This window comes from Xanthomonas sp. F14 (assembly GCF_014199865.1).
Map to the genome: position 1 here is coordinate 1765888 of NZ_JACHOM010000001.1, position 114120 is coordinate 1880007.

Consider the following 114120-nt stretch of genomic DNA (forward strand, 5'->3'; position numbering starts at 1 on the left):
CTCCAGCATCTTGGCAGTGGCCACTGCCTCGGCCAACCCCCGCGGCTCACGCACCAACCGCCCGCCAACCACACCGATGGCATACGGATTGCGCGACGACTCGACACGGACAACGTGCTGCATCACCTCGCCAGGAACAGCAAGTCCAGTGCACCCCATCAGTTCCATGCCAGGCAACATGTCATTACTCCTTGCAAAACCGAACCAGCCCCAACCAAAGGATTGACCTTTCAACCACCGCGCAGGGTTCTCAAGGGATCGAAGTCGATGCCCGTGATGAACCGGCGCCCCGCGTGTGCCTTGATATGAACCACGATATCGATGGTCATTCTCAGCAAACGCTTGATCACCTCGAATTCCAGACCGGAGCCTTCGCTCGATGCCTTCACCATCAACGCCAACTGGTCCCACGTCTGCTCGACACTTCCGGCGTGGCAGCTGGTAATAGAACCCGGATGCCCGGATGCGCAGTTACGGATGAAGTAGAACGACTCATCACCACGCAGCTCGGCCAGGATGATGCGATCCGGCTTCATGCGCAAACAGGCTTCCATGCAGCTTTTAGCTGTCACGTTACTGCTGCTCTGCCCGCCCTTCGAGTACAGCAGGTGCACGGAATTGGGCTGACTGATGAACAGTTCCCGAGCGTCCTCGATCGTCACTAGGCGCTCTTCGCTCGGAATATGATTGACGAGCGCCTTCATGAAGGTGGTCTTGCCGCTACCTGTCGCCCCGGCGACGACCACGTTCTTCTTATAGAGCACGCACTTTTTGAAGAATTCTGCGTAATCGCGCTTGCGGCGCAACTCCAGCAATTCTTGATCGTGATCGCTGACATCGGCCGATTGCTCAAGCACCTCGTCAAAGAACCCGTCGTGCTTGTATTGCTCGAGCGATTTGGTGTGCTTGGACGGAAGCCGGATGGTGATGGACACCTTGCCTGCATCGCACGCGGGCGGCATGACAAACTGCGCACGCTGCCCTGTAGGAAACGTCAGCGAAACCACGGGATCCGCATCGGTAATGCGCTGCCCGGTGTTGCTTTCGTTCACCACCGCGGTGCAGAACTGGCGGGCGCGGTCATATGTCAAGGATGGCACGTCGACCCGCTGCCACCCATGGATCGTTTCAAGATACAGCTCGCCAGGCCGATTGATGCAGATTTCAGTCACGTCAGGCGAATTCAGGTAGTCCAGGATGCCCAGCACAGAGTACTGGTAATCCAGGAAATCATTCGAAATGCGCGCCGTCGGGGAATCATCGATCGTCATGGCAGGCTTTTCATTCACTTCGGCAGGACCGCCGAGAAATCGACGTCCTTGGCAACATAAACGTTCAATACGGTGCCCTGATTGATCGTCAAGGTTGCCGGACGACGCCCAGACTTTTCCACAGCCTGCTCGGCGAGCTGCTGGATGCTGCGAGCAGTATTACTCTCGAACTGCTGAGTGACGATTCCGCTGCCAACACCGATTGTGGTCGTTTCTGGACCATATTCAGCAGCTGCATACTTGAATGCATCGCTCAACAAGCTGATGAACAGCGCCGACGCAATCTTGTTGCCCCAATGCGCGCTGTAATCACCCGGATGGCCGGCGCTGCCGAGCGTGTCGATACCAGGGCCGACCAGCGTGACATCCAGCCCGGTCGGCGTGGTGACGCGATCCCAAACGACCTGCAGGCGCCTGGTCGTCGGCTCTCCGGCGCCGTACTGGCCTAGCATCTTCGAACCCTTCGGCAAGAGCAGGTTATGACCGTTGATCGAGTACACCGGCTCGGTCACGATGCACGAGGTGTAGCCACCGAAGTCGGAAATGATCCGGGTCTCCAGGATGCAACGGATGTAGGTGCCACGTACCAACAGGCCATCCGGGTTGCTGATCGGCTTAGCCAGCGTAACAGGACTTTCTTCTTGGCCAGGTGCGGGCTGAGCGCCCGTTTGCCCGGGCATGCCGGCGCCGTTTGCGGCAGATTCGGCAAGGATACGGCGCTCCAGCAAGGTCGGGCCGCGCTGACGCTCCGGCGCTGAGCTGCCCTCTTCGCTGTCGTCAGTCGGCATTGGCGGCAGGGGCGGCAAGCTGGGTTGCTGGGCAAGTGGAACTGGCGCTTCCTCCACCGGCGCAGTCATGTTCTGCGGCAACGCTGGCGCAACCACCGTCTCCGTACGCTGTTTAGGCGGGGGAGAATCGTTTCCGCTTTGTGTCGCCAGCCAGAAGATGACGAGAATCAACAAGGCCGCAATGGCAGCCAGAAACACCAGCGCCTTACGATTCAGACGCTTGATGTCGCTGGAACGCAACACTGGTTCATTGGCGTCGAGGTCCGGCTCGGCACCTGCCTGCTGACGCGCAAAGTAAGGATTGTTGCGCTCGTTGTACTCACCGTTGCGCAGTTCTTCCCCGCCATTGTTTGGGGAGCGCTCATCAGGGCTGTTTGGAATATTCGAGTTCACTTTTGCTTGTTCCTTCGCAGACCGACGACGTTATCGCCATGGCGAACCACCAGGAAAGGGTAAGTCCCGTGCACGATCAGGGTGTTGCCCTCCACTGTGGTATTGACGAGAAAATCCTCCGCGTGTTCCTTTTCGCGGGCAAAAACTGCTGGGAAGTTCCCGGTCGGAAACCGCGTCAAATCCATATTGATATAGGTGAACTTGCCGTCGTCATAGACGCGGCTTGGAATAAGCCAGGACTTCTTGGCACGTGTCGCATAGTCGTAGTCGTAGTAATAACGCCGATCCTTCAAAATCTTGGCATTCAACAACGGGCCTTTCTTTGCCGCATCCGCGTCTTCGACATTGTTGAAGCTTGTGTCCTTCGGGTAGGTGAACACGACCTTGTATTGAACTCCAGCCTGCTTCGCCTGCTCGAGGCGCTGCCAATCTGTTGCAACTACTTTGAGCTCAAGAATGTAGGAATGCGTTGCCGTACGAATCATCATGTTCGTATCGACATCGACATTTTTGGGCTTGAGATAAAAAACATTCTCGCGCCGCGTCAGCTCCCAACCACCAGTAAAGCCTGTGCTGTAATCCAGGATCTTTTCGTTCGGGCTTAGCTCGACCTGAGTGGTAATGCCAAGGCCGGTGCGTACCTGGTAGATGCGATCCGGAGCATACTCATACTCCTGAACCACTTGAGCGGCAGCCGAGAAAGCACATATTGCAAGTGGCAGTGCTGAAAATAACGCAGCGCTGTACCGATTAAAAAGTTTCATCGACCACTCGCTCCATTGACATTGTTCTGCATCCCCTGGGGTTGAATCGCGGGCTGCGCCGCGGGCTGAGCTGCCGGCTGCATTTGATCGGGAAACGCAGGCTGCACCTGCTGTTGAGGCACGCCACCCTGCGGAAGTACTCCCTGCTGCAATGGGACGCCCCCCTGCTGAACTGCACCAGAGGCGTTTGCCGCGCTAGGATCGATCATGCCAGTACCAGCCTGCTGCGCCGTTGGCTGAGGCTGGGGGTTGATCACGGCGCCACCGGCAGGAGCAGCTGGCAACGAGGAGTAGTCGTTGTCTACCCGATAATCAGTTACTCGGAAGCCTAAAGGATTTTCGACTCGCAGGCTGTCATTCATCTCCAAATTATCTTGGTAGACAAATCCCATCGTCGCAATCTTATTGTCAAGCAACGTAGAGACCGTCGAATTCTTGTCGTACACAGTCCGTTGAAAACGTACGGTTGCCCCTTTGTAGGGCTGTCCTTTTCCGCCAATCAAGGTAATACTCAGAATATTGATACGGATGGCACGCAGCTTTCCGTATGTATTCAAGGGCCGTAACGGATTATTGGCGGAGTGCAGCGCCCGATACTCATTCACAACGTTCGTGGAGCCCATTGCCGACACAGTATTCCAGTCGCGCTGGCCGATGATGGTAAGGTCGAATGATTCGCGAGCAATAATGAACCGGGCAATATTGCTGCGCGCTAGCGCCTCACTGGTACTGATCGTCCGACCACCAAAATTCGCCTCGAGTTTTGCGATCGTGCTGGTTCCCGAGTAGGCGTCCGCCATCACCAGGTACGGCACCTTCTCTTTCAGCGGCAGCATGTAGTAATAGCCGCCGGCCGTCATAACGGTAATGATCATGGAAACGGTCGCTACCATCCATGCACGCTTTTCGCTGCGGCGCGCGAGATCGGCGATGCTGACCTCGTAGTTCACCGCTTTCTGGACGGCCGCACCCACTTGGGCAGATCCGTCCTTTTCACTGACCTTCTTACGCAACATGTCTAGATCCGTCACCGTAAGGCCTTGTCAGGCCTGAAACTATCGCCGCGACGAGCGCGGGCACATGGGAGGCTTGAGCTCAGTCACCGACCGAATGCCGTTAGCATCGGATCAGCGGTTCAGCTCTTAGAGCTTGGCTCCAGACGATACCGGCACCGGCTGTACCAGCAGCTTGTTGGCAGAGACCGAGACCGAGACACCTTGCGCTGCGTAGACCGCGCTCAGCTCGGTGGCGGCTTGCTGCACGCTGGTGGTGCTGATATTGGAAACCGGGGCGATCAGGGTGTAGTCCGAAGGCAGGTTGTAGGAAAGCTGCATGTTGGAATCCGCGGCCCACCGCTCCAGCATCGTCTTCAACGTGCCGTCCATCGGCGTAGCCTGATACGTGTAGGAGGTGTAGAGCGGAATTTCGGTAGGGGCTTCGTCAAAGTGATTGACGTGCTTCCAACGTCCACCAAAATCGGGAGCAGGCTTGGTCGCGCAGGCACCGACCAACGCAGCGACCACCAAGACCAGCGACAGCTTGGACACATACATCGGATTCACTCTGACTTCTCCAACTCATGAGATTTCGGGCTTAAGACGGACAGCACAACAGCTCCGCTCACCCTGGGGCGGCGGAGTGAATCTGTCTTTGATGACTCGCTTGAGCGGACATGCCTGGCCGACCCAGCACACATAGGCAGGTCAGCACCACGCCACGCAATCGATAAAAATGAATACGCCGAAGAACCATCCATAGCCTTACTCCTGTACGACCCCGTCCGGCGCCGCCCCTCTTAACAAAAAATCAACACCGCGCAAATTCTGGGTAACTTTGCCCTTAACGAACACATGAGTCAAGAATTACCGGCGCCCCTTCGCAGCCGTTGTGCGACGACCATCACAACCTGATGGAAAGCGTTTTCACGTCTGTCTTGGGCAGCAGGCGTGCGGTGAAATAGCGGTCTTCGTAGTAGCGGATTTTGTCGCATTTCACCGGATGCGGGATGCCTTCGTACAGGAAGACCTCCTTCTCGTTGCCCATCGCCTTCAGCTCCTGCGGCAACATGAGCGCACGCCGCTCCTCGGAAATACTCCGGGTGGTTTCCCTGCCGCGGGTGACGTTCTTCTTCTTGATGGTGGTGTAGCCCAACATCTCGGAGTAGTCGTTCGCATCCTGCTGCTCGCGCGGCGCGTAGAGGATTTGCAGCGCATGGTTGGTGATGATGGTGCGCGACAGATCCTTGCCATAGGTGGCGTCCAGCTGCGCCATGCTCTGAATGATCGGCAGCAGGCGAAGGTTGTAACCCGCCATATAGGCTACCGCGGTGGCAATGATGTCCACTTTGCCGATCGAGGTGAATTCGTCCATCAACAGCAAGCATTGATACTTGAGTTCCGGGTTGGATTTCGGGAGCTCGCGGGTATTGAGGTTGATGATCTGACTGAAGAGCAAGTTGATGATGAGCCGGCTTTCGGCCAGCTTGTTCGGCTGGATGCCGATGTAGATCGTCATCTTCTTCTTGCGCAGGTCGGTGAGCAGGAAGTCGTCCGCGCTTGTTGCCGCATCCAGGACCGGGTTGATCCACGCGTTGAGCGGCTCCTTCAGGGTTCCCATGATGGACGCAAAGGTCTCATCGGCCTGTGACAGCATGTTGGCAAACGCTGAGCGCGCATTGCTGCTGAGGAATCTGCGCTCGGACAGTGACTTGAGGTATTTCTTGAGGTCTGTGCCATCCCCGGACGAGAGTCGATAGATGCCGCCAAGCGTGGGAGCCCCTGCCCCGCCCGGGAAGCCGAGCGACAACTCTTCGTCCTGGTTTTCGAACAGATACAGGGCGAACGCCATGAACGCGTTACGTGCCTGACTGACCCAGAACTTCTGGTCATCCGACCCGTCCGGATACAGCATCGCGGCGATGCTCATCAGATCGGACACGCGGAAGGCGGGGTCGCTGGATACGTAGGTCAGCGGATTCCAGCGATGGGTGCGCCGGTCTTCGGCGAAGGGATTGAAGAGGAACACCTCATGCCCCTGACTGGCCCGCCAGCCGCTGGTGAGGTCGAAGTTCTCCTGCTTGATGTCCAGGACCACTACCGATTCCTGGTACTCCAGCAGGTTGGGAATGACCACGCCGACGCCCTTGCCGGAGCGCGTTGGCGCGGCCAGGATCACGAACTGTTGCCCGCTCAGCCGTACAAGCTTGCCGTTGAACTTGCCCACCACGATGCCGTTGCCGCTCGGCTTGAACAAACCGTGCTTGGAAAGGTCTGCCGCTCCGGCAAAGCGCGCGTCGCCATGCAGCGCCCGCGCCTTCGGCTTGACCAGGAGCACGACCGTGATGGCCCAGATGATCCCGGGCAGGCCAAAGCCGAGAATGCCGGACATCTTGATCTTGGTTGCGTAAGGCGCCACTTCCGGCAGGCCCAGCGCCTTGACGTAGCGGTAGTAGGTATCCCATGCGTACAGCCCGGTATCGAGCCGCAACAACAGAAGCGTCAGATATCCGGACAGGAAATATCCAACAAGCAATGTCACCACGGTGGCGATTGCAATTAATTTGGCTTTGGACACGCGCCCCTACTCCTTGGCTTACTTCTCAACGGCAATCAGCGACGGACAACGGGTCTGTGATCGACCAGATCCGACTTGCGTCCACCACTCTCGCTCTCGACGAGCGAGTCAATCCAGACTCTGGCTTGATCCAGGGAAAGATCCGGCGTGATCCGGGTTCCGGCATCCGTCACCACGGCATAGGCCACCACAGCGTCGGGCGCATAGGTGTCTTCCCGGGTGATTGCCACGACACGGTACCCGCCCCTGGTCAGCACGGTGTGCTGATACTCGTCCATCGCCAGTCTTCCTTTTCGTCAGCGCGGAGGCGATGCTAAAGCAAGACGTGTGATGGAGAAAGCGGTTTCGGTGAAGCCGACACAACCGCGCGCGCATTCGACGCCAGGCGCGGATCGGAATGGGTCAGCGCCGGCGGAATTCCGTCAGCACTTGATGTGCTTTCTTAGCCACACACGCGCCTGGCACTAAAAAACCTGCTCGCCGCTTCGGGAAAGGGGTGACCAGCGCTGCGACGAAATGGCACGCTGAGCGGAAGCTTGGCCTGACACCAGGGCCTCGTCCGCAGGGGCGAAAGAGTGCCCAGCTTGCTAGCCAACCGCTCCGCCGCCAGCAATGCCCGACTGGTGCACGAAATTCGTCCAACACGCCTGGTCAATGCACAGAAGGAAGTGAAAGCGATTGTCGAAGACCAAATACAGGAGACGCGGAAGCTGCAAGAGCTGCTGCGTAAGTCACTTTCGGATCCGCGGCAGCAGTCGCTGCCGATGTTGAAGCCACTCAAGTCGCCGTGCCGTCCGGACTTGGAGTGGTGGGCGGTACAGGGTTCGAACCTGTGACCCCTACCATGTCAAGGTAGTGCTCTACCGCTGAGCTAACCGCCCGTTTCCTGCGTCAGCATTGCGCTGTGCAGGGCGCGCATTCTAGCGCAGGGTTTGGATCACCACAAGCCCTCCCTGCGCTCTAACTTTCGTGCTGTCGCCCTGCCCTACGCCAGGCTGGCAGCTTTGAGTTTCTGGATCTGGTCGCGAATCTGCGCGGCCGCCTCGAACTCCAGGTCCTTGGCGTGCTGGTACATCTGCTGCTCCAGGCTCTTGAGCTTGCCGGCGATCTGGGCAGGCCCCATCGCGCGGTAATCGGGCATTTCCTCCGCCACCTGGCGCGACTTCGAGCGCCCCTTGCCGGCCTTCTTCTCGGCGGCATCCTCGCGCGCACCTTCCATGATGTCGGAGATCGGACGCGCCACCGACTTGGGCGTGATGCCATGCTCCAGGTTGTACTCGACCTGCTTCTCGCGGCGACGGTCGGTCTCGTCGATCGCTGCCTGCATCGAACGCGTGATCTTGTCGGCGTACAGAATGGCCTTGCCGCGCAGGTTGCGCGCCGCGCGGCCGATGGTCTGAATCAGCGAGCCGGTCGAACGCAGGAAGCCCTCCTTGTCCGCATCTAGGATCGCCACCAGCGACACTTCCGGCATGTCCAGGCCTTCACGGAGCAGGTTGATGCCGACCAGCACGTCGAACTTGCCCAGGCGCAGGTCGCGGATGATCTCCACGCGCTCCACCGTGTCGATATCCGAATGCAGATAGCGCACCCGGATACCGTGCTCGCCGAGGTACTCGGTGAGGTTCTCGGACATGCGCTTGGTCAGCGTCGTCACCAACACGCGGTCGCCAAGCTTGATGCGCTCCTGGATTTCGGACATCAGGTCGTCCACCTGCGTTCCGACAGGACGAATCTCGACCACCGGATCGATCAGGCCAGTTGGCCGCACCACCAACTCAGTGATTTCGCCCGCAGACTCGCGCAACTCGTAGGGACCCGGTGTGGCCGACACGTAGATGCTACGCGGCGAACGTGCCTCCCATTCCTCGAAACGCAATGGCCGGTTGTCCAGTGCCGATGGCAGCCGAAAACCGAACTCCACCAGCGTTTCCTTACGCGAGCGGTCGCCCTTGTACATCGCGCCGATCTGCGGAATGGTCACATGCGACTCGTCGATGACCAGCAGCGCGTCCGGTGGCAAGTAGTCGAACAGCGTCGGCGGCGGCTCGCCGGGCGCCTTGCCGGTGAGATGCCGCGAGTAGTTTTCGATGCCGTTGCAGAAGCCGACCTCGGCCATCATTTCCAGATCGAACTGGGTGCGTTGCGCCAGGCGCTGCGCTTCGACCAGCTTATTCTGCGAATACAGTTGCTCCAACCTTTCCTTCAATTCGTCCTTGATCGTGTCCACCGCGCTCAACGTGCGCTCGCGCGTGGTCGCGTAATGCGTCTTGGGGTACACGGTGTAGCGCTGCAGCTTGCGCAGCGTTTCACCGGTCAACGGATCGAACAGCGTCAGCCGCTCGATGTCGCCATCGAACAACTCGATCCGCAACGCCTCGGTGTCGGATTCGGCCGGGAACACGTCCAGCACTTCGCCGCGCACGCGGAACGCGCCGCGGGTCAGCTCGAATTCGTTGCGGGTGTACTGCAGATCGGTGAGATGGCGGATCAACTGACGTTGATCGATGTGCTCGCCCACCGACAGGATCAAGCGCAGCGACAGATAGTCTTCCGGCGCGCCCAGGCCGTAGATCGCCGACACTGTGGCCACCACCAGCGAATCACGACGCGATAGCAGGGTCTTGGTCGCCGACAGACGCATCTGCTCGATGTGCTCGTTGATCGAACTGTCCTTCTCGATGAAGGTGTCCGACGAGGGCACGTAGGCCTCGGGCTGGTAGTAGTCGTAGTAGCTGACGAAGTACTCAACCGCGTTGTGCGGAAAGAACGACTTGAACTCACCGTACAGCTGCGCCGCCAGCGTCTTGTTCGGCGCCATCACCAGGGTCGGCTTCTGCACCTGCTGGATCACGTTGGCAATGGTGTAGGTCTTGCCGGAGCCGGTCACGCCCAGCAAGGTCTGCTTGGCCAGACCGGCCTCGAAGCTGGCCACCAGCTTCTCGATGGCAGCAGGCTGATCGCCGGCTGGGGAGTACGGGGATACGAGCTGGAAACGGTCGGTCATGAAGCGGCACCCTCAATCGACCGCTAAGTATACCGACGGCAGATGATGGCCATGTTTGTTGTTTCCCTACTCTAATTTCAGCCTTGACCTGATCGTCAGGCCAAGGCTCATTCCCGAAGCTTGAGCTCCTCAGCGGAGGGCTCCACGATGGATAAGATCCGACGCCAGGCAGGATTCAACCTGATGGAAGCAATGATTGCAGTAGCGGTCCTTGCAATCGCCGTCTCGATCGCGCTGCCATCCCTCAGCAGACTCCACCGGTCACACCAAGTCACTGCCACCGTGCTCGAACTCGTCGCACACCTGACCTTAGCAAGGTCAACGTCCATTGCGCGGGGAAGTGCCGTTGCGATATGTCCGAGGAACTCGTTAAGCGAATGCATGACTGGCCATGACTGGACCAGCGGTTGGCTTATATACGCGGATCCCGACGGCAATCGCAGGCCGGACGATGCCAGCGACATCATCGCGTCGGCAAAACCGACGCACAGCTCAAAGCTCAGCATCCTTACCACCACGGGCCGCACGCAGGTGCGGTACGGCTCATTGGGAACCACCCTAGGGAGCAATGTGACCTTCCACATCTGCCAGGGTGGGAGCCTTGAGGCCCAAGTAATCGTCAGCATTGCCGGGCGGACCCGCTCTGTACGGCCGCAGCCACAACCATGCCCCTCATGAGAACCTGACGCGCGGACGTAACTGGGGGCTTGCACAGCCGGCCGGCCATCCCTATAATTTGCCTCCCCGCCCGAATAGCTCAGCCGGTTAGAGCACTTGACTGTTAATCAGGGGGTCGTTGGTTCGAGTCCAACTTCGGGCGCCAAATTAAAAACCCACGCTACGGCGTGGGTTTTTTTGTTTCTGAGCTGCATCCAAACGTTCTACCAGACGCAACTGCGCAGCAACGCAACTCACGCTCAGAACCAAAGGCTGCTGTCTGCGAAGGCACACTCTGAAAATGACAACAGCAGGCGGTGCAGTAATGCACCGCCTGCTGCTTGATCCACAAGCGGCTCGGTCAGCCGAAAGACAGGCCAGCTCAGTGATTACGCACCCTTCACGCCCGGCATTGATGATGCGACGAAGATGCGTAAAAAATCACCAACAATCGCTGACAGACGTTGCCGTACCACTCTCCCGGCGCTCACCTGATTGCAGAATCGACAGAGTGGCGCATTTCGTATCTGCTCTAGCTTGTTGGTTGATCGGCGTTGCTGTGATCGTGTAGGTCCTTCCATCTGCTGAAGGTGCAAGCGCTAACGTATAGCTAGTGGCAACACCGGAATCGCACTGAGGAAGTGCTGGTGGGGCACTGGTGTTGTTGTAGGACATATACGTCGTGTAGTAACGCTCCATGTACTGCGCACCACTCTGCAGGCAGCTCGTTGCAGCTGAACGCTTCGCGCGCACTACCGCCGCTTGGTAGTTATACATCGCAATGCCTGCCAGGACCGCAATCACAGCAACCACGATCATCAGCTCGATCAGTGTAAAGCCCGCAGCAGCATGCTTTTTGCCAACGGCTTTCATGCTCACATCTCCTTCAACAGTTCGCGCCAAGAGACACGAGAAGTCCGGCGCGCCTCACGGATACGCTGACACTCCACGGTTGCATTGGAAAGGTTCGTACAGATAAGTCCCGGACCGCCACCGCCACCGCCACCGCCACCGCCACCGCCAGTCAGGATATTGCCTGTCGTGCCCATTCCTCCAAGCCCAACAGATCCAGTTGCCGCCGGTGTTCCTGGCGACCCCGTGCTACCGCCTACCGACACCGTCTCGTCTGCGAATGAACCGTTACCATTTAGGTCGAAGAACGACTCGGATAAGCTCGCTCCGGTGAAAGCGTTCAACGCGTTCTGAAAGCCGGTGCCTCCTGGCAGACACGGATCGCTACTGGGAATGATGCTTGAAAAGTTCAATACATCATTGACCACCTGAGGGTCGCTGACGACACGTTCGCCAACCGGTGTGCCGGGAGGTGTTGGCGGACTAACTAAATCGATGTACCAGCCGCTACGCCCCGAGGGGAGAACGGAGGGCACTTCAAAGGCACGTACGGTACGTCCCGTATCTTCATCTGTCGCAACTGCGGCGATCGTGCGCTGTTGCAACGCACTTTTTGCGACCGCAGCAGTCGCGTCTTTTAATCCATAGAAAGTCTGAACACTTCGATCCACTACATCGCCGGTTTCCATAAATCGACCAGTACCGAAGAAGACCCACAATTGGAACGTCGCCGGATCACGGGCAACCACCGGTGACGAGGTAATTGGTTGAGCTTGGCCGGCCGGATTGGTGGCAGTGAACATCCTGACCCGGCTGCTGGCGTTACTCCATGCCGAGCGGGCTGCCGAACTGATGTCAAACTTCCACATATTCCCTAGCATGTCGCCGGCGTAAACGAAGTCGGCTGTGCCATTCCCGTCCACGTCCCGGATCGTGGGAGCCGACATCCCATTGGGAGCAGCGGCCGAGCCTACCCCTGTGTCCATCTCGGCCAAGAGAGTGCCATCACTGAGTCGATAGATCAGCAAGGCTGCGCGATTATTGGTGCTGTTAACACCATTCGGAACGATCAGTCCCATGTCGCCATTATTGAGCTTAGCAATAATTGGCTGACCAAGAATCAACCCCATGTTATTAAGCGGTGTCTCAGTCCGCTCCCACTTAACACGGGCGGCGGCGAAGGTTGAGGGATTGGTGACATCGAGCGAGTACAGCCCTTTACCCCCGCGCCCAAGCGTACCCACAAGAATGCTCGTATCGGGGGTCTGATCGCGGCGCGACAAAATAACCGGGCCATCTACGAAATAGCGATGCTCATAATCAGGCTGACTCAGCGTACTCAGATCGGAAAAATCAAGTGCTGCGGGAACGTAAGCAAACTCCTCGGTACCGTCACCCGCGTCAAAAGCATGCAGCATGCCGTCGTTGGCCCCCACATAGACGGTATTTGTTTGAGCATCGTAGACAGGCGAAGAGCCGACAATATCACCCAGCACCGTTGTGCGATTACGCAGCTCTCCCCCATTCGCAAGCTCCTGATCTCGAGCACCTGCAATGTAGGCAGCATTACTCGCGCCGCTTACTGCCGGCTCAGCACTACGTGCCAAAGGCACCAATTGGGCAGCAGTTGGAAAGGCAGCACCTGTTGATCCGTTGAAAGTGAAAATCTTGCGTCCAGATGTTGGAATACCAGCCGATGCATTCCACGTCGCCGTAGCCGACGTTCCACTGACAGTCACCGGAAAGGCGCGCAACTGACCGGACCACAAGCCGGAAATAAAACTTGCCTGAAACGATAACGTAGATGTCTCTAACCGCGTGGAATTTGCTGTCAAATTAGAGAAAGCGCCCGCTCGTTCAATAATTGAGGCAAGAGCCGATTTCAACCCTTTGGTGAATTCATCCGGATCGCTTGCAACAATAAAATCACCCCTGCCATTGATCGAGGCATGCCACAAATCGTCTACATTTTGTATACGATTACTGGCGGGAGTGGGCCAATTGATTGCCCCGCTGGTCAACCTAGGAAGATCCGTAGCAGGATTAAGCGTTCCAGCAGCACCAATAGAGATGGAATAAGTCGCCATGTGCTGCCAAAACGCGGGATCCTTAGATGACGTAGGAACGACGTTATCGAGATCTCCTCGCAGATCATTTTTCCAATAACGCATCGCTACATCTGCAAGCGTGTCGGAGGCGGTCCCACGATATGGATTTACAGGCTCGTATCTGTACGAGTCGCCTCTGGGGTTAGGAATCACCTGCCCGGAAACATTGTCTTGCTCATTAGCAACGTCGGTATAATTTGCCTTTCCGTTCCAATATCCATCCGTGGTGAGAATCGTAAAATTCTGCCGACATGCAAACTGCGCATCGCCAACCTGAGGTCCATAAGGGCCGGAAGATGAGGCGCTACTGAAATACTGACCTGCATCGGTTAAAGCGCTATGGAGAGGAGTGGCATCCGAGCCCTCCGCACCATAGAGTCGGTCGTACCAGAGCGCTCTATTGTTGTTTGCACCAGTTAACCCATTAGGATTGTCAAACAACCCCTCATTTCGCGAGACCGGTATTGGGTTTGCATGTGTAATAGGATTACCATTTTTTTCACGCCGCCAAATGGTACGAAACCCCACCCGTACAGAAGTATTCAGCTCACTGAAAGCCTGACCCGCACTGGCCTTAGCAACCTTCATTCGGGTTCTATGGTAGGAGTACCAAGTCGCAAAGTTAAGCCGCTCGGCTGCATCAGTGCGGCCAGTAGGAGTAATATTCTGACAATTCTTCCACTGCCGCCCATCCCTGCTTGAGCTGCAACCACGCCCGGAGAGCCCTTCGCGACCGTTCGTATTATTCATCAATTCACTACGGATCACCACACCATCTCGGTGAATTTGATAACGCCAGTAATTCAGACCATTTGACAGCTGAGCTTCCGTTGTGAGATCGCTTTTTGGAACGTAGAACGTCTGGGTGCTACTAGACAGATTTATCGGATTGGTGAGGAAGGAAGCATTACCATAAACCGAGTTATAATTCGTACCACCAACCATCAAAGTCCCATCCGGATTTGTCCACGGAAAATAAGAGACTGAAGGATTGTAATAAATACTGTTCCGGGTGTACGCCTTCAAATTTGCAAAATCATTTGCATCATCCGGATTTACAATGTCTAGCGGAGGCACATCATCCGGCATATATGAGTAGCTCATCGAACCCGAATCATCCAGGATGAATAGGATATTGGGAGGCACTCTTCCGCTGGACTGCAAGGGCTCTACGGGCAAGTTAACAGCGGCAACTGGGGCGGCGAGCAAAGTTGCGGCCAGCGCCATGAAAGCGCAACGCACCTGCCCTGCTGTACGGGACAGCCGATGCGAAGATGGACTGGAAGGAGTCATGGCGACGTTCCCCTACGGAACAATGAAATTGGATTGGACAATAACGCTGGCACGGCCTGCCGCCTCACTTCGCGCCGTCACGCGATACACCGGGCGTAAGCAAATATCGCTGCCTGTATAGCGAGGGTCGAGATTACATTCCAGCCACGTCTCCGACGTACCCATGTATTCGATAAAGAACTGCGGAGCCGAGGCGATCGCGCCGACACTAGTAGTTGCTGCACGCCAACCGCCGAAGCTCGCGTTTTTCCAGCGCTCCACTGCTGTCGCATCCGGCCTAGGGCAGATGCCATTGACGCAGGCGCCCCCCGCTGCAGCCGCCGCGATCGCAGCGTGCTCAGCGTTAGTGCGACTGGCGGCAAGTGCTTCGCCTTCACGCAAGGCCGCTTCAGCTGCCTGAAAACTGAGATTGCGATCCACCAGATTCGCACTCATGCGCTCTTCGAGAACCGTGCTTCGCAAGACAGCCAGTCCGAGCAACGTCATGATGAGCAGCAGGATGAGCACCACAACCAGCGAAACGCCTTGCTGACGCAATGGATAGGAGACTGACCAAGATCCGCTCATGGGGCTCTATTCCGAAGAGCGATGACCTGACTCACAGTGCGTGCTAACGCCGCATTGTCCACGCCGTCACGATCAGTTCCCGCCAACGTCAAGGTGATCCTGATTGCAGTCACCTGGCTCCAACGACCGGCAACACTCGCTGCATTGCCATAACTTGTGGTTCCGTCAACCAAATAAGTCAATGCCATGTTTTGCACCCCTTCTGCAACCTCTTGCGCTTGAACACTGGCAACCCCTCCGGTATTGATCAGGGTGGATTGATAAAGCCCCCTAGTACGCCCGTTGGTGCCGATATACCAAGCTGACGCATTCAGACGGGTAATCGTGGCATTGGGACCGAAGGTGAACAGAGAGCCGCCCAATCCCAGGCGATTGGTTGCATTTCCAGGCGAACCACCCGTGCCATGTGCAATGGAAACAGTACCTGCCGCACCTGTCATCTGAAAGATGGCTCCCAAGCGCATCACACCGCCCGTTTCGGCATTGGGGCCACATACCATCAACAAGTCGCCGGGTATCAAGCCGTGTGATGCAGTGTTGACGGTAAACGTCGCAGCAGCCGGAGCATGCGCCGTCACTACCGCTGTTGCATCCCCGGACGACAGCAGCGACAACGCGTCTGTGCCAGCAATCCGTTGACCGGCGGTTGTTGTGCCAAAACCGATCCCCGGAATCGCCGTTGACCCGTCATAGCCTTGCAGAGTTCCATTCGCAGTACCGACATTCCAGTTGGTCCACCAGCGCGTTGCCGGAGCGCTTAGCACGTTCACCATCGCCATGTTGTTGCTGCTGTTGCACGGATTTCCGCCAGCTTCTCTGATATCCCGCGCCATCAACTCGAAAGCAACACGCGCGTTCTCCTGGACACGACTTAGGCTATCGGTAGCAGCCGCAGTTCGACGGCTGGTCAGGAACAGACCGATCGCACCCAGTGTCACCAGCAATCCCAGCACCAGTGAAATCAATAGTTCAATCAGTGTGAAACCAAACACCGACTTGCGCGGAGGAAATATCGTGCTCATAACCGGGTGACCACGCTGAATTCGCGCTGCGCTGAATTATCGCTGGAACCCATCGCAGTCGCACGACTGTCGTCCCAGCGCACTGAGACAGTGCAACGCACGCCATTTGCCTCGCACTGGATGGAACCACAAGCGGTCGATCCCATACTGGACTTCAGGGCAGTGATCCAATCCCGTCGATCATTGGCCGCAAGGTTGCCACCGGCGGGAACGTTACATGTCATCGCAGCGTTGTAGGCCCCCGCACGCGCCGCAGTCAGATTGGCTCGCATCGCGTCCAGAATCGCATACGACTGAACCACCATCTGGCTACGCTCAAGGGAACTGCTGTTGTTCTGTAGCGCACGTGCCTGCATTGCAGCAATGCCCAGCATGCCGATGCCCAGGATCACAACGGAAATTAAAACCTCGATCAGGCTGACACCGACCTGACTTCGACGACTGCCTGCCGCTGACGTTCTCATCTGTCTTTTCCTCAGATCAAGGCTGGTGCATCGGACGGCGCCTGACACTGCGGGTCAGTTCCGCGGGTGATTGCTACCCGACTCCCTCCCGCAATTGCCACGATGCGTTGATTTTCCGGCGGCTGGGTAGTCGTCATGCAGATTGACACGGCTCCTGCCAACAACCTCGCACCAGTGGAATCACGCGCGAGTCCATCGGGTCGGAAAACAATCCGCGCGCTGGAGGAAGAAATCGCCGGGCTTACGCTTACCTGTAGCTGCGACCTGACTTCACTCACACGCAGGACTTCGGCACCACGCAATACGATCCAGCGCGCCCAGGTGCCGCCATTGGCGCATGTTGCGCCGTCATTGGATCTACACAAGGTCACACTGGCGTTGCTGCGCACCGCTTCAGAACGGGCGAGCTGGAGCGATGCCGATAACTCGTTTGCCGCAGCCGACAGCCGATTACTATTGATGAGCGCTGTGAAACTTGGGAAAGCGATGGCCATGACGATTGCCAAGACGATGACCGTCACCATCATTTCAATCAGCGAAAAACCTTGCTGTGCCCGGGGTGCCAGGCGCCGGATATAGGACATAGGGCAGCCTCCCCAGGCAACCAGATACATGAGCGTACAATACCCAAGCATTCACCCGGCTGCGAAAGGTGGGCGACGAACGGGCTCTGCGGGCGCACGAAAGGCGCCCCACCTATCAGATCGCGACAAGGGCATGATGTACAGCAGTTTTTCGGGGTACGCATCCTAATGACAACCGCAATCGGCGAATCCTTCCTGCAAACCCTGTGGGACTCTCGTACCCTGGCGTGCGTTTTGCTCGTGGCAGAAGCGATCGCCGTGCTTTTGAGCCTGGCACCCGGCCTGCAGACCGGCTGGATCGGTTTTGGAATCACATCATTTGCAATGCAGTGGACGGCCTTGCTGACCCTGGCGGGCCTTTACCTACTTCGCCGCCGACTTAAGCGTGCCCGTCCGATCACAGTCGCCAATGTCACCCTTGCACTCCTTCTCCTAGCAGCAGCACTAGTGCTGTTTATCGCAATGGGCGTAGTTGGAAATGCATGGTCGATGGGCACACGCCAATGGTTGAAGCTGTTGTTGCAAACCGAAGGCATCGCACTAACGGTTGGCTTGCTGGGAATATGGGCCTTCCACACTCATTGGCGCGCCAGACAGTATGCAATTCGCGCGAAACAATTCGAACTCGAAGCGCTCAAGGCGAGAATTCAACCGCACTTCCTGTTCAACACGCTCAATACAGCAACAGCACTTGTGCGCCTCAATCCTGCCAATGCCGAGCGCTTACTGATGGATCTGGCAGAACTGTTTCGAGCGACTCTGACAGGGCCGGAACTTGTGACCCTATCCAAGGAGCTCGATATCGCAAAGCACTATCTAGATATCGAGCAACTCCGCTTCGGAAAGCGTTTGAGCATCGTCTGGAAGATTCCCGATGCCATTCCCCATCTCATGGTTCCGTCTCTCTCCATCCAGCCCTTGGTTGAGAATGCAATTCGTCATGGCGTGGAACTTCGTTCCGAGGCATCTCATATAATTGTGGAACTCCGCCAAACATCGGACGCGATTGTGATCGAAATCAGCAATCCCCTCCCGCCCGATGGCAAAATAGTCCATACAGGATATCAAGTGGGACTGGCCGCCGTCCGCGCCCGCTTGCACGATCTCGACAGCAGAATTGAACTACACACCACAAAGGAGGGCAGCCATTTCCTGGCTGCCCTTCATGCCCCGCTTACAGCGATCCCCACTCGCTAAATCAAGTCACCACCCGATAACAAGGCCGGTAGTCTCCCGAAATCTTCATCCGGCGCTGCTCGACGAAGCCGCGCAGCAGTTCGTCCAGGGCCTGCATGATGTCCGGGTCGCCGTGGATTTCGAAGGGGCCGAATTCCTCGATGCGGCGCATGCCGTCTTCCTTGACGTTGCCGGCGACGATGCCGGAGAAGGCACGCCGCAGGTCGGCGGCCAGGGCAGGCGCTGGGCGGCCGTGGTGCAGGTCGAGGGCGGCCATGGCCTCGTGGCTGGGTTCGAACGGCTGCTGGTACTCGAGCGGGATGTGTACCGACCAGTTGAAGTAGTACGAATCCTTCTGTTCCTTGCGGTGCGCGCGCACCTCGTGGATGCCTTCGGCCATGCGACGCGCCACGGCAACTGGGTCGCCAACGATGATCTCGTAGCGGGAAGCGACAGCTTCGCCCAGGGTGAGCCGGATGAAGCGGTCGATCTGTTCAAAGTACGGCGCGGCAATGGTCGGGCCAGTCAGGATCAGCGGGAACGGCAGGTCGGCGTTCTCTTCGCGCAGCAGGATGCCGAGCAGGTAGAGGATTTCCTCTGCCGTGCCGACGCCGCCCGGAAACACCAGGATACCGTGGCCGATGCGGACGAAGGCTTCCAGGCGCTTCTCGATGTCCGGCATGATCACCAGGTGGTTGACGATCGGATTCGGCGACTCGGCGGCGATGATGCCCGGCTCGGTCACACCGATGTAGCGCGTGTGATGCTTGCGCTGCTTGGCGTGCGCGATGGTGGCGCCCTTCATCGGGCCCTTCATGGCGCCCGGTCCGCAGCCGGTGCAGATGTCCAGACCACGCAGGCCCAGCTCGTAGCCCACCTGTTTGGTGTAGAGGTATTCGTCGCGCGAGATGGAATGCCCACCCCAGCACACGACTAGGTTCGGGTCCGACGGCTGCAGGATGCGCGCATTGCGCAGCTGCCCGAACACCGCGTTGGTGATGCCTTCGCTGGTATCCAGATCCCCGCGCTGGGCTTCCAGCTCGATCGCCATGTAGGCCAGGTCGCGCACCACGGCGAACAGCAGTTCGGCCACACCCCGGATGATCTCGCCATCCACAAAGGCCATCGCCGGTGCGTTGCTTAGATCGATGCGGATGCCGCGATCCTGCTGATTCACCTGGATATCGAAATCCGGATATAGGTCACGCGCGGCGCGCGGGTCGTCCGACGCGCTGCCGCTGGTCAGCACGGCCAGCGCGCAGCGGCGCAACAACTCATGCATGCCACCGCTGGAGGCATCGCGCAGACGCGCAACTTCCGCCTTGGACAACACGTCCAGGCCACCGCGCGGGTAGATCCGCGCATCCACCACCGGCAGCGCCCGTGCTGCCGTACTGCTGAGTTCCATAGCTTGCTCCTGTCGTATCTCAGAACTTTAGCGTACTCACCCGCACAAAAGAAAACGGCCGGGAGAACCCGGCCGTTTCTGCAAGCTTCGAGCCACTAGCCAACTTTAGAACTGGTAGCGGAAGCCCAGCTGCAGTGCCCAGCGGGAGATGCCCTTGTCGTCGTAGATGGTTGACGGATCAGGCGTATTGAAGCGGTAAACGTATTTACCGGTAGCCGCATCGATACCGCCGTACTCAACCACGCCGCGCATACCCGGGAACGCGTACTCGTCCACACGGCCCCACTTCTTATTGAGCAGGTTTCCGACGTTCATCACGTCAAGCCAGATCTGCGCCTTGTTGCCTTCCAAGAAGCCAGGCAGCTCCTGCTCGATGTGCAGGTCGAACTGGTTTACCCACGAGTTGCGCACTGCATTGCGCTGCGCAACCTGTCCCTTATGGGACGACAAATATTCATCATTGTTGACGAAGTTCCAAAACGCAGCTTCTTCCGCTGCCGAGCCAAAGCGAACATCACCCGGACCTGCGGGGATGTACAGCAGGTCGTTCAAGCGGCTGTCGCCATTTGCATCGTTGTCAAAGGTATAGCTGTAGGGACGGCCACTACGGCCCTGGTAGATCAGGCCGACCTTGGTGGCAAAGTCGCCGAAGAAGTTGTGCTTCCACTGCAACGTTCCGAGGAAGCTATTGCGGATCTCATAAGCAGACGTCGCATTGACCTCTTCGTTGGCCTGGAACACCGCCGTATTGCCCAGCTGCGAACCGGAGGTGGAGCTTGTCAGGCCACTCACTTCGTCGGCATTGGCGAAGGTATAAGCCAGGCTCCAGGACCAATCGCTATCGTTGAACGGCTTATTCAATCCAACGGTCAGGCTCTGGCTGCCACCCTTGCTGGTAGAGCGCGCAATGATCGCATCGTTGTAGCTGCGATAACGATTGCCACGCGGGTCGACCGAAATGCCAGTCGGCTGAGTTCCGTTGACATTCCAGTTGGCGGGATTTAAGCCCGCCTGATTCCAATAGATCTGACGGCCATCCTGACCGACCGCAGTCGGTCCGGTCTGGCTGAGATTCAGCTGTTGGTAGTAAATAGCTTCTTTGACCTTCGTAACGACGCCCTCGACCGACGCCACTACACCGTACCAAGGCAACTCGGTATCGAACGCCAAGTTCGCCTTCCACACAGCAGGTTGACCCAGATCCTTGTCAACGAAGTCGACAGACTGAGTGGCGCCGTTCAACGTCCCGTTACCACGCGGCTGGTTGTTGATGTCCGGCGTAAACGCGATGCCGTTGCTATTGACCAGATTTACGCTTGAGAAGTTGTAATCGGTGTAAGCCAGACCGGTATTCGAGTAAGGATTGGACAGCCATACCGACGCCGCTGCGCCTTGGAACAGGCCAACACCGCCACGCAACTGCGTGGGACGGTCTGCATCGAAGGTGTAATTGAACCCAAAGCGCGGCTGCAGCAGCCCGTTGCCATCTATGGTTTCGTCGTTACGCACACCAAACGTGGTCGAGGCAGCTGCATTATATTGCGGCTTGTTCTTCACCATCGGCTCGTCGTAACGGACACCGAAGGTCAAGGTCAGGTTGCTGTTGACAGCCCATGTGTCCTGCAAGAATAGGCCGACATTCTTCATGCCCCACTGCGCTGCAATATCGTCGATATTTCCGCTGGTGGACTGAGAGTAACGGTAGCTAGCCGGACGATTGTTGCGATAGTCGGCAATCGAGTTGAAGTTGTACGAACCAAAGACACGCTGAGCAAACAGGTTGAAGATGTCGTTGTCTTCGTAGTCGCCACCAAACTTCAGGGTGTGATCATCCAGATACAGATTGGCAGCAAAGAACGCATTCCACGTTTCAGTACGCAGTGCATTGGCCTGTGTACTCTGCTCGGTACCGAAGTTGACGAAGTTGTTGCCGATCCGGACACCGACAGCCGGCAATTGCGAGGCAGCGTCACGCACTGCAGAATAATCGCGGTAGGAAACCTTGGCTTCGGTAGAGAATTTCTCGGTCCAGTCACTGAACAATTGAGCGGTGTAGGTTTCAAGCTCGAAATTGCGGGTGTAATGGTACGAGTTCAATGACAAGGCGGTAGCGCTGAAGCCATTGAGGTTAGCGGTCTCCTGTTCGGACTTGCCGTAACGAAACGAGGCGCGGTGCTTGTCGCTGATGTTCCAGTCGATCTTAATGCCCTTCTCTTCCGACTCAGAATCAAGTGCTGGCAGAGCCAGTGTTCCCGGGTCGAAGCCATAGACATTGCGCGAAATGTCGACGATCTCGTCAACCTGTGCCTGGCTCACGCCAACGATATTGCTGGCGCCCGAGCCGGTCGGACCGTAGCCGGATGCTCCGGTGAATACGCCTTTGCCCTTGTACTTTTCGTAGTTAGCGAAGAAAAACAGCTTGTCCTTGACAACCGGCCCCCCCAGGGTCAGGCCATAAGTGGCTTCATTGTCGAACAGCTGCGGGCGGATACCGTTTTGGTTTTTTCCGGACCAGTCGTTCTCACGATAGGTTCCATAAACTGAACCGTGAAATTCGTTGGTACCAGACTTGGTCACGGCATTAATGACGCCGCCGGTGCCACCGGTGATGGCCACATCGTAATTGGCCACGTCCACCGAGATTTCGTCGATGACGTCCATCGAGAACGGCTGGCGCGGAGTCGGCAGGCTGTTGGATTCCAGTCCGAAAGCATCGTTGGTGCTGATGCCGTCGACGCGAATCGCGTTGTAGCGCGGGTTCTGGCCGGCGATGGAGATTTCGTTGCGCGCCTTGTCGGTCTGCGCGACGCGCGGATCCAGACGCACGTAGTCCTGCAGGTTGCGGTTGATCGACGGCAGCGACTCGATTTCTTCGCGGGTCACGTTGGTGCCGGTGCCCATCTTGTTGGCGCTAAAGATCGCTGAGCCGTAGTTGCCTGCGATCGCCTGCACGGTACCGAGCGTGGCCAGATCGCCGCCCAGGGCTGCATCAACCTGATTGACCTTATCCAGGTTCAAGTACACGCCTTCACGCGTGGTGTTGCCCGCACCGGAAGCGGTAATGGTGATCGTGTACGGCCCACCCACACGCAGGCCGCGCGCGTTGTAGCGTCCGCTGGCATCGGTGGTGGCGCGGCTGACCGTGCCCGATTCGACGTGGGTGATCGTCACTTCGGCATTCGGCACCGGTTGACCGGCGCTGCTGGTCACCAGGCCAGCGACGCCGGCAGAGGTGCTCTGGGCGAACACGGGGGCGGCGGCGAGTGCGGCAACAAGGCCAAGCGTCAGCTTGGACATGCGGAGACAGCGGGGGTGGGTCATTTCGGTAGCCTCGATACAGGTTGGGCAGTGACAAAAAGGCGCAGTCAGCCCAACCGTTCCCGGGGGTGGGCTGCCGATGATCTGGGGTCCCTTGCCGCGCGGCTGGTTGCTGCCGCAACGGTTAACAACAGATTAACACGCTAAGGCCTGATTGTGACGGCGGCGTGACAAAGTTCGCGCGGTGCAACACGAACTTCGCATGTGAAGGCCTAAACGCCAGCTTGCGCAAAGTCGCGCGGCATTTGCGACTGGCGTCGCGCTATCGAGCTGGCCTGTCGCAAACCGGCAACGTTTGGCCTGAAAACGCAGCGCTGGCTATCGGCAGCCATCCCGCGCTGTGGTCGCCAGACACCGCCAGCCGCTCATGCCACGGGTCGGCGACGCGGCTTCAAAGCCCGCCAGGCATCCAACAAGCCGTCCCCATGCCACGCACCCTGCCCGCCCATCGCCAACTCGACTCAGATCGACACCGGCAGCTTGAAATAAGTGCCAAGGCCGTCCAGAAACATCTGCACCGAAATGGCCACCAGCAACATCCCCATCAGGCGCTCGATCGCGGTCAGTGCGCGATGACCGAGCAGTTTGTACAACAGCGGGGCCGAGGCCAGGATGGTGGAAGCACCGATCCAGGCGATCATCAGCGCCAGGCTCCAATCCCATAACCGGGTGGGCTCATTGCTGCCCATCAGCATCACTGCGGCCATGCCGGACGGGCCGGCCACCAGCGGGATCGCCAGCGGCACGATGAAGGGCTCGCCGTCGGGGATCTCGCCCATCAGGCCTTCCGGGCGCGGGAAGATCATGCGGATGCCGATCAGGAACAGCACGATGCCGCCGGCGATCGCCACCGATTCCTGGCGCAGATGCATCAGCTCCAGCGCGTACTTGCCGCCCCACAGGAACGCCATCAGCACGAACAGGGCGATCAGCAACTCGCGCGCGAGCACGAAGCGCTGGCGCTTGGGCGGCAGCGGCTTGAGCACACTGAGAAACACCGGAATGTTGCCCAGCGGGTCGAGGATCAGAAACAGCAGCAGTGCCGCCGACAGAATGGTCATGCGGAAGGACTCCAGATCGCGCCGCGGTGCGCGCCACCGGCCGTTGACAACAAGGTAACGCAGGCGGCGGCATAGCGCGTGGGGTCCAGCGCTTCGCTGTCTTCCTGATGGGTGAAGGCGCGCGCGCGCAAGGCGGTGCGCATCGGGCCGGGCTGCAATCCGCTGATGCGGACCGGGCCGGCGACGGTTTCGTGATGCAGGCTGGCGAGCAGGCCACGCTGTGCATGCTGGGCAGCGCCATAGGCACCCCAGTACGCCTGGCCAACACGTGCCGGGTCATCGACGACGAAGACCACCGCCGCATCGCCTTGCTGCCGCAACAGCGGCAGGCAGGCCTGGGTCAACCAGGCGCGCGCGGTGAGGTTGATATGGAGGTTGCGTGCGAAGTCGGCAGGCGCCGCGAGTTCGGCCGGGGTCAAGCCGGCGAAATCGGCGGCGCAGTGCAGCAGGCCGTGCAGGCCACCGAGCTCGGACTGCAGCCGCTGCGCGAGCGTGGCGTAGTCGTCCGGCGTGGCGCCGGCCAGATCCAGCGGATACAGCAACGGCTCCGGACCCCGCGTGGCGACCGCGTCGTAGAGGCGCTCCAGCGGGCGCAGCTTGCGGCCGAGCAACACCACGGTCGCACCGGCGGATGCGCACGCCTGCGCCGCCGCGCTCCCCAGCCCGCCGGCTGCACCGGTGATCAGCACCACGCGGCCGGCAAGTGCCGCCGCGTCGGGCCGGGCCTGCGCCAGACTCACGGCTGGTAGGCCTCGCTGACGATGCGCTTGAGCTCGCCGGCTTCGAACAGTTCCAGCGTGATGTCGCAACCGCCGATCAGCTCGCCGTGGATGAACAGCTGCGGGAAGGTCGGCCAGTTGGAATAGCGCGGCAGATTGGCGCGCACTTCGGGCTCTTCCAGCACATTGACCGTGCGCAACTGATCGGCGCCGGCAGCCACCAGGGCCTGCACGGCGCGGCTGGAAAAACCGCACATCGGAAATTGCGGGGTGCCTTTCATGAACAGCACGATCGGGTGTTGTTCGACTTCGGCCTGGATCCGTTCCATCACCGGCATTGGACTCTCCTGACTGGGAGCGGCAGGCCCGACCGCCGGGTCGGATAGACTTCCGCAAAGGCGCGCATTGTAAGCCTTCAGCGCGACCTGTCGCCGCACTCCCTTCGCTGCCCTTGCCATCATGCCGATCGAACACCTTGCACTGCCCTACTCCCGCGTCGCCCTGGAGCCGCATCTGTCTGCCGCCACATTGGAGGCGCACCACGGCGTCTGTCACCGCAGCGAGGTCGATCGGCTCAATGCGCGCATCGAAGGCAGCGAGTTCGCCGAGCTGACGCTGGAAGACATCATCGCGCAGGCGCAGGGCACGCTATTCCATCTGGCTGCGCAGGTGTGGAACCACAATTTCTATTGGCAGTGCCTGCGCCCGCGCGGCGGCGGTGAGCCGCTGGGCCGGCTGGCCGACCGCATCGCCAAATCGTTCGGCGACTTCGTGCATTTCAAGCAGGAATTCAACCGCGTCGCCCTGGGCAGCTTCGGCTCGGGCTGGGTGTGGCTGGTGCAGCGCCCGGATGGCGCACTGGCGATCGTCGCCACGCCGAATGCGTCCACGCCGCTCACCGGGCCGGACACCCCGCTGCTCACCTGCGACCTCTGGGAGCACGCCTATTACCTGGATTACCGGCAGGACCGCGCGCAGTACCTGGACGCGTTCTGGAAGCTGATCAACTGGGAGTTCGTGGCCAGCCGGTTGGGTTAGCCGCTTGCGCCGTTGCAACAGGTCAACGATCAGGTGACCTGTTGCAACAGCGTCCGGCGGCATCGCGCACTGCGTGCATCTTCGCCACGGACCTGCGCATCGGCGAGGCCAGCAGTGCCACCGATGGCTCTGCGAATCACCCTTCGCTCAAACGCGCGAGCACCGGTTCCACCTGCGCATCACGCTGCAGCGCGGCGCCTGCGTCGCTCAGGGCCTGAGCAAGCAGCTGCGGCGTCTCGGCGCGCAGTGTGGCATGGCCGACCTTGCGGCCCTCGCGCGATTGCTTGCCGTAGTCGTGCCAATGCCCACCGGGCACCGCCAAAAATGCAGTCGCGTCCGGCATCGCGCCCAGCCAGTTGAGCATGCAGGCATGCCCGCGCATCGCGGTGCTGCCGAGCGGCAGACCGAGCACGGCGCGCACATGATTTTCGAACTGTGAGGTCTCGGCACCCTCGATGGTCCAATGCCCGGAGTTGTGCACGCGCGGCGCCATCTCGTTGGCGAGCAACTGGCCATCGCGTACGAACAGTTCCAGCGCGAACACGCCGACGTAGTCCAGCCGCTCGGCGACCGCACGCGCATGCGTCTCTGCCGCAGCCTGCAAGCCGGCATCCACACGCGCCGGCGCAAGACTGGCCGAGAGCACGCCGTCCACATGCCAGTTCTCGGTCAGCGGCCAGGCGCGGAATTCGCCATCACGCCCACGCACTGCCACCACGCTGACCTCGCGCTCGAACGGCACGAAGGCCTCCACGATCAGCCCGACCTTCGCCGCCTGCGCGCCGAGCGCGTCCCACGCGGCATCGGCATCGGCCAGCGTCTTGATGCGGAACTGGCCCTTGCCGTCGTAGCCGAAGCGACGTGTCTTGAGCACGCACGGCGTGCCGACACGGGCCAATGCAGCGTCGAGCCCTGCACGGTCGTCGATGGCGGCGAACTCGGGCACCGGAATGCCGAGCTCGCGGAACAGGGTTTTTTCGCTGAGCCGGTCCTGCGCCACCGCCAACGCGGCAGCGCTGGGAAACACCGGCACCTGCGCAGCCAACTGCTGCGCGCCGGCGGCCGGCACGTTTTCGAAATCGAAGGTGATCACATCCACGTGCGCGGCGAATGCGGCAAGCGCGGCGGTGTCGTCGAAGGCGCCTGCCTGCAGCGGCGCCACCTGCCCTGCGCAGGCATCGGTGGCCGGGTCGAACACCGCAAACCGCAAGCCCAGCGGCGCGCCGGCCAACACCAGCATGCGGGCCAACTGGCCGCCACCCAGAATGCCGACCGTGGTCATTGGCGCGGGTCGTCGCTGGCCATGACATCGTCGGTCTGCCTGGCGCGGAACTGCGCCAGTGCCTGACCGATCTGCGCCTGCTCCGGCGCCAGCATCGCAGCGGCGAACAAGGCCGCATTGGCCGCGCCGGCATTGCCGATTGCAAACGTCGCCACCGGAATCCCGGCCGGCATCTGCACGATCGACAGCAACGAATCCATGCCGTTGAGCGCCTTGGACTGTACCGGCACACCGAGCACCGGCACCGCCGTCTTGGCCGCCAGCATGCCCGGCAGATGCGCCGCACCGCCGGCACCGGCAATGATCGCGCGCAGACCGCGTGCGCCAGCCTGCTCGGCATAGCTGAACAACACGTCCGGTGTGCGGTGCGCCGAGACCACCTTGACTTCGTAAGGCACGCCCAGCGCATCGAGCTTCTGAGCTGCGTGTTGCATGGTTTCCCAATCGGAACGGGAACCCATCACGATGCCGACCAGCGGCGCGGAGTGGTTGGAGGTCATGGCCCTGCCCTGCGGTAAAGACGTATTCTAGCCATCTTCCACGCAAGACAAGACTTCGATGGATCGCAAACTGCTCGACCTGCTGTGCTCGCCCGACACCCGCCAGCCGCTCTCGCTGCTCGACGGCAAGGGCCTGGAGGCACTCAACACCGCCATCGCCGGCGGAACCCTGCAGCGTGCCGACGGCACCGCGCAGACACAGCCACTGCGCGAGGCGCTGATCACGCGCGACCGCAAGCAGATCTTCCGCGTCGACGACGGCATTCCGGTGCTGCTGGCCGAAGAAGCCATCGGCACTGCACAGATCGCCGACTTCCCCGAAAAGTGAATCCTTCCGTTCGCACCACCGTGCCGGAGGCGCCACCGGCCGCGCTGGTGGAGGCCGATGTGGCGCGCGCGCTGGCCGAGGACATCGGCAGCGGCGATGTGACCGCGGCGCTGTTGCCCGATCAGCCAGACAGCGCATACCTGCTGTGCAAGCAGGACGCCGTGATCGCCGGGCGGCCGTGGTTCGACGCCACGCACCGCGCGCTCGATCCGCAGGTGCGGATCGACTGGCAGGTGCACGAAGGCCAGCACGTCGCCGCCGGCACGGTGCTGGCGCTGCTGCATGGACGCAGCCGCAGCCTGGTCAGCGCCGAGCGCACCTCGCTCAATTTCATGCAGACGCTGTCGGCCACCGCGACCGCCACCGCTGCATACGTGGCCGCCGTGGCCGGCACCGGCACGCGCATCCTGGACACGCGCAAGACGCTGCCGGGCCTGCGCGTCGCGCAGAAATACGCGGTGCGCTGCGGCGGTGGCGACAACCACCGCATCGGCCTGTTCGACACGGTGATGCTCAAGGAAAACCATATTCGCGCCGCCGGCTCGCTGAGCGCCGCCGTGCATGCCGCACGTGCGCAGCAACCGCAGTTGCCGCTGGTGGTGGAGGTGGAAACGCTGGAGCAGCTGCACGAGGCCTTGCAGGTCGGTTGCACGCGCATCCTGATCGACGATTTCGACCCGGTGATGCGTCGCGACGCGGTGCGCATCGTTGCCGCCCTGCCGCGCGAACGACGCATTCCGCTGGAAGTCTCCGGCAGCGTGGATCTGGCCGGCATTGCCGCCATTGCAGCCGATGGCGTGGATTGCATCTCCATCGGCGGGCTCACCAAGCACGTGCAGGCGGTCGATCTGTCGCTCAAACTCGGCCCGCCGCCGCGCTGATTTCACGCGTGCCCGCAGCCGGCTCTGTCAGCCTGCTGCGATTGTTCTGTGCAGGATCTGCGATGACTGTAAAACCTTGGCCGTGGCTCTGTCTGGTGTTGGCCGCATGGGGCGGCACCGCGGCCGCCGCGGAAGTCTGCGATGTGCCCCCGCGCTTCGGCACCAGCCCTGCAGCAATCGCCATCGTGCGCAGTGCCTGCAACGAGCACCGCCTGTGGCAGCACCCGTTTATCGATGCCAAGGGCCGTCTGGCAAGCCTGGGCGTGACCGAGGCCGAATCGGGCTATCTGGCCGACCACGGCGTGGTCGCCTGGCAACGCGTGGCCGGCTACTGGCGCGACAGCGGCACGCTGGCATCGATGGGCGGCCGCCCCGGCGCATCGAGTTGCGCGGCACTGGATGGCACGCGCTACACCGCCAGCGATTGCCGCGCGTTCCTGGTCGACAACCCGTGGTCGGCCGCCTTCATCTCCTGGGTGATGACGCAGGCCGGACTGAGCGGTTTCCACCGCTCTGCACGCCATCTGGATTACATCCGCAGCGCCTACAACGATGGCGCAAGCGGCCCGTACCAGTTCACCGACCCGGCGGTGGAAAAACCCGCCCCCGGCGATCTGCTGTGCCTGCTGCGCGGGCGCAGCGCTGCGCTCGGCTACGCCGGCCTCAAGGCCGGGCTTGGCGGCAGCGCGCCGATGCCGTGGCAATCGCATTGCGACGTGGTGATCGCCGCCAACGTCGGTGGCGATCGCACCCTGTACCTGATCGGCGGCAATGTGTTCAACACGGTGATGATGCGCAAGATGCCGCTGGACCGCGCCGGCCGCGTGGTGTTGCCGACGCCCCAATCTGACGGCAGCCAGGACCAGAGCGAGGACGGCATGGGCATCGCCAGCGAGTGCACGCCGGCACACGAAGAACTCTGCGATTTCAATCGACGCGACTGGGCGGCTCTGTTGAAGCTGCGCCCGGATGCGGTGATGACGGCGCCACCACCGGTCGAACCGCTGCCTTCGCCAACCACCTTACCGACCACGATGCCACCGGGTTTCCCGCGCGTGGTGCCGCCGCGTCCGGAAACACAGCCCGCGCCGACACAGCAGCCCGGGTAAGCAAGGCTCAAAGCCCCTCTCCCATCCGGAGAGGGGTTGGGGTGAGGGCACGAAGGCGGAAGCCCTGGCCAAGGTTCAACCGCGCGAGGCTTCGCGCGTAACCTTATCCGCCCCTGCGGGGCACCTTCTCCCGCAGGAGAAGGATCAAGTCAGGCGCCCTTGCCGAACACCCAACAAAAAAGCGGGCCGAAGCCCGCTTTTTCGTGACGCATCAACCAGCGGCGATTACTCGGCCGACGGCGGAACGCCCTCGCCTTCTTCAACTGCCTTGATCGACAGACGGATACGGCCCTGCTTGTCCACTTCCAGCACCTTGACGCGGACCAGATCGCCTTCCTTCAGCTTGTCGCCGACCTTTTCCACGCGCTCGCTGGAGATCTGCGAGACGTGCACCAGGCCGTCCTTGCCCGGCAGGATGGTGACGAACGCACCGAAGTCCATGATCTTGGCGACCTTGCCTTCGTAAATGCGGCCCGGCTCCACGTCCGAGGTGATCTGCTCGATGCGCGACTTCGCAGCTTGCGCGGCAATCGCATTGACCGAGGCGATGATGATCGTGCCGTCGTCCTGGATGTCGATCTGGGTACCGGTTTCCTTGGTGATGGCCTGGATGGTCGAGCCGCCCTTGCCAATCACTTCGCGGATCTTGTCCGGGTGGATCTTGATGGTCAGCAAGCGCGGCGCGTAATCGCTCAATTCCTGACGCGGGGTGGTCAGCGCATGCGCCATCTCGCCGAGGATGTGCAGACGGCCGGCCTTGGCCTGCTGCAATGCCTGCTTCATGATTTCTTCGGTGATGCCTTCGATCTTGATGTCCATCTGCAACGCGGACACGCCTTCGGAAGTGCCGGCCACCTTGAAGTCCATGTCGCCGAGGTGATCTTCGTCACCCAGGATGTCCGACAGCACCACGAAGTCGTTGCCTTCCTTGACCAGGCCCATCGCGATACCGGCGACCGGCGCCTTGATCGGCACACCGGCGTCCATCAGCGCCAGCGAGCTGCCGCAGACCGATGCCATCGAGGACGAACCGTTGGACTCGGTGATTTCCGAGACCACGCGGATGGTGTACGGGAATTCTTCCAGGCTCGGCATCACCGCCAGCACGCCGCGCTTGGCCAGGCGACCGTGGCCGATCTCGCGACGCTTCGGCGCGCCGAAACGACCGCACTCGCCCACCGAGTAAGGAGGGAAGTTGTAATGGAACAGGAAGTTCTCTTTGTACTCGCCCGAGACGGCGTCGATGACCTGACCGTCGCGTGCGGTGCCGAGCGTGGTGATCACGATCGCCTGGGTCTCGCCGCGGGTGAACAGCGCCGAACCGTGGGTACGCGGCAGCACGCCGGCCTTGGCGCTGATCGGACGCACGGTATCCAGTGCACGGCCGTCGATGCGCACCTTGGTGCTCAGCACCGAGCCGCGCATGGTCTGGTATTCCAGCTCGCCGAATTCCTTGGACAGGTCACCGGCAGCCCAGCCTTCGACCGTGGCGCGCGGTGCCAGCGCACCCAGCACGTCCTTCTTGATCGCCGAAATCGCGTCGCGGCGCTGCAGCTTGTCACGCACCTGGAACGCCGACGCGAGCTGGTCGCCCACCGCTTCCTTCAGCGCAGCGATCATGCTGTCGTTCTTGGCCGGAGCCACCCAGTCGGACGGCTTGGTGCCGGCTTCGACGGTCAGCTCGTTGATGATGTTGATGACCTTCTGCATCTCGCGATGGCCGAACGTCACCGCGCCCAGCATCACTTCTTCCGACAGCAGCTCGGCTTCGGACTCGACCATCAGCACCGCATTGGCGGTACCGGCCACGACCAGCTCCAGCTGCGAATCTTTCAGCTCGGTCACGGTCGGGTTGAGGATGTATTCGCCATTCTTGTAACCAACCTTCGCCGCAGCGATCGGGCCGTTGAACGGGGTGCCGGCCAGCGACAGCGCGGCCGATGCGCCGATCAGCGCGGCGATATCGCCGTCGATGTCCGGGTTCATCGACATCACGGTGGCGATGATCTGCACTTCGTTCTTGTAGTCCTCCGGGAACAGCGGACGGATCGGGCGATCGATCAGGCGCGAGATCAACGTTTCCTTCTCGGTCGCACGTCCTTCGCGCTTGAAGAAGCCGCCCGGGATGCGGCCGCCGGCGTAGAACTTCTCCTGATAATCAACCGTCAGAGGAAAGAAGTCCTGCCCTTCGCGCGCGCTCTTGGCGGCGACGGCGGTGACCAGCAGTACGGTGTCGTCGAACTTGACGATGACGGCGCCGCCTGCCTGGCGAGCGATTTCGCCCGTCTCCAGGGTGACGGTGTGCTTGCCGTACTGGAAGGTTTTGGTGATTTTTGCCACGGAGGTTTTTTCCCTTAGGTGTTGCTGTCTTCGTTGGACCGTCGTCGACCCATGCCGAGAACGGGCGGCCGGGAGGCTCCGGCCCATGAACTGCATGCTGCAGATAACGTGATGCGAATGACCAAAACAAAGCCGCGGCGCATCGCTGCGCCGCGGCGGTGTGACTCGATTAGCGGCGCAGGCCGAGCTTCTCGATCAAGGACTTGTAACGCTCGTTGTCCTTCTTCTTCAGGTAGTCGAGCAGGCTGCGGCGACGGTTGACCATCTGCAGCAGGCCACGACGGCTGTGGTGATCCTTCTTGTGGGTCTTGAAGTGACCAGTCAGCAGCTCGATGCGCGCGGTCAGCAGGGCGACCTGCACTTCCGGCGAACCGGTGTCCTGGGCGCTGCGCTTGTTGTCTTCAATAACTTTCTGGGTGTCGACGGACATGATGTTTACTCGATAGATGCGTGGTCGGCAGGAACGTGCATGACGCACCGCCGGACTCGCCGTTTGCTAGGGATGAGCGCGCTTGGCGCTGGAGGTGCCCCGATCGGGGCCGCAAAATTGTAACGTCGTGCGGGCCCGGGAACAAGTTGACTAAACCTTAACAAGCCCCTGCTTCGTTCAGTCCATTGAACAATCGCTGCGGCGACAAACGCCCCTCCGCGTCCACCAGGCCTAGCCCTGAGGGGATCCCGTCGGGTCCGAACACCGCCACCTGGCCGGTCGGGAAAGCAGGATCGCGCAGACGCTGGCCCATGCGAAAACGCGCCGCATGCGACGCATCGAGCACGATCCGCGCAAAATCGGCCAGTCCGGCCTCGATCGGCAGTAATAGCTCCTGCGCGTCGGTGCCCGCTTCCAGGGCTGCCGACAGCGCTTCCAGCGTGATCATCTGCGGCGCGCGAAACGGCTCCACCCAGAGCCGGCGCAGCGAGGCGATATGCGCACCGCAGCCAAGCACCTCGCCCAGATCGCGCGCCAGGCTGCGGATATAGGTGCCCGAGCCGCAGGTCACACGCAGCTGCAGCCGCGGCGCGGCGTAACCGAGCACATCGATCGCATGCACATCGACCTCGCGCACCGGCGCCTCGATCACCTCGCCACGGCGAGCCTTGGCGTACAGCGGCTCGCCACCCTGCTTGAGCGCAGAATAGATCGGCGCCTGTTGGCGGATGCGCCCGATAAAGGGCGTCAGCGCTGCACGCAGCGCGTCTTCGCCCAGTGCCGGCACCGCACGCTCGCGCAACACCTGACCATCGGCATCGTCGGTATCGGTGGTGACACCCAGCACGATCTCGGCGTCGTAGGCCTTGGCCGAACCGAGCAGCAGGCCGGCAATCTTGGTGGCCTCGCCCAGACACAGCGGCAGCAAGCCGGTGGCCAGCGGATCCAGGCTGCCGGTGTGGCCGCCCTTTTCGGCACGCAACAAACGGCGCGCGGACTGCAAGGCCGTGTTGGAGCTGACTCCAGCCGGCTTGTCGAGCAACAGGATGCCGTGCAACGGGCGATAGACGATACGGGGTTTCAACAGATCGGTGCTCGAAGCGGGCACTGTGCGTGCCCGTTGAAATCGGGGCCGCTGATCGACAGGCGGCGGGCCGGCAGCGCTCAGCGCTGCTCGGCGTCCTCGTCGCTGGATGCGGCCTCGGGGCCGACATCGTCCAGGTCACGCAGCAGGTTGTCGATACGCTCGCCGCGGTCGACCGAATCGTCGTAATGGAAATGCAGCTCGGGCACGTGGCGCAGCTTCATCGCGCGCGCCAGCTGCGTACGCAACTGACCGGCGATTTCCTTGAGCCCCTTGACCGCTTCGGCCGAGCGTTCCTGCTGCAGCGCGGTGACGAACACCTTGGCATGCGCCAGGTCGCGGCTGATTTCGACGTCGGAAACGCTGACCGACGGCAGGCCGTGGTCGCGCACGGCCGCGTGCACGATCGTGCCGAGGTCGCGACGCACCTGCGCCGAAACGCGGTCGGTGCGATGGAATGATTTGGTTGGCATGGTCATGGACCTGGTTGATTCGGAGGGCCAATTGGCACCGAAGCCAAAAACGGACGCGGGCGGCCATGCCGCCCTCGCCTTGCAGAACTTGCCTTGCAACTCCGCCTGGCGGAGTCCGGGCCCGCAGGCCCCGGCAGCCGTTACAGCGTACGGGCGACTTCGATACGCTCGAAGCACTCGATCTGATCGCCGGCCTTGACGTCGTTGTAAGCCTTCACGCCGATACCGCACTCGGTACCGTTACGCACTTCCTCGACGTTTTCCTTGAAGCGACGCAGCGATTCCAGCTCGCCCTCGAACACCACGACGCTGTCGCGGAGCACGCGGATCGGCTTGCTGCGCTTCACCACACCTTCGATGATCATGCAGCCTGCAACCGCGCCGAACTTGGAGCTGCGGAACACGTCGCGGACCTGCGCGATACCGATGATCTCTTCGCGGATTTCCACGCCGAGCAGACCGGAGGCCACCTGCTTCACCTGGTCGATCACGTCATAGATGATCGAGAAGTAACGCAGATCGATGCCGTTGGACTCGACGATCTTGCGGGCCGAGGCATCGGCACGCACGTTGAAGCCGATCACCGTGGCCTTGGAGGCCGCTGCCGAATTCGCATCGGATTCGGTGATGCCGCCCACGCCGGAGTGGATCACGTTGATGCGGATGTCGTCGTTGGACAACGCCACCAGCGATTGCTTGAGCGCTTCCACCGAGCCCTGCACGTCGGCCTTGATCACCAGGTTCAGCACCTGCTGGCCTTCACCCTTGCCCATCTGAGCCAGGATGTCTTCCATGCGGTTGCTGGCCGAGGCCACCAGACGCGACTCGCGACGCTTGGTTTCGCGCTGCTGCGCCACGTCCTTGGCCAGACGCTCGTCGTCGACGACCACGAAGTCGTCGCCGGCTTCCGGCACGCCGGACAGGCCGAGCACCTGCACCGGGATCGACGGGCCGGCCGAGGCCGGCTGGTGGCCGGTCTCGTCGAACAGCGCACGCACGCGGCCGTACTGGATGCCGCACACCAGGTAATCGCCACGCTTCAGCGCGCCCTGCTGCACCAGCACCGTGGCCACCGGGCCGCGGCCCTTGTCCAGCGAGGATTCGATCACGGTGCCGCTGGCGCGGCCTTCGGCCACTGCCTTGAGTTCCAGCACTTCGGCCTGCAGCGAAATCGCGTCCAGCAGCGTGTCCACACCGGTACCGACCTTGGCCGACACTTCGATGAACTGGGTATCGCCGCCGAACTCTTCGGCCACCACGTTTTCGGCCAGCAATTCGTTCTTGACCCGCAGCGGATCGGCGCCGGCCTTGTCGATCTTGTTCACCGCCACGATCAACGGGACGCCTGCCGCCTTGGCATGCGCCACCGCTTCCTTGGTCTGCGGCATCACGCCGTCATCGGCTGCAACCACCAGCACCACGATGTCGGTGATCTTGGCGCCACGGGCACGCATCGAGGTAAACGCGGCATGGCCGGGCGTATCCAGGAAGCTGATGACGCCACGGGCGGTTTCAACGTGGTACGCACCGATGTGCTGGGTGATGCCGCCGGCTTCGCCGGAGGCGATCTTGGTGCGACGGATGTAATCCAGCAGCGAGGTCTTGCCGTGATCGACGTGACCCATGATGGTCACCACCGGCGGACGCGGCGTGGCATCGCCCTGCGCATCCTCGGCATGTGCCAGCAGCGCATCCTCGAAGTCGGCATTGTCGGCACGCACGGCCTTGTGGCCGAGTTCTTCGGTCACCAGCGCGGCGGTGTCATGGTCGATGCTCTGGGTGATGGTCGCCATGACGCCCATCTTGAACAGCGCCTTGACCACGTCGCCGCCCTTGAGCGCGAGCTTTTGCGCCAGATCGGCCACGGTGATGGTCTCGCCGATCGCCACTTCGCGCACCACCGGTGCGGTCGGACGTTCGAATCCGTGCGGACCGCTGTTGCCCTGGTTGCCACCACGGCCATTGTCGTTGCCACGACGCGAGGACGACGAGCCCGGACGACCGGTCGGCTTGCCGCGCACGTTGGAACGGCGCGCACGATCTGCCGCGGACAGGTGCAACTGCCCGGCAAAACGCTTGGTCGCATCGTCGTCCTCGACACCGGCCACCATGACGTGCGAACCGCGCGTCTTGTGCTTGGCGGCATTGGAACGGTCGTCCGGACGCGCCGGCGTGGCCGGGCGCGATGCCGGCGATGCGCCAGCCGGACGGGCCGGACGCGGCGCAGACGACGGCGACGGTGCGCGTGCGGCAGGCGCTGCAGACGGTGCGGGTGCGGCAGCCACCGGCGCCGGCGCACTGGCAGCCGCAGCGGCTTCCTCGGCAGCCTTGCGCTCGGCTTCGGCGCGGTCGCGCGCAGCCTGTTCCTCTTCGCGCTTGCGCTGGATCGCCTCGTCGCGCAGGCGGTCGCTTTCGGCCAGTGCCTGCTGCTCGTCGAGATTGCGCTGACGCGAAGCGGCGAGCTTGGCCAGGATGTCGGCGCGCTCTTCGTCCGGCGTCATCGGCGCAGGACGGCCGCCGCCTTCGTTTTCGGACTTCACATAGGTGCGCTTCTGCCGCACTTCCACGTTGACCGTGGTCTTGGTGCGGCCGGCGCTGACCGTGACTTCCTGCAGCTTGCGCCGGTTGAGGGTGATCTTCTTGGCTGCTTCGCTCGCCGCTTCGGCAGGCGTCTCGGCCTTGCCATGCGTGCGACGCAGGAAGCCAAGCAGTTTCATCTTCTCGGTGCTGGTCACGACCTGGTCGGGACCGCTGAACTTCATTCCGGCCTCGGCCAGTTGAACCAGCAGTTTATCGACCGGCGTATTGACCAGTTCGGCAAGCTTGCGGATGGTGGTTTGCTGCGACATTCGGATCCTATGATCTGGTTGGCGCCCCCTCGCCCAGAGCAAGGGAAACGCTGATTCTAAGCCCTGATGGGGTCAGGGCGCGGTTCATTGCCGGCTCATTCGCCGCGCTCCAAACGGGCGATCTCCTCGGCGCGGGCCGCCAGGATCAGCGCCGCGGCGCGCTCCTGGGTCAGACCCTCGATGCCGAAGTCGACGATCTCGTCCGCTGCCAGGTCGGACAGGTCCTCGCTGGTGCGCACGCCGTGCTCGGCCAGAGCAAAGGCCGTTTCCTCGTCCATCCCCTCCAGCGCCAGCAGGTCCTCGGTGGGCTGAGTTCCTTCCAGGCCTTCTTCCTCTGCCAGCGCAGCGTTGAGCAACGCATCGCGGGCGCGGGCGCGCAACTCTTCGACGATGTCTTCGTCGAAGCCTTCCACCGCCAGCAACTCGCCGACCGGCACGTAGGCGATTTCTTCGACCGTATTGAAGCCTTCAGTCACCAGGATCGCTGCGATTTCTTCGTCCACTTCCAGGCGATCCATGAACAACTGGCGCGCGGAGGTCTGCTCGGCTTCGGACTTGGCGGCCACCTGGTCGGCGGTCATCACGTTGAGCTGCCAACCGGTCAGGCGGCTGGCCAGACGCACGTTCTGGCCGCCCTTGCCGATCGCCTGGGCCAGGCGATCTTCCGCCACGGCCAGATCCATCGAGTGCTTGTCTTCATCGACAATGATCGACTGCACTTCGGCCGGCGCCATCGCATTGATGACGAAGTTGGCCGGGTTCTCGTTCCACAGCACGATGTCCACGCGCTCGCCATTGAGCTCATTGGATACCGCCTGCACGCGCGAACCACGCATGCCGATGCACGCGCCGATCGGATCGGTGCGGGTGTCGTGCGCGATCACCGCGATCTTGGCGCGGTCGCCCGGATCGCGTGCGCATGCCTTGATCTCGACCAGGCCCTGGCCCACTTCCGGCACTTCGAGCTTGAACAGCTCGATCATGAATTCCGGCGCGGCGCGGCTGATGAACAGCTGCGGGCCACGTGGCTCGGAACGCACTTCGGCCAGATAGCCGCGCACGCGGTCGCCCGGGCGCAGCACATCGCGCGGAATGCCCTTGTCCTTGGGAATGAAGGCTTCGGCATTGCCGCCCAGATCGACAAAGATGTTGCCGCGCTCGGCGCGCTTGACCACACCGGTGATCAACTCGCCGACGCGATCCTTCCAGGCATCGACCACCTGCTGACGCTCGGCCTCGCGCACACGCTGCACGATCACCTGCTTGGCAGCCTGCGCCGCGATACGGCCGAAGTCCGGGTTTTCGATCTGTTCTTCGATGTAGTCTCCCACCTCGACGCCGTCGGCTTCGTCGACGGCATCCATCAGACGCACCTGGCGATCCGGGGATTCCATCACGACATCGTCGGCAACCACTTCCCAACGACGATAGGTTTCGTAGTTACCGTCCTTGTGGTCGATGGTCACGCGCGTCAGCACGTCCTGGTCGGGATAGCGCTTCTTCGCTGCGGAAGCCAGCGCGGCCTCGATCGCATCGAAGATCACTTCGCGCGGCACGCCCTTTTCGTTGGCCACCGCATCCACTACCAGCAAAAGTTCCTTGCTCATTTCGTCACTCCGCGCGCGGCTTGCCAGCCGCCGACTCGTTGGATGGTTTCTTCTTGTCGTGCCCGGGTTTTTTCGGGCCGGGCTTGTTCGGTTTTTGCGGGGCCAGGCCCAGGGCGACCCAATCCGGCAGGATGCGCGCCTTGTCGATGTTGTCGAAGCCGATCTGCACATCCTTGCCGTCGACGGCGAACACCACCGCATCCGTCTCGGAGTCGATTCGCACGATCTGGCCCTGGAAGCGGCGCCGGCCATCCTGCGCCAGCTTCAGCACGATCTTGGCGGACTCGCCAACGTGACGGCCGAACTGCTCCAGCGTGAACAACGGACGGTCCACACCCGGCGAGGACACCTCGAGCGTGTAGTTGCCGGTGATGGGGTCTTCGACGTCGAGCTGGGCCGAGACTTCGCGGCTCACACGCTCGCAGTCGTCGACGTTGATAACACGCTCGGGCTGTTCGGCCAGCGGCACATCGATGTACAGGCGCAATGTGGCGCCACCTGGAGCGGGAAGATATTCCACACCCAGCAGTTCCAAGCCCAAGGACTCAACCGTTGGACTCAGCAGATTCGCGATTTCGGTCGCTTTTTCGCTCACAGACTGCCCTGATCAGATGATTGCCAGTAGAACCCCGGCAACCGGCAGCAAACTTTCCGGTTCCGGAAAAAACAAGGGGCCCGATGGGCCCCTTGCGTGAAAAAAGCCCGACCTCTCAGGGTCGGCGCAAAGACGGGAACATGCGTCTTTGCGATCCAAGAAGCTGAAGGACTGCCCTAAGGCATTGCATTAAAGCAGTAATTCAAAACTTGGTAGCGGGGGCAGGATTTGAACCTGCGACCTTCGGGTTATGAGCCCGACGAGCTGCCAGACTGCTCCACCCCGCAGCAGAAGCGGAATTATGAAGAACTTGAGCGGCAATTGCAAGCCCTAGTTTTTCATCGATTGAAAACCCCGGGGGTCTTCAACGTCGCGGCAAATGATAACCGCATTGCAACAAAAACGAAACAGCAATCACGACTTTATTTCAGTCGGCCCATCAACAGTGCGTGTGCACATGTGCCGCAAGGTCATGCCACGACTGTGACTCAGGCAAGGCCTGCAAATGCACGCTGGCACCACACCATAATCGGGCTCCAGGCCAGGCCCAGCGCAAGCAACGCAAGTGCGTTGACACCGAGCACGGTACCCAGCACACGGTCGTTGTTGGCCGGCAGCGGCTCGCCCACCGGCTCATCGAAGTACATGACCTTGATGACACGCAGATAGTAGAAGGCGCCGATCACCGCGCAGAGCACACCGACCAGGGCCAGCCACAGCATGTCGCCATTTACCGCGGCGCTGAGCACCGCCAGCTTGGTCCAGAAGCCCAGGAACGGCGGGATACCCGCAAGCGAGGCCATGATGCACAGCACCAGGCCGGCCATCCACGGATTGCGTGCGTTGAGTCCCTTGAAGTCGTCGATGTTCTCGGCTTCGAAGCCATTGCGCGACAACGCGATGATCGCGCCGAACGCGGCGGTCGACATGATGGTGTAGCTCACCGCGTAGAACATCGCCGCGGCATAGCCTTCCTCGCCACCGCCGGCCACGCCCATCAACAGAAAGCCGATGTGCGAGACGGTCGAGTACGCCAGCATGCGCTTGAGGTTGCTCTGCGCAATCGCCATCAGGTTGCCGATCACCAGCGACACTGCAGACAGGCCGCCGATCAACAGATGCCACTGCGGCGACAGCGGACCCATGCCGACCTCGAGCAGGCGATACGCCATACCGAAGGCAGCGAGCTTGGGTGCAGAGCTGATGAACAAGGCGATCGGCGCCGGCGCACCCTGGTACACGTCAGGCAACCACATGTGGAACGGGGCAGCACCGAGCTTGAAGGCCACGCCGGCGATCATGAAGATGGTGCCGGTCAGCAGCAACGTGCGCTCATTGGAGCCTTCGATCGCGTCGTGGATGCCGCTCAAGCTCAGCGTCCCGGTGGCGCCGTAGACCAGCGACATGCCGTACAGCAGCAGGCCCGAGGCCAGCGAACCGAGCACGAAGTACTTCATCGCCGCTTCGGTGGCCAGGCCGTTGTCGCGATTGGAGGCGACCAATGCGTATGAGCACAGCGCGAGCAGTTCCAGGCCCAGGTACACCATCAACAGGCTGCCGGCCGAGGTCAGCAGCATCATGCCGGCGGTGGCGAACAACACCAGCACCGGGATCTCGCCCTGATAGAGATTACGTTCGCGCAGGTAGGTCCAGCCGTAGACCAGGCTCAGGCCACTGACCAGCACGATCACCGTCTTCATCACGTCGGCCGCGGTGTCGCGCACGAACATGCCGTGGAAGATCTCGCCCTGCCCGCCCGTACCGGTCGCCAATAGCGCGAACACCACCGCGAGCACGGCGACGGAGAACAGGTGGGTCCAGACCTTGTTCCGCTGGCTCACGAACAGGTCGAGCATCAGCAGTGCAAAGGCGCCGCCGATCAGCACCAGCTCCGGAACAAGCGGAGCCAGGTCAGCGGTGGTCAACGGCGCGAGCGTTGGCGTGGTCATCATCAAATCCTGGAAATCAAAACGTACGGCAAGCTGTTACAGCTTGGACGCGGCAATCTGGGTAGCCAGCTTGGCGATCGATGGTTCCATCAGATCGGTCAGCGGCTTCGGATACAGGCCCAGGGCCAGCACGCCAACGGCGAACACCCCCAGCACGAACGCCTCACGGCCATTGATGTCCTTCAGCTCGGCCACATGGGCATTGGCCACTTCGCCGAAGAACACGCGCTTGTAGAGCCACAGCGTATACGCGGCGGTGATCACCAGCGTGGTGGCGGCAGCGAAGGCAACCAGCGGATGCTTCTGGAAGCTGGCCAGGATCACCATGAACTCGCCGACGAAGCCACTGGTACCCGGCAGGCCGGCATTGGCCATGAAGAACAGCATGGAGAACGTCGCGAACCACGGCATCACGTTGACCACGCCGCCGTAATCGGCGATGCGGCGGGTATGCATGCGGTCGTACAGCACGCCGATGCAGGAGAACATCGCACCGGACACGAAGCCGTGCGAAATCATCTGCACCATCGCACCCTGCAGGCCCAGGCGGGCGGCATCGGTGCTGCCGTACTCACGGACCAGGGTGAAGGCGATGAAGGTGCCAAGGGTGACGAAGCCCATGTGCGCGATGGACGAATACGCCACCAGCTTCTTCATGTCGTCCTGCACCAGGGCCACCAGACCGACGTAGATCACCGCGATCAGCGACAGCGTGATCACCAGCCAGGCGAACTCGTGGCTTGCATCCGGCACGATCGGCAGGTTGAAGCGCAGGAAGCCGTAGCCGCCGATCTTCAACGCGATCGCGGCCAGAATCACCGAGCCGGCGGTCGGCGCTTCGACGTGCGCATCCGGCAGCCAGGTGTGCACCGGGAACATCGGCACCTTGACCGCGAACGCGATCAGGAAGGCGAAGAAGATCCAGGTCTGCTCCTTGGCGGTCAGCTGCAGCGCGTAGAGATCGGCCAGCTGGAAGCTGCCGCCCTTCAGGTACAGGTAGACCAGGCCCACCAGCATCAGCACCGAGCCGAGGAAGGTGTACAGGAAGAACTTCATCGCCGCGTAGATGCGCCGCGGACCGCCCCAGACGCCGATGATCAGGAACATCGGGATCAGCATGGCTTCGAAGAAGACATAGAACAGCATCGCGTCGGTCGCGGCAAAGATGCCGACCGTGACGCCTTCCAGGATCAGGAAGGCGGCGACGTACTGATTGACGCGCTTGTCGATCGAGCGCCAGGCGCCAATCAGGGCCAGCACCGTCACCAGCGTGGTGAGCACGATCAACGCGACCGCGATGCCGTCCACGCCCAGGTTGTAGCCGATGTTGTAGGCCGGGATCCAGGCATGCAGTTCGATGAACTGCATGGCGTCATTGGCGGTGTCGTAGCCCAGCAGCGGCAGACTCAGCACAAAGGTCGCCACCGCCACCGCCAACGATGCCCAGCGGGCAGTCTCGGCGTTGCGCAACGCAAGGATCAAGGCGCCACCGATAATCGGCAGCCAGATCAAGATAGACAGTAAAGGCCAGTTCGACACGTTTTCTTATTCCGTACAGGTCAACGCCAGAAATGCATCAGTACCGCCAACAAGGCGATCAAACCGATGATCATTGCGAAGGCGTAGTGATAGAGGAAACCGGATTGCGTGCGACGCAGCAGATTTGCAGCCAGGTCGATCAGTCGGGCAGAACCATTGACGACGACACCGTCGACCACATGGGTATCGATGGCACGTGACGCCTTGCCAAGGACCACGCCGCCACCGGCGAAGCCATTGATCCAGAGCTTGTCGAAGCCGTACTTGTTTTCCAGCAGCCACACCACCGGCGCGAACGCCTTGCGCGACTTGGTAGCCAGTTCCGGCTTCCACAGATAGAACAGCGCAGCCAGCAGCAGGCCGGCGACCGTCAGGAAGAACGGCGCCGCCATCATGCCATGCAGCGCGAAGGCGACCGGGCCATGGAACTCTTCGGCCAGTACGCCGACGGTGTCACGCGCCGGATCGTAGAAATCGACGATGCCGGTGAAGAACGACACTGCCTGCCCCTTGAGCGCATGCGCGGCGTGGTGGCCCTGCCAGTCGGTGCCGAACAGCATCGGACCGATGGTGAAGAAACCGATCGCCACCGACGGGATCGCCAGCAGGATCAACGGCAGCGTCACCACCCACTTGGATTCATGCGGCTCGTGGGCACCATGGTGGCCATGACCGTGGTCGTCGTGGCCGTGCGTATCGTGTGCATGTGCGTCGTGCGCATGACTGTCGTGCGCGTGGACCTGCGCCTCGGCATCGGTGTGCGCGCTGTCGTGATGTGCATGCGCATCGTGCGCATGGGCATCGCGGAAGCGCTCCTTGCCGTGGAAGGTCAGGAACAGAAGGCGGAAGCTGTAGAAGCTGGTCACCAGCACGCCGCCGAGCACTGCCCAGTAGCCATAGGTCGCGATCCAGCTATGCGACTCATGGGCATGGTGTGCGGCTGCCTCGATGATGGTGTCCTTGGAGTAGAAGCCGGAGAAGAACGGCGTACCGACCAGTGCCAAGGTACCGATCACGCTGGTCCAGTAGGTCACCTTCATGTACTTGCGCAGGCCACCCATCTTGCGCATGTCCTGCTCGTGGTGCATGCCGATGATGACCGAACCGGCCGCCAGGAACAGCAGCGCCTTGAAGAAGGCATGCGTCATCAGGTGGAACACGGCGGCCGAATACGCCGACACGCCCAGCGCCACGGTCATGTAGCCCAGCTGCGACAGTGTGGAGTACGCAACCACGCGCTTGATGTCGTTCTGCACGATGCCGATCAGGCCGGTGAAGAAGGCCGTGGTCGCACCGATGAACAGGATGAAGTTCAACGCGGTTTCCGACAGCTCGAACAGCGGCGACATGCGCGCGACCATGAAGATGCCGGCGGTCACCATCGTCGCGGCATGGATCAGTGCCGAAATCGGGGTCGGGCCTTCCATCGAGTCCGGCAGCCACACGTGCAACGGCACCTGCGCCGACTTGCCCATCGCGCCGATGAACAGGCAGATGCAGATCAGCGTCATGACGCTCCACTCATGCCCCGCGAACAGCTGCACCTTGGCACCGGCCATGGTGGTCGCGTTGGCGAACACGGTGGAGTAATCCAGCGAGCCGAACCACAGCAGCACACCGGCGATGCCGAGAATGAAGCCGAAGTCGCCGACGCGATTGACCAGGAACGCTTTCATGTTGGCGAACACGGCGGTCGGGCGCTTGAACCAGAAACCGATCAACAGGTAGGACACCAGACCCACCGCTTCCCAGCCGAAGAACAGCTGCAGGAAGTTGTTGCTCATCACCAGCGTGAGCATGGAGAAGGTGAACAACGAGATGTAGCTGAAGAAACGCTGGTAGCCCGGGTCTTCTTCCATGTAGCCGATGGTGTAGATGTGCACCAGCAGCGACACGAAGGTCACCACCACCATCATCATCGCGGTCAGGCGATCGACCATGAAGCCGACATGCGCCGAGTAGTTACCGACATCGAAGAAGGTGTACAGGTTCTGGTTGAACGGGCTGGCGCCCTGCTCCACCAGTTGATACAGCGTCAGGCACGACAGCACGCAGCTGACCGCCACACCCAGGATAGTGACGTATTGCGCGCCCTTGCGCCCTACCTGGCGACCGAACAGGCCGGCGATGATGCTGCCGACCAGCGGTGCAAGCACCACCGCGATCAACAGACTCTTGGAGAGAGTGATTTCCATCTACAGGTCAGCCCTTCAACGTATCGACTTCGGCCACATTGATCGTGCGGCGCGTGCGGAACAGAGTCACCAGGATCGCAAGGCCGATCGCAGCCTCCGCGGCGGCAACGGTCAGGATGAAGAACACGAACAGCTGACCGGCGGGGTCGCCAAGCTCGCGCGAGAACGCAATGAAGTTGACGTTGACCGACAGCAGCATCAGCTCGATCGACATCAGCAGCACGATGACGTTCTTGCGGTTGAGGAAGATGCCGGCCAGGGAGATGCAGAACAGCACCGCGCCCAGTCCCAGCAGGTGGCCCAAGGTAATCAAGACTTCGCCTCCTGTCCGTCGGCCGCATCCAGCTTCGGCGCGACCTGTACCGGCTTTTCAACCGCCATTTTGACCATGCGCAGACGATCGCCCGCCTTCACCCGCGACTGCTCGCCCGCATTCTGGTGCTTGATGCCGGCGCGCTTGCGCAGGGTCAGCATCACTGCGGCCACCACGGCCACGGTCAGGATCACCGCGGCGAACTCGAACGGCAGCAGGAACTGGGTGTAGAGGGTCTTGGCCAGCCAGGTCAGGTTCGAGACGTCGGCGGCCTGCGCAGCGGCGTTATCGGCCGGGAACGGTGCGGCACTGCGCGCCTTGACCCCGATCAGGGTGACCATCTGCGCCAGCATGGCAACCGCCACGATGACACCGACCGGCATGTACTTGACCCACCCTTCGCGCAGGCGGCTGGTGTCGATGTCCAGCATCATCACCACGAACAGGAACAGCACCATCACCGCGCCGACGTAGACCAGCACCAGCGTCACGCCGAGGAACTCGGCGCCGACCAGCAACCAGATGCATGCCATCGAGAAGAAGGTGAGGATCAGGCACAACACGGCGTACACCGGGTTGCGCACGCTGATCACCGCACCGGCGGACACGACCGCGACGGCGGAGAAGGCGTAAAAAGCAATAGTGACCCAGTCCATCATGACCTCAACGGAAGGCGGCATCGGCAGCGCGACGCTCGGCGATCTCGGTTTCGAACCGGTCTCCGATCGCCAGCAGCTGCGGCTTGTTGACAATGTTCTCGCCACGCTTCTCGAAGTGGTACTCGAGGATGTGCGTCTCGACGATCGAGTCCACCGGGCAGCTTTCTTCGCAGAAGCCGCAGAAGATGCACTTGAACAGATCGATGTCGTAGCGCGTGGTGCGGCGCGAGCCGTCCTCGCGCTTGGCCGAGTCGATGGTGATCGCCAGCGCCGGGCACACCGCTTCGCACAGCTTGCAGGCGATGCAGCGCTCTTCGCCGTTGGGATAGCGACGCAATGCGTGCAGGCCACGGAAACGCGGCGACTGCGGGAACTTCTCCATCGGGTACAGCACGGTGTACTTGGGCTTGAACGTGTATTTCAACGTCAGCCACAGGCCGCCTAGCAGTTCGAGCAGGAGCAGGCTCTTGAAGTAATGGGTGATCTTGTTCATCAGTTACACGCCCTTCTGGATCACGCCGTAAAACACCATCAACGCCGTCACTGCGATCCACACGATCGTGAGCGGAATGAACACCTTCCAGCCCAGACGCATGATCTGGTCATAGCGGTAGCGCGGGAAGCTGGCACGGAACCAGATGTAGGCGCTGGCGAAGAAGAACACCTTCATCAGCAGCCACGGCCAACCGCCCTTCCACAACCAGTCGATCCACGGCGAGATATCCGCGTTGACCCAACCCTGGATCGGGCTCAACCAGCCGCCCAGGAAGAAGATCGAGATCAGAAAGCTGACCAGGATCATGTTGGCGTATTCGGCCAGGAAGAACAGCGCGAACGCACCGCCCGAGTACTCCACCATGTGGCCGGCGACGATTTCCGATTCGCCTTCCACCACGTCGAACGGCGCGCGGTTGGTTTCGGCGACGCCGGACACCCAGTACACGATGAACAACGGGAACAGCGGAATCAGGAACCAGTCGAAGAAACCGGAGCTGCCCGCCTGCGCGAACACGATCTGGCTCAGGTTGACGCTGCCGGAAGCGATCATCACGCCGACCAGCGCAAAGCCCATCGCGATTTCGTAGCTGACCACCTGCGCGGCCGAGCGCATCGCACCCAGGAACGCGTACTTGGAGTTGGATGCCCAGCCGGCCAGGATGATGCCGTACACGCCCAGCGAGGTCATCGCCAGCAGATACAGCAAACCGACGTTGGCGTTGGACAGCACCAGCTGCGCGTCGAACGGCACTACCGACCAGGCCGCGAAGGCCGGCGCCAGGGTCAGCAGCGGCGCGATGATGAACATCGCCTTGTGCGAGCTGCTCGGTTGCACGATCTCCTTGAACAGGAGTTTGAACACGTCGGCGAAGGCCTGGAAGATGCCCATGCCCACGTACATCGGCCCGTGACGCACATGCATCCAGCCGATCAGCTTGCGCTCCCAGACCACGTAGAAGGCCACCGACACGATCACCGGCACGGTGATCAGCAGGATCTTCAGCACGGTCCACAGCACCACGCCGCCATCGCCCAAACCGACAAACCACTGGTGCAGGGGATCGACCAGGTTCAACAGCAATTCGTTCATGCAGCCACCACCGTTACACGACCGGCACCGAGCGGCGCGGTTGCGCCATGGCCGGATTCGATCCACACCGTGCCCGGTGCGACGCGCTTGTCCAGCACCACCGGCAACGTCGCCTTACCGGCGTCGGTACCGACCTTGACCATCTGACCGGCGCCGACCTGCAGCTGCGCAGCCTGCTCCGGATGCATCGCCACACACGGCGCGATGTTGAGCGGATGCGATTGCAGCGCGGCGGCGCGACGCACCACCGCATCGGTGCGATAGATCGCAGCGGTGGCGGCAACTTCCAGCCCGTCGCTGCTCGCAGCCGGCTGTGCCGAAGCGACAGGGCTGACGGAACGGTTCTGCATGCCGGCACGCAGGCCGACCAGATCGATGAATTCGAAACCGGCCAGACCCAGCTCGCCACCAAGTGCGCGCAGTACGCGCCAGCCTTCGCGGGCTTCGACCGGCAGACGACCGGCGGCACGTGCGGTCTGCACGCGGCCATCCAGATTGGTCAACGATGCGTCGATTTCCGGCAGCGCACCGATCGGCAGGATCACATCGGCCACGTCGCGCGTCGAGGCGCAGGCGAACTGGCTGAACGCGACCACCTTGGCACCCGCCAAGGCGCTGCGTGCAGCGGCGGCATCGGCGAAATCCAGACCCGGCTCGATGCCATACAGCACGTAGGCCTGGCGCGGCTGCGCCAGCATGCCGGCGACATCGCGTGCGGTCGGCAGCACACCTTGCGACACCAGACCGACCGCATTCGCACCCTGCGGGATGCGGCACAGCGAGGCGCCGGTTGCAGCAGCGAAGTCGCGTGCAGCGGCACGCAGTGCGGCAGCCTGTGGGTGGTTTTCAGCCAGTGCGCCGACCACGATCACGGCGCGCGTGGCGCCCTTGACCGCATCGCGCAACGCCGCATCGTCCAGGGCACCGGCCAGCTGCGACGGCGCAACGACCGTGCGGCTTGCCTGGGTGAAGGCAAAATCGAAATCGACCGGGTTGACCGAATGGATCTGCGTTCCGTTCTGGATGCTGGCCTTGCGCAGGCGTGCATGCAGCAACGGCAGCTCGTGGCGTACGTTGGTGCCGAACAGCACCACCACATCGGCGCGCTCGATCTCGGCCAGCGGCGTGGCGAACGCTTCGGCCACCGCGGCATCGGAGAAATCGCGATTGAGCAGGCGGTGATCCAGATTGCCGCTGTTCAGGCCTTCGGCCAGACGTGCGAGCAAGGCGCCCTCTTCGTTGGAGGTGGACGGATGCACCAGCACACCGAGCTGATCGCCGGCGTTGTCACGCAGGATCTGAGTCGCGGCGGCCAGACCTTCGGCCCAGCTCACCTCGGTCCACTGCCCGTTGACCTTCTTCAGCGGCTTGACCGCACGGTCTTCCGCATACAGGCCCTGATGCGAATAACGATCGCGATCGGACAGCCAGCACTCGTTGACCGCCTCGTTCTCGCGCGGCACGGTGCGCAGCACTTCGCCGCGACGCACGTGCAGGAACAGATTCGAGCCCATCGCATCGTGGTAGCCGAGCGACTCGCGTGCCATCAGCTCCCACGGACGCGCACGGAACTGGAACACCTTGTTGGTCAGCGCGCCCACCGGGCAGACGTCGATGACGTTGCCGGAGATTTCGGTGGTCAGCGGCTTGCCGTCGTAGGTACCGATCTGCAGGTTCTCGCCGCGATACATGCCACCCAGCTCGTAGGTGCCGGCAATGTCTGCGGTGAAACGCACGCAACGGGTGCACTGGATGCAGCGGGTCATTTCGGTGGCGACCAGCGGACCGATGTCCTCGTCCGGCACCACGCGCTTGCGCTCGTTGAAGCGGCTGACCGAACGGCCGTAACCGAGCGACACGTCCTGCAGTTCGCACTCGCCGCCCTGATCGCAGATCGGGCAGTCGAGCGGATGATTGATCAGCAGGAATTCCATCACGCTGCGCTGGTACTTCAGCGCCTTTTCGCTACGCGTGGTGACCTTCATGCCGTCCATCACCGGCGTGGCGCAGGCGGGCGACGGCTTCGGGGATTTCTCGACGTCCACCAGGCACATGCGGCAGTTGGCCGCGATCGGCAGCTTCTCGTGGTAGCAGAAGCGCGGGATCGGGATGCCGGCCTTGTCGGCCGCCTGGATGATCATCGAACCCTTCGGCACCACCAGGGACTGCCCGTCGATCTCGACGGTGACATGGTCCGGTGGCACGTTCGGGTTCACTGGTTGGGCGCTCATGCGGCCACTCCGACGTGCGTGTCGACGATCGAACGACCGTTGACGATGTAGTACTCGAACTCGTCCCAGAACTGGCGCAGGAAGCCTTGGATCGGCCACGCCGCCGCTTCGCCGAAGGCGCAGATGGTGTGTCCTTCGATCTGGCCGGCAACGGTACGCAGCTGATGCAGGTCTTCCATCGTCGCCTTGCCGGCAACGATGCGCTCCAGCACGCGGTGCATCCAGCCGGTGCCCTCGCGGCACGGGGTGCACTGGCCGCAGGATTCCTTGTGGAAGAACTGCGAGATGCGGCAGGCAAAGCGCACGCAGCACACGCTGTCATCCAGCACCACGATCGCACCCGACCCCAGGCCAGTGCCGAGCGCACGCAAGGTGTCGTAGTCCATCTGCAGCCCGGCAACCTGGTCGGCCTTCAGCACCGGCATCGACACGCCGCCAGGCACCACGCCCTTGAGCTTGCGGCCCGGACGCAGGCCACCGGCCATTTCCAGCAGTTCGTCGAAGGTGGTGCCGAGCGGCACTTCGAAATTGCCGCCCTTCTGCACGCAGCCGGACACCGAGAAGATCTTCGGGCCGCCGTTCTTGGTCTTGCTCAGCCCGAGGAACCACTCTGGGCCGTTGCGAATGATCGCCGGCACCGACGCATAGGTCTCGGTGTTGTTGATGGTGGTCGGCTTGCCGTACAGGCCGAAGTTGGCCGGGAACGGCGGCTTGTAGCGCGGCTGACCCTTCTTGCCTTCCAGCGATTCCATCAGCGCGGTTTCTTCGCCGCAGATGTAGGCGCCGGCACCCAGCGCACCGTAGATATCGATATCCACGCCGCTGCCGAGGATGTTCTTGCCCAGCCAGCCGTTGGCATAGGCATCGGCCAGCGCCAGCTCGAAGTTCTCGAACGGCTCGTGGTGGAACTCGCCACGCAAATAGTTGTAGCCCACGGTCGAGCCGGTGGCGTAGCAGGCGATCGCCATGCCCTCCACCACCGAGTGTGGGTTGTAACGCAGGATGTCGCGGTCCTTGCAGGTGCCCGGCTCGGATTCGTCCGAGTTGCACAGGATGTACTTCTGCATCGTGCCCTTGGGCATGAACGACCACTTCAAGCCAGTCGGGAAGCCTGCGCCGCCACGGCCGCGCAGGTTGGACGCCTTGACCATCTCGATGACGTCGGCCGGCGCGATCTTCTCTTCGAGGATCTTGCGCAGCGCGGCGTAGCCACCGGTTTTCAGATAGCTCTCGTACGACCACGGGGTGTCGTAGTGCAGCGTCGTGTAGACGACCTGATGCGGCAACGGCGCCGGACCGACCGGGCCTGAGGGTGCGTGATGATGTGCCATGTCTTACTCCAGCCCGTCCAGCAGCGCGTCGACCTTCTCTTTCGTCAGGTGCTCGTGGTAATGGCCGTTGATGACCATCATCGGCGCTGCAGAGCAGGCCGCCAGGCACTCTTCTTCGCGCTTGAGGTAGACGCGGCCATCGGCCGTCGACTGCCCCAGCTTGCAACCCAGTTTCTTTTCCGCGTGCGCCAGCAGATCTTCGGCGCCGTTGAGCCAGCAGCTGATGTTGGTGCAGAACGCCACGTTGTGGCGGCCGACCTTCTCGGTCTCGAACATCGAGTAGAAGCTGGCGACCTCGTAGGCCCACACCGGCGGCAGGTCCAGATACTTGGCCACGCCGACAATCAGCTCGTCGGTCAGCCAGCCCTGGTTCTGCTCCTGCGCAGCGTGCAGGCCCTGCAGCACGGCCGAACGCTTGCGATCGGGCGGGAACTTGCTCAACCAGTGATCGATGTGCGCGCGCGTCTTGTCGCTCAGCACCACCTGCGGATCGACGTCGCGCGCCGCTTCGAAATTACCCGTCGCCTTCATCGGTCAACCTCACCGAAAACCAAATCGTAAGTACCGATCATCGCCACGACGTCGGCCAGCAGATAGCCACGCACCACTGCGTCCATCGACGACAGATGCGCAAAGCCCGGCGCGCGCAGATGCACGCGGAACGGCTTGTTGGCGCCATCGGACATCAGATAGCAGCCGAATTCGCCCTTGGGCGCTTCGACCGCGCAATAGGTTTCGCCAGCCGGCACGCAGTAGCCTTCACTGAACAGCTTGAAGTGATGGATCAGCGCTTCCATGTCGTCCTTCATGCCTTCGCGGCTTGGCGGAGCGACCTTGAAATTGGTGACCATGACCGGGCCGGGGTTGGCCTTCAGCCACTTCACGCATTGCTTGATGATGCGGTTGGACTCGCGCATCTCGGCCACGCGCACCAGATAGCGGTCGTAGCAATCGCCATTGGTGCCGACCGGCACGTCGAACTCCACCGCGTCGTACTTGGCGTACGGCTGCTTCTTGCGCAGGTCCCATTCGATGCCCGAGCCACGCAGCATCGGGCCGGTCATGCCCCAGGCACGCGCCAGATCCGGGCTGATGATGCCGACGTCGACGGTACGCTGCTTCCAGATACGGTTATCGGTCAGCAGCGTCTCGTACTCGTCCACACGCGACGGGAACGTATTGGTGAAATCCTCGAGGAAGTCCAGCATCGAGCCTTCACGCGCTGCATTGAGCTTCTTCAGTGCCCCGCCCTTGTGCCAGCGGGATTCCTTGTACTTGGGCATGCGATCGGGCAGATCGCGATACACGCCGCCGGGACGGTAGTAGGCAGCGTGCATGCGCGCACCACTGACCGCCTCGTAGACGTCCATCAATTCTTCGCGCTCGCGGAACGCGTACAGCATCACCGCCATCGCGCCCAGGTCGAGCGCGTTGGAACCGACCCACATCAGGTGGTTCTTGATGCGGGTGATCTCGTCGAACATGGTGCGGATGTAGTGCGCACGCTCGGGCACTTCGATGCCCATCAGGGACTCGATCGCGCGCACGTAGGCGTGCTCGTTGCACATCATCGACACGTAATCCAGGCGGTCCATGTACGGAACCGACTGGTTGAACGGCTTGGATTCGGCCAGCTTCTCGGTGCCACGGTGCAGCAGGCCGATATGCGGATCGGCACGCACCACGGTCTCGCCGTCCATTTCCAGGATCAGGCGCAGCACGCCGTGCGCCGCAGGATGCTGCGGGCCGAAGTTCATCGTGTAATTGCGGATTTCCTGCCTGCTTTCGACAGGATTGCTCGCGAAGGCATCGGTTGCCTGGCGGAACTCACTCACTTGGCGGTCTCCGACTTGCCCACTTCACCAGCGGCAGTCTCATAACGGGCGTCGTCGCGGATCACGCGCGGCACACCGACGCGCGGCTCGACCGAGGTCACCGGCTCGTACACGACACGCTTGCGCTCATCGTCGTAACGCACTTCGACGTTGCCGATCAGCGGGAAATCCTTGCGGAACGGATGGCCGACAAATCCGTAGTCGGTCAGGATGCGGCGCAGGTCCGGATGGCCATCGAAGACGATGCCGAACAGGTCGAAGGCTTCGCGTTCGAACCAGTTCACGCCGGGCCAGATATCGGTCAACGAGGCCACCATCGGTACCTGCTCGTCCGGTGCGTAGCAACGCACGCGCAGACGCTGGTTGTGCTGGTAGGAGATCAGCTGCGCGACCACCGCAAAACGCTGCTTGGGCATGTGCTGCGGATGGGCGCCGTCGGAGCTTTCCTGGCTGGGAAATTCGCCCCAGGCGAAACGACCGACGGCCTTGCCCTCGACGCCGCGGCTGAAGCCCTGCGACGACACGTCGGCGGTATCCCACTCGTCGCTGCCGTAGCCCAGGTAATCGACGCCGCACAGGTCGCTGAGCTGTTCGAAACCGAGCTCGTCGCGCAGGGCCAGACAGGTGGCGTGCCAATCGGCCGCAGCGACTTCCAGCGTCACTTCGCCGCGCGGCAATGCCACGGCGATCTGCGCACCGGCGAAACGTGCCGCAAGTCGGTCAGTGAAGGAAGATGCTTGCTCTGCCATGGGGGCTTGGCTGCTCTCAGTAGAAGAAGACGGGTGTCAGCGCGCGATGGTCTGGGTACGCCAGATCTTCTTCTGCAGCTGCAGGATGCCGTATACCAGCGCCTCGGCGGTCGGCGGGCAACCGGGGACGTAGATGTCCACCGGCACGATGCGATCGCAACCGCGCACCACCGAATACGAATAGTGATAGTAGCCGCCGCCATTGGCGCAGCTGCCCATCGAGATGACCCACTTCGGGTCCGGCATCTGGTCGTAGACCTTGCGCAGCGCCGGGGCCATCTTGTTGACCAGCGTGCCGGCCACGATCATCACGTCGGACTGGCGCGGCGACGGGCGGAACACCACGCCGTAGCGGTCCAGATCCAGACGCGCGGCACCGGCATGCATCATCTCGACCGCGCAGCAGGCCAGGCCGAAGGTCATCGGCCACATCGAGCCGGTGCGCGCCCAGTTCAGCAGCGCATCGACGCTGGTGGTCACGTAGCCCTTCTCGAGCAGCGGGTTTTCGCCTTCCGGGCGCAGGATGTCTTCCACCCGGCCTTCCGGCATCGGGTTGGTCATCAGACGATCCAGGGTCTGAATCACTCCCATTCCAGCGCTCCCTTCTTCCACACGTAGATAAAGCCGAGGAACAACATGCCGACGAACAGGCCCATGGTGACCAGCGAACGTGCGCCGATCTCCATGAACACCTGTGTCCACGGCACGATGAAGATGATTTCCAGATCGAACACGATGAACTGGATCGCGATCAGGTAGTAGCGCACGTCGAACTTCATGCGCGCGTCTTCGAAGGCTTCGAAGCCACACTCGTAAGGCGAGAGCTTGCGCGGGTCCGGACTACGCGGACCGAGGAATCGACCGACCAGCATCAGCACGATGCCGATGCCGGTGGCGACGATCAGAAACAGCAGACTCGGCAAATATTCGGCCAGCACAGCGATTCTCTCTTGCCTCTGCCCGCACGCGCCGCGTGCCGGCATGGGGTATAGGCAGACCCCGCGCGCGACCAGCGATGCGCAGGAACTGCAGCCAAACAATGGTGCCCAAGAGGGGACTCGAACCCCTACGACCTAAGTCGCTACCACCTCAAGGTAGTGCGTCTACCAATTCCGCCACCTGGGCATACGTTGCGCCGCTGGGCATCCCAGTGCGCAGCGTATTGTAACCGGCTTCAGCGTTTTTGTGCTGGTTCTGAAGCGTTTTCTTCGCGTGCCGCGGGCGCCTGCTGCACCGGTGCGGATTGCGCCGGCGTTGCAGCCGGAGTTGCGGCGGGCACTGGCTGCGAAGGCGCGGTCGGGACTGCGCCGGCGGCCGGCACCTGCGGTAACGGCTGAGTCAGCTCGCCCGCGGCGGCGGGCGCCGGGGTGGCCGACTGCGACATCACGCCCAGGTTCTGGTCGGTCGGACGTGCGCCGTGGGTGGCGTACCACGCCATGAACAGGCTGATGCTGAAGAACACCACCGCCAGCCACTTGGTCGACTTGGACAGGAAGTTCGACGCGCCCTGCGAGCCGAACACGGTGCCCGACGCGCCGGCGCCGAAGCCGGAACCGGCTGCCGCACCCGCACCACGCTGCATCAGGATCAGCGCAATCATCGCCAGCGCGACCAGCACGTAGACCACATTGAGGATCAACATCAGCATTTCGAAATCCGTCCCCGGACAAAACTTAATGGGTTAACAAGCGGCCGCCGCACGCGCGATGGCCAGGAAATCCTCGGCGACCAGCGAGGCGCCTCCGACCAGCCCGCCATCGACGTCGGGCTGGGCAAACAGCTCGCTGGCGTTATCGGGCTTGACACTGCCCCCGTACAGGATGGGCAGAGAATCGGCGATTCTAGCATCCGCCTTCGCGACTTCGCCACGCAGGAACGCGTGCACCGCCTGCGCCTGCTCCGGGCTGGCGGTGCGGCCGGTGCCAATGGCCCAGATCGGCTCGTAGGCGAGCACGGCGCGGGCAAAGCCCGCGCTGCCCACCAGCGCCAGCACCGGCGCGAGCTGGGCGCGCAGCACCGCCTCGGTCTGGTCGGCCTCGCGCTGCTCCAGCGACTCGCCCACGCACAGCACCGGAATCAGCCCGGCATGCATGGCGGCGGCGAATTTATGCGCCACCAGCTCACTGCTCTCACGATGGTACTGGCGCCGTTCGGAGTGGCCGACCAGCCCGTACTCGGCGCCGACATCGACCAGCATCGTGGCCGAGACTTCCCCGGTGTAGGCGCCCTTCTCGTTACTGCTGACGTCCTGGGCACCGAAACACAGATGGTGTTCCTCGAAATCCTCGATCAGGTCACCCAGGTAAGGCAGTGGCGGCAGGATGACGACATCGACACCCTCCAGGGGCATGTGCGCGGCGATCTGGGCCACCAGTTCGGTGGCGAAGGCGCGGCTGCCATGCAGCTTCCAATTTCCGGCAACGATCTTTCGACGCATCAGGCGCAGGTTCCTGAGTGGAAGACAGGCGACAGAATAGCCCATGCCCTGTCGGCAGCCGGCACACTTCTGTCCATTGCCTGTCCTCCCCCTCCTCCACCAGGAACCTGCCATGTCCGTTTCGCCTGTCTTCGCGCTGGTCACCGGCGCCTCCAGCGGCATCGGCCGCGAGATTGCGCGTGCCTATGCAAGGCGTGGCGTGCCGCTGATCCTGACCGCGCGCCGGGTCGACCGGCTGCAGGCGCTGGCCGAGGAGTTGCGGCCCTTGGTGCAGGTGGAAGTGGTGCCGGCCGATCTGGGCGATCCCGCCGCGGTCGAAGCATTGGTTGCGCAGATCCAGCGCAATGGCTGGACGGTGGGCACCCTGGTCAACAACGCCGGCTACGGCGTGCCGGGCCGCTATCTGCACAACGACTGGGCCACGCACGCACGCTTTCTGCAGGTGATGGTGGGCGCGGTGTGCGAACTGACCTGGCGGCTCTTGCCGATGATTCGCGCCAGCGGCCAGGGCCGCATCCTCAATGTGGCCTCGTTCGCCGCACTGACGCCGAGTGCCGACGGGCAGACGCTGTACGCAGCCAGCAAGAGCTTCCTGCTGCGCTTCAGCGAATCGCTGGCACTGGAGAACGCCGACTGCGCGGTCAAGGTCTGCGCGCTGTGTCCCGGCTTTGCCTGGTCGGAGTTTCACGATGTCACCGGCACCCGCGCGGCGATGTCCACCCTGCCCCGCTGGGCGTGGCTGCAGGCCGACGACGTGGCCGAGTACGGCATTGCCGCGCTGGAACGCGGCCAGGTGCTGGCCGTGCCGGGCTGGCGCTATCGCCTGGTCAATGCGGCCTTGCGCGTGATGCCGCATGCGCTCGCACTGCGCCTGATGGCGCGCGGATCGCAGCGGGTGCGTCCGTTGCAGTGAGAGGCGGCGGCGCATCGGCTGCCTGCAGCGTCTTGCCTGCGCAGCCACATACCCGTGACCGCGCGCCGCTTGCAGTAGCCAGCTTGTCCGTTGCCATGGCCACCACCGATACCGGCCGCAGCCTCGCTCCTGTCTGCAGCGCAGGGCGACTGGCAATACGTCGCGAGCGGACGTCGGATGCTTTGAACGGCCCCGCCCACAGCCGCAGTCCGTGGCTGGAAACATGGTGTTACGAGCAGCGACCACGCGCGTCCATCACTGCGCGCGGCAGCGGTGCGACACCCTCAGTGATTGACGATTTCGCCATGCATGGCCGCCAGCCGCGCCAGCAGACGGTTCTGCGTGCGGCGCGGAATCTTGCGCTGATCCATCGCCCAGTTCAGATCCTCCACCAGCGCATTGAAATCGCCTTCGCGAATGGCCAGGTGCGCATGCGCCTGCTGCATCGACTTGGCGGTATCCGGGCACGGGCCGTCGACGACATGGCAGAACTTCTGCACCAGGCGCTCGTTGAGCATCACGATGTTGACGCGCGCGAACTTGTCGACGATGCGTTGATCGTCGGCGATGCGCGACAGCATGGTTTCCACCAGCGCTTCGATCCCGGCCTGCCCGCCGAGTTCGTCGTAGAGCGTGGGGCGCGGTTGCGTGGTAGTGCAGGCACTCATCAGCGCCAGCATGCACAGCAAGGGCCAGCGCAGCCGTCGATTCATCAGAACGCCACCTGCAGGGAAAGATAGGGCCCGCGCTGGTCGGTGAGCGTGGCGATGTCGCCAAGCTCGGCCCAGGCCGCGGTCAGGGACACATGCTTGCTGGGAAACCAGGCCACGAATGCATCCGCCCAGGCCTGCTCGCGGGCGAAGCCGAGATTATCGGGCTTGTCGCGGTATTCCACGCCGACCACCCACGCCGGCGACAGCACGACGGCGGCGCTGGCTTCGCCGACCAGCCGATAGGCGTTGCGGCGATCGCCGCCGAAACCGAGCAAGCCGGTCTGATTGGCGCGGGTCGCGCGCAAGGTGCCGTTGAGCAGCAGTTGATAGCCGCCCGCGGCCTGCAGGAACAACCGGCTGGCACTGACATAGACGTCGGTGCCGTGATCGTCGCGCGCGCCGATCGCCAGCGGCAGCGCGCCATTGCGCAGGCGTTTGTACTGCACGCCCACGCTGACCTGCGGCGCATGTCCGTAGACCAGATCGCCGTAGACCCGCAGCTTGGCGCCGAACACGTCCTGGCCAAGCGCATTCCACGGCAGGCCCAGCCGGTCCTGCAAGGTGCCCAGATCCAGCCGTTGCCGCGCCAGCGAAAGTTCCAGCCGGTTGCCGACCGTCAACGCGGCACCTTGCACGTCGAGCCGGTAATCGCCGCTGTCCACATGCGTGGCGAACAGCACGCTGCCCAGTTCGTCGCGGGTGCCGTAGCCCGACAGCGTGGCCCACGGCACGATGCCGCCACCGCTGCTGCCTTCGATCATCGACACGCCACCGGTGGCGAGCAGGCGCCCGTCGCCGGCGATCGCCGACGCGGGCGCGCTGGTCAGCCCGGCCAGTGCCACAGACAGCAGCGCGCCCCGCCATTTGCTCATCGATGCACTCCTGCCTGCGCCGCCGGCGCCAGATCGAGTTGCCGCATGCACCAGGCGACCAGCGGCACTTCTTCCAGTGGCGGCGAATACAGATAGCCCTGCACCATGTCGCAGCCATAACCGCGCAGCAGCCCCAGCGCGGTGGCGTTCTCCACGCCTTCGGCGATCACGCTCAAGCCCAGGTTGTGTCCCAGATCGATCGTGCTGCGCACGATGAACGCATCGTCGGTGCCCTCGGCCAGTTGCATGACGAAGCTCTTGTCGATCTTCAATTCGTTCACCGGCATGCGCTTGAGTTGCGCCAACGAGGAATAGCCGGTGCCGAAGTCGTCGATGGACAGACGCACGCCGACGCTGCGCAGCTGGTACAGCATGTGCAGCGCCGATTCGACATCGCGCATCAGCGCGCTTTCGGTCAGTTCCAGCGTCACCGACTGCGCCGGCACCGCGTGATGCTCCAGACGGCCACGCACGTAATCGGGCAAGCCGGGGTCGGACAGATCCAGTGCGGAGAGATTGATCGCCATTCCCAGTTCCAGCCCCTGCCTGCGCCAGTGCGCCTGGCAGCGCAGCGCCTCGTCCAGCACGAAGCGGGTCAAGGGATGGATCACGCCGGAGTGCTCGGCCAGCGGAATGAATTCGTCCGGGCCGATCGCCCCGAGCACCGGATGCTGCCAGCGCACCAGCACCTCGACCTGTTCGACGCGATTGTTGCGCAGGCAGATCTTGGGCTGGAAGCGCAAGGTCAGTTCGTTGCCGCCGATGGCCTGACGCAGATCGCCGGTCAGGCGCAGCCGGCGCAGATGCTGCTCGTCCTGGCCCAGGCGATACACGCTGGCGCCGACGGTGGTGACGTTGCCGCCCTGGCGCCGTGCGATGTCCGCGCGCCGCAACAAGGTGTCCGGATCGGCGCCGTGTTCGGGAATCAGGGCGATGCCGATGCTGGCTTCCAGCTGGATGCGCGCCTGCGGCAGCGCCAGCGGACGGCGCAACTGCAGCAGCAAGCGCTGTGCATCCTGCTGCACGGTGGTGACGTCGGTCTGCGCCACCACCACCATGAATTCGTCGCTGCCCAGCCGCCCGACGAGATTGGGTTCCTGCACCACGTCGGCAAGGCGGCGGCCTGCTTCGACCAGGACCTGGTCGGCGAAATCGTGGCCCAGGCTGTCGTTGAGCTCCTTGAAGCGTTCCAGATCCAGGATCAGCACTGCGGCCGTGCCGCCGGAGGCCACGGTCTGCTCCACCACGTCCTTCAGCCGCTCCAGCAACCAGATGCGATTGGGCAGACCGGTCAGGGCATCGTGGCGCGCCTGATGCAGGATGTGCTGCTCGCGGCTGGCGATCTGCTGCTGCATGCGCCCGAAGCTGTCGGCCAACTCGGCCAGTTCGCGCCCGGAGGGCACCTCGACCGCGGTGTGGTAGTCGCCTCGCTGGATGCGCCGCGCTGCCTGCACCAGCTGCGCGACAGGCCTGCTGACGCTGCGCGCCAGGAAGATCGCCACACCCAGCGCCGCAGCCGTGGCCAGGCCCGCCAGCAGCAGGATGCGCAACTTGAGCACGCGGTACGGCGCCACCGCGCGATCCAGCGAGGCCTGCAGCGCGACCCGCACATGACTGTCGCCCTGGATCGACTGCAGTTTGACCAGGTAACGCGACTCGGCCAGCGTCAACGCGACCGCCGCGCCCTGTGCGCGTTCGGCGGTCGGCAACTGCTGCGCGAACTCGGCGCGCGCGGCCGGCTCCAGCGTGGACGCCAGTACCCGCACCGGCGGACCATCGGTGAAGAAGGTCGCATCCAGCCCGGTGGTGGAACGGAAATCCTGCGCGAGACCGTCGCCGGATTCGTTGCCGATCGCGATCCAGCCCACCCGGCTCGGTGCCAGTACCTGCACCACCGCCAGCCGCACGATGCGTCGGTCCAGTGCGACCACGCCCACCGCACGCCCATCGCGCTGCGCCTGCTGCAGCAGGGTCTGCACTGCGCGCAGCTGTTCGGTTTGCGGCAGATCGGCAAGCCCGGTCAAAAATTCGCCATCCGGGGCCAGCAGCAGCGCGGTCTGCGCCGACATGCGCGCGGCGTGGTTGCGCAATGCCGATTGCATGGTCGGCACATCGCCACTGGCCACGGCCGCGCGGAAACCGAAATCGTCGGCCAGCACCGAGGCCGACTGCAGCAGTTGTTCGTCGCGGCGCAGATTGATGCGTTGCCAGACGCGTTCGCCGATCTGCAGCTCTTCGCCGAGCTGCGCCTTGACGCTGCGCTCGGTGGCGACCTGCACCGCGATGAAAGTCAACGCCTGCGTGGCGAGCACGACCAGCACCAGAAACGCCGCGATGCGGGTATGCAGGCGCATGGCCTTCATGGCTTGGGCTTCTGCGGGTCGGCGCGGCGGAACTTGTCCTGCAGCGCGCGCACGCGCGCATCCGGAGGTGCCACCGCCGGTGCGGCGCCGGTGGTCTGCAAGGTCACGCGCCGTTGCACGGCCTCGCGCGCAAGCGCCACCGGCTCGGCGAGTGCGGCGCCCTTGATGCGCGGATGCCAGACCCGCAAGGTGTAGTTGCCTGCCGGCGCGTCCAGCTGCACGCGACCGTCGCTGCCGGTCTTGCCGAAATACGGCGTGTCCAGCACCACGATATAGCCCAGCATCCAGTCGTGGATATTGCAGCCCACCGTCACCAGACCAGCCTGGTCAAAGCGCACTGGCGCGGCAGTGCTGCCCTGGAACAGCGGCAACTCAAAACGCTTTGCGGCAGAGAACGAATAGACCTGATGGCGAATCTGGTCGTTGTTGGGAAACCGCACCAGGGTACCGGTGCGCACCGCCAGCACCGCAGGCACGAACTGCGAGTTGACCTGGTCCATCTCGACGGTCCTGGGCGCCCCACCGGCGGCCACCGGACGTGCCGGCTCCAGACTCACTACCGCATCGACCAACATGCCGTTGGCATCGACGACGGTCACGCTAAGCGGCGTCGCCCACGCACAGCTTGCGGCGCAGTACGCCAGCAACCCCAAAACCGGGCCGATCCGTTTGAACCACTGCGTCTGCATGCGCCCCCCAAGCCTAGTGCAATCGGCAGCGGGCGCCAGGCGAATCCGACGTCGCGCTAGCGATCAGACTGGGTTATCGGCTGAGGTGAATGCAAGCTTTAACCGGCCGCCAGCAGAATTTTATGAACCAAACTGTGGCGGAGGTCATCGCCGATGCTGCGAGCGCAGCCGCTGGCGGCGCTGTCGCGGCTGCGAACGGATTACTTCAGCTTGATCTCGCGCAGACGTTCTTCCAGAAAACCGTGCGCGGTAATCGGCTCGGGGTAGCGGCTCGGATTGTCGGCGGTGATGCACGAAGGCAGCACGTCGATCAGGAAATCCGGATTGGGGTGCAGGAAGAACGGCACCGAATAGCGCGGCTTGCGCGCCTGTTCGCCCGGCGGATTGACCACGCGATGGATGGTGGACGGATACACGTGGTTGGTCAGGCGCTGCAGCATGTCGCCGATGTTGACCACGATGGTGTCGGCGTCGGCAGTGAACGGCACCCACTCGCCGTCGTTTGAGCGCACTTCCAGCCCGGCCGCGCTGGCGCCGACCAGCAGGGTGATGAAATTGATGTCGCCGTGCGCACCGGCGCGCACGTTGGGGATGTCGTCGCTGGTGATCGGCGGGTAGTGGATCGGCCGCAGGATCGAGTTGCCGTTGTTGGTCTTGTCGACAAAGTAGTCCTGCGGCAGGCCGATATGCAGCGCCAATGCCGACAGCACACGCGAGCCCAGCTGGTCCAGCTGCTGGTACAGCCGGTAGCCGCGCTCACGGAAACCAGGCACCTCTTCGGGCCACAGGTTTGGCGCCATCACCGCGCGGTACGGCGAATCGTCCGCGATCTCGCGACCGATATGCCAGAACTCCTTCAGATCGAAATGCTTGGAATCCTTGGCGGTCTCCACGCCGAACGCGGTATAGCCGCGCGCACCGCCGCTGCCTTCCACGTGATAGCGACGCTTGACCTCTTCGGGCAGGGCGAAGAACGCCTTGAACACGTCATACGCCGCGTCGATGTCGGCCTGCGCGATGCCGTGGTTGCGGATGCCGGCAAAGCCCCACTGCCGATAGGCCGCGCCGAGCTCGGCGACGAAGGCGTCGCGGTCGCTGTCGAAACGGGTGATGTCCAGGGTCGGGATGCGGGCGCTCATACGGATATCTGCAGTTGAAGTCGGAAGTCGAAAGGAAGGCCTGCCGCTCAGGACAGCAGGCGATACAACAGGTAGAACGTCGCGGCCTTGGCAAAGACCACGCACACACCAATGATCAGCGACTCACGCCGCGTCACGCACGGCTCCGGAAAGACGGTCGAGCGTGTCCTGCATCAGGCCGGCGTCGTCGGCTTCCACGGTCACGCGCACCACCGGCTCGGTGCCGGACGGACGCAGGAACGCGCGCCCACGGCCCTGCACGGCGGCCTGCGCCTGCTGCAGCGCCTGCTGCACGCCGGCGGCCTCCACGATCGCCTTGGCCGCCCCGCCTCCCAGCCGCACATTGACGGTCTTCTGCGGCACCTTGCTCAGGCTGCCCAGGGCCTCGCGCAGGCTCTGCCCGTCGCGCCCCAGTGCCTCGAGCACCTGTAGCGCACTGACGATGCCATCGCCGGTGGTGGCGCGATCCAGGCACAGCAGGTGGCCGGAGGTTTCGCCGCCCAGCGTGCCGCCGCCCTCGACCAGGGCCTGGTGCACGTAGCGGTCGCCGACCTTGGCGCGCTGGAACGGGATGTGCAATGCGGCCAGCGCCTGTTCCAGACCGTAGTTGGTCATCAAGGTGCCGACCACGGTGCCGGTGAGCCGGCCGCTGGCCTGCCAGGAGCGCGCGAGCACGTAGAGCAGATCGTCGCCATCGACCGGGTTGCCCTGGTCGTCGGCCATCAGCACGCGGTCGCCATCGCCATCGAAGGCGATGCCGAGCTGCGCACCGCTCTCGCGCACCTTGGCAGCGAGGTTGTCGATATGGGTGGAGCCGACACCGGCGTTGATATTTAGACCGTCCGGTGCGGCACCGATGACGACCACGTCCGCACCCAGCTCGCGGAACAGCATCGGCGCGATGTGATAGGTCGCGCCATGCGCGCAGTCCAGCACCATCTTCAGGCCGTGCAGGGTGAACCCGCGCGCCACGCTGGCCTTGCAGAATTCGATGTAACGGCCGATCGCATCGCGGGTGCGGATCGCCTTGCCCAGGCGCTCCGATTCCACGGTGTGGAACGACTCGTCCAGCGCGGCCTCGATCGCCGCTTCGGTGGCGTCGTCGAGCTTCTCGCCTTCGGCGGAAAAGAACTTGATGCCGTTGTCGTAATGCGGGTTGTGCGAGGCACTGATCACCACGCCGGCATCGGCGCGCAGAGTGTTGGTCAGGAAGGCGATGGCCGGGGTCGGCATCGGGCCGATCAGCTGCACGTCGGCGCCGGCGGCGACCAGGCCGGCTTCCAACGCGGCTTCGAACATGTAGCCGGAGATCCGGGTGTCCTTGCCGATCAGCACCAGCGGGCGCTTGCTGCGGCCCTGGGTGAGCACCCGACCGAGCGCATTGCCCAGTCGCAGCACGAAATCGGCCGAGATCACGCCCTGCCCGACCCGACCGCGGATGCCGTCGGTTCCAAAATACTTGCGACTGCTCATGCGTTACGGTGTTCCTGCCTACGGGTGGACGCACACGCAGCGGCGCGTGCGACGGTGTCGCGCATGCGCGCAACCACTGGCCTCATGCGGCCGCGTCCTGCGGATGCGGCTGGCGCATCATCATCGCGGTCAGATCGGCGATGCGGTCGCGCATGTCGCGGCGGTCGCAGATCTGGTCGATGGCACCGTGGTCGAGCAGGAACTCCGAACGCTGGAAGCCTTCCGGGAGGGTCTCGCGCACGGTCTGCTCGATCACGCGCGGGCCGGCGAAGCCGATCAGGGCATGCGGCTCGGCGATATTGATATCGCCCAGCATCGCGAACGAGGCCGACACGCCACCGGTGGTGGGATGGGTCAGCACCGAGATGTACGGCAGGCCGGCTTCGCGCAGGCGACCGAGCGCGGCGGAGGTCTTGGCCATCTGCATCAGCGAGAACAGGCCCTCCTGCATGCGCGCCCCGCCGCTGGCGGAAAAGCACACGAACGGGCAGCCGACTTCCAGCGCCACTTCGGCCGCGCGTGCGAAGCGCTCGCCGACCACCGAGCCCATCGAGCCGCCCATGAAGGCGAAGTCGAAGGCCGCGGCGACCAGCGGATTGCCCTTGAGCGTGCCGCGCATGGCGATCAGTGCGTCGTACTCGCCGCTGCTCTTCTGGCTGGCCTTGATGCGCTCGCCGTAGCGCTTCTGGTCCTTGAACTTGAGCACGTCGACCGGGCCCAGCTGGGCGGCGATCTCGGTGGTCGCGGTGTCGGGATCGAACAGCGAGTTCAGGCGCGCGCGCGCGCGGATCGCCATATGGTGGTCGCACTTGGGACACACCTCGAGGTTTTCCTCGAGCTCGGGGCCGTACAGCGCGCTGCCGCAGTTGCTGCACTTCTCCCACAGGCCCTCGGGGACGCTGCGCTTCTTGGCCGGGGTGTTCTCGGTGCGGATGCCGGAGGGCATCAATTTGCTGAGCCAGCTCATGCGTGTATGACAATCCATGCAGGGCGGCCATGTGGGCCGCAGAGGGGCGACAGTCTAACGCGCCGGGAGAAAGCCGAGGTAGCGCGGAGGCTAAATGCGGGGCCGGCATGGCCCGGCCAGCGCCTGCCGCGCCGGCGCTTGAAGGCAGGCGCGCCAGATGGAGCGCAGGCCGCGCCGTCTCCCCCGGAGCAGAGAGCGGCGTTGGCTTCAGGCCTGGTCGAGCGCCTGGCGCAGTGGGGCCAGGAAGGCTTCGGCGCGTTCGCGGGCGCTGCGGACGTCGGTGGCCTCGGCCAGCGCGGCGACCAGGGCGCTGCCGACCACCACACCTTCGGCGTCGACGGCCATCGCGGCGGCGCTGGCGGCGTCCTTGATGCCGAAGCCGGCCACCACCGGAGCGCCGGCACGCCGGCGCAGCTGGCGCAGGCGGTCGCTGGCGGCATGGGTGTCGAGCAGATTCGAGGCGCCGGTGACGCCGGCGAAGCTGACGTAGTACAGATAGCCCTGAGCGCTGCTGCACAACATGTCCAGGCGCTGCTCGCTGGTGGTCGGCGAGGCCAGCGCGATCAGGGCCAGGCCGACCTCGGTGAAGATGGCGCGGGTCTCGGCCGCTTCTTCGGGCGGCAGATCGACCAGGAGCAGGCCATCCACACCGGCAGCGACGGCGGCTTCGGCAAAGCGCCGGGTGCCGTGGATCTCGATCGGGTTGAGGTAGCCCATCAACACCACCGGCGTGGCGGCGTCTTCGCGGCGGAATTCGTGCACCGCCTCCAGCACGTAGGCAAGGCCGGCACCACGACCCAGCGCGCGCTCGGAGCTGCGCTGGATGGTGGGGCCGTCGGCCATCGGGTCGGAGAACGGCACGCCCAGCTCGATGACGTCGGCACCGGCACGTACCAGCGCGTGCATGACCGGTACGGTGGCTTCCAGCGACGGGTCGCCGGCGGTGATGAAGGGGATGAGCGCCTTGCGGCCATCGGCGCGCAGGCGCTGGAAGGTTTCGTCGATACGACGCATTGAAAGACCTTGCAAGAAAGTTAGAGGCGGTGCGACCGCTTCAATGGATGTCCTGGTACATGGCAGGCGGCAGTTCGGTCAATGCCTGGGCCTCGACCTCGAGGTCGAAACTGTCCAGGCAGCAGCCGCAGCCGCTGTTTTCCGAGCAGCTGCGGATCTGCGGCGCCCAGCGGTCGAGCCAGGCGAACAGCAGCTCCTGCTCGCCCGGTTGGTCGGCCAGCGCGGTCACCGTGACGCGCCGCAGTGGCATCAGACCTGCACGCCTTCGCGCGCGGCGATGGTGTGCACGTCCTTGTCGCCGCGGCCGGACAGGTTGCACAGGATCAGCGCGTCCTTGGGCATCTCGCGCGCGAGCTTGATCGACTGCGCCACCGCGTGGCTGGATTCGAGCGCGGCCAGGATGCCTTCGGTATGCGCCAGCAGATGGAAGGCGGCCATCGCTTCGTCGTCGGTGATGCCCTGGTAGACCGCGCGGCCGCTGTCGGACAGGAACGAATGCTCCGGGCCCACGCCCGGGTAATCCAGCCCGGCGGAGATCGAATGGGTTTCGGTGATCTGGCCGTCGTCGTCGCAGATCACATAGGTGCGGTTGCCATGCAGCACACCGGGGCGCCCGGCCGCGATCGACGCCGCATGACGGCCGCTGGCGATGCCGTCCCCGGCCGCTTCGGCGCCGTAGATCTTGACGCCCGGGTCGTTGAGGAAGGCATGGAACAGGCCGATCGCATTGCTGCCGCCGCCGACGCAGGCGCTGATCGCATCCGGCAGGCGGCCGAAGTCTTCCAGCATCTGCGCGCGCGCTTCACGGCCGACAATCGCATTGAAGTCGCGCACCATGCGCGGATACGGATCCGGGCCGGCCACGGTGCCGATGATGTAGAAGGTGTCCTGCACGTTGGTGACCCAGTCGCGCATCGCCTCGTTGAGCGCGTCCTTGAGCGTGGCCGAGCCGGAGGTCACCGGGATCACCGTGGCGCCCAGCAACTTCATGCGGTAGACGTTGATCTTCTGCCGCTCGATGTCGGTGGCACCCATGTAGACCACGCACTCCAGGCCCAGCCGCGCGGCGACCGTGGCGCTGGCCACGCCATGCTGGCCGGCGCCGGTCTCGGCGATGATGCGGGTCTTGCCCATGCGGCTGGCCAGCAGGGCCTGGCCGATGGTGTTGTTGATCTTGTGCGCGCCGGTATGGTTCAGGTCCTCGCGCTTGAGCAGGATCTGCGCGCCGCCCACTTCGCGGCTCAGTCGCTCGGCATGATAGATCGGGCTGGGCCGGCCGACGTAATGCTTGAGATCCTTGTCGTACTCGGCAATGAAGGCCGGATCCTGGCGCGCCTGGTCGTAGGCGGCAGCCAGCTCCTGCAACGGGCCGATCAAGGTCTCGGCGACGAACCGGCCGCCGAACTTGCCGAAGTGGCCGGCAGCGTCCGGATAGGCGTGAAAGTCACTGATGGGCTGGGCCGACATGGGAATCCTCTGCAGCGATGCGGTCATACAAGAAGCATTACTGTAGCGCAGCCACGGCGCGCGATAAATCGATAAGATTGCCGCAACCTGTGACCTGGACTCACATATGAGCACCCTGCTTCCCCCGCTTGCAGCGCTGCGCGCGTTCGAATCCGCCGCGCGTCTGCAGAGCGTCAGCCGGGCCGCGCAGGAGTTGCACGTGACCCATGGCGCCATCAGCCGGCACGTGCGCTCGCTGGAACAGGCGCTGGGCGCGGCGCTGTTCACCCGCCAGGGCCGCGGCCTGGTGCTGACGCCTGCCGGCGCCCGGCTGCGCGATGCGACCGGTGAGGGCTTTGCGCTGATCGGCGACACCTGGGCGACATTGCGGCGCCCCAGCAGCGAGGCGCCGCTGGTGCTGGGCTGCTCGGGCAGCCTGCTGGCGCGCTGGGTCATCCCGCGGCTGGGCCGGCTGCAGCGGGATCTGCCGCAGGTGCGCCTGCACCTGTCGGCCAACGAGCAGGCGCCGGGCCCGGATCTGGACGGGCTGGATGCGGCACTGCTGCTGGACACCCCGCCCTGGCCAGGCGACTGGCAGGTGCACGAGCTGGGGGTGGAGTGGATCGGTCCGGTGCTGAGTCCGCAGTTGGCATCTGCAACACAGCTCGCTGGCAGAGCGCCTGCCGCCCTGCTCGATCACGCCTTGCTGCATACCCGCTCGCGCCCGCAGGCCTGGCCGGAATGGGCGCAGAGCCACGGCGTGGCAGCCGAAGCGCTGCGCTTCGGCACTGAATTCGAACATCTGGTCTACCTGCTGGAAGCCGCCGCCGCCGGCCTGGGCGTGGCGATCGCACCGCAACCGCTGGTTGCCGCGGACCTGGCCGCCGGACGCCTGCTGGCGCCGTGGGGCTTCACGCCAACCCGCGGCCGCTGGGTGCTGTGCGCCGCAAGGCGCAACCCGGACCCGCGCATCGAACAGCTCGCCGGCTGGTTGCGTAGCGCGCTTTCAGAAGATCAGCAGCGCACCACGGATGCCGCAAGCGTCTGATTGGAACGCTCAGTGATCGGCGAAACAGCGACCGAACAATCGATCATCAGAGAAGCGAAAGATCTAGGGCAATCAAAACAACGAAGCAGACTGCCTACTCCGATTCCCCAATCCCGATTCCCGAATCCCCAACTCACCCCATCTCGTGACAATCGGCCCGGCGCACTTCTTCGACGAACTTGCGCATCATGTGGCCGTCCTTGATCCCGGGCGCCAACTCCACGCCGCTGGACACATCCACGCCCCACGGCAGCGTTGCCACGATCGCGTCGAACACATTGTCGGCGGTGATGCCACCGGCCAGCAGAAATGGGCGATGCAGGCCGGTCGGCAGGCGCGACCAATCGAAGGTCTTGCCGGTGCCGCCGCCTGCACCGGGCGCATGGCTGTCGAACAGGAAACCGGCGGTATTGGGAAAGGCGAGCTGCAAGGTTCGCGCGTTGGCGTCCTCGCCATTCATCCCGCCGCTGCCCATCGGCACCGCCTTCAGATACGGCAGGTTGAAGCTGCGGCAGAACGCGTCATCTTCCTCGCCATGGAACTGCAGCAAGGTCGGACGTACGGTGCGCACCACTTCGCGTACTTCTTCCTTGGAATTATTGCGGAACAGCGCCACCACATCGACCATCGGCGCAGTGGCCTGGCGCATTGCGCGCGCCTCGGCCGGCGCCACGCGGCGCGGGCTGCCATGCGCAAAGATGAAACCTACCGCGTCCACACCCAGCTCGCCGGCCAGTCGGATATCACCGGCGCGAGTCATGCCACAGAACTTGATACGGGTGCGGTACAGCGATCGATTCATTGGGTTACCTCAGCGGGCAGATGCCACTCTGCGGGATACAGCGGCCCGACGAAGACCAGGCCTTGTGGCGGCGCTGTCGGCCCGGCCACCGTGCGGTCGCGGCCGGCCAGCAACGTCGCGATCCAGTCGCCCGGTTGTTCCCCGGTTCCGATCAGGATCAGCGAGCCAACAATATTCCGCACCATGTGATGAAGGAATGCATTGGCCTGGACCTGCACCTCCACCACCTCGCCGATGCGTTGCACGCTGATGGCCTGCAGGTTGCGGCGTGCATGCAGGGCCTGGCACTGCACACTGCGAAATGCGCTGAAGTCGTTCTCGCCCAACAAGGCCTGCGCGGCTGCGTGCATGGCATCGGCATCCAGCGGGCGCCGTTCCCAGCTCAAGGTCTGGCGATACAGCGCCGGGCGTATCTGCCGATTCAGCAGGCGATACCGGTAGCGGCGTGCGCGTGCGGAAAACCGCGCATGGAAGTCGGCGGCGGCCGGCACGCACCAGCGCACCGCGATCGAGGGCGGCAGGCGCGCGGTGGTGCCCAGCATCCAGCCACGCGGCTCGCGGCGCGCATCGCTGTCGAAATGCACCACCTGGCATTCGCCGTGCACGCCGGCATCGGTGCGGCCCGCGCACACCACCTGCACCGGGGCATCGGCCACCGAGGACAGCGCCGCCTGCAGGCTGGCCTGTACGCTCGGCCCGCCATGTTCCCCCAACTGCTGCCAGCCCTGAAACTCGCTGCCGTCGTACTCCACGCCCAGCGCGTAACGCATCGGAACCTGCCTGTTATCGAATCGATGGAGCGCGCGGACTAGCCGAACGCGCGCTCGGACCACACTGCCAGCGTGTTACCGCCCGGCTCGCGAAAATGAAAGCGGCTGCCGCCGGGAAAGCCGAATACCGGCTTGACGATCTCGCCACCGGCCGCGCGAACGCGCTCGGCCATGGGCTCCAGCGCGTCGGCATACAGCACGACCAATGGGCCAGCGTCTGCCGGCGCTACCGCGGTGGCGCGATAGAAACCGCCGTCCAGACGACCGTCGTTGAAGGCCAGATAATCCGGGCCATAGGCCTGAAACTGCCAGCCGAACACGGCTTCGAAAAAGGCGCGGCTGGCCTCCAGATCGAGCGAGGCGAATTCCACGTAATCGATGCGGCGCTCGCGTGCGGCGGCCATGCTGTCCAGCGCCGGGCTCATGCCAGGCGTTCCAGTAGCTCGGCAGCCTCGGCGCGGCTGGCCTCGTCGCCGGTTGCCGCGACTTCCAGCAACAGGCCGCGTGCGGTGTCCGTGTCGCCAAGGTCCATGTAGGCCACGGCCAGCTCCAGACGATCGCGCCCTGCCGAGACGAACTCCCTGCTGTTCACCGCGCTGGGCGCAGCGGCCGGCGCGATGGGGGCCGGATCGATATCCAGGCGGTCCTGCGTGGCGACCGACGCGGACGGCACGCCCGGCGGCAGATCGCTGCTGGCATGCGCAACGTCTACGTATGGCGGCTGGCCGTCTTCCGGCTGCGCGTGCGCGGACCTCGGCGGCTCCGGCACCGCGTCCTCGGGCGCGACGAACGCCGGCTGCTCTACCGGAGGCGCTGGCGGCGTTGCGCGCAGCGAGCGCCAGTCATCGCTGGCGACCACCGGCGGCGCGGCGGCAGGCTCGGACAGCAGCGGCTCGCGGCGCAGCACATCGGACAGCGGTTGCTGCGTCTGCTGGGCGCGTTCTTCTTCGCGTAGATCGGCTTGTTCGAATTCGGGGTCGTGCAGCACATCGTGCTCGCTGGGCACGGTGGCCTGCGCATCGTCCTGCGGTTCGGCGGCGTCTGCCGCGGCACCGACCGGCACGAAATCGAACTGACGCCGCGGCAAAGGCGGCAGCGGCGAGGGTTTGCGCCGGCGCGCCGCCAGCCAGGCGACGACCGCCGCGACGATCAACACCAGGCCACCGATCAGCCACAGCGGGAACCCGCTGCCCTGCTGTGCCGCAGCCGGCGTCTCCGACAGCCGCTTCTGCGCGGCCGCCAGGTCGGTGTCCTTCATGGCGATCAAGGCCTGCTGTTGCTGCTTGAGCTTTTCCAGATCGGCGACGCGTGTGCGCAGATCCTGCAATTCCGCATCGCGGGTGGCGATGTCTTCCCTGGCCTGTTGCAACTGTTGGTTGGCCGCCATGTCGCCCTCGCCTTCGGCACTGGTGCCGGACGTGGCGCCGGCGGTGTTGGTTTGACTCGCCACTGCAGGGGCGATCTCGAGCCGCGCGCCGGCACCCGCCGACGCCGCCGCTGCGGCAGGCGCGGGCGTTGCGGCCGCAGCGCCGGCCTCGGCCGGCTGCGGCATCGCCGAGCGCGCCTGACGCCACTGCGCGGCCTGCTCGCGCACCATCACCGCCGCCTCGGCGGCGCCGACCTGCGCCAGCGCATCCTCCTGCGGGGTACGCAGCACTGCGCCCTGCTTCAATCGGTTGATGTTGCCGCCGATGAAGGCGTCCGGGTTGGTACGCAGCAGCGCCAGCATGGTCTGGTCGAGCGAATGCCCGCTGGAACGGGCCACCGCGGCAGCGATCTCCGACAAGGTCTGGCCCGAGCGCACCGCCGGCAATGCATCGCCGGCCGGCACCGGCGCGGCAGCGCGCGTGCTGGAACGTGCGCCAGGCGCCGCCGCGTCGGCGGCCTGTCCGGCGCGCTCGGCGGCGGCTGCGGGCGCGGCGGCCGGTGCGCGTGCGATGGCGTTGCTGGCCCCGGCGCGCGGCGCCTCGATGCCTGGCTCGGCGATCGCCGCGGCGGTGTTGGGCGCATCGACCAGTGCGGAATACTCGCGCACCAGCCGGCCCTGGCCCCACTCCACCTCGATCAGGAAGTTGATCGCCGGCTGCTCCACTGCCTGGCTGCTGGTCACACGGATCACCGCACGCCCGCGCGCGTCCTGCGCGAACTGGAACTGCAGGTTGCTGACCAGGCCCTGCGGGCGCTCCAGGCCGACCCGTGCAAACGTGGTGGCCGATGCCAGCGCCACACGTGCGTTGTCGAGTTCGCCCGGCTCGTTGGAGATGACCGGAATCTCGGCCACCAACGGCTGCCCGGGCCTGGACAGCACCCGGATATCGCCCAAGCCCAACGCCATGGCAGCGCCGCTGCAGGCCATCAGCAGCAGCGCACCTATCCCTTGTATCGGACGCATCGCGCCCCCGCCCCTATGTTTCATGGGCATCAATATAGCCGCTGCATGAGCGAAAAAGTCGGCGACCCGACGCAGAGCGCAGATGCCGCCGCGATGCCGCGATGCGACATGCATGCTGCAGCTCATCGGCAACGCATTGGTAGGAGCGCACTTGCGCGCGATGAGGCTTCACTGGGAGAGCTTCATCGCGCGCAGCGCGCTCCTACGGAACTACCGCGTCAGCCTTCCTGTGCGACCAGCTCGGCCAGCTGCACGGCGTTGAGCGCGGCGCCCTTACGGATGTTGTCCGAGACGATCCACAGATTCAGGCCGCGCGGATGCGACAGGTCCTCACGGATACGGCCGACGAACACCGCGTCCTTGCCGGAGGCATGCGTGACCGGCGTCGGGTAGCCGCCAGGCTTGCGCTCGTCCACCACTTCCACGCCGGGCGATGCGGCCAGCAGCGCGCGCGCGTCTTCGACGCTGATCTTGTCGCGGGTTTCGATCGCTACCGCTTCGGAGTGACCGTAGAACACCGGCACGCGCACCGCGGTGGGATTCACCTGGATGGAGTCGTCGCCCAGGATCTTGCGCGTCTCCCAGACCAGCTTCATCTCTTCCTTGGTGTAGCCGTTGTCCTGGAAGTCGTCGATGTGCGGAATCAGGTTGAAGGCGATCTGCACCGGGAAACGCTGCGGGTCGATCTGCTGGAAGCTCAGCAGCTCGCTGGTCTGCTTGCCCAGCTCTTCCATCGCCGAACGCCCGCCGCCGGAGACCGACTGGTAGGTCGCCACATTGATGCGCTCGATGCCGTACTTGCGGTGGATCGGGCCGAGCGCGACCAGCATCTGCATGGTCGAGCAATTGGGGTTGGCGACGATGCCGCGCGGGCGCTGCTTCAGCGCTTCGGGATTGACCTCCGACACCACCAGCGGCACGTCGTCGTCGTAGCGGAACGCGGAGGAATTATCGATCACCACCGCGCCGGCGGCGGCGAACTTGGGGCCGTACTCCTTGGACACGCTGCCGCCTGCGGAGAACAGCGCAATGTCCACGCCGGTGGGATCGAAGTCGGCCAGGTCCAGCACATCGACCTTGCCGCCATTGAACTCCACCTGCCCGCCGGCCGAGCGCGCCGAGGCCAGCGCGTACAGGGTGGCGACCGGGAAGTTGCGCTCAGCCAGGATGCTCAGCATGGTCTCGCCGACAGCGCCGGTGGCGCCCACGACCGCGACGTTGAAACGACGGTTTTCGTTGCTCATGAGATTGTCTTTATCGAATAAGGAAAGTGGGGAATACGCTTGCGCAGTGGGTTCGGGGAACCTCCAAAGCTGGCCGCGGAGGTTCCCTATCGTTTGGTCGTGATGGTTTTGCCGGTGCCGGTGCCGGTGCTGGTCGCTTCGCCAGCGCGCGCGCCGCCCTGTTTGGCAGCAGCCACCGCATCGGCATTCAGCGCGCTCGGCGGATGGCCGGCATTGGCGCCTTTGCCCAGCGCGGCAATCAGGTTGTCCACCGCCAGCTGCACCATCGCGCGGCGCGTGGCCAGGCTGGCGCTGCCAATATGCGGGGTGAGCACGACGTTGCGCAGGGCCAGCAGTTCGGGACGGACGGACGGCTCGCCTTCGTAGACATCCAGGCCGGCACCGGCCAGGCGCCCGTTGGCAAGCGCATCGGCCAGCGCGATTTCATCGACCAGGCCGCCGCGCGCGATATTCACCAGCGTGGCGGTGGGACGCATCTTGCCCAGCGCCGCGGCATCGATGATGTGGTGCGAGTCCCTGGTGTACGGCAGCACCAGCACCAGGTGATCGGACTGCGCCAGCAACGTGTCGAGGTCCACGTACTGCGCGCCGAGCGCCTGTTCGGTGGTGGCCGGCAGCTGGCTGCGGTTGTGGTACAGCACGCGCATGCCGAAGCCATGCGCGCCGCGGCGGGCGATGCCCTGCCCGATACGGCCCATGCCCAGGATGCCCAGCGTGCTGCCGTGGAGATCGGCACCGAGCATGGTCTTGAACGACCACTGCCCCCACTGCCCGTCGCGCAGCCAGCGCTCGGCTTCGGTGATGCGGCGCGCGGTGGCCATCAGCAAGGCAAAGCCGAGATCGGCGGTGGTCTCGGTCAACACATCCGGGGTGTTGCTGGCCAGGATGCCGGCTGCGCTGAGCGTATCCAGATCCAGGTTGTTGTAGCCCACGCCGACGTTGGCGATCGCGCGCAGTTGCGGTGCAGAGGCGATTTCCGCCGCGCCGATACGCTCGTTGAGGGTGATCAGCGCACCGTCCAGCGATGCCAGCCGCGCAGCCAGCTCGGCCGGCGAATACGCGGTGACGCGCGCGGTGGTGGTCAGCTCGAAATGCTCGCCCAGCTGCGCGACGACATCGTCGAACAGCGGCTGGCTGACCCACACCTTGGCGCGGGGCGACTCAGACATCGGCCTGACCGGGAATGCGTGGCGCCACCTCGCCGACATCGCCGCACTGGGCGCGATGACGCAAGGCCTGGTCCATCAGCACCAGCGCCATCATCGCCTCGGCGATCGGGGTGGCGCGGATACCGACGCAGGGGTCGTGGCGGCCGGTGGTGATCACATCGACCACCGCGCCGTCCGCGTCCACGGTCGCGCCGGGCAGGCGCAGGCTGGAGGTCGGCTTGAGCACCATCGAGGCGGTGATCGCCTGGCCGGTGGAAATGCCGCCCAGGATGCCGCCGGCATGATTGCTGAGAAAGCCTTCCGGGGTGATCAGGTCGCGGTGTTCGGTGCCCTTCTGCGCGGCGCTGGCGAAGCCGTCGCCGATTTCCACGCCCTTGACCGCATTGATGCTCATCAAGGCGGCGGCCAGTTCGGCATCGAGCTTGCCGTAGATCGGCTCGCCCCAGCCCGCCGGCACGCCACCGGCCACCACGTCCACGCGCGCACCGACCGAGTCGCCGGACTTGCGCAGCGCGTCCATGTAGGTCTCCAGCTCCGGCACCTGCTCGGCATGCGGCCAGAAAAACGGGTTGTCCTCGACCGCATTCCAGTCGAAACCGGTCGGGCGGATCTCGCCCAGCTGCGATAGAAAGCCGCGCACCAGCACGCCGTAGCGCTGCTTGAGCCACTTCTTGGCGATCACCCCGGCGGCCACGCGCATGGTGGTCTCACGCGCGGACGAGCGCCCACCGCCGCGCGGATCGCGGATGCCGTACTTCTGCCAATAGGTGTAGTCGGCGTGCCCGGGGCGGAACTGCTGGGCGATGTTGCTGTAGTCCTTGCTACGCTGATCGGTGTTGCGGATCAGCAGGCCGATCGGCGTGCCGGTGGTCCGGCCTTCGTAGACGCCGGACAGGATCTCGATCTCGTCGGCTTCGCGGCGCGCCGAGGTATGCCGGCTCTTACCGGATGCACGCCGCTGCAGATCGTGGGTGAATTCTTCCGGCGCGATCTCCAGGCCCGGCGGGCAACCGTCGACCACGCAGCCGATCGCCGGCCCGTGCGACTCGCCGAAGGTGGTGACCGTCAACAGGCGGCCGAAACTGTTACTGCCCATGACGGCATCCTCTCAACATTGCAGCAGGTGGCGTGGCGCGCAGGATGCGCGGCAGGTGACGTGCCGCCACCAGCATCGGTGCCACCGCCAACAGGCCGCTGAACACCAGCGCAAAGACATCCAGCTTAATGCGCCCACTCAGCAGCCAATCGGCGAGCAGGTGCAGCGCAACGCCAGTTCCGACCAGCAGGCCGAGTGCCACAATGAGCGTGCGGCGCCGATGCGCACGCAAGGCCGCATCCGAACTGACCACCACGATCCACGCCGACACCAGGCCGAAAAACGCCATCAGGCCGAAGCCGATCTCCGCCCCCGCCCTCAACAAGCGCTGAGGCAAGGGACCGCCGTACATCGGGTCGAACAGGCGGTACACCACGTCGATCAAACCGAGCGGAATGCCGACGCCGAAGATGGACACCGGCACCAGCAACAGCAGATCGCTTAGCTGCGGCCGCGCGATGGACGACTCAGCGCGCACTGGCCAGCTCGGCGATGCGGGCGCCGTGCGCGATCAACTCGCGGCATTCGACCGCGAAGATGCCCATCTGCCCCACCTTGAACTCGACCCAGGCCAGATCCACTTCCGGCAGCAGCTTGACCAGGTGCTGCTCGGACTCGCCCACTTCGCAGATCAGCAGACCATCTTCGCTGAGGTGCTGCGGCGCATCGCGCAGGATCTTCAGCACCAGATCCAGGCCGTCGTCGCCCGCACGCAGACCCAGCTCCGGCTCGTAGGAATACTCCTGCGGCAGCGCATCGGTTTCGTCGTTGGTGACGTACGGCGGATTGGTGACGATCAGGTCGTACTGGCGGCCACCCAGCCCGGCGAACAGGTCCGACTTGAGCAGGGTGACATTGTCGGCATGCAGGCGCGCCTTGTTTTCGGCGGCCAGTGCCAGCGCGTCGTCGCTGATGTCCACGCCGTCCACGTCCCACTGCGGGTTGTAGTGGCCCATGGCGATCGCGATGCAGCCCGAACCGGTGCACAGGTCCAGCGCGCGGGTGACTTCGCGGCCGCCCAGCCAGGGTTCGAAGCCGGCCTCGATCAGCTCGGCGATCGGCGAACGCGGCACCAGCGCGCGCGCATCGCTCTTGAAGCTCAGCCCGGCGAACCAGGCCTCGCCGGTCAGGTACGCCGCCGGCACGCGCTCGTTGATGCGGCGCTCGAACAGGCCCAGCACCTGCTCCTTTTCCGAGCGCAGCAGGCGCGCCTGACCATAGGCCGGGCCCAGATCGTGCGGCAGATGCAGGCTGTGCAGGACCAGCTGGGTGGCCTCGTCCAGCGCATTGTCGTAGCTATGGCCGAAGGTCAGACCGGCTGCATTGAAACGGCTGGTGCCGTAGCGGATCAGGTCGATGATGGTGTGCAGTTCGTCGGCCGCGGCGGCAGTCATGGCAACAACTAAAGAGGAATCGGCCCACGATTATAGAGGTCGGATCGGTATCATGAGCGTCCGTTGCACTGGAAACCGCCATGTTCAATCGCAATACCGGCATCGTGCTGCTGGTGGCGCTGGCCGCCGGCCTGGGGCTGTTGCTGGGCCAGAAGTTTCTCGGCGCCGCGCCCAGCTCGCCCTGGCCGCCCACCCGCACCATCACCTTCTATCCGCAGCCACGCACGCTGCCGCAGTTCAGCCTGCGCCAGTCCGACGGCACCCAGTTGGTACCCGGTGAGCTGCAGGGACATTGGACGCTGGTGTTCCTGGGCTTCACCTTCTGCCCGGACGTCTGCCCGACCACGCTGACCGATCTGGCGGTGGCGCAGCAGCAGTGGGAAAGCATCCCCGATGGCCTGCGCCCGCGCGTGCTATTCGTGTCGGTAGACCCGCAGCGCGACCCGCCGGCGCGCCTGGGCGAATATGCGCATGCCTTCCACAAGGACACCCTGGCCGCCACCGCCGAGGTGCCGGCACTGCAGCGCTTCGCCACCGCGCTGGGCTTCGTGTTCCAGAAAGTGCCGGGCAAGGGCTTTGCGGACAATCCCAACGACTACAGCATGGATCACTCGGCCGGCATCGCCGTGCTCGATCCGCAGGGCCGCCTGGCCGGGCTGATCCGTCCCCCGCTCGACCCCAAGGCGATCGCCGCCGACCTCCAGCAACTGACCAAGGTAACCGCTCCGTGAGTCTCGTCACTTCCCTGACCTACGTGCTGCCGCACCGGTTGCTGTCCTCGCTGGCGCGCGCGCTGGCCTATTCCGATACGCCATCCACCAAGCAATGGTTGATCGACACGGTCACGCGCAAGTTCGGCGTGGACCTGGGCGAGGCACTGGAACCGGACCCGCACGCCTATCCCACCTTCAACGCATTCTTCACCCGCGCCTTGAAGCCGGGCGCACGCGTGCCCGACGCCGATCCTGCGGCGCTGCTGATGCCCGCCGACGGGCGCATCAGCCAGCTCGGCCCGATCGAGAACGGCCGCATTTTCCAGGCCAAGGGGCAGTCGTTCACTGCCGCCGAATTGCTCGGCGACGCCGAAGCGGCGCAGCCGTTCAACGACGGCCTGTTCGCCACCGTCTACCTCTCGCCCAAGGACTACCACCGCGTGCATATGCCGTGGACCGGCACCCTGCGCGAGACTGTGCACGTACCCGGCCGCCTGTTCAGCGTCGGCCCGGATGCGGTGCGCAATGTGCCTCGGCTGTTCGCGCGCAACGAGCGCCTGGTCTGCCACTTCGACACCGACTTCGGCCCGATGGTCTCGGTGATGGTGGGTGCGCTGCTGGTGTCGGGCGTGGAAACGGTGTGGAGCGGCGTGGAGATCCCGCGCTACGGCGACCGCATCACGCGCAAGGACTATCGCGGCAAGGGCATCGTGCTGGAGCGGTTTGCGGAGATGGCGCGCTTCAATTACGGCTCGACCGTGATCGTGCTGCTGCCGCCCGGTGTCGCAAAGCTCGATAGCGGACTTGCCGCGGAGACATCGGTGCGCCTGGGGCAGGCGCTCGCCCGTCGCCAGGCGGGCTGATCACCGCCGCGCGCCTGCGATGTTCGCTTCGGTGATGCAACAGCGACGCCCTCGTAGGAGCGGGCCTGACCGCGACAGGCCTCCTCGACGACGTTCAATGCGCAGGCGCATGTCGCCCTCCCAGCTTTCGATGCAGAGCGTCTCGCCTACGTTGGAACTACCCGGACTGGTTCGTCGCGGCCAGGTCCGCTCCTACCACGGCGCAGCCCGGCGCGTTGGCCCGATGCGGTGCGCCTGCCTGCGCTGGCCGACGATCTCCGCTGATCAGTTCGATGGCCTACTCCGATGCAGGAGCATGGGTCTGCAACGAAAACGCCGCCGCGACGGTGTCATTGCCGCCAGGCTCGCTCGCTACAAGACCGGTGCCCACTCCGGCTCCTAACAAGACGATGCGGGCGTAGGAGCGGGCCCGACCGCGACGTGGCATGCGCAGTGAGGCTGGGGGCTTGCGCCTTTGGCACGCCCAGCCCCCGATTTGGAGCCGCCTTGCCTGTGCTGGGACTACCCGGACTGCTTCGTCGCGGCCAGGTCCGCTCCTACGGGGCGGCCTACCGCTTCTAACGGAGCGCGGCTCGGCGCAGCTTGCCGAAGCAGCTGGCCGATGCTCTAACGCACGCGGTACGGCAAGCGCTGCTCAGCGATCGCAGCCGGCCAGCTTGATGCTCTGCCCTGGCTTGAGCGCATACGACGGTGCCTTCAGGCCATTGGCCTTGGCCAGCTCCTTGATCTCGCACTGGTACTTCTGCGCGACGCGGCCGAGCGTGTCGCCCCGGGCGATGGTGTAGCTGCGCGCCTGCTTGGCCTTGGGCTTGGCGATCGCCGGCTGGCCGGTGGCCACGGTGGTCGGCACGCCGGCCATCGGGCTGACATCGCCCACCGCCACACTGGGCACGTACTCGGGGGCGTTGCTGCTGCGCACGATCGCGCTGTTGAGATCGGCGGTGATCAGCGTGCGTGCCAGGTCCGCGCGCGGGCCGTTCACGCAGTAGCGCGTGTACAGGCTGGCGATGCGGTTGGTGGCGTTGATGACGGTGCCGGCCGGGATCCAGCCATCGGATTCATAGCGCGGGTTGAGGTTGCGCAACGCACGCATGTAACCGTCGCGCGTGCCCATGCTGCCCAGGCAGATGGTGAGTTCGTAGATGGTGGTCGACTTGGCCAGCTTCAGCGTGGCCGGCTGCGCGTCGAGCTTGGCGAAGTCCACACCGTACTGGCGCGGGTGCAGGAAGATCCACGCCGCAGCTATCACCATCGGCACATAGTCCTTGGTTTCGGCCGGGAACTGGTTGTAGACATCCTGCTCCCAGAACCCGCGCCCGCCGCTCTGCGAGAACACACGCGCGGCACGGCCTTCGCCGCCGTTGTAGGCGGCCAGCGCCAGTTCGATGTTGCGGTTGAGCCCGGCCATGCGCTCGTTGAGGTAGGCAGCGCTGGCTTCGGCGGCGCTGCGTGCATCGAAGCGCGTGTCGAAGCCGGTGCCATCCGGGCCCAGCCCGAAACGGCGCCCGGTGGCCGGCATGAACTGCATCAACCCGGCCGCGCCGGCACGCGAGCTGGCGTGCACCTTGCCGTTGGATTCCTTGGCCATGATGCCGAACAGCAGTGCCTCGGGCAGGCCGCGCTTCTGCCATTCCGGCCACATCACCCCGCGCAGGTTGCTGTAGTTCTCGTAGCTTGTCAGCAGCGCCGGGCGCATGTCGGTCAGCCAGCGGCGGATGCCGGCCTGCACGGCAGGGTTGTACTGCACCATCTTGTCGAAATCGTGGCGCTGGTCGTTGAGCAGCGTGGCGGCACGCGCCGCCTCGGGCACGCCGTTCGCCGCCGGGCCGAGGTGGTCCGGGTCGGCCTGCAGCAGGGTGTCGTCGTCCTGCGGATCTTCGGCAGCAGGCGCTTCGGCATCGGCGCGCGCCTTGAGCAGGCGCTTGTAGGTGGCCAGCTGATTGGCGACCAGGCAGCCGCGCTGCTTGATGCAGGCGTCGATGACGTCTTCCATGTCCTCCAGCGCGGCATCGCCTTCGGCGGTGCCCTTGGGGTCGGAGTTGTTCACCAGCACCAGCGCATCGCGGTAACGCTTTTCGGCGGCGGCCATGCGGGCATCGAGCACGGCGGCCTTCTCCGTGTCGCGTTTGGAAATGGCGTGGGCAGCGGGGACGACAGACATCAGCGCCACCACGACCAGAACCGGCCATGGGCGCAAACCAAAATGAGCGAGCGGCATCGTAGGCAGTGCAGCGGAAAGGCAGGCAGGGTAGCCGCCGGGGCGACACCGGGGCAAGGCGGCGGGGCCGGCAGGGTCAGTGGGCCGTTAGCTTGGCGGCTGCGCAACGGGACTGGAATGCCTTGGGGAAGGTCGGCAAGCGGCTGGCACACCGGCTGCGTCATTGCACCGCCTGTCGGCCGCCGTCAGCCGGACAGGGGTCGAAATCCAGGGTCAAGCCCCGCCCGGTCTGCGCGGCCGGATTGCCCGCTAGAATCCGGCGTTTCCCACCGGATCTGCGCTATGGCCTCGTTCCTGCTCGGCAAAGGCGTCACCGACGACATCCCGGTCGTGCTGGAAGGGCGCTTCGGCAATCGCCACGGACTGGTGGCAGGCGCCACCGGTACCGGCAAGACCGTGACCTTGATGACCCTGGCCGAAGGCTTCTCGCGCATGGGTGTACCGGTGTTCCTGGCCGACGTGAAAGGCGATGTCGCCGGCCTGGCAGTGGCAGGCGACGGCGCCGCCGGCGTGCTGCAGCGCGCCACGGAGATCGGCATCGCCGACTACGCGCCGGCCGCCAGCCCGGTGGTGTTCTGGGATCTGTACGGCCAGCTCGGCCACCCGGTGCGCACCACCGTCAGCGAGATGGGCCCTGCCCTGCTGGCGCGCATTCTGGAACTCAACGACACCCAGTCCGGCGTGCTCGACATCGTCTTCAAGCTGGCCGACGACCGCGGCCTGCTGTTGCTGGACCTGGACGACCTGCGCGCACTGCTTGGATTGGTGGTGGAAGAACGCAAGGAACTGTCCACCAGTTACGGGCTGGTCTCTAGCCAGTCGGTGGCCGCGATCCAGCGCGCCCTGCTGCGGCTGGCGCAGGACGGTGGCGAGCACTTCTTCGGCGAGCCGGCGCTGGAGCTGGCCGACCTGATGCGCGTATCTGCGGACGGCCGCGGTGTGATCGGCATCCTGGCGGCCAATCAACTGGTGCTCAAGCCGAAGCTGTATTCCACCTTCCTGCTGTGGCTGCTGTCGGAACTGTTCGAGCGTCTGCCCGAGGTGGGCGACCTGGAACACCCCAAGCTGGTGTTCGTGTTCGACGAAGCGCATCTGCTGTTCGACGATGCGCCGGCTGCGCTGGTGCAGCGGATCGAGCAGGTGGTCCGGCTGATCCGTTCCAAGGGCGTGGGCGTGTATTTCTGCTCGCAGTTTCCCGACGACATTCCGGACAACATCCTCGGCCAGCTCGGCAACCGCGTGCAGCATGCCCTGCGTGCGTTCACCCCGCGCGACCAGAAGGCGGTCAAGACTGCGGCGCAGACCTTCGTGGCCAATCCCAAGCTCGATGTGGCCACGGCGATCTCCAGCCTGGGCACCGGCGAGGCGCTGGTGTCGCCGCTGCAAGGCAAGGGGGTGCCGGCACCGGTGCAGCAAACGCTCATCGCCCCGCCGCGCTGCCGCATGGGCGCCATCAGCGAGACCGAACGCGCGCAGGTGCGCGCGGCCAGCCCGGTCGGCACCCGCTACGACACCGCGATCAACCGCGAATCGGCTGCCGAGCTGCTGGCGCGCCGCGTCGAACAGGTCGCCAAACACAACGCCGCACCGCCGGCACGCACCCGCGAGGACGAGGAAACGCAGGACAGCGGTTTCGGAAAAGCCGTCAAGGATGCCGTGTTCGGCACCGGCCGCCGTCAGGGCATGCTGGAAACGATGGCAAAGCAGACCTCGCGCACCATCGGCAGCAAGATCGGCCAGCAGATCGTGCGCGGCATCTTCGGCAGCATTTTTGGTGGGAAGCGTTGATCAGCTTGACCGCCGCTGACACGTCTCGATGACACCGTCGCCCCTGAAGGGCTACCGCGTGTTGGCGTGGACGGACTCCAACACACCATGCAACTTGGCGTACTGCAACAGCATGATGGTCTTGGCATCGGCGATTTCGCCCGAGCCGATCATCGCTAGCGCTGCATCCAGTGACAGCTCGAGCACCTCGATCTCTTCGCCGTCTTCTTCGAGTCCGCCGCCCTCGCTGACCTTGTCGCCGTCGAAGTATTCGCCGACGAAGAAGTACAGGCGTTCGGTGACCGAGCCAGGGCTCATGAAGGCCTCGAACACCTTGCGCACGTTGTCGATGCGGTAGCCGGTTTCTTCTTCGGTTTCCTTGCGAATGCAGGTCAGCGCATCGTCCTGGTCGAGCAGGCCGGCGCAGGCTTCGATCAGCATGCCGTCGGGATTGCCGTTGAGCAGCGTGGGCAGGCGGAACTGGCGGGTGAGCATCACCGTCTGCTTGGCGCGGCTATACAGCAGGATGGTGGCGCCATTGCCACGATCGTAGGCCTCGCGTGACAGGGTCTGCCAGCGGCCGTCCTTGCGCTGAAAATCGAACGTGACCTTGCGCAGCACATACCAATTGTCCGAGAGCACATCGATGCTGCGAATGCGGACCTGCGGGTTGCCGGTGACAGAAGGATTCAAGCGACACTCCCTGTGATGCGAGCGACGGCAATGCCAGGGGCGCGGCGCGCCCGGTCGCTCGTATGGGCCGCAAGATTGCGGCGGGCCATTATTTTACCTATCGCCTCCTCCGGTGCGTCGGACAGATCACGCACGCAACGCATCGGCGGTCTGTCGATGCGCGTCCGATGCTATCGGACACAGCGAGCTTCGATGCAATGCCGGCACTGATGCACGGCCTGGCCAGCAGTATCCGGACCATGCCCGCGACATGTCCCCGGTCGCTGGCGATTCAAAGTAGTCGGCGTCCCTCCCCTAATTGCGTGACGGCACGCACCACCGCACAATCCGGTCACATCACACGCCTGGGGAGCGTCATGGAAGACCGTTTTCGCGCACGCAAGGTTGCCGCGCAGGCCGCGCCGGCACCGTTCTGGACCCGCATTCCCGCCATTGCCACCTATCCGCTGCGCGGCTCGGCGCTGTACGCATTGATCGCGCTGACGCTGTGCAGCGCGCTGCTGGTGCTGCCCGGCATTCTGAAACTGGTGGTCGCCGGCGTGCTGGGCATGGCGACCTACACCTATGCCTTCGACATCCTGCGCCATACCGCCGACGGGCAAGCCGACGCGCCCCGGCTGGGCTACAACAGCTTCGACAGCGCGGTGCTGCGGCTGATCCTGCTGGCGCTTGCGTTGGGCATCGTCATTGGTGCCGCTGGCGTGCTGGCGGGCAAGCCTGGCCTGACCATCGCCTATCTGGCAGTCCAGCTGCTGCTGCCGGGCATGATGATTGCGCTGGCCATCGATGGCAGCCTACGCCGCGCCCTCAATCCGGCCGTGTCGATCGACATGGCAGTGCGCATCGGCTGGCCGTACCTGGCTGCATACGGTTTGCTGTACGTGATCCAGGGCAGCGCCACTGCGGCGATCTTCATTGCGGTGAAGTATCTGCCGCCGATCGTGCGCGAGGCGACGATGGTGATCGCCTCGATCTGGAGCCTGTTCGCCAGCTTCCACCTGATGGGGTATCTGGTCTACCAGTACCACGAAGACCTCGGCTACGTGCCCAGCGGCGACGCCGCGTTCGAGCGCGAAGACCCCGATCAACGCCTGCTCGACGAAGCCGACCAGTACCTGCGCGACGGACATTCCGACGAGGCGTTCCAGGCCCTGCGCGGGGCGGTACGTTCGCGTGCGGTAAGCCTGGCGGTGCACGAGCTGTATCAGCGCCTGCTGCGTCAACACCATCGCAACGACGAACTGCGCGAGCACACCCGCCAGTACATCAACCGCCTGCTGCAGGAAAAACAGGAGCGTCGCGCTCTCGCATTGCAGCGCGAAGCGCTGGACGGCGACTCCACGTTTACCCCGCTGACGCCAGAGCACGCCACCTTGCTGGCCGAGCGCGCAAAGATGGCCGGGCAATTCCAGCTGGCGACCGACGGCTTGCTTGCGGCAATCGCCGCATGGCCGCGCGATCGGATGATGCCGGCCTGGTCGCTGGATGCCGGCTTGCTGTTGGGCGAACGGTTCGGCCGCGATGAGCAGGCGCGCGCAGTGCTGCAAGACGCACTGGCTCAATGCGACGACGATGCACTGCGCGCGAAGCTGGAAGCCGCGCTGAAAGCGGTGGCGATTCAACCAGCTTGAGCAGCCAACAAAACTTTCTAAGGCGCAGACCAGATGCTCCACCATCGGTCCGTCGCGCGACGCGTACTGCTCGCAACCCTACATACCGACCATCTCGACTGGTCCTTGCCCGCTCACCGTCGCGGGACCTTACGCGGCATGGATGCCGCGTAAGAGCCTACAAGGACGTACTTGCGGCGTGTCCCGCGATGGTGGGCGGGTAAGGACCCTGCAGCAAGGTCGAAGATCGACTGCTCTGCAATTGATCCATCCGCGCTAGACAATTCTGCTCGAGGCAGAAGAAACAACAGCAACCCGGACCTCGCGTAGCAATGTCTTTCAAGTGCAGTCAAATGCCAGATCAAAAGCTCCGGTGAGTCGAGTACGGCGCCCTCACCGCTTGCGTTGGCAACACGGATCAAGCAGAAACCACTCACCCGTTCTCGAGCAAAAAGCGTGCCTTGCTGGCCTGTGCCTGCTCGGGAAACTGCTCCAGCAGCTGACGCAGCAAGCGCGTACGCTGCGCGCCGTCCTGCAGCTCGCCGTGCCGCAGGGCCAGTACGAACCAGTGGTGCGCCAGCTCGGCGCGCGGCATCGCCGACTCGCCTTCCTTCAACAGACGTTCGGCATCGGCCAACAATCCCGTGCGCAGACATGCGCCGATCAGCGCCATGCGTGCCGATGGCGCGTACTCAATTCCGGCCTTGCTCAGTTCGGCGGCGACTGTCAGCTGGATGCGCGTCTGCTCGGCGTGGTGCGTGTGCAGCTGCAACAGCGTCTGCGCATGCTGCACGCTGTCCTGGTTGCGTCCGGCATTGCGCGCGGTGCGGTAGCGCGCCAGCGCCACGTCCAGGTTATGCGGCTGTTCGCTGGCCAGCTCCGCCAACAGGCGCTCGGCTTCCACGTTCTCCATGCGTCCCAGATGCCGCTGCGCGCGCTCCCAACGATCGTCCACCAGCACTGCCTCGCTCTCCTGCATGAAGGCCGGGCGCGTGCGCCGCAACAGCACCAGTACGACACCGAGCACGGCGCCACTGACCAGCCCACCGGCGTGAGCTTCGAAGGCGACGCTGCCGTCGTCGCTCCATAGCAGGCTGTACAGCTCCCAGCCCAACCACAGCGGCAGCAGCAGGATCGCCGGCCCGCGGACGTAATCGAATACCACAAAGAACCAGTAGAAGAAGCGCACCTTGCGCCTGCCCCAGACCACGCAGAACGCGCCCATCAAGGCAGCGATCGCACCGGAGGCGCCCAGGCCGCCGCCCGGCGCGCCCCAGCGCCACCACAGGCTGGCCGCGCTGGCACCGAACCCGCCGAGCAGATACAGCAGCAGGAACCAGCCGCTGCCGATCGCACCTTCCAGCAAGGTGCCCAGCGCCAGCAGAAACAGCATGTTGCCCAGCAAATGATCGAAGCTGCCATGCAGGAAGGTGGCCGTCAGCATCCTCGCAGGTGACCACTCGGAGCTACGCTGCAGATGCCGCAACGTGAACACCTTGGACAGGCGCGCATCGTAGGGCGCGCGCAATGTGCGCCATTCGCGCAGACGCTGCTCGTCCTTGAACAATGCACCGCTGCGCAATGCCTCTGTAAAGACCAGGTCGTGCATCGTCAGCTGCGCCAGATAGGCAAGGCGTTGCCGCGCCGGCACGCTGTCCAGCCTGGCCTGGCGCGCAGCGCGCAACTTGGTGTCGTCGGTCTGCTGCAGATAGCGCTCGTGGGCTTGCGCCTCCACTGCACCGAGACCCGACTCGACGTAGTAGCGCACCGCGTTTTCGACCAGCGCATCGTCCTTGCGTTGATAGCCCAGGTACACCACCACATTGGCCAACACCAGCAGCAGCGTCACCCAGGGAATGTTCTGGCGCGACCAGGGTTTGTGCAGCGGCATCAGCAACATGACAACGTCCGTGTCCGAGAGAGCGCAAAGCTTCGCCGTGCGACGGCAGATGCGCAAGCCGGCCATGCGCGCTAGCATCGCGGCCCCGCTGTCCGATACACCGCCCATGAGCCGCTGGCGCCCGCCCGCCGAAAAAAGCACCGCACTGATCACGCCCGACGGCCACGCCCGGCTCAAGGCCGAGCTCGAAGAACTGTGGCGCGTGCGTCGGCCGGAGGTGGTGCGTGCGCTGGCCGCCGCAGCGGCAGAGGGCGACCGCTCGGAGAACGCGGAGTACACCTATCGCAAGAAGCAGCTGGGCGAGATCGACCGCCGCGTGCGTTATCTGAGCAAACGGCTGGAAGCGCTACGTGTGGTGGATACCGCACCGACCGATCCGCGCGCGGTGTTCTTCGGGGCACAGGTCGAACTGGAGGACGCCGACAGCGGCGAGCTGCTGCACTACCGCATCGTCGGCCCGGACGAAACCGACGCCGGACGTGGCTGGATCAGCATCGACTCGCCCTTGGCGCGCGCGCTGCTGAAAAAACGCGTGGACGACGAGTTCGAAGCACAGTTGCCGTCGGGCAAGCACACCTTCGTGGTGGTGTCGGTGGATTACGCTACCCAGTAGGCGAGTGACCACACTCTGCTGACCTGCGTGTAGGAGCGCACTTGTGCGCGATGGGGCGTTATCGATCAGGCCTCATCGCGCGCAAGCGCGCTTCTACGGATAGATGTGCCAGGACCAGCGTCCAGTTACACCATCTGCAGATTCAACGGACGTCCCTGCTGGATTGCGACATTGGCCGGCAATGCATCGCCGAACAGATCGTGCTCGTCACTGTCGGTGATTTCCACATCGACCAGGTCGCCGACCTTCAAGCCGCGCTCGCCGCCATTCTGGATATGCACCAGGCCGTCGATTTCCGGTGCGTCCGCGCGTGAGCGCGCCACCGCGATATCGTCCTCGATCAGGTCGACCAAGCATTGCTGCACGCTGCCGATCTTGGCCTCCAGCCGCGCGGCGGAGATCTCCGCCTGCCTGGCCATGAAGCGCGCCAGACGCTCCTGCTTGAGCTCTTCCGGCACCGGATCCGGCAACGCGTTGGCGCTGGCACCTTCCACCGGCGAATAGGCAAACGCGCCGACGCGATCGAGCTGGGCCTGATCCAGGAAGTCGAGCATGGATTCGAATTCGGCATCGGTCTCGCCGGGGAAGCCGACGATGAAGGTGGAGCGCACCGTGATCTCCGGGCACATCGCCTTCCAGCGCTGCACGCGCTCGAGGGTTTTTTCCACCGCGCCGGGCCGCTTCATCAGCTTGAGGATGCGCGGGCTGGCGTGCTGGAACGGGATGTCCAGGTACGGCAGCAGCTTGCCTTCGGCCATCAGCGGAATCACATCGTCCACGTGCGGGTACGGATACACGTAGTGCAGCCGCGTCCACACGCCCAGCTCCGACAGGCCTTCGCACAGCGCCTTCATGCGGGTCTGGTACATGCGATCGCGCCACGGGCGCTCGGCATATTTCAGGTCCACGCCGTAGGCCGAGGTGTCCTGCGAGACCACCAGCAATTCCTTGACCCCGCCACGCACCAGGCGTTCGGCTTCGCGCAGCACCTCATCGACAGGACGCGAGGCCAGATCGCCGCGCATCGAGGGAATGATGCAGAAGCTGCAACGGTGGTTGCAGCCTTCGGAGATCTTCAGGTACGCGTAATGGCGCGGGGTCAGCTTGATGCCGTAGTCGGGCACCAGATCCACGAATGGGTCGTGGCGCGGCGGCAATGCGGCGTGCACCGCCTCCATCACGCTCTGGTAGTCCTGCGGGCCGGACACCGCCAGCACCTGCGGGTAGGCCTCGCGAATCTGTTCCGGGCGCTTGCCCAGGCAGCCGGTGACGATCACCTTGCCGTTGGCGTTCATCGCCTCGCCGATCGCATCCAGCGACTCGGTCACCGCCGAGTCGATGAAGCCGCAGGTATTGACCACCACCACGTCGGCAGCGTCGTAACTGGACACGATGTCGTAGCCCTCCACGCGCAACTGGGTGAGGATGCGTTCGGAGTCGACGAGCGCCTTCGGGCAGCCAAGGCTGACGAAGCCGACTTTGGGGTTCAGCTGGGACATGGAAGCAGGAGCCTGGGAACGGAGCGGCCTGGGGCCTGAGTGGAGCAATTATAGCGGCGCGCGGGCAGCGCTCTGAACCGCGCTGCGGGCAGGCAAGGTCATCTTAGCGAGACCCTCACCTGCAGCGCCGCCGATCCGGTCGATAATGCGCGCCTTCCCCCTACCGCAGCAGGAGTTCCCATGGGTCACTGGACCACGCTCGACACCCCCGACGGCCAGGTCGCCGCCTGGCACGCCACCCCGACCTCCAGCCCGCGCGGCGGCCTGGTGGTGATCCAGGAGATCTTCGGCGTCAACGAACATATCCGCGCGGTGGCCGACGATTACGCCGCACGCGGCTACGAAGTGCTGGCGCCGGCCTTCTTCGACCTGGAAGAGAAGGACGTGCAGCTGCCCTACGACCAGGAAAGCCTGCAGCGCGGCCTGGCACTGGCCAATGCGGTCGGCCTGGAGCGCGCGGTGGAGGTGGTCAAATCCGCCGCCACCCTGCTCGGCCGCGCCGGCAAGGTCGGCACCGTGGGCTATTGCTGGGGCGGCTCGGTGGCGCTGCTGTCGGCGATCCGCCTGGGCCTGCCCTCGGTGAGCTACTACGGCGGCCGCAACACCCAGCTGCTGGACGAAACTCCGAAGGCGCCGGTGATGTTCCACTTCGGCGAGCAGGACACCAGCATTCCGCCCGAGGCGATCCAGGCCCACCGCGAGAAGCTTCCGCAGATGGAAACCTTCGTGTATCCAACCGGCCACGCCTTCAATCGCAGCATCGACCCCACGCATTACGACGCCGACAGCGCCGAGCGTGCACTGGAGCGCACCCTGGGCTTTTTCGAAGCGCATCTGGGATGAGCGGGACTGCAGCCGGCACGTCCGGGGCGAGCGGCTTCCAGCTCGATGCACGGCTGGCCGCAGACAGCGTGTTCGTCGCCGACGGACCGCTGTCGCAGGTGCGGCTGATGGACGACAGCCGCTTCCCGTGGCTGGTGCTGGTGCCGCGGGTCGCCGATGTCAGCGAGTGGATCGATCTGGATGGCGGCCAGCAGCGTCTGTTGCTGGCCGAGATCAATCAGCTCTCGCAGTTGCTGCGGGTCGAGCCCGGGGTCGCCAAGCTCAATATCGGCGCGCTGGGCAACATCGTGCGGCAGCTGCACGTGCATCTGGTCGGCCGGCATCCGGGCGATGCGGCCTGGCCTGGCCCGGTCTGGGGCAGCGGCAGCGCGCAGCGCTTCGAGGCCGACGCGCTGCACCAGCATGTCGCTGCGTGGGCACAGCGGCTACGATAGGCGCCCGTCTCACAACCACCTGTCCGCATGAAATCCAATGTCGTCGCCGCGCTGATCCTGATCCTCGTCGGCCTGCTGTTCCTGGCCAACAACCTGGGCTGGACCAATGTCAGTCTTGGCCGGCTGATCGCCACGTGGTGGCCGGCGGCGCTGGTCGCGTGCGGTGTGGGGATGTTGTTTGGGCGGGGCAAATAGCCGGGAATCGGGAATCGGGATTGGGGAATCGTAAGAGCGCGCTTCTGGCGCTGTTGGTTCCCTAACTATCCGGCCGTAGCTGCTGATCTGTCATTGATTGAATGCGGCAATGCGCCTTGAGGCGCGGCTCTTGCCCGTGCGCATTGATGGGCATTAGCGCCCAAAAAGATGGAATGGAGCGATTCCAGCAGTCAGGCCCAGCGCCGGGTCAAAGCGCCGACATCCCTTCTCCCAGCAGGAGAAGGTGCCCCGAAGGGCGGATCAGGGGACGCGCGAAGCCTCATGGGCTAGCCGACTGCACCCGTAGAGAGGCAGGACTCCTGTATGCCCGGGACTGCCAGCGAACACGACACGGCCCCCAATACAGCCATGACCTTGCCGACATGACGTTTGTCATCCGCAAGAGTTGACTTCCGGCACCTGATCGGTGGGCGTGTTGCGCGCAGCATGGGCGCACACCTACCGAGGACATCGCCATGCACTATCGCCTGATTCCCGCCCTGTTCCTGATCACACTGGGCACGCTGTTTCTGCTGGACAACCTCGGGCTGGCCCGTATCGACCTGGGCAACCTGGTGTCGACCTGGTGGCCGGCGTTGCTGATCGCCGCCGGCGTGCGCCAACTGCTGCGCTACCGCGAGCGGGCCACCGCGACCTGCTGAAGGCCGCGGCTGCTCCACTGCATCAGGTGCGCGGCAGGGTCACGCCGGTCTGGCCCTGGTACTTGCCGCCGCGGTCCTTGTACGAGGTCTCGCAGACTTCGTCGGACTGGAAGAACAGCATCTGCGCCACGCCTTCGTTGGCGTAGATGCGCGCCGGCAGCGGCGTGGTGTTGCTGAATTCCAGCGTGACGTGGCCTTCCCACTCCGGCTCCAGCGGGGTCACGTTGACGATGATGCCGCAGCGCGCGTAGGTGCTCTTGCCCAGGCACACCACCAGGGTGTCGCGCGGGATGCGGAAGTATTCCACCGTGCGTGCCAGCGCGAAGCTGTTGGGCGGGATGATGCACACATCCGATTCGATATCGACAAAGCTGCCCGGATCGAAGTGCTTCGGGTCGACGATGGTCGAGTTGATATTAGTGAAGATCTTGAACTCGCGCGAGCAGCGCACGTCGTACCCGTAGCTGGAAGTGCCGAAGCTGACGATGCGCTGGCCGGCGGCATCGTGCTTGATCTGGCCGGGTTCGAACGGCTCGATCATCGCGTGCTGTTCGGCCATGCGCTTGATCCAGCGGTCGCTCTTGATGCTCATGCGGTGTTCCTTGAAGACGGAAGGCGGCAGGCCGAGCGGCCCGCGCGAAAGGCAGCGAATTCTAGCAAGCGGCCGGCACCAGCGCCGGCCTGCGCGCTACAGCAGCGACGCCGAAATCGGGATGCTGGCGCGCGGCCGCTTGCCCAGCTCCTCGGACAGGCGCGCGGCAGCGGCCAGATAGGCCTGCGCTGCCGCCGACTCAGGTGCGGCCACCACGATCGGCTGGCCGGCATCGCCCTGCTCGCGGATCGCGATCGCCAGCGGCAACGACCCCAGCAAGGGCACGCCGTACTGGGCGGCCATGCGCTCGCCGCCGCCTTCGCCGAACAGGTGCTCGCGGTGGCCGCACTGGCTGCAGGTGTGCACCGCCATGTTCTCGACGATGCCGAGCACCGGCACCTCGACCTTTTCGAACATCTTCAAGGCCTTGCGCGCATCCAGCGTGGCGATGTCCTGCGGCGTGGTGACGATGACCGCGCCGGCCACCGGGATCTTCTGGGACAAGGTCAGCTGGATGTCGCCGGTACCTGGCGGCAGGTCGATCAGCAGGTAATCCAGGTCGTCCCACAAGGTGTCGTTGAACAGTTGGGTCAATGCCGAGGTCGCCATCGGCCCGCGCCAGATCATCGGCGTGTCCTGATCGACCAGCAAGCCGATCGACATCGCTTCGATTCCGAACGCGCGCAAGGGCTCGATCGACTTGTTGTCCGGGCTGTCCGGCCGCCCGCTCAGGCCCAGCATCGCCGGCACGCTCGGCCCGTAGATGTCCGCGTCCAGTACGCCGACGCGCGCGCCCTGCTGACGCAAGGCCAGCGCCAGGTTCACCGCGGTGGTGGACTTGCCCACCCCACCCTTGCCGGAGCCCACCGCGATCACATTGCGGATGCGTGGATGCGGCGCCAGCGCCCCCTGCACCGCATGCGCGGGGATTCTGCGCTCGCCGCTCATGCGCGTGCGCTCCGGGAGGGGTCGATCGCCTTGCTTGAAGCGTATTGCACCATCGTCGTCATTGCCTGCCTGATTCGTCGTGCGCTGCCAACACAGCGATGGCTGCATCGCCAGCCGCAGCGCATGGGAAGACCGGCAGTTTACCGGCTCGGCCACAGGCAGATGCGTTTCAAGCTGCCACCAGACATCGGCGCTGCTCGCTTACTTATGTGTCAAATGGCGACAAATTTCACAAATGTGGACACATGATTAAGGAATTGTTACGTTCGGGATTCAGTTCAGCCAGCGCTCAGCGAGCACAGCTGTGCCGCAAAATCCCCCGCAAGGAATCTGCAAGCGCATGTCGAGTCGCCCTCTGCAACCCACCCAGCGTCATCGTCTGAGCACCGCGCTGTTTGCCGTGCTGGCCGCTTCTGCCGGCCACGCTGCCGCGCAGTCAGAAAACGGGGTCGCACCCGGCACCACCGATCTGGACAAGGTCACTGTCACCGGCTCGCGCATTGCGCGTACCGGCTTTGTCACGCCCTCGCCGGTCACCGCAATCAGTGCCGAGGAAATCCGCGCCACCGGCGCGACCACCATCAGCGACCTGATGGCGCGCATGCCGGCGCTGGCACCGAGCTACACGCTGGGCAATTCCACCCGCTTCATCGGCACCGCCGGCCTGGGCCTGCTCGACCTGCGCGGCATGGGCGTGGACCGCACCCTGGTGCTGGTCAACGGCCGTCGCCACGTGGGTTCCAGCCCGGGCTCGACTGCGGTGGACGTCAACACGATTCCGGTGGAATGGGTGGAACGCGTCGAAGTCATCACCGGTGGTGCCTCGGCCGTCTACGGCGCCGACGCAGTGGCCGGCGTGGTCAACTTCATCCTCAAGAAGACCTTCACCGGATTCGAGACGCGCGCGCAGACCGGTCTGGCCGATGAGGGCAACTACAACCGCTCCTTCGCCAGCTTCTCGGCAGGCAGCGACTTTGCGGACGGCCGTGGCAACATCGCGGTGTCGGGCGAATACAGCAAACAGGACCGCTTCGGTCGCGGCAACCGCGCCATCGGCCGCGAGTACCTGGTGTCGGTTCCGAACCCCGCGTTCGATCCGAGCCAACCGCCGAGCGAGCGCAGTCCGCAGAACGTGCTCAGCGGCCCGGGCGGCAATCATTCCACGTCCTACGGCGGCACCTTCAACCTGGGTACCTTCGATTTCCGCAACCCGGCCAGCTATGGCAACCGCTACCTGTTCAACCAGGACGGCAGCTTCCGCCGCAACCGCTACAACGGCACGGTGGTCAGCAACACCTCCTGCGTGGACTGCGATTTCGTTGATCTGAATGCGGTCGCCGACCTGCAGCCCGGCTTCGATCGCAAGAGCGTCAATACCATGATCAACTTCGAGGTCAGCGAGAACCATCGCCTGTTCTTCGAAGGCAAGTACAGCGAGACCGATTCGGACTTCTTCGGCCAGCCGGCCTTCGACAGCTCGCTGCGCGTGCGTCGCCAGAATCCGTATGTCAGCCCCGAACTCGGTGCGCTGATGGATTCGCGCGGTGTCACACAGATCCTGATGAACCGCTTCAATGTCGATGCCGGCCGTCGCGGCGAGAACATCGAACGCAAGACCTATCGCGCAGTGCTCGGCGCCGAAGGCAACTTCACCGACAACTGGACCTACGACGTGTCCGCCAACTACGGCAAGACCACGGTCGACCGCTTGAATCTCAACAACCGCATCAACGAGCGCTGGCAAGCCGGTATCGATGCCGCACGCGATGCCAGCGGCAACATCGTCTGCCGCACCACGCTGGATCCGAACGCGATCAATCCGCACACCAATCGCGTCTATTCGGCGCTGGCGCGCGAAGGCTGCGTGCCGTTCAGTGTGTTTGGCAACGGCGCGGTGACCCCGGAAGCAGCGGCATGGTTCAACACCACCGCGCGCTCGCAGGCCAAGATCCAGCAGACCGTGTTCAGCGCATCGGTGGCCAACAGCAACCTGCTGTCGCTGCCGGCCGGCGACATCGGGTTTGCCGGTGGCGTGGAATACCGCAAGGAGCAGAGCGAGGAAATCACCGATCCGCTGGCGGCCTCGGGCGCGACCTTCCTCAACGCCATCCCCAACAGCGGTGGCGAATACACTGTCAAGGAAATCTTCGTCGAGAGCACCATTCCGTTGCTTGCCGGCTTGCCGGGCGTGGACCGGTTGGCGCTGGATGTGGCAGGACGCTATTCGGACTACGACAGCATCGGCTCGACCAAGACCTGGAACGTGGGCCTGGACTGGACCATCATCCCGTCGCTGCGTCTGCGCGGCACCGTGGCACAGGCAGTGCGTGCGCCCAGCATCGGTGAGCTGTACGACTCGCAGAGCGAAAACTTCGCGACCATCAACGACCCCTGCAACTACCTGCCGACCAACACCAACCGCCCCGGCACCGCAGGCGATGTGGCATTGCGCCAGGCCAACTGCAGTGCGCTGGGTGTGCCGGTGGGCTGGATCGATACCTTCACCTCCACCCGCCCCGGCGTGAGCGGCGGCAACCCGGAACTGAAGCCGGAGCGCGCGCGCAGCCTGTCCTATGGCTTGGTGTGGCAGCCGGAGTTCTTCGACGGCTTCGGCATGTCGATCGACTACTGGCGCATCGACCTGCAGGACGCGATCGGCACCGTGACCGCAGAGACCAATGCCACGCGCTGCGTGGACAACCCAGGCGGCATCAACAACAGCTTCTGCGGCTTCGTGCAGCGCGCCCCGCTGGGTGGATTCACCGACCCGCAGGGCCGCATCTACCCCGAGCACAGCATCATCGGCTGGCAGGCGCTCAACGAAAACCTGTCACGCTCGCGGCGTGTGGGCGTGGATCTGGAAATGGACTACCGCTTCCAGCTCGGCGAAGGCAACACCGTGCTGCGCCTTGTCGGTACGCGCCTGATCCAGTCGCGCGAATGGGTGTTCCAGGACTTCCCGGCAGAGTACGACGAGTACGTGACATACGTGACCGACCCGCGCTGGCGCGCGCAGTTCCAGACCAAGTACAACTGGAACGAATGGCGTGCCTCGTGGGACATGAACTATGTGGACGGCAACCTGCGCGTGACGCCGGAAAGCTACAACAGCAATCCGGGCTCGGCCAGCCCGATCAAGAACGGCTCGTACACCTACCACAACTTCCAGTTCGGCTATCAGTTCCCCGGCTCGAAGATCGACGTCTACCTCGGCATCGACAATGCCTTCGACAAGGACCCGCCGCGCAACTACTTCGGCTCGGACTTCACCTCCGCGCTGTACGACAACATCGGCCGGTTCTTCTACCTGGGTACGACTGTCAGGTTCTGAGCGCTGTTGACGATGCATCGAAAAGACCCCGTTCGACGGGGTCTTTTTTTGACTTCATGTTTCATATGAAACCAGTAACTCCGGACGCGACACTCTCAAGATGAACGCGGCGCCATGTAGCGTTCGGTTAGTCGGCGCAATGTCATGCCGCATCGCACGCACTGACAAAAATGAATACTCGTGACGAACACGTCAGCGATTGTTCGCATGCCCTGCAATTTGTGCGCAGATCCGCATATTTGATGCGGATCTCGCCCTTTTCATTAACCAATCATTCAAACCGCTTGCGACCCAGACCACACATTCATTACGTTCGGGTTAAGGCCATCTGACTCTCCGGTGACCGCCACTTCTCCCGATACCCAGCTGAAAGGTTAGGAATGAGCAATCAAATTCGTCGCCATGCCCTCAAGCGCACCGCTCTGGCTGTTGTGCTCGGCGCCTGTCTCGCCAATGGCGCGGTCTACGCACAAAGCACCACCGGCAGCATCTACGGTAGCGCTCCCTCGGAAGCCGGCAGCACCATCGTCGTTCAAAGCGACACCGGCCTCAGCCGGACGATCACCATCGACGCCAACGGCCGTTACAACCTCGGCTCGTTGCCGGTCGGTGCTTACACCGTCACCTTGAAGCGTGGCGATCAGGTCGTCGACACCCGCAAGAACGTGCAGCTGCGCGTGGGATCCGGCACCGAGGTGTCGTTTGCTGGCGCAGCTGCCAGCGGCAGCACCGATGCAACCACGCTCGGCGCGATCACGGTCACTGCCGCCAATGCACCGAAGATCGACGTCAGCTCCACCAGCTCGCGATCGGTGATCACGTCCGAACAGCTGGCAACCCTGCCGCTGGGACGCAGTGCAGAAGCGATTGCGCTGCTTGCTCCCGGTGCTGTCTCGGGTGCCGGCGCATTCAACAACGGTTCGCGCTCCGTCGTGTCTTTCGGCGGCTCGGGCGTTACCGAAAACGCGTATTACATCAACGGCTTCAACGTCAGCAATCCGCTGAGCAACCTGGGCGGCGTCAGCCTGCCCTATGGCGCCATCGACCAGCAGGAAACCTATACCGGCGGCTATAGCGCCAAGTACGGCCGCTCCACAGGCGGCGTGATCAACCAGCTCGGCAAGCGCGGCACCAATGAATGGCATTTTGGTGTGCAGACCGTTTGGGAGCCAGATTCTCTGGCGAGCTCGCGTGGTGACGTGTGGTACCCCAATGCAGCGCTCCCAGATGGGTACGAATACGATACGCCAGACCAACCGGGCACCTTGTACCGCGCCGGCAAGGACAACAAGCAAACGCGCACTGTCTACAGTGCATACGCTGGCGGCCCGCTGATCGAGGATAAACTTTTCATTTTTGTGGCTGGTGAAAGTGAAAAAGTTGACGGAGTAGGCACGAACGCCAGCAATGCAAGCATCCAGGCCCGTAATAATTACGAATACAGCACTCCAAAGTTTTACGGAAAAGTCGACTGGAATATCAACGACAGCAACATCCTTGAATACACGCGCGTTCAAAATACTGATCGCCGTAGTGGCTACTACACCTCGTTTGATTACGATGGCCTAGTGAGTGGCGATCGCACCGGAACCTATCCAGATACATTCAAGATCAAAGACAGCTACGACATCTTCAAGTACACAAGCTACTTGACGGACGATCTGACCTTGAACGCTACATGGGGACGCAGCAACCAGCATAATCAGCAATTCAACCCATTTGTTTCCGACCTGCCGTTCCTTGGGAGCGTCACTAGCCAGAACCCTGCACTGAACGGCGGTACGCCGATCCGCAACAATCAGACGACCAACCGCGCGAAGGCAGAGGATCCGATCAACAAGACTCGCAGCCTGCGTCTGGAGTTGAACTATCGATTGGGTGACCACGACATCACCGCCGGCGTGGACAACATGTACTTCAATGCCTATGACGAGGGCGTACGCACCACCGGCCCCGGCTACCAATGGATCTATGGACGCGCTCTCACAGAGCAGACACCAGTACGTCCAGGACTGGGCGTCGGTGCTCCCGGAGCTGGCTCCAACGGGTTCTACGCCCAACAACGTATTTTCACCACCACCACAAGCATGGCAGTGGAGCAAAAAGCGTATTACTTGGAAGATCGCTGGCAGGTTAACGACAACTGGCTGCTGACGCTGGGCATCCGCAATGACCAGTTCACCAACTTCAACAGTGATCATGTCGCCTACGTGGATAGCGGTGACCAGTGGGCTCCGCGTCTCGGAGCGAGCTGGGATGTTTTTGGCGACTCATCTTTGAAGATATTCGCTAATCTCGGCCGTTACTACCTGGCGCTTCCTAATAGCGTTGCCATCCGTGGCGCGTCGGCATCGACCTACACCGATCAATATTTCACCTATACCGGCATCGACGCCAACGGCGAACCAACTGGCTTGACGCCGTTCGGGCCGGGACCGGTTTCAGCCAACGGCGAATTTGGCCAAGCACCCAATCCAGGAGCATTTGCTCCAAGCGACTTGAAGTCGCAGTACCAGGATGAGTTGATTCTTGGCTTTGAAAAGACGATTGGTGAAAGTTGGAACTCCGGCGCCAAGGCAACGTATCGGAAGCTGGAAGCGGCAATCGACGACGTCTGCGACATGCATAACGATGACTACACCGCACGTGGCGACCTGAAACTTGCATCGCAAGGAATTGATCCCAGGACCATCGACACTCCGTATTGCGTTATTTTCAATCCGGGCAAGACCAACACCTATAATCTCGCAAATCGCGATGGATCGGGCTTTACCCAGCTGCAAATGTCCCAATCGGACTGGGGCTTCACCGATAAGGCCAAGCGCAGTTACATTGCGGTTGACCTCTTTTTGGAACACCCGTTCGATGAGAAGTGGTACGGCCGCATCGATTACACCTGGTCACATAGCTATGGTAATACCGAAGGCCAAGTCAAGTCCGATATCGGGCAATCTGACGTTTCTAAAACGCAGGACTGGGATGCGGCGGCGTTGATGTACTATGCAGGCGGCAGCTTGGCAAATGATCGTCGCCATCAACTGAAAGCGTTCGGCGCCTATCAGATCACGCCAGAATGGATGGCATCAGCTACCCTGCGTGTCATGTCAGGCACACCCGTTTCCTGCCTGGGCTATTTCAACGATCCAGAAAACCCGGATCCGATCAGCTACGGATCGGCTTATCACTATTGCGGCGGCCAGCCTTCGCGACCCGGTGATGCTGGCCGGACCCCCTGGATTAAGAACGTCGACCTGGGCGTGACATATCGTCCTTCGTTCGCCGAACACAAGTTTGCTCTGGGGCTCCAGGTATTCAACGTCCTTAATGATCGCGCTGTCACTCGCATCGACGGAGTTTATGAAACAGATCCCGGCCTGGTTTCAAATACATATGGAATTGGCCTAGAAAACTATAGCTACAACACTCCGCGCTATGTGCGCCTGTCTGCATCCTACGACTTCTGATCGCAACCACCGGAAGCGTCGCTTTGACGCTTCCGGTGAATTAATGGATCTTGATTAGTCCCGACTCTTAATCACAGCGACTCTGTACCTCTTGCTCTTTAAACTATCCCACCTCGCTTTGCCCATAAATTTCCGACTGAAAAACGTGGACTGAGCGACACCGGGGTTGGACATGCTAGAAACGCAAGGGGAAATGGCCCCATCTGCAAAACTACAAGCTATTCGTCAGGACTAGTCAGGAAAAGGGTACGACCTACGCCTCAAGGGATTTGAGGCACAACAAGGAGCCAGTTGAATGAAAACGGTACTTTTGGCGGCAGTCTCTTTGGCAATAAGCGCACTTGCTGTCACCACTGAAGCAAACGCAGCGACGCAGTACGGCCGTACCTGGATGTGGTTCGACGCTAACGAAAACCTAGTTGGCCAAAGCATCCTGTATTGCAGTAATCAGACTGAGCATCAGGGCACGACGTCGACCGTCAAGCGCGTCGTCATCAGCTATGCATGCGATACGCGCAACGTGAACTCGATCGCCTACACCGAGGTGTCGCAGCAGTTACGCGCTGACTTTTGCGATACGTGGGGACAGGGAATGTGTGAAGACGGCCCATGGCCTAACGGCTACTTGACCAGCCCGTGGCAGCGCGGTTTGTACAACTGATAATCGAAGATCTGACTGAGGCCGGCCTTGCTTTCATTTGATTAGCCCTGACGGTTAGTTGCAGGAATTCCGCGCCTTCCCTAAGTCAGCCAATCAGTTAGTGCATTGCTCCAAGGCCCTGGTTCTCCAGGGCCTCCTTATCTGTTTGCAGGGGCAGAGTGCGCCTTGAAGATAGATGTCAATCACCCAAAATCACCCGCGCTGCATTATGCCCAGGCGCTCCGGTCACTCCGCCGCCCGGATGCGTGCCGGATCCACACAGATACAGCCCGGCAATCGCGCCGCGATAGGCGCCCTGCCCAAGCATCGGGCGTGCGCTGAAAAGTTGATTGAGGCTGAGGGCGCCGTGGAAGATATCGCCGCCGGTCAGCCCGAAGATGCGTTCCAGATCGAGCGGGCTGAGGATCTGCCGGCCCAGTACCGAGGCCGCGAATCCGGGAGCGTAGCGCTCGACCGTCGCGATCATCAACTCGGCGACTTGCTCACGATGATCGTCCCAATGCCGGCCATCCGGCAGCTGCGGTGCCACGTGCTGGCAGAACAGGCTGGCCACGTGTTGCCCGGGCGGTGCCAGCGTGTCGTCCAGCGTGCTGGGAATCAGCAACTCGACCACCGGTTCGCGTGACCATCCCGAAGCGCGCGCGTCCTGCCAGGCACGGTCCATGTAATCCAGGCTGGGCGCCAGGATGATGCCGGCAGTCAGATGATCGCCCGTGCCCGGCAAGGCGGTGAAATCCGGCAGCCGCGAGAGCGCGACATTCATGCGGAAGGTGCCCGATCCGCAGCGGTAATGCGCCATGCGCTCGCGTGTCGCCGCGGGGACATCGTCCGGCTGCATCAAGCGCTGATACAGCAGCTTCGGATTGACATTGGCCACCACTGCACGCGCACGCAGCGTCTCTCCTTGAGCGGTGATGACACCGACCGCACGCCCCTGCTCCACCAGCACGCGCGCCACTGCGCAGCCGGTGCGAATCGTCACGCCAGAGTCGCGCGCACTGGCGGCCATCGCCTGGGTGATCGCGCCCATGCCGCCGATGGCGTGCCCCCAGGCGCCTTTGACGCCATTGCTTTGCCCGAACACGTGATGCAGCAACACGTAGGCGGTGCCCGGCGTGTAGGGGCTGGCGTAATTGCCGACGATGCCGTCGAAGCCGAATAGCGCCTTGATCGGTGCGCTTTCGAACCAGCGATCCAGATACTCGGCGGCCGAAATCGTGAACAGGTCGAGCAGCTCCTGCCGCAACGCGAGCGGTAGCTCCTGCAGCTGCAGCCCCAGCTTGCCCGCGCGCCATAGCTGCGGCAACGCGCGCAGCCATCCACCATCGCTGACATCCGGCGGTGGCTGCAATGCCAGCGCACGCAAGACATCGGCCAGTTGCTCTAGGCGCGCTTCATAGGCAGGCAATGCAGCGGCATCGCGCGCGGAGAACTTGCCGACTTCCAAGGCAGTACGCCCCGCGCCGGCCAGCAGGTACTCGCCAGTGGGCAATGGCAGAAAGTTGTTGATGCGGCGCGCCACCACGCGCAGGCCATGTCGCTCCAGGTCAAGATCGGCGATGACCTTGGGTTGCAGCAACGACACCGTGTACGCCGCCACCGAGTTGCGAAACCCCGGATGGAACTCTTCGGTGACCGCTGCGCCGCCGACGACGTCGCGCGCTTCCAGCACCACTACCCGCTTGCCGGCTTTGGCCAGGTAGGCGGCGCAGACCAGGCCATTATGGCCAGCGCCGATGATCAGGGCATCCAACGGTTCGGAGGCGGTAGGCATGCGCTTGTATATAGCACTGCTTGCACAGCAGGAGCATTCAGGTACTCGCCCCTCTCGACTGCCGCCCGCGCAACGACACAGACTGCCGGACCAGGTAGGCACAGCCTCAAGCCACAGCGCACAGGATGCGAAAACACCGGGCCGCCACTGCGCTGGTGCCCTGCGCAGGACTGCCGCCCATCCGGACACCGTCGGGCCGGTTCACCTACACATGCCGCACCCATGACCTTCGACACCATGCCATCCGGCTGGCGAGGCGTAGAGTGCCGGCCACAGCCCCCGCGACGGGGCTTCCCACATCTGCTCCTGGAGCCCTTTGTGATTCGTACACCTCATTTGTTGACCCTGTCCCTGGCCGTGGCCGCCGCGCTGAGCGGTTGCAAGAAATCCGAAGACGCCGCGCCGGCCGCGCCCGCTGCCGATACCGCCACAACCACCCCGGCGGCTCCCAAGGCGCTGACCCTGGACCAGAGCAAGCTGCCGGCCGTGAACCAGTTCACCGCCGCCGACCTGGATACCAACGGCAACGCCTGCACGGATTTGAATGCGTACGCCAACGCCAAGTTCCTGGCCGCCAACCCGGTGCCGAGCGATCGCACCAGCTGGGGCGCGTTCGAGATGCTCGACGAGCGTTCCAATGCGATCCAGCAGCAGTTGGTCGAACAGGCCGCGGCCGACACCAGCGCCACCGGCGTGGAAAAGATCGTCGGCGACCTGTGGTCCACCGGCATGGACGAGGCCAAGATCAACGCCCAGGGCATCGAGCCGCTGAAGCCGGAACTGGCCGCGATCGACGCCATCAACGACCAGGCCAAGCTGGTCGACTATCTGCGCAGCAGCGCCGCCAAGGGCAACAACGAGCTCTTCAGCTTCGGCGCCGAGGCCGACTTCAAGAAATCCAGCCAGAACATCGCCTATGCCATGCAGGGCGGCCTGGGCCTGCCGGATCCGGAGTACTACACCAGCGCCGCCAACAAGGCCAAGCTGGAGGCCTACCAGGCGCACGTGGCCAAGGTGCTGGAACTGTCCGGCGTGGCCGCGGCCGATGCCGCCGCGCAGGCCAAGCAGGTGGTCGCGTTCGAGACCCGTCTGGCCAAGGTCTCCAAGACCAGCACCCAGATGTCGCGCGATGCCTCGCTGGCCTACAACCCGATCTCGCCGGCCGATGCCGACAAGCTGACCCCCAACTGGTCGTGGACCGAGTTCTTCAAGTCGCAGGGCGTGGCCACGCCGGAGATGTTCTCGCTGGCGATACCGGCCTTCCACCAGGAAGTGAGCAAGATGATCGCCGACACCGATCCGGCGATCTGGCGCGCCTACCTGCGCTTCCACACCGTCGATGGTGCCTCGCCGTTCCTCAGCCAGCCGTTCGTCGATGAGAACTTCGCGTTCTACAACCAGACCCTGCGCGGGCAGAAGCAGATCAAGCCACGCTGGAAGCGTGTGCTGGCGACCATCAATGGCCAGACCGGCGAAGCGCTGGGCCAGATGTACGTCCAGGTTGCCTTCCCGGCCGACTCCAAGGCCAAGATGGAAACCCTGGTGACCAACCTGCGCACCGCGCTGAAGGCCCGCATCGAAAAGCTGGACTGGATGAGCCCGGAGACCAAGACCAAGGCGATCGCCAAGTGGGAAAGCTTCACGCCCAAGATCGGCTACCCGGAAAAGTGGCGCGAGTGGAACGGCTTGAACACCAGCCGCGACAGCTACCTGGGCAACGTGATGGCCGCGTCCGAGTACAACTACAAGTGGAACCTGTCCAAGATCGGCAAGCCGGTGGACAAGACCGAATGGGGCATGAGCCCGCAGACGGTCAACGCCTACTACAACCCGTTGCAGAACGAGATCGTGTTCCCGGCCGCGATCTTGCAGCCGCCGTTCTTCGACCCGAATGCGCCGGAGGAAATGAACTACGGCGGCATCGGTGCGGTGATCGGGCATGAGATGACCCACGGCTACGACGACCAGGGCAGCCGCTTCGGTGCCGATGGCAACTTCATCGCCGATCCGGGTTGGTGGACGCAGAAGGATCTGGACGCCTTCAAGGCACGCACCGGCAAGCTGGTCGCGCAGTTCGACGGCTATCGCACCCCGGCCGGCGACAAGGTCAAGGGCGACCTGACCCTGGGCGAAAACATCGCCGACCTGGGCGGCCTCAACACCGCCTACGACGCGATGAAGACCGCCACCGCCGGCAAGGACGATCCCAAGACCGACGGCATCACCCGTGACCAGCGCTTCTTCCTCAACTGGGCCACGGTGTGGCGCCGCAACTTCACTCCGGAAGAACTGGTGGTGCGCCTGAAGACCGATCCGCATGCCCCGGCCAACTTCCGCGCCATCGGTGCGCCGTCGAACATGCCGGCGTTTGCCGCCGCGTTCTCGTGCAAGGCCGGCGATGCGATGGTGCGTCAGGGCGATCAGCAGGTCGTGATCTGGTAATTGCGCAAGTGCGGTAGTTCGGGCGGGCGGCGATCGAAAGATCGTCGCCCGTTTTTTTTCCTTCGGTTTTTCTGTTGCGTCCGCGGGGAAATCACGGCCGGCCACATGCATCGCCATCGCCGTCACTGCATCCAGCCCCACCCCGAACACGCGCTGACGATCAATGGGTGTCGCCCGGAACGACGCTTCTTCCCGGGCTTTGCGCGCAACTGGCGCGAACAGATCCGCGAGCAGCAGCAACTGGTCTATCTGACCCCGGGCACGCATGCGCCCGGCAGCCTGCGTGCCACTGCCGTCCCCTCGAACATGCCGTCCTTCGCACAGGCTTTCGCATGCAAGGCAGGTGCTCCGATGGCGCGTGCCGAAAAAGACCGCGTGGTGATCTGGTAGGCGGCTGCAAGCGCTTTCAGCTCGATCGCAACATGCACAGGCCCGCGCTTGCGGGCCTGTCGCATTCATGCAAGCGGCCGGCACCGAAGACCGGCAGCAGCTCGCGCCCGCCTGTACGGGGCGCAGCCTTGCTAAACTCCGCCGACTTCAATCTGGCCACCCTTCTTCTCGATGCCCACCATTCGTCCGCTTGCCCTCGCTCTTGGCTTCAGCCTGATCACGCTGCTGTCCGCCCCCGACGCCGACGCCGCTCGCAAGAAGAAGGCCGCTCCCAAGGCCCCGGCCGTGTCGGCGGCCTGCACCGATTTCTACGATTACGCCAATGCCGGCTGGCTCAAGGCCAACCCGGTGCCGCAGGCCGGTGCCGTCACCGCGCTGGGCCAGCTGTCCGAGCGCGCACTGCAGCAGCAGCGCGAGTTGCTGGATGCGTCGATGAAGGCGCCGCAGGGCAACGTGCAGAAATTGCTCGGCGACTTCTGGGCCAGCGGCCTGGACGAGGCCTCCGTCGAAAAGGATGGCTCCAACCCCATCGCCCCCTTGCTGTCGCGCATCGACGCGATCAAGAAGGCCAAGGATGTGCCCGCTTCCATCGCAGCACTGCATCAGGTCGGCATCCCGGTCGGCTTCAACTTCGGCCCGGACGTGGACCTGAAGGCGCTGGATCGCCACATCGGGTATTTCATGCAGGGCGGCATGGGCCTGCCGGACCCGGCGTTCTACACCCGCACCGACGCCGACACCCAGGCGCTGATGGGCCGCTACCGCGCCTACGTCAAGCAGATCCTGGCGCTGACCGGCACCCCGGCCGACAGGCTCGACGCCGATGCCGCCTCGGTGCTGCAGATCGAGACCGCGCTGGCGCGCAGTGCGCAGTCGGTGCAGGGCATCAACAACCCGTTCAACAACTACGCCCCGATTGCCACCAAGGAGCTGACCAAGCAGTACAAGAATCTGCGTCTGGCCGACTTCCTGGAGGCGCAGGGCGTCAAGGACGACCTGGTGTCGATGGCCGACCCGGCCATGTTCAAGCAGCTCGACAGCATGATCGTCAGCATCAAGCCGGACCAGTGGAAGGCCTATCTGCGCTGGCGCGTAGGCGATGCGATGGCGCCGTACCTGTCCAAGAGCTTCCACGATGCCGAGTACCAGTTCCGCGGCCGTCTGCTGCGTGGCGATGCGCTGCCGCCGCAGCGCTGGCAGCAGGTGCTGGACGCGATCAATATCGCCGCCGGCCCAATGCTCGGCCGCGAATACGTGGCGCGTTACCTGAGCAGCGACACGCGCCGCCAGGCCGAAGCGATCGCCGACCAGGTACGCGACGCGCAGCTGGCCGCGCTGGAGCGCACCGGCTGGGGCAACGGTGAAGTGATCGCCGAAGCCAAGGCCAAGCTGGCGGCGATGAAGATCGAAGTCGGCGCACCGCGTCGCGATCTGGATTACACCGTGCAGCCGATGGGCCGCGGCAGCTTCGGCGGCAACATGCTGATCGCCTCGACCTGGCGTCACCGCGAGGAGATGAAGCGCATCGGCAAGGGCAACGCCGACCGTCGCTGGGACGTGTTGCCGCAGCAGCCGGCAGTGGCCTACGACATTGCGCAGAACCGCCTGATCATCACCGCCGCCGTGCTGCAGGCACCGGTGCTCACCGCCGGCAGCACCCCGGCCGCGCAGTACGGCGCTTACGGCGCGCTGGTCGCCCACGAAATGACCCGTGCCATCGACGCCAAGGGCTCGCTGGTGGATGCCAAGGGCGAGTTGCGCAGCTGGTGGACGCCGGCCGAGAAGAGCAGCTGGACCATGCTGACCGGCAAGGTGGCCAGCCAGTTTGGTGCCTACCCCTACCCGGGCGTGCCCAACGTCAAGGTCAACGGTGCGCAGACCGCCGAAGAAAACCTGGCCGACCTGGCCGGCGTCGAACTGGCCTGGCAGGCCTTCAGCAAGGCACAGCCAGCGGCCACCGAGGCCGACAAGCAGGCGTTCTTCACCGCCTGGGCCGGTTTGTGGGCCCAACAGCTGTCGCCGAACGAAGCGGTGCAGCGTGCCAGCGCCGACATCCGGGCGCCGGGCCAGTGGCGCACCAACGGCCCGCTGTCCAACCTGCCGGAGTTCGGTGCGGCATTCAGCTGCAAGGCCGGCCAGCCGATGCAGCGCGTGGATGCCGAGCAATTGAAGATCTGGCGCTGAGTCAAGCGCCAGGAAGTCACTGGCAATCAACACGCAGTGGCAGGCAATAAAAAAAGAGCGCGGACTCCGCGCTCTTTTTTTGTGTCTGGCAGTCCATCCATCCCAACGCTTGGTAGGAGCGGCCCCGGCCGCGATGAAGCCTTACCGGTAACGCCCTATCGCGGCCAGGGCCGCTCCTACGGATCAGTGTGGATCCGCCACGCCGCGACTATTTCAACGCATCACACGCATTCAACGCACCACACGCAGCGGCGGCTTGCGCCCCTTGCCACCACTCTTCCTGCCGCCGCTGCCGCCAAACGGCGGCTGCCCGCGCCAGTAACGGATCATCAGCCAACCGAACAGCATGCCGCCCAGATGCGCAAAGTAGGCCACGCCCGGCTGCCAGTCATCCATCCGTTGCTTGCCTGACAACGCACGCTTGGTAGGAGCGGCCCCGGCCGCGATGAAGCCTTACCGGTAACGCCCCATCGCGGCCATGGCCGCTCCTACGGATCAGCGTGGATCTGCCACGCCGCGACTACCTCAACGCACCACACGCAGCGGCGGCTTGCGCCCCTTGCCACCACCCTTCCCGCCGCCGCTGCCGCCAAACGGCGACTGCCCGCGCCAGTAGCGGATCATCAGCCAGCCAAACAGCATGCCGCCCAGATGCGCAAAGTGGGCCACGCCCGGCTGCCAGCCGGTCGCACCCAGGAACAGTTCGATCGCACCGAACACGATCACGAAGGTGCGCGCCTTCATCGGGATCGGCGGAAACAGCAGCATCACCCGCTGATTGGGGAACAGCATGCCGTAGGCCAGCAACAGACCGAACACCCCGCCCGACGCCCCCACCACCGGCGCCCCGCTCTGGGTGAACCAGGCCATCAGCAACTGGCACACGCCGGCACCGGCTACGCACACCAGGTAATAGGTCAGAAAGCGCTTCTGCCCCCAGGTCTGCTCCAGCGCCGCGCCGAACATGAAAAGCGCCAGCATGTTGAAGAACAGATGGTTGAAACCGCCATGCAGGAACGCATAGGTCAACAACTGCCATGGCATGAAGCTGGCGCCGGGCGAGAACGCATCGAAGCCATTGGAAATCGGCCATAGCATCAACGAGGACAGCGCCGCATCGGAGGGCAGCACGCCGGCGCCCAGGTCGCCCAGTGCCCATTGCAGCAGGAACAAGCCAATATTGGCGATCAACAACGCTTTGGTGACGGGCGGCAGTTGGGGCATGACGGCATCCTTCGGAATGCCAACCATCATAACGGCAGGCTTATGAAGGTCCCCACACGGCGGCATCCAACCGCTGCGCGGCGCTGGCACGGCGCACCCGGCCCTGCTCGACCACCACGCCTTCGGCACGCAGCCGCCGGCATTGCTCACGGTAGCCGGACGAGCCTTCCGGCAACGCGATCCGGCCATCGCTGCGCAGCACCCGGTGCCACGGCAGCTGCGGATCATCATTGCCGCTGAGCACGCGCGCCACCAGCCGCGCCCGCCCGGGCAGGCCGGCGCGTAGTGCGACCTCGCCATAGCCGGCAACCTGGCCGGAAGGTATTGCCCGAATCGCCGCAAGAATGCGCAGCCGCGCCTGTTCGCCGGAGAGCGGCTCGGCGTTGGAGGCGGCACGCGCAGATGGATTGGCGGATCGACGCGTCGTTGGTTTGCGGGGCTTGGACATCGCGCAAGGATGCCAGCTATGGGATTGAAATCCCTCTTCCGTCCGAGCGAGGAGGCAGTGTTTGCGCGCTCTCGGTGCGCGTGTCTTGACGCGCCTTGGCCGACAGCGCGAAGCGGGATTGAGGTGAGGGTTCGGGCGGCACGAGGCTCGGCGGACAAGCAGCGCGGCCAACTTCCATGCAGGGCCGATGAGGCATGGCCGGCCGTGAACGTCGGATCGGCAGTTGATTGATGCATCGACTTTACCGAACCCTCACCCCAACCCCTCTCCCGAGGGGAGAGGGGCTTTGATCCGCTTGCTTGCGGGGGCCTGGCCTGCGTCAAGCGCACTTACGTCGGTGCCGGAGTGGTGTGCCCTGTTGCGCGGGGCTGCAGCAAGTTATGAAACGCAGGGGCCGACGCCAGTCCCTGCATCCGGCAGGGCGCTGATGCCCTCGTCGGCCCGGTCACAACTGCCGCACCAATGCATCAGTGCATCAGTGCATCAACACGATCTCTTCCGACGAGGTGGGATGGATCGCCACGGTCTCGTCGAAGTCGCGCTTGGTCGCACCCATCTTCACTGCCACCGCAAAGCCCTGCAGCATTTCGTCGGCGCTCTCGCCCAGCAGATGCACGCCGACCACGCGCTCCTGTTCGCCCACACAGACCAGCTTGAACAGGCTGCGCTGCGGCGCGTCGGCCAGCGCGTGCAACATCGGGCGGAAGTTGCTGCGGTAGACACGCACCGCGCTGCCGTGCCGCGCGCGCGCCTGCTCCTCGGTCAGTCCGACCTGCCCGAGCGGCGGATGCGAGAACACCACGCTCGGCACGCCTTCGTAGTCCATGCGCGCATCCGGCTGCTTGCCGAACAGGCGATCCATCAACTTGCGTCCCGCCGCGATTGCCACTGGCGTCAGTCCGACCTTGCCGCCGACATCGCCGATGGCATGGATGTTCGGCACGCTGGTGGTCTGGCCTTCGTCCACCACCACCTCGCCCTTGTCGCCCAGGCGCACCCCGACCTCTTCCAGACCCAGCCCCGCCGTGTTGGCGCGCCGGCCGGTGGCGAAAAACACCTTGTCGAAGACGTCGTTGCCCTGCTCGCTGGGGTGCGCGGGATGACCATGCACACGCAGCCTGCCTTCTGCATCGCGCTCCAGGCCGGTGGTGGAAAACCCGAAATGCAGGCGCACGCCCAGGTGCCGCAGGTTGTCGGCCAGTTGCAGGGTCAGCTCGGCATCGAAGCGCTCCAGCAACCGCTCGCCCTGCACGAACAGATGCACCCGGCTGCCCAGCGCCTGCAGCAGGCCGGCGATCTCCACCGCGATATAGCCGCCGCCGATGATCGCCACCTGCGCGGGCGCATGACAGAGATTGAAGAAATCGTCGGACACCTCACCGTGCTCGGCACCTTCGATGTCCGGGCGCAGCGGATGCGCACCGGTGGCGATCACGATGTGCTCGGCGGTCACCGGCACGCCGTCGCCGCCCATGATGGTATGGCGATCCTGCAACACACCGCGCTGCGGAATCATGACCACGCCATCTTCGTCGAGGCGGCGCCGATAACTGGCGTGGATGTTGCCGATGTAGCCCTGCCGGTGGGTGACCAGTTCCTGCCACGCCAGGGTCGGTCGCGGCACATCGAAACCCAGCGCCCCGGCCAGCTCGATCTTGCCGGCCAGATCGGCCGCCAGCCACATCGCTTTCTTGGGCACGCAGCCGAGATTGACGCAGGTACCGCCCAATTCGTTCGGCTCCATCATCGCCACGCGCGCGCCGTGCTTGGCCGCGCGAAACGCAGCGGCCAGTCCACCGGAGCCGCCTCCCAGGATCACCACGTCGTAGTCGTACCGGGCACTCATGCGAAGCGCTCCGCCCGGTAGGGATGCGGGTCCAGCGCAGGTGCGCGGCCCGTGATCAGGTCGGCCATCAGTTGTCCGCTTGCAGTGCTCATGCTGATGCCGAGCATGCCATGTCCGGCTGCGAGCCAGACGTGAGGACGGCCCGGCACCGCGCCCAGCACCGGCACGTCGTCCCAGGTCATCGGCCGCCATCCATACCAGCGCTCGATCACGGCCGGACCGGCCGGCGCATGCAGATAATCGGACGCTGCGCGCTCCAGTGCCGCCAGGCGCGTGGGGTTGAGGTGGGTGTCGTGCCCGGAGAATTCCATCGTGCTGCCGATACGCAGACGATCGCGCCATGGCACCACGAACACCCAACGGTCTTTCAGCACCACCGGGCGACGCGGCATCAGCGCCGGGGCGGTATAGGTGATCGAATAACCCTTGCCGGCCTGCACCGGCAGACGCAATCCCAGTTGCGCCGCCAGCAGCGGCGACCACGGGCCGGTTGCGATGACCACCTCGCGCGCCTGCAGTCGCCCACGCGCGGTGTGCACGCACGCGCCACGTACGTCCGGCACCACCGCATCGACGCGGCACTGCGCATGGATCACCGCACCGCGCGCGCGCAGCACTCTTGCCAGTTCTGCGGTGTAACGCTCCGGGCGCAGATGCGCATCGCCGGGGAAATGGATCGCACCGGCAATGCCCGCGCGGAATGCCGGATCCTGGCGCACGTAGTCGGCACCCTCGATCATCTCGGCCTGGATACCCCACTGCGCAAGCACGTTGCACTCGTGGCGATAGTGCGCAAAGCGGCGCGCATCGGCAAACACGTAGTCCAGCCCATCGCTGCGAAATTCGCAGTCCAGCGCATAGCGCTCGACCCAGTCGTCGAAGCGTTGCCGCGCATCGCCCAGCAACGCCGCGCGCGCCTGCGCGCTGGCCTGCCAGTGACGCGTATTGCAGCGCTGCGCGAACTGCAGCAACCAGCGCCACAGCGCCGGGTCCAGACGTGGCCGGATATACAGCGGCGCGTCCGGCGTCAGCATCCACTTCAGCGCCTGCGCAATCATGCCCGGCGCTGCCAGCGGCGGCGCATGGCTCGGCGTGATGGTGCCGCAGTTGCCGTACGACGTCGCCGCACCCACCGCGCCGGCGTCGAGCACGTGCACCTGCCGGCCCGCTTCGACCAGTGCCAGCGCAGTCGCCAGCCCAATGGCGCCGGCACCGACCACCACCACATCGACAGGCGCGGCGCTCATGTGCGCACTACCCCACGCGCGCGTCGCTGCGGCGCATCGGCGGCACACGCAGATAGGTCACGCTGCGCCATAGCCATTCCATCGGCCCGAAGCGGAACCAGCGCAACCACCATTGGCTCAGCACCACCTGCAACGCAAACAGCGCCAGCGCGAACGGCAGCTGCCATACGCGCGGCAGCTGCTCGAAATAGCCCAGCCCATAACCGTAGAAGATCCACGTGCACACCAGCGACTGCAGCAGGTAGTTGCTCAGCGCCATGCGTCCGGCGGGCGCAAGCCAGGCCAGGCGCGGCGCCAGGCGCACCACCCAGGCCGCATAGCCCAGGCTCATCAGCGGGCCGGCAATCAGCGACAACGCGAACGCACCCGACAGGCGCAGATCCAGCCGCGCCGGATCGATCCACGGCTCCAGCGCGTAACTCACCCCCATCACGCCCAGCCCGAGCGGCAGTACCACGTAGCGCAGGGCCCGAAACAGGCGCGGGAAGCGCTCGGGCGCGGCGATCGCGCCACTGCGCACAAACCAGCTGCCCAGCAGGAACATGCCGAGCATCGCCGGGCCATTGATGCTGAGCCCGGTCATCGCGTGCTGCAGGTCGTGCCAGCGCTGCAGCGTGGCCTGCGCATAGCTGCCGCTCCCGAAGGCGGCGCGCTGCGCCTGCACGTTCGCTGCCGCCTGTTGCGCCGCATCGGCCATCGCGGCCTTCCATTCCACGGCAGCCGCCGGATCGAGCTGCATCAAGGTGCCTGCGACGCCGTACAGCAGCGTCAACGCGGGCGCGCAACAGTAGACCAGCGCGGCAAACCACGGCAGCGTCACCGTCGGCACCGAGCGCGTGGCCAGCAGCAACAAGGCCAGCAAGGCGTAGGTGACCAGCACATCGCCGGACCACAGCAACAGTGCATGCAGCAGCCCGATCACCAGCAGCCCGACGGTACGACGCAGATAGGTGCCGAACAACCCGCGCCCGGCCTGCGCGGCGCGTTGCGCCATCACCGCAAAGCCCATGCCGAACAGCAGCGAGAACAGCGTGTAGAACTTGCCCTGCACCAGCAGGTACACCAGCGCATCGGCAACCCGGTCGGCGCCGTGCCAATGCGGCTCCACGCCGGTGACCGCCAGATCGAGCGGGCCGACGAAGGCTTCGATATTCATCAGCAGGATGCCCAGCAGCGCAAAACCGCGCAGCACGTCGAGCACCGCGATTCGCTCGCTGATTGCGATGGGCAGCAAAGGGTCGCGCGGGGTCATCTCGGCTCGGGCAGCGCGGCGCGGCGATCGCGGCGCGCAACATGCAAACAGCCCGCCGAGATGGCGGGCCGCGGAAACACATTCAGCCAACGCTGGTCACACACACACGATCGGCGCGTGCAAGCCGGCATCACCGTGCGGTGCATGCCGATCCTGCAGATAGCCCGCATCGGTCCGCCTGCCACACGGGCCGTGTGAGGACTGCGCTCAGTGGTGATGGCCGCCTTCGCCATGCACATGCCCGTGGTCGCGCTCTTCCTGGGTGGCTTCGCGCACCTCGATGATCTCCACGTCGAAGTGCAGGTCCTTGCCGGCCATCGGGTGATTGAGATCGACGTCGACCACGCTCATGCCGACCTTCTGCACCGTCACTGCACGCGGGCCGAAGTTGGTCTGCAGCACCACCTGGGTGCCCGGGACCAGCTTGGTGGCGCCG

101 protein-coding genes, 4 tRNA genes and 1 pseudogene (2 of these 106 cut by a window edge) are annotated in these 114120 nt (G+C 63.8%); 25 read left to right on the forward strand and 81 right to left on the reverse strand.

Annotated elements, in window-relative coordinates; translation table 11 throughout:
- The 8 genes from GGR73_RS07555 to GGR73_RS07590 form a co-directional block, all read right to left on the reverse strand.
- Positions 1-168: the 5' portion of a lytic transglycosylase domain-containing protein gene (locus GGR73_RS07555; RefSeq protein WP_166770973.1), read on the reverse strand. The gene continues 657 nt to the left of window position 1, outside the view; only the first 168 of its 825 coding nucleotides appear in the window; the start codon lies at positions 166-168; its stop codon lies off the left edge, out of view.
- A 62-nt stretch (positions 169-230) separates the two neighbouring features.
- Entirely contained in the window at positions 231-1271 is a 1041-nt protein-coding gene (gene virB11 / locus GGR73_RS07560; protein WP_166770836.1) for a P-type DNA transfer ATPase VirB11, read from the reverse strand.
- 14 nt (positions 1272-1285) lie between these two features.
- Positions 1286-2452, reverse strand: a complete 1167-nt coding sequence (locus tag GGR73_RS07565; protein ID WP_456362929.1) for a TrbI/VirB10 family protein — start codon at positions 2450-2452, stop codon at positions 1286-1288.
- A complete protein-coding gene (locus GGR73_RS07570) occupies positions 2449-3216 on the reverse strand; it encodes a TrbG/VirB9 family P-type conjugative transfer protein (protein ID WP_154832247.1) in 768 nt (255 codons plus the stop codon). Before GGR73_RS07570 ends, GGR73_RS07565 begins: the two co-directional genes overlap by 4 nt.
- Positions 3213-4232 (reverse strand): virB8 family protein, encoded by a 1020-nt coding sequence (locus GGR73_RS07575; protein WP_046343299.1) that lies wholly within the window; start codon positions 4230-4232, stop codon positions 3213-3215. Before GGR73_RS07575 ends, GGR73_RS07570 begins: the two co-directional genes overlap by 4 nt.
- A 126-nt stretch (positions 4233-4358) precedes the next feature.
- On the reverse strand, positions 4359-4769 hold the full coding sequence (locus tag GGR73_RS07580; protein ID WP_024937947.1) for a TcpQ domain-containing protein: 411 nt from the start codon (positions 4767-4769) through the stop codon (positions 4359-4361).
- A gap of 346 nt (positions 4770-5115) precedes the next feature.
- Positions 5116-6789 carry a type IV secretory system conjugative DNA transfer family protein gene (locus GGR73_RS07585; protein WP_184456283.1) on the reverse strand — a complete coding sequence of 558 codons (1674 nt, stop codon included), beginning with the start codon at positions 6787-6789 and terminating at the stop codon, positions 5116-5118.
- Between the two features lie 35 nt (positions 6790-6824).
- Positions 6825-7067: a hypothetical protein gene (locus GGR73_RS07590; protein WP_047130696.1), complete on the reverse strand. Its 243-nt coding sequence runs from the start codon at positions 7065-7067 to the stop codon at positions 6825-6827.
- Positions 7068-7373: 306 nt separating this feature from the next.
- On the opposite strand from GGR73_RS07590, the gene GGR73_RS07595 reads away from it, so the two are divergent.
- Positions 7374-7625, forward strand: a complete 252-nt coding sequence (locus GGR73_RS07595) for a hypothetical protein (protein WP_184456285.1) — start codon at positions 7374-7376, stop codon at positions 7623-7625.
- Here the strand turns inward: GGR73_RS07595 and GGR73_RS07600 are convergent.
- Positions 7596-7670 (reverse strand) — tRNA-Val (locus GGR73_RS07600). The genes GGR73_RS07595 and GGR73_RS07600 overlap by 30 nt on opposite strands.
- Positions 7671-7774: 104 nt before the next feature.
- The gene (gene uvrB, locus GGR73_RS07605) at positions 7775-9796 is read right to left on the reverse strand and encodes an excinuclease ABC subunit UvrB (RefSeq protein WP_065031749.1); all 2022 of its coding nucleotides are present in this window, start codon (positions 9794-9796) and stop codon (positions 7775-7777) included.
- Between the two features lie 147 nt (positions 9797-9943).
- On the opposite strand from uvrB, the gene GGR73_RS07610 reads away from it, so the two are divergent.
- Positions 9944-10474: a GspH/FimT family pseudopilin gene (locus GGR73_RS07610; RefSeq protein WP_184456287.1), complete on the forward strand. Its 531-nt coding sequence runs from the start codon at positions 9944-9946 to the stop codon at positions 10472-10474.
- 68 nt (positions 10475-10542) lie between these two features.
- A tRNA-Asn gene (locus GGR73_RS07615) sits at positions 10543-10619 on the forward strand.
- Between the two features lie 275 nt (positions 10620-10894).
- Here GGR73_RS07615 and GGR73_RS07620 read toward each other — a convergent pair.
- The 6 genes from GGR73_RS07620 to GGR73_RS07645 are packed head-to-tail and all read right to left on the reverse strand — an operon-like array spanning position 10895 to position 17343.
- A complete protein-coding gene (locus GGR73_RS07620) occupies positions 10895-11326 on the reverse strand; it encodes a type IV pilin protein (protein WP_104589994.1) in 432 nt (143 codons plus the stop codon).
- Positions 11327-11328: 2 nt separating this feature from the next.
- A complete protein-coding gene (locus GGR73_RS07625) occupies positions 11329-14706 on the reverse strand; it encodes a PilC/PilY family type IV pilus protein (protein WP_184456289.1) in 3378 nt (1125 codons plus the stop codon).
- A gap of 12 nt (positions 14707-14718) precedes the next feature.
- Entirely contained in the window at positions 14719-15273 is a 555-nt protein-coding gene (locus GGR73_RS07630) for a pilus assembly PilX family protein (RefSeq protein ID WP_166770829.1), read from the reverse strand.
- Positions 15270-16295 carry a PilW family protein gene (locus GGR73_RS07635; RefSeq protein ID WP_184456291.1) on the reverse strand — a complete coding sequence of 342 codons (1026 nt, stop codon included), beginning with the start codon at positions 16293-16295 and terminating at the stop codon, positions 15270-15272. The genes GGR73_RS07630 and GGR73_RS07635 overlap by 4 nt, the downstream gene beginning before the upstream one ends.
- A complete protein-coding gene (gene pilV / locus GGR73_RS07640; RefSeq protein WP_102581434.1) occupies positions 16292-16759 on the reverse strand; it encodes a type IV pilus modification protein PilV in 468 nt (155 codons plus the stop codon). Before pilV ends, GGR73_RS07635 begins: the two co-directional genes overlap by 4 nt.
- Before the next feature lie 11 nt (positions 16760-16770).
- On the reverse strand, positions 16771-17343 hold the full coding sequence (locus GGR73_RS07645) for a GspH/FimT family pseudopilin (protein WP_102581433.1): 573 nt from the start codon (positions 17341-17343) through the stop codon (positions 16771-16773).
- A 168-nt stretch (positions 17344-17511) separates the two neighbouring features.
- Here GGR73_RS07645 and GGR73_RS07650 point away from each other — a divergent pair, with 168 nt between their 5' ends.
- On the forward strand, positions 17512-18540 hold the full coding sequence (locus GGR73_RS07650; protein WP_184456293.1) for a histidine kinase: 1029 nt from the start codon (positions 17512-17514) through the stop codon (positions 18538-18540).
- Between the two features lies 1 nt (position 18541).
- Here the strand turns inward: GGR73_RS07650 and ppnN are convergent, their stop codons facing one another.
- The 5 genes from ppnN to grxD form a co-directional block, all read right to left on the reverse strand.
- Positions 18542-19927 carry a nucleotide 5'-monophosphate nucleosidase PpnN gene (gene ppnN / locus GGR73_RS07655; protein WP_024937957.1) on the reverse strand — a complete coding sequence of 462 codons (1386 nt, stop codon included), beginning with the start codon at positions 19925-19927 and terminating at the stop codon, positions 18542-18544.
- 105 nt (positions 19928-20032) lie between these two features.
- Positions 20033-23248, reverse strand: coding sequence for a TonB-dependent receptor (locus GGR73_RS07660; RefSeq protein ID WP_024937958.1), 3216 nt, complete (start codon positions 23246-23248; stop codon positions 20033-20035).
- 458 nt (positions 23249-23706) lie between these two features.
- Positions 23707-24306, reverse strand: coding sequence for a YhgN family NAAT transporter (locus GGR73_RS07665; RefSeq protein WP_006450537.1), 600 nt, complete (start codon positions 24304-24306; stop codon positions 23707-23709).
- Positions 24303-25046: an SDR family NAD(P)-dependent oxidoreductase gene (locus tag GGR73_RS07670; RefSeq protein ID WP_167764024.1), complete on the reverse strand. Its 744-nt coding sequence runs from the start codon at positions 25044-25046 to the stop codon at positions 24303-24305. The genes GGR73_RS07665 and GGR73_RS07670 overlap by 4 nt, the downstream gene beginning before the upstream one ends.
- Positions 25043-25363 carry a Grx4 family monothiol glutaredoxin gene (grxD, locus tag GGR73_RS07675; RefSeq protein WP_006450539.1) on the reverse strand — a complete coding sequence of 107 codons (321 nt, stop codon included), beginning with the start codon at positions 25361-25363 and terminating at the stop codon, positions 25043-25045. The genes GGR73_RS07670 and grxD overlap by 4 nt, the downstream gene beginning before the upstream one ends.
- 121 nt (positions 25364-25484) lie before the next feature.
- On the opposite strand from grxD, the gene GGR73_RS07680 reads away from it, so the two are divergent.
- Positions 25485-26063 (forward strand): superoxide dismutase, encoded by a 579-nt coding sequence (locus GGR73_RS07680; protein WP_126965975.1) that lies wholly within the window; start codon positions 25485-25487, stop codon positions 26061-26063.
- Between the two features lie 136 nt (positions 26064-26199).
- Here GGR73_RS07680 and GGR73_RS07685 read toward each other — a convergent pair whose 3' ends face one another.
- Both GGR73_RS07685 and purE read right to left on the reverse strand, forming a co-directional pair.
- Entirely contained in the window at positions 26200-27345 is a 1146-nt protein-coding gene (locus GGR73_RS07685; RefSeq protein ID WP_102256526.1) for a 5-(carboxyamino)imidazole ribonucleotide synthase, read from the reverse strand.
- Positions 27342-27845: a 5-(carboxyamino)imidazole ribonucleotide mutase gene (gene purE, locus GGR73_RS07690; RefSeq protein ID WP_039510673.1), complete on the reverse strand. Its 504-nt coding sequence runs from the start codon at positions 27843-27845 to the stop codon at positions 27342-27344. The genes GGR73_RS07685 and purE overlap by 4 nt, the downstream gene beginning before the upstream one ends.
- 58 nt (positions 27846-27903) lie before the next feature.
- On the opposite strand from purE, the gene GGR73_RS07695 reads away from it, so the two are divergent.
- From GGR73_RS07695 to GGR73_RS07705, 3 genes are all read left to right on the forward strand, one after another.
- Positions 27904-28173: a Trm112 family protein gene (locus GGR73_RS07695; RefSeq protein WP_024937963.1), complete on the forward strand. Its 270-nt coding sequence runs from the start codon at positions 27904-27906 to the stop codon at positions 28171-28173.
- Positions 28170-29054: a carboxylating nicotinate-nucleotide diphosphorylase gene (gene nadC / locus GGR73_RS07700; RefSeq protein ID WP_184456295.1), complete on the forward strand. Its 885-nt coding sequence runs from the start codon at positions 28170-28172 to the stop codon at positions 29052-29054. The genes GGR73_RS07695 and nadC overlap by 4 nt, the downstream gene beginning before the upstream one ends.
- Positions 29055-29116: 62 nt before the next feature.
- Entirely contained in the window at positions 29117-30163 is a 1047-nt protein-coding gene (locus GGR73_RS07705) for a DUF2272 domain-containing protein (RefSeq protein ID WP_104575955.1), read from the forward strand.
- A gap of 225 nt (positions 30164-30388) precedes the next feature.
- Here the strand turns inward: GGR73_RS07705 and pnp are convergent, their stop codons facing one another.
- From pnp to tpiA, 25 genes are all read right to left on the reverse strand, one after another.
- Positions 30389-32503: a polyribonucleotide nucleotidyltransferase gene (pnp, locus tag GGR73_RS07710; protein ID WP_054592535.1), complete on the reverse strand. Its 2115-nt coding sequence runs from the start codon at positions 32501-32503 to the stop codon at positions 30389-30391.
- A gap of 169 nt (positions 32504-32672) precedes the next feature.
- Positions 32673-32933 carry a 30S ribosomal protein S15 gene (gene rpsO, locus GGR73_RS07715; protein WP_003485583.1) on the reverse strand — a complete coding sequence of 87 codons (261 nt, stop codon included), beginning with the start codon at positions 32931-32933 and terminating at the stop codon, positions 32673-32675.
- Between the two features lie 157 nt (positions 32934-33090).
- Positions 33091-34017, reverse strand: coding sequence for a tRNA pseudouridine(55) synthase TruB (truB, locus tag GGR73_RS07720; protein ID WP_104576118.1), 927 nt, complete (start codon positions 34015-34017; stop codon positions 33091-33093).
- Between the two features lie 80 nt (positions 34018-34097).
- Positions 34098-34490, reverse strand: a complete 393-nt coding sequence (gene rbfA, locus GGR73_RS07725) for a 30S ribosome-binding factor RbfA (protein ID WP_024937968.1) — start codon at positions 34488-34490, stop codon at positions 34098-34100.
- A gap of 140 nt (positions 34491-34630) precedes the next feature.
- Positions 34631-37339 (reverse strand): translation initiation factor IF-2, encoded by a 2709-nt coding sequence (gene infB, locus GGR73_RS07730; protein WP_054592534.1) that lies wholly within the window; start codon positions 37337-37339, stop codon positions 34631-34633.
- Between the two features lie 95 nt (positions 37340-37434).
- Positions 37435-38946 carry a transcription termination factor NusA gene (gene nusA / locus GGR73_RS07735; protein WP_024937970.1) on the reverse strand — a complete coding sequence of 504 codons (1512 nt, stop codon included), beginning with the start codon at positions 38944-38946 and terminating at the stop codon, positions 37435-37437.
- A 4-nt stretch (positions 38947-38950) separates the two neighbouring features.
- Positions 38951-39541: a ribosome maturation factor RimP gene (gene rimP / locus GGR73_RS07740; protein WP_046343329.1), complete on the reverse strand. Its 591-nt coding sequence runs from the start codon at positions 39539-39541 to the stop codon at positions 38951-38953.
- A gap of 210 nt (positions 39542-39751) precedes the next feature.
- Positions 39752-39828, reverse strand: a tRNA-Met gene (locus tag GGR73_RS07745).
- A gap of 201 nt (positions 39829-40029) precedes the next feature.
- Complete coding sequence (nuoN, locus tag GGR73_RS07750) at positions 40030-41490, reverse strand: NADH-quinone oxidoreductase subunit NuoN (RefSeq protein ID WP_024937972.1); 1461 nt, start codon at positions 41488-41490, stop codon at positions 40030-40032.
- 36 nt (positions 41491-41526) lie between these two features.
- A complete protein-coding gene (locus tag GGR73_RS07755) occupies positions 41527-43029 on the reverse strand; it encodes an NADH-quinone oxidoreductase subunit M (protein ID WP_039522180.1) in 1503 nt (500 codons plus the stop codon).
- Positions 43030-43049: 20 nt separating this feature from the next.
- Entirely contained in the window at positions 43050-45224 is a 2175-nt protein-coding gene (gene nuoL / locus GGR73_RS07760) for an NADH-quinone oxidoreductase subunit L (RefSeq protein WP_184456297.1), read from the reverse strand.
- 7 nt (positions 45225-45231) lie between these two features.
- Positions 45232-45537, reverse strand: coding sequence for an NADH-quinone oxidoreductase subunit NuoK (nuoK, locus tag GGR73_RS07765; RefSeq protein ID WP_006450557.1), 306 nt, complete (start codon positions 45535-45537; stop codon positions 45232-45234).
- Positions 45534-46196: an NADH-quinone oxidoreductase subunit J gene (locus GGR73_RS07770; RefSeq protein WP_184456537.1), complete on the reverse strand. Its 663-nt coding sequence runs from the start codon at positions 46194-46196 to the stop codon at positions 45534-45536. Before GGR73_RS07770 ends, nuoK begins: the two co-directional genes overlap by 4 nt.
- A 4-nt stretch (positions 46197-46200) precedes the next feature.
- Positions 46201-46689, reverse strand: a complete 489-nt coding sequence (gene nuoI, locus GGR73_RS07775; RefSeq protein WP_002810206.1) for an NADH-quinone oxidoreductase subunit NuoI — start codon at positions 46687-46689, stop codon at positions 46201-46203.
- Between the two features lie 3 nt (positions 46690-46692).
- Positions 46693-47784, reverse strand: a complete 1092-nt coding sequence (gene nuoH / locus GGR73_RS07780; protein ID WP_039522183.1) for an NADH-quinone oxidoreductase subunit NuoH — start codon at positions 47782-47784, stop codon at positions 46693-46695.
- A complete protein-coding gene (gene nuoG, locus GGR73_RS07785) occupies positions 47781-50015 on the reverse strand; it encodes an NADH-quinone oxidoreductase subunit NuoG (protein WP_184456299.1) in 2235 nt (744 codons plus the stop codon). Before nuoG ends, nuoH begins: the two co-directional genes overlap by 4 nt.
- Positions 50012-51346 (reverse strand): NADH-quinone oxidoreductase subunit NuoF, encoded by a 1335-nt coding sequence (gene nuoF / locus GGR73_RS07790; protein WP_024937978.1) that lies wholly within the window; start codon positions 51344-51346, stop codon positions 50012-50014. Before nuoF ends, nuoG begins: the two co-directional genes overlap by 4 nt.
- Positions 51347-51349: 3 nt before the next feature.
- A complete protein-coding gene (gene nuoE / locus GGR73_RS07795) occupies positions 51350-51877 on the reverse strand; it encodes an NADH-quinone oxidoreductase subunit NuoE (protein WP_016902996.1) in 528 nt (175 codons plus the stop codon).
- The gene (locus GGR73_RS07800) at positions 51874-53181 is read right to left on the reverse strand and encodes an NADH-quinone oxidoreductase subunit D (protein WP_024937979.1); all 1308 of its coding nucleotides are present in this window, start codon (positions 53179-53181) and stop codon (positions 51874-51876) included. Before GGR73_RS07800 ends, nuoE begins: the two co-directional genes overlap by 4 nt.
- The gene (locus tag GGR73_RS07805; RefSeq protein WP_016902994.1) at positions 53178-53930 is read right to left on the reverse strand and encodes an NADH-quinone oxidoreductase subunit C; all 753 of its coding nucleotides are present in this window, start codon (positions 53928-53930) and stop codon (positions 53178-53180) included. Before GGR73_RS07805 ends, GGR73_RS07800 begins: the two co-directional genes overlap by 4 nt.
- A 36-nt stretch (positions 53931-53966) precedes the next feature.
- Positions 53967-54521 carry a NuoB/complex I 20 kDa subunit family protein gene (locus GGR73_RS07810; protein ID WP_016944318.1) on the reverse strand — a complete coding sequence of 185 codons (555 nt, stop codon included), beginning with the start codon at positions 54519-54521 and terminating at the stop codon, positions 53967-53969.
- Entirely contained in the window at positions 54512-54868 is a 357-nt protein-coding gene (locus GGR73_RS07815; protein ID WP_003485539.1) for an NADH-quinone oxidoreductase subunit A, read from the reverse strand. The genes GGR73_RS07810 and GGR73_RS07815 overlap by 10 nt, the downstream gene beginning before the upstream one ends.
- A gap of 102 nt (positions 54869-54970) precedes the next feature.
- A tRNA-Leu gene (locus GGR73_RS07820) sits at positions 54971-55055 on the reverse strand.
- A gap of 49 nt (positions 55056-55104) precedes the next feature.
- Complete coding sequence (gene secG, locus GGR73_RS07825; RefSeq protein WP_184456301.1) at positions 55105-55578, reverse strand: preprotein translocase subunit SecG; 474 nt, start codon at positions 55576-55578, stop codon at positions 55105-55107.
- A 33-nt stretch (positions 55579-55611) separates the two neighbouring features.
- Positions 55612-56367 carry a triose-phosphate isomerase gene (tpiA, locus tag GGR73_RS07830; RefSeq protein ID WP_024937982.1) on the reverse strand — a complete coding sequence of 252 codons (756 nt, stop codon included), beginning with the start codon at positions 56365-56367 and terminating at the stop codon, positions 55612-55614.
- A gap of 112 nt (positions 56368-56479) precedes the next feature.
- Between tpiA and GGR73_RS07835 the strand changes: the two genes are divergently transcribed.
- Positions 56480-57280, forward strand: a complete 801-nt coding sequence (locus GGR73_RS07835; RefSeq protein ID WP_104590007.1) for an SDR family NAD(P)-dependent oxidoreductase — start codon at positions 56480-56482, stop codon at positions 57278-57280.
- Between the two features lie 284 nt (positions 57281-57564).
- On the opposite strand, the gene GGR73_RS07840 is transcribed toward GGR73_RS07835, so the two are convergent.
- From GGR73_RS07840 to trpB, 10 genes are all read right to left on the reverse strand, one after another.
- The gene (locus tag GGR73_RS07840; RefSeq protein ID WP_184456303.1) at positions 57565-57993 is read right to left on the reverse strand and encodes a group I truncated hemoglobin; all 429 of its coding nucleotides are present in this window, start codon (positions 57991-57993) and stop codon (positions 57565-57567) included.
- Positions 57993-58865 carry a DUF3034 family protein gene (locus GGR73_RS07845; protein ID WP_184456305.1) on the reverse strand — a complete coding sequence of 291 codons (873 nt, stop codon included), beginning with the start codon at positions 58863-58865 and terminating at the stop codon, positions 57993-57995. Before GGR73_RS07845 ends, GGR73_RS07840 begins: the two co-directional genes overlap by 1 nt.
- The gene (locus GGR73_RS07850; protein ID WP_184456307.1) at positions 58862-61228 is read right to left on the reverse strand and encodes an EAL domain-containing protein; all 2367 of its coding nucleotides are present in this window, start codon (positions 61226-61228) and stop codon (positions 58862-58864) included. The genes GGR73_RS07845 and GGR73_RS07850 overlap by 4 nt, the downstream gene beginning before the upstream one ends.
- Entirely contained in the window at positions 61225-61917 is a 693-nt protein-coding gene (locus GGR73_RS07855) for a methylamine utilization protein (protein ID WP_024937987.1), read from the reverse strand. The genes GGR73_RS07850 and GGR73_RS07855 overlap by 4 nt, the downstream gene beginning before the upstream one ends.
- Positions 61918-62117: 200 nt before the next feature.
- A complete protein-coding gene (locus GGR73_RS07860) occupies positions 62118-63056 on the reverse strand; it encodes an isopenicillin N synthase family dioxygenase (protein ID WP_016902985.1) in 939 nt (312 codons plus the stop codon).
- Between the two features lie 123 nt (positions 63057-63179).
- Positions 63180-64529 (reverse strand): phosphoglucosamine mutase, encoded by a 1350-nt coding sequence (gene glmM / locus GGR73_RS07865; protein ID WP_184456309.1) that lies wholly within the window; start codon positions 64527-64529, stop codon positions 63180-63182.
- Positions 64530-64611: 82 nt separating this feature from the next.
- Positions 64612-65496, reverse strand: a complete 885-nt coding sequence (gene accD / locus GGR73_RS07870) for an acetyl-CoA carboxylase, carboxyltransferase subunit beta (protein WP_046343350.1) — start codon at positions 65494-65496, stop codon at positions 64612-64614.
- Between the two features lie 207 nt (positions 65497-65703).
- Complete coding sequence (gene trpA / locus GGR73_RS07875) at positions 65704-66510, reverse strand: tryptophan synthase subunit alpha (RefSeq protein WP_024940825.1); 807 nt, start codon at positions 66508-66510, stop codon at positions 65704-65706.
- A gap of 40 nt (positions 66511-66550) precedes the next feature.
- Complete coding sequence (locus GGR73_RS07880) at positions 66551-66760, reverse strand: hypothetical protein (protein ID WP_016903690.1); 210 nt, start codon at positions 66758-66760, stop codon at positions 66551-66553.
- The gene (trpB, locus tag GGR73_RS07885) at positions 66760-67977 is read right to left on the reverse strand and encodes a tryptophan synthase subunit beta (protein WP_016903691.1); all 1218 of its coding nucleotides are present in this window, start codon (positions 67975-67977) and stop codon (positions 66760-66762) included. Before trpB ends, GGR73_RS07880 begins: the two co-directional genes overlap by 1 nt.
- A 106-nt stretch (positions 67978-68083) precedes the next feature.
- On the opposite strand from trpB, the gene GGR73_RS07890 reads away from it, so the two are divergent.
- Positions 68084-69004 carry a LysR family transcriptional regulator gene (locus GGR73_RS07890; RefSeq protein ID WP_102251721.1) on the forward strand — a complete coding sequence of 307 codons (921 nt, stop codon included), beginning with the start codon at positions 68084-68086 and terminating at the stop codon, positions 69002-69004.
- A gap of 133 nt (positions 69005-69137) precedes the next feature.
- On the opposite strand, the gene GGR73_RS07895 is transcribed toward GGR73_RS07890, so the two are convergent.
- From GGR73_RS07895 to prmB, 9 genes are all read right to left on the reverse strand, one after another.
- On the reverse strand, positions 69138-69806 hold the full coding sequence (locus tag GGR73_RS07895; RefSeq protein ID WP_016903693.1) for a phosphoribosylanthranilate isomerase: 669 nt from the start codon (positions 69804-69806) through the stop codon (positions 69138-69140).
- The gene (truA, locus tag GGR73_RS07900) at positions 69803-70576 is read right to left on the reverse strand and encodes a tRNA pseudouridine(38-40) synthase TruA (RefSeq protein WP_016903694.1); all 774 of its coding nucleotides are present in this window, start codon (positions 70574-70576) and stop codon (positions 69803-69805) included. The genes GGR73_RS07895 and truA overlap by 4 nt, the downstream gene beginning before the upstream one ends.
- A 38-nt stretch (positions 70577-70614) precedes the next feature.
- Positions 70615-71001 (reverse strand): VOC family protein, encoded by a 387-nt coding sequence (locus GGR73_RS07905; protein ID WP_184456311.1) that lies wholly within the window; start codon positions 70999-71001, stop codon positions 70615-70617.
- Positions 70998-72968, reverse strand: coding sequence for a FimV/HubP family polar landmark protein (locus tag GGR73_RS07910; RefSeq protein WP_184456313.1), 1971 nt, complete (start codon positions 72966-72968; stop codon positions 70998-71000). Before GGR73_RS07910 ends, GGR73_RS07905 begins: the two co-directional genes overlap by 4 nt.
- 218 nt (positions 72969-73186) lie before the next feature.
- Entirely contained in the window at positions 73187-74212 is a 1026-nt protein-coding gene (locus GGR73_RS07915; RefSeq protein WP_039510062.1) for an aspartate-semialdehyde dehydrogenase, read from the reverse strand.
- 86 nt (positions 74213-74298) lie between these two features.
- Positions 74299-75381 carry a 2-hydroxyacid dehydrogenase gene (locus tag GGR73_RS07920; protein WP_184456315.1) on the reverse strand — a complete coding sequence of 361 codons (1083 nt, stop codon included), beginning with the start codon at positions 75379-75381 and terminating at the stop codon, positions 74299-74301.
- The gene (aroC, locus tag GGR73_RS07925; RefSeq protein WP_039522212.1) at positions 75374-76477 is read right to left on the reverse strand and encodes a chorismate synthase; all 1104 of its coding nucleotides are present in this window, start codon (positions 76475-76477) and stop codon (positions 75374-75376) included. Before aroC ends, GGR73_RS07920 begins: the two co-directional genes overlap by 8 nt.
- Positions 76467-76955, reverse strand: a complete 489-nt coding sequence (locus GGR73_RS07930) for a hypothetical protein (protein WP_046343364.1) — start codon at positions 76953-76955, stop codon at positions 76467-76469. Before GGR73_RS07930 ends, aroC begins: the two co-directional genes overlap by 11 nt.
- Positions 76945-77871 (reverse strand): 50S ribosomal protein L3 N(5)-glutamine methyltransferase, encoded by a 927-nt coding sequence (prmB, locus tag GGR73_RS07935; RefSeq protein WP_184456317.1) that lies wholly within the window; start codon positions 77869-77871, stop codon positions 76945-76947. Before prmB ends, GGR73_RS07930 begins: the two co-directional genes overlap by 11 nt.
- A gap of 80 nt (positions 77872-77951) precedes the next feature.
- Here prmB and GGR73_RS07940 point away from each other — a divergent pair, with 80 nt between their 5' ends.
- Together GGR73_RS07940 and asd are read left to right on the forward strand one after the other, a co-directional pair.
- Positions 77952-78602: an SCO family protein gene (locus GGR73_RS07940; protein WP_054592520.1), complete on the forward strand. Its 651-nt coding sequence runs from the start codon at positions 77952-77954 to the stop codon at positions 78600-78602.
- Positions 78599-79447 carry an archaetidylserine decarboxylase gene (gene asd, locus GGR73_RS07945; RefSeq protein ID WP_184456319.1) on the forward strand — a complete coding sequence of 283 codons (849 nt, stop codon included), beginning with the start codon at positions 78599-78601 and terminating at the stop codon, positions 79445-79447. Before GGR73_RS07940 ends, asd begins: the two co-directional genes overlap by 4 nt.
- 634 nt (positions 79448-80081) lie before the next feature.
- On the opposite strand, the gene GGR73_RS07950 is transcribed toward asd, so the two are convergent.
- Positions 80082-81665, reverse strand: coding sequence for a transglycosylase SLT domain-containing protein (locus GGR73_RS07950; RefSeq protein ID WP_166764935.1), 1584 nt, complete (start codon positions 81663-81665; stop codon positions 80082-80084).
- Between the two features lie 282 nt (positions 81666-81947).
- On the opposite strand from GGR73_RS07950, the gene GGR73_RS07955 reads away from it, so the two are divergent.
- Positions 81948-83453, forward strand: a complete 1506-nt coding sequence (locus tag GGR73_RS07955) for a helicase HerA-like domain-containing protein (RefSeq protein WP_184456321.1) — start codon at positions 81948-81950, stop codon at positions 83451-83453.
- A 51-nt stretch (positions 83454-83504) separates the two neighbouring features.
- On the opposite strand, the gene nudK is transcribed toward GGR73_RS07955, so the two are convergent.
- A complete protein-coding gene (gene nudK, locus GGR73_RS07960) occupies positions 83505-84125 on the reverse strand; it encodes a GDP-mannose pyrophosphatase NudK (protein WP_154832272.1) in 621 nt (206 codons plus the stop codon).
- 356 nt (positions 84126-84481) lie between these two features.
- Between nudK and GGR73_RS07965 the strand changes: the two genes are divergently transcribed.
- Positions 84482-85756 carry a hypothetical protein gene (locus GGR73_RS07965; protein ID WP_184456323.1) on the forward strand — a complete coding sequence of 425 codons (1275 nt, stop codon included), beginning with the start codon at positions 84482-84484 and terminating at the stop codon, positions 85754-85756.
- A gap of 412 nt (positions 85757-86168) precedes the next feature.
- Here the strand turns inward: GGR73_RS07965 and GGR73_RS07970 are convergent, their stop codons facing one another.
- Positions 86169-87635, reverse strand: a complete 1467-nt coding sequence (locus GGR73_RS07970; RefSeq protein ID WP_184456325.1) for a rhomboid family intramembrane serine protease — start codon at positions 87633-87635, stop codon at positions 86169-86171.
- A 106-nt stretch (positions 87636-87741) separates the two neighbouring features.
- Between GGR73_RS07970 and greB the strand changes: the two genes are divergently transcribed.
- The gene (gene greB, locus GGR73_RS07975; RefSeq protein ID WP_024939541.1) at positions 87742-88248 is read left to right on the forward strand and encodes a transcription elongation factor GreB; all 507 of its coding nucleotides are present in this window, start codon (positions 87742-87744) and stop codon (positions 88246-88248) included.
- A gap of 125 nt (positions 88249-88373) precedes the next feature.
- Here greB and rimO read toward each other — a convergent pair whose 3' ends face one another.
- A complete protein-coding gene (rimO, locus tag GGR73_RS07980) occupies positions 88374-89747 on the reverse strand; it encodes a 30S ribosomal protein S12 methylthiotransferase RimO (protein WP_184456327.1) in 1374 nt (457 codons plus the stop codon).
- A 180-nt stretch (positions 89748-89927) separates the two neighbouring features.
- Between rimO and GGR73_RS07985 the strand changes: the two genes are divergently transcribed.
- From GGR73_RS07985 to GGR73_RS08000, 4 genes are all read left to right on the forward strand, one after another.
- Complete coding sequence (locus GGR73_RS07985) at positions 89928-90590, forward strand: dienelactone hydrolase family protein (protein ID WP_016905084.1); 663 nt, start codon at positions 89928-89930, stop codon at positions 90588-90590.
- On the forward strand, positions 90587-91024 hold the full coding sequence (locus tag GGR73_RS07990) for an HIT domain-containing protein (RefSeq protein WP_024939538.1): 438 nt from the start codon (positions 90587-90589) through the stop codon (positions 91022-91024). The genes GGR73_RS07985 and GGR73_RS07990 overlap by 4 nt, the downstream gene beginning before the upstream one ends.
- Positions 91025-91051: 27 nt before the next feature.
- Complete coding sequence (locus tag GGR73_RS07995) at positions 91052-91219, forward strand: LiaI-LiaF-like domain-containing protein (RefSeq protein ID WP_006452352.1); 168 nt, start codon at positions 91052-91054, stop codon at positions 91217-91219.
- 476 nt (positions 91220-91695) lie between these two features.
- Positions 91696-91881, forward strand: coding sequence for a LiaF transmembrane domain-containing protein (locus GGR73_RS08000; protein WP_024939537.1), 186 nt, complete (start codon positions 91696-91698; stop codon positions 91879-91881).
- A 22-nt stretch (positions 91882-91903) separates the two neighbouring features.
- On the opposite strand, the gene dcd is transcribed toward GGR73_RS08000, so the two are convergent.
- Both dcd and apbC read right to left on the reverse strand, forming a co-directional pair.
- Positions 91904-92473 (reverse strand): dCTP deaminase, encoded by a 570-nt coding sequence (gene dcd / locus GGR73_RS08005; protein ID WP_010366727.1) that lies wholly within the window; start codon positions 92471-92473, stop codon positions 91904-91906.
- Between the two features lie 96 nt (positions 92474-92569).
- Positions 92570-93421: an iron-sulfur cluster carrier protein ApbC gene (gene apbC, locus GGR73_RS08010; RefSeq protein WP_024939536.1), complete on the reverse strand. Its 852-nt coding sequence runs from the start codon at positions 93419-93421 to the stop codon at positions 92570-92572.
- 340 nt (positions 93422-93761) lie between these two features.
- Between apbC and GGR73_RS08015 the strand changes: the two genes are divergently transcribed.
- The 3 genes from GGR73_RS08015 to GGR73_RS08025 all read left to right on the forward strand — a co-directional run bounded on the left by GGR73_RS08015 (position 93762) and on the right by GGR73_RS08025 (position 100877).
- Positions 93762-96752 (forward strand): TonB-dependent receptor domain-containing protein, encoded by a 2991-nt coding sequence (locus tag GGR73_RS08015; RefSeq protein WP_184456329.1) that lies wholly within the window; start codon positions 93762-93764, stop codon positions 96750-96752.
- A 380-nt stretch (positions 96753-97132) separates the two neighbouring features.
- Positions 97133-100216, forward strand: coding sequence for a TonB-dependent receptor (locus GGR73_RS08020; protein WP_102253842.1), 3084 nt, complete (start codon positions 97133-97135; stop codon positions 100214-100216).
- Between the two features lie 295 nt (positions 100217-100511).
- A complete protein-coding gene (locus GGR73_RS08025; protein WP_146009970.1) occupies positions 100512-100877 on the forward strand; it encodes a DUF6289 family protein in 366 nt (121 codons plus the stop codon).
- 178 nt (positions 100878-101055) lie between these two features.
- Here the strand turns inward: GGR73_RS08025 and GGR73_RS08030 are convergent, their stop codons facing one another.
- On the reverse strand, positions 101056-102651 hold the full coding sequence (locus GGR73_RS08030; RefSeq protein WP_184456331.1) for a phytoene desaturase family protein: 1596 nt from the start codon (positions 102649-102651) through the stop codon (positions 101056-101058).
- Between the two features lie 339 nt (positions 102652-102990).
- On the opposite strand from GGR73_RS08030, the gene GGR73_RS08035 reads away from it, so the two are divergent.
- The 3 genes from GGR73_RS08035 (at position 102991) to GGR73_RS08045 (ending at position 107667) form a co-directional block, all read left to right on the forward strand.
- Positions 102991-105093 (forward strand): M13-type metalloendopeptidase, encoded by a 2103-nt coding sequence (locus tag GGR73_RS08035; RefSeq protein ID WP_184456539.1) that lies wholly within the window; start codon positions 102991-102993, stop codon positions 105091-105093.
- A gap of 105 nt (positions 105094-105198) precedes the next feature.
- A complete protein-coding gene (locus GGR73_RS08040; protein WP_184456333.1) occupies positions 105199-105483 on the forward strand; it encodes a M13-type metalloendopeptidase in 285 nt (94 codons plus the stop codon).
- Between the two features lie 171 nt (positions 105484-105654).
- The gene (locus GGR73_RS08045) at positions 105655-107667 is read left to right on the forward strand and encodes a M13 family metallopeptidase (protein WP_024939531.1); all 2013 of its coding nucleotides are present in this window, start codon (positions 105655-105657) and stop codon (positions 107665-107667) included.
- Positions 107668-107898: 231 nt separating this feature from the next.
- Here GGR73_RS08045 and GGR73_RS08050 read toward each other — a convergent pair.
- The 7 genes and pseudogenes from GGR73_RS08050 to GGR73_RS08080 all read right to left on the reverse strand — a co-directional run.
- Positions 107899-108054: pseudogene (locus tag GGR73_RS08050) on the reverse strand (rhomboid family intramembrane serine protease); the annotation flags it as partial.
- 138 nt (positions 108055-108192) lie between these two features.
- Positions 108193-108891, reverse strand: coding sequence for a rhomboid family intramembrane serine protease (locus GGR73_RS08055; protein ID WP_054591556.1), 699 nt, complete (start codon positions 108889-108891; stop codon positions 108193-108195).
- Between the two features lie 40 nt (positions 108892-108931).
- Positions 108932-109339 carry an MGMT family protein gene (locus GGR73_RS08060; RefSeq protein ID WP_184456335.1) on the reverse strand — a complete coding sequence of 136 codons (408 nt, stop codon included), beginning with the start codon at positions 109337-109339 and terminating at the stop codon, positions 108932-108934.
- Between the two features lie 475 nt (positions 109340-109814).
- The gene (gene gorA, locus GGR73_RS08065; RefSeq protein WP_184456337.1) at positions 109815-111185 is read right to left on the reverse strand and encodes a glutathione-disulfide reductase; all 1371 of its coding nucleotides are present in this window, start codon (positions 111183-111185) and stop codon (positions 109815-109817) included.
- Positions 111182-112432, reverse strand: a complete 1251-nt coding sequence (locus GGR73_RS08070; protein WP_184456339.1) for an FAD-dependent oxidoreductase — start codon at positions 112430-112432, stop codon at positions 111182-111184. Before GGR73_RS08070 ends, gorA begins: the two co-directional genes overlap by 4 nt.
- Before the next feature lie 7 nt (positions 112433-112439).
- Complete coding sequence (locus GGR73_RS08075; protein WP_102256551.1) at positions 112440-113684, reverse strand: DUF418 domain-containing protein; 1245 nt, start codon at positions 113682-113684, stop codon at positions 112440-112442.
- Between the two features lie 207 nt (positions 113685-113891).
- A protein-coding gene (locus GGR73_RS08080) for an FKBP-type peptidyl-prolyl cis-trans isomerase (protein ID WP_024939526.1) crosses the window boundary here: on the reverse strand, positions 113892-114120 show its final stretch. 251 nt of this gene lie beyond the right edge of the window; 229 of the gene's 480 nt are visible here — the last part of the coding sequence; its start codon lies off the right edge, out of view; its stop codon occupies positions 113892-113894.

What these genes read in the sequence shown, in the direction of transcription:
- virB11 (WP_166770836.1), bottom strand. Translation starts at nt 1,271, where the DNA reads ATGACGATCGATGATTCCCCGACGGCGCGCATTTCGAATGATTTCCTG.
- GGR73_RS07570 (WP_154832247.1), bottom strand. Translation starts at nt 3,216, where the DNA reads ATGAAACTTTTTAATCGGTACAGCGCTGCGTTATTTTCAGCACTGCCA.
- GGR73_RS07575 (WP_046343299.1), bottom strand. Translation starts at nt 4,232, where the DNA reads ATGTTGCGTAAGAAGGTCAGTGAAAAGGACGGATCTGCCCAAGTGGGT.
- GGR73_RS07580 (WP_024937947.1), bottom strand. Translation starts at nt 4,769, where the DNA reads ATGTATGTGTCCAAGCTGTCGCTGGTCTTGGTGGTCGCTGCGTTGGTC.
- GGR73_RS07590 (WP_047130696.1), bottom strand. Translation starts at nt 7,067, where the DNA reads ATGGACGAGTATCAGCACACCGTGCTGACCAGGGGCGGGTACCGTGTC.
- uvrB (WP_065031749.1), bottom strand. Translation starts at nt 9,796, where the DNA reads ATGACCGACCGTTTCCAGCTCGTATCCCCGTACTCCCCAGCCGGCGAT.
- GGR73_RS07610 (WP_184456287.1), top strand. Translation starts at nt 9,944, where the DNA reads ATGGATAAGATCCGACGCCAGGCAGGATTCAACCTGATGGAAGCAATG.
- GGR73_RS07620 (WP_104589994.1), bottom strand. Translation starts at nt 11,326, where the DNA reads ATGAAAGCCGTTGGCAAAAAGCATGCTGCTGCGGGCTTTACACTGATC.
- GGR73_RS07625 (WP_184456289.1), bottom strand. Translation starts at nt 14,706, where the DNA reads ATGACTCCTTCCAGTCCATCTTCGCATCGGCTGTCCCGTACAGCAGGG.
- GGR73_RS07630 (WP_166770829.1), bottom strand. Translation starts at nt 15,273, where the DNA reads ATGAGCGGATCTTGGTCAGTCTCCTATCCATTGCGTCAGCAAGGCGTT.
- GGR73_RS07635 (WP_184456291.1), bottom strand. Translation starts at nt 16,295, where the DNA reads ATGAGCACGATATTTCCTCCGCGCAAGTCGGTGTTTGGTTTCACACTG.
- pilV (WP_102581434.1), bottom strand. Translation starts at nt 16,759, where the DNA reads ATGAGAACGTCAGCGGCAGGCAGTCGTCGAAGTCAGGTCGGTGTCAGC.
- GGR73_RS07645 (WP_102581433.1), bottom strand. Translation starts at nt 17,343, where the DNA reads ATGTCCTATATCCGGCGCCTGGCACCCCGGGCACAGCAAGGTTTTTCG.
- GGR73_RS07650 (WP_184456293.1), top strand. Translation starts at nt 17,512, where the DNA reads ATGACAACCGCAATCGGCGAATCCTTCCTGCAAACCCTGTGGGACTCT.
- ppnN (WP_024937957.1), bottom strand. Translation starts at nt 19,927, where the DNA reads ATGGAACTCAGCAGTACGGCAGCACGGGCGCTGCCGGTGGTGGATGCG.
- GGR73_RS07660 (WP_024937958.1), bottom strand. Translation starts at nt 23,248, where the DNA reads ATGACCCACCCCCGCTGTCTCCGCATGTCCAAGCTGACGCTTGGCCTT.
- GGR73_RS07665 (WP_006450537.1), bottom strand. Translation starts at nt 24,306, where the DNA reads ATGACCATTCTGTCGGCGGCACTGCTGCTGTTTCTGATCCTCGACCCG.
- grxD (WP_006450539.1), bottom strand. Translation starts at nt 25,363, where the DNA reads ATGCCGGTGATGGAACGGATCCAGGCCGAAGTCGAACAACACCCGATC.
- GGR73_RS07680 (WP_126965975.1), top strand. Translation starts at nt 25,485, where the DNA reads ATGCCGATCGAACACCTTGCACTGCCCTACTCCCGCGTCGCCCTGGAG.
- GGR73_RS07685 (WP_102256526.1), bottom strand. Translation starts at nt 27,345, where the DNA reads ATGACCACGGTCGGCATTCTGGGTGGCGGCCAGTTGGCCCGCATGCTG.
- purE (WP_039510673.1), bottom strand. Translation starts at nt 27,845, where the DNA reads ATGACCTCCAACCACTCCGCGCCGCTGGTCGGCATCGTGATGGGTTCC.
- GGR73_RS07695 (WP_024937963.1), top strand. Translation starts at nt 27,904, where the DNA reads ATGGATCGCAAACTGCTCGACCTGCTGTGCTCGCCCGACACCCGCCAG.
- GGR73_RS07705 (WP_104575955.1), top strand. Translation starts at nt 29,117, where the DNA reads ATGACTGTAAAACCTTGGCCGTGGCTCTGTCTGGTGTTGGCCGCATGG.
- rpsO (WP_003485583.1), bottom strand. Translation starts at nt 32,933, where the DNA reads ATGTCCGTCGACACCCAGAAAGTTATTGAAGACAACAAGCGCAGCGCC.
- rbfA (WP_024937968.1), bottom strand. Translation starts at nt 34,490, where the DNA reads ATGCCAACCAAATCATTCCATCGCACCGACCGCGTTTCGGCGCAGGTG.
- infB (WP_054592534.1), bottom strand. Translation starts at nt 37,339, where the DNA reads ATGTCGCAGCAAACCACCATCCGCAAGCTTGCCGAACTGGTCAATACG.
- nusA (WP_024937970.1), bottom strand. Translation starts at nt 38,946, where the DNA reads ATGAGCAAGGAACTTTTGCTGGTAGTGGATGCGGTGGCCAACGAAAAG.
- nuoN (WP_024937972.1), bottom strand. Translation starts at nt 41,490, where the DNA reads ATGACCACGCCAACGCTCGCGCCGTTGACCACCGCTGACCTGGCTCCG.
- nuoL (WP_184456297.1), bottom strand. Translation starts at nt 45,224, where the DNA reads ATGGAAATCACTCTCTCCAAGAGTCTGTTGATCGCGGTGGTGCTTGCA.
- GGR73_RS07770 (WP_184456537.1), bottom strand. Translation starts at nt 46,196, where the DNA reads ATGATGGACTGGGTCACTATTGCTTTTTACGCCTTCTCCGCCGTCGCG.
- nuoI (WP_002810206.1), bottom strand. Translation starts at nt 46,689, where the DNA reads ATGAACAAGATCACCCATTACTTCAAGAGCCTGCTCCTGCTCGAACTG.
- nuoH (WP_039522183.1), bottom strand. Translation starts at nt 47,784, where the DNA reads ATGAACGAATTGCTGTTGAACCTGGTCGATCCCCTGCACCAGTGGTTT.
- nuoG (WP_184456299.1), bottom strand. Translation starts at nt 50,015, where the DNA reads ATGAGCGCCCAACCAGTGAACCCGAACGTGCCACCGGACCATGTCACC.
- nuoF (WP_024937978.1), bottom strand. Translation starts at nt 51,346, where the DNA reads ATGGCACATCATCACGCACCCTCAGGCCCGGTCGGTCCGGCGCCGTTG.
- nuoE (WP_016902996.1), bottom strand. Translation starts at nt 51,877, where the DNA reads ATGAAGGCGACGGGTAATTTCGAAGCGGCGCGCGACGTCGATCCGCAG.
- GGR73_RS07805 (WP_016902994.1), bottom strand. Translation starts at nt 53,930, where the DNA reads ATGGCAGAGCAAGCATCTTCCTTCACTGACCGACTTGCGGCACGTTTC.
- GGR73_RS07810 (WP_016944318.1), bottom strand. Translation starts at nt 54,521, where the DNA reads ATGGGAGTGATTCAGACCCTGGATCGTCTGATGACCAACCCGATGCCG.
- secG (WP_184456301.1), bottom strand. Translation starts at nt 55,578, where the DNA reads ATGCTGATGTTGATCCTCAATGTGGTCTACGTGCTGGTCGCGCTGGCG.
- tpiA (WP_024937982.1), bottom strand. Translation starts at nt 56,367, where the DNA reads ATGCGTCGAAAGATCGTTGCCGGAAATTGGAAGCTGCATGGCAGCCGC.
- GGR73_RS07835 (WP_104590007.1), top strand. Translation starts at nt 56,480, where the DNA reads ATGTCCGTTTCGCCTGTCTTCGCGCTGGTCACCGGCGCCTCCAGCGGC.
- GGR73_RS07840 (WP_184456303.1), bottom strand. Translation starts at nt 57,993, where the DNA reads ATGAATCGACGGCTGCGCTGGCCCTTGCTGTGCATGCTGGCGCTGATG.
- GGR73_RS07845 (WP_184456305.1), bottom strand. Translation starts at nt 58,865, where the DNA reads ATGAGCAAATGGCGGGGCGCGCTGCTGTCTGTGGCACTGGCCGGGCTG.
- GGR73_RS07850 (WP_184456307.1), bottom strand. Translation starts at nt 61,228, where the DNA reads ATGAAGGCCATGCGCCTGCATACCCGCATCGCGGCGTTTCTGGTGCTG.
- GGR73_RS07855 (WP_024937987.1), bottom strand. Translation starts at nt 61,917, where the DNA reads ATGCAGACGCAGTGGTTCAAACGGATCGGCCCGGTTTTGGGGTTGCTG.
- GGR73_RS07860 (WP_016902985.1), bottom strand. Translation starts at nt 63,056, where the DNA reads ATGAGCGCCCGCATCCCGACCCTGGACATCACCCGTTTCGACAGCGAC.
- glmM (WP_184456309.1), bottom strand. Translation starts at nt 64,529, where the DNA reads ATGAGCAGTCGCAAGTATTTTGGAACCGACGGCATCCGCGGTCGGGTC.
- accD (WP_046343350.1), bottom strand. Translation starts at nt 65,496, where the DNA reads ATGAGCTGGCTCAGCAAATTGATGCCCTCCGGCATCCGCACCGAGAAC.
- trpA (WP_024940825.1), bottom strand. Translation starts at nt 66,510, where the DNA reads ATGCGTCGTATCGACGAAACCTTCCAGCGCCTGCGCGCCGATGGCCGC.
- GGR73_RS07880 (WP_016903690.1), bottom strand. Translation starts at nt 66,760, where the DNA reads ATGCCACTGCGGCGCGTCACGGTGACCGCGCTGGCCGACCAACCGGGC.
- trpB (WP_016903691.1), bottom strand. Translation starts at nt 67,977, where the DNA reads ATGTCGGCCCAGCCCATCAGTGACTTTCACGCCTATCCGGACGCTGCC.
- GGR73_RS07890 (WP_102251721.1), top strand. Translation starts at nt 68,084, where the DNA reads ATGAGCACCCTGCTTCCCCCGCTTGCAGCGCTGCGCGCGTTCGAATCC.
- GGR73_RS07895 (WP_016903693.1), bottom strand. Translation starts at nt 69,806, where the DNA reads ATGAATCGATCGCTGTACCGCACCCGTATCAAGTTCTGTGGCATGACT.
- truA (WP_016903694.1), bottom strand. Translation starts at nt 70,576, where the DNA reads ATGCGTTACGCGCTGGGCGTGGAGTACGACGGCAGCGAGTTTCAGGGC.
- GGR73_RS07905 (WP_184456311.1), bottom strand. Translation starts at nt 71,001, where the DNA reads ATGAGCCCGGCGCTGGACAGCATGGCCGCCGCACGCGAGCGCCGCATC.
- GGR73_RS07910 (WP_184456313.1), bottom strand. Translation starts at nt 72,968, where the DNA reads ATGCGTCCGATACAAGGGATAGGTGCGCTGCTGCTGATGGCCTGCAGC.
- GGR73_RS07915 (WP_039510062.1), bottom strand. Translation starts at nt 74,212, where the DNA reads ATGAGCAACGAAAACCGTCGTTTCAACGTCGCGGTCGTGGGCGCCACC.
- GGR73_RS07920 (WP_184456315.1), bottom strand. Translation starts at nt 75,381, where the DNA reads ATGTCTGAGTCGCCCCGCGCCAAGGTGTGGGTCAGCCAGCCGCTGTTC.
- aroC (WP_039522212.1), bottom strand. Translation starts at nt 76,477, where the DNA reads ATGGGCAGTAACAGTTTCGGCCGCCTGTTGACGGTCACCACCTTCGGC.
- prmB (WP_184456317.1), bottom strand. Translation starts at nt 77,871, where the DNA reads ATGACTGCCGCCGCGGCCGACGAACTGCACACCATCATCGACCTGATC.
- GGR73_RS07940 (WP_054592520.1), top strand. Translation starts at nt 77,952, where the DNA reads ATGTTCAATCGCAATACCGGCATCGTGCTGCTGGTGGCGCTGGCCGCC.
- GGR73_RS07950 (WP_166764935.1), bottom strand. Translation starts at nt 81,665, where the DNA reads ATGCCGCTCGCTCATTTTGGTTTGCGCCCATGGCCGGTTCTGGTCGTG.
- GGR73_RS07955 (WP_184456321.1), top strand. Translation starts at nt 81,948, where the DNA reads ATGGCCTCGTTCCTGCTCGGCAAAGGCGTCACCGACGACATCCCGGTC.
- GGR73_RS07965 (WP_184456323.1), top strand. Translation starts at nt 84,482, where the DNA reads ATGGAAGACCGTTTTCGCGCACGCAAGGTTGCCGCGCAGGCCGCGCCG.
- GGR73_RS07970 (WP_184456325.1), bottom strand. Translation starts at nt 87,635, where the DNA reads ATGTTGCTGATGCCGCTGCACAAACCCTGGTCGCGCCAGAACATTCCC.
- greB (WP_024939541.1), top strand. Translation starts at nt 87,742, where the DNA reads ATGAGCCGCTGGCGCCCGCCCGCCGAAAAAAGCACCGCACTGATCACG.
- rimO (WP_184456327.1), bottom strand. Translation starts at nt 89,747, where the DNA reads ATGTCCCAGCTGAACCCCAAAGTCGGCTTCGTCAGCCTTGGCTGCCCG.
- GGR73_RS07985 (WP_016905084.1), top strand. Translation starts at nt 89,928, where the DNA reads ATGGGTCACTGGACCACGCTCGACACCCCCGACGGCCAGGTCGCCGCC.
- GGR73_RS07990 (WP_024939538.1), top strand. Translation starts at nt 90,587, where the DNA reads ATGAGCGGGACTGCAGCCGGCACGTCCGGGGCGAGCGGCTTCCAGCTC.
- GGR73_RS07995 (WP_006452352.1), top strand. Translation starts at nt 91,052, where the DNA reads ATGAAATCCAATGTCGTCGCCGCGCTGATCCTGATCCTCGTCGGCCTG.
- GGR73_RS08000 (WP_024939537.1), top strand. Translation starts at nt 91,696, where the DNA reads ATGCACTATCGCCTGATTCCCGCCCTGTTCCTGATCACACTGGGCACG.
- dcd (WP_010366727.1), bottom strand. Translation starts at nt 92,473, where the DNA reads ATGAGCATCAAGAGCGACCGCTGGATCAAGCGCATGGCCGAACAGCAC.
- apbC (WP_024939536.1), bottom strand. Translation starts at nt 93,421, where the DNA reads ATGAGCGGCGAGCGCAGAATCCCCGCGCATGCGGTGCAGGGGGCGCTG.
- GGR73_RS08015 (WP_184456329.1), top strand. Translation starts at nt 93,762, where the DNA reads ATGTCGAGTCGCCCTCTGCAACCCACCCAGCGTCATCGTCTGAGCACC.
- GGR73_RS08020 (WP_102253842.1), top strand. Translation starts at nt 97,133, where the DNA reads ATGAGCAATCAAATTCGTCGCCATGCCCTCAAGCGCACCGCTCTGGCT.
- GGR73_RS08025 (WP_146009970.1), top strand. Translation starts at nt 100,512, where the DNA reads ATGAAAACGGTACTTTTGGCGGCAGTCTCTTTGGCAATAAGCGCACTT.
- GGR73_RS08030 (WP_184456331.1), bottom strand. Translation starts at nt 102,651, where the DNA reads ATGCCTACCGCCTCCGAACCGTTGGATGCCCTGATCATCGGCGCTGGC.
- GGR73_RS08040 (WP_184456333.1), top strand. Translation starts at nt 105,199, where the DNA reads ATGCATCGCCATCGCCGTCACTGCATCCAGCCCCACCCCGAACACGCG.
- GGR73_RS08045 (WP_024939531.1), top strand. Translation starts at nt 105,655, where the DNA reads ATGCCCACCATTCGTCCGCTTGCCCTCGCTCTTGGCTTCAGCCTGATC.
- GGR73_RS08055 (WP_054591556.1), bottom strand. Translation starts at nt 108,891, where the DNA reads ATGCCCCAACTGCCGCCCGTCACCAAAGCGTTGTTGATCGCCAATATT.
- GGR73_RS08060 (WP_184456335.1), bottom strand. Translation starts at nt 109,339, where the DNA reads ATGTCCAAGCCCCGCAAACCAACGACGCGTCGATCCGCCAATCCATCT.
- gorA (WP_184456337.1), bottom strand. Translation starts at nt 111,185, where the DNA reads ATGAGTGCCCGGTACGACTACGACGTGGTGATCCTGGGAGGCGGCTCC.
- GGR73_RS08070 (WP_184456339.1), bottom strand. Translation starts at nt 112,432, where the DNA reads ATGAGCGCCGCGCCTGTCGATGTGGTGGTGGTCGGTGCCGGCGCCATT.
- GGR73_RS08075 (WP_102256551.1), bottom strand. Translation starts at nt 113,684, where the DNA reads ATGACCCCGCGCGACCCTTTGCTGCCCATCGCAATCAGCGAGCGAATC.